The following is a 115343-nucleotide window of genomic DNA, read 5'->3' on the forward strand; positions in this document are numbered from 1 at the left end:
ATAATCCAGGGATAAGCCTTCAGATACACAACAACCTCCAACAAGGTGGCTGTTGCAATCACCCCCAGAAATCGCCCTGGGCTTTTGCGGACCTTAGCGTCTGCTCGCCGGGAAAAGTTAGTCGACGTCGTCCATGTTGCCCGGCGCGGTCTTGGAGACCTGGACCAGGAACTCGTAGTTGTTCTTGGTCTTGCGCAGCTGGCTCATCAGCAGGTCGATGGCCTGATGCGAGTCCAGCCCGGACAGCACGCGGCGCAGCTTGTGCACGACCGCGAACTCGTCCGGCGAGAGCAGCAGCTCGTCCTTGCGGGTGCCTGACGGGTTGACGTCGACGGCCGGGAACACGCGGCGCTCGGCGATCTTGCGGTCGAGCTTGAGCTCGGCGTTACCCGTGCCCTTGAACTCCTCGAAGATCACCGTGTCGCCGGTCGACCCGGTTTCGACCATGGCGGTGGCCACGATCGTCAGCGAGCCGCCCTCTTCGATGTTGCGGGCCGCGCCGAGGAACCGCTTCGGCGGGTACAGGGCGGTGGAGTCGACACCACCGGACAGGATCCGGCCGGAAGCCGGTGACGCGTTGTTGTACGCGCGGCCGAGCCGGGTGATCGAGTCGAGCAGCACGACGACGTCCTTGCCCTGCTCCACCAGCCGCTTGGCCCGCTCGATGGCCAGCTCGGCGGCCTGGGTGTGGTCGGACGGCGGCCGGTCGAAGGTGGACGAGATGACCTCGCCCTTCACCGAGCGCTGCATGTCGGTGACCTCTTCCGGGCGCTCGTCGACGAGGACCACCATCAGGTGGCATTCCGGATTGTTGGTCGTGATCGCGTTGGCGATGTCCTGAAGGATCGTGGTCTTACCGGCCTTGGGCGGTGACACGATCAGCGCGCGCTGACCCTTACCGATCGGCATGATCAGGTCGATCACGCGGGTGGTCAGCTTGTCCGGAGTGGTCTCCAACCGCAGCCGTTGATTCGGGTACAGCGGCGTCAGCTTGCCGAACTCCGGCCGCTTCTTGGCCTCTTCGACGGGCTTGCCGTTGACGGTGTCGATGCGCACCAGCGGGTTGAACTTCTGCCGCTGGTTGGGCTGTTCGCCGTCCTTGGGCAGCCGCACGGCGCCGGTGATGTGGTCGCCGCGGCGCAGGCCGTTCTTGCGGACCATGTTCATCGACACGTAGACGTCGTTGGGCCCGGCGAGGTAGCCGGAGGTGCGAACGAACGCATAGTTGTCGAGCACGTCGAGGATGCCCGCGACGGGCTGAACGACGTCGTCCTCGCGCAGTTCGGTCTCGCCGCTGCTGTCGCCGCCACCGCGCTCACCGCGGCGCCTGCGATCGCGGAACCGCCGGCCTCGGCGGCCCTGACGACCTTCGCCGTCGTCTTCGCCGCGCGGCTGGCCGCCCTGCTGGTCGCCCTGCTCACCGCCGTCCGGCTTGGTGTCCGGCTTGGTGTCGGGCTGATCCTTGGTCTTGGCAGCGGTCTTCTCGGCGCCATCGGTGTCGGCGCCGCTCTTGGTGTCCTGCTTGTCCTGACTGCCGGGCGTGCCGGCGTCGCGGGCGGCGCGACGCTCACGGCGCGGCGGGGCCTGCTGGTCGCCGGCCTCTGCGGGTGCGCTTGCCTCTGCGGGCACGCTGACCTGGGCCGAGGCGTCGGCGGGCGCACCGTTGCTCGCGGAGGCGTCGTCGGTCTTCTCGGCGGTCTTGGCGCGAGTCGTCTCGCCGCGGGTCTCTTTGATGGCGGCGATGAGCTCGCTCTTGCGCATCCCCGAGGCGCCCTTGACGCCCACGGAGTTTGCCAGGGCGCGCAGCTCCGGCAGCACCATCGCGGACAGGGAGACGTTCGTCTTCTGCTCCGCAGCCGGGGCCGACTTCGCGTTTGGTGCGTCAGTGCCCGCAGCAGATGGTTTTTCTGAGTTCACGGTATTCGGCAGCTCAGTCTGTTCGGGGCTGCCACCAGCCGTGACGAGGTCCGTATCAGTCACGGATTTCCTTTCTTTCCCCCGGTGATCACGTCACGAGGGTTCGTTGCGACCAGCCGAGTGACTGACCGCGAAGCTGCACCGTCACACTTGCAACGGCGATGGTCGGGATTCGCGGCGGTAAGGCGAACCGTCAATCCACGAGTGGAAGTCCAAAAGTGTGAGTGGTTGTCCTAGTGTCGGCGCAGGTGAACACCATGCGATTGCTGGACGACAGCGAGAATAGTCTGCTTCTGCCAGGGAAGCAAGAAACACGCTGATCCGTGTCTGGCATTTGTCAACTCCGGACGGGGTTGCCTTGTGACCATCGAACGCCGTGGCCGACGGTCATCTCGCCGATTGTGAATCCATTCGCGGCGCCGTATTCAAGGGCCTCTTCGGGCAGCTCTGGCGATGTGCTCAGGCCGATCACCGCTGGTCCGGCCCCTGATAGCACCGCTGCAATACCGTAACGCCGCAGCAGCTGCATATATTCCGCCGACGCCCGCATGGCGATGGCCCGGTGCGGCTGGTGCAGGACGTCTTCGGTGGCGTCCATCAGCAAATCGGGGCGCTCGGTGAGGGCCACGACCAGCAGGGCCGCGCGGCTGACGTTGAATCGGGCGTCGCCGTGGCTGACCGATCGCGGCAGCAGCACCCGGGTCTCGGCGGTCAGCGACCGCTGCTCGGGTATCGCGGGGAACAGATGGATGTCGGGGTGTATCCGCAACGGGGCGGCGGCATAACGCGGCCCGGTGGGACCGGTCGACGTCCACGAGACCACGCCTCCGCCGAGGACGGCGGCGGCGGCGTTGTCCGGATGTCCTTCGAACTCGGAGGCCCGCTGGATGAGCTCTACCTCGGTCATCGGCTTCAGACCGGCTTGGCTGGCAAGCCCGTTGACCGCCGCGAGTCCGCCGACGACTGCGGCCGCCGACGAGCCGAGGCCACGGGAGTGCGGAATCTTGTTGCGGCAGCAGACCTTCAGGCCGGCCACAGTGGATCCGACGGCGCGCAGCCCATGCTGGATGGCGCGCACAACGAGATGCGTCGAATCCAGCGGCACCTGGCCTGCGCCTTCGCCGTGGACCTCGACGGCCAGGCCGGATTCGGTTGTCTCGACCGCGATCTCGTCGTAGAGGCTCAGCGCCAGGCCCAGGCTGTCGAAGCCGGGGCCGAGGTTGGCGCTGGATGCCGCGACAACGCTGGTCGCCGTCAGCCCGGCCGGCAGGGTTGTGGTCACAGGCCCAACTCTGCGACGACGGCGCCCGCGTCGACCGGAACCGGGGTGACCGTCGGCATGTCCTTGAGCGCGGTGTCGGGGTCCTTGAGGCCGTTGCCGGTAACCGTACAGACGACCGTCGAGCCCTTTTTCACCCAGCCGTCCTCGATGGACTTCAGCAGCCCGGCGATGCTCGCCGCCGACGCGGGCTCGACGAACACGCCCTCGCTCGCGGCGACCAGGTGGTAGGCGGCCAGGATCTCCTCGTCGGTGGCGGCCAGGAAGCGGCCGCCGGACTGGTCCTTGGCCTCGACGGCCGACGTCCACGACGCGGGCGCGCCGATGCGGATCGCCGTGGCGATCGTCTCCGGCGACTTGACCGGCTTGCCCGACACCAGCGGCGCCGCGCCTGCGGCCTGGGTGCCCAGCATCCGGGGCAGCCGGTCGGACAGGCCGTCGCGGTGATACTCGGTGTAGCCCTTCCAGTAGGCGGTGATGTTGCCGGCGTTGCCGACGGGCAGTGCGTGCACGTCGGGCGCGGTCCCCAGCACATCGACGATCTCGAACGCGGCGGTCTTCTGGCCTTCGATGCGGTACGGGTTCACCGAGTTCACCAGCGCGATGGTCGGGTAGTCGGTGGTCAGCTTGCGGGCCAGCTCAAGGCAGTCGTCGAAGTTGCCGTCGATCTGCAGGATCTTGGCGCCGTGCATGACGGCCTGCGCGAGCTTGCCCATCGCGATCTTGCCCTGCGGGATCAACACCGCGCACGTGATGCCTGCCCGTGCGGCGTAAGCCGCCGCCGACGCCGAGGTGTTGCCGGTCGAGGCGCACAACACCGCCTGCTGGCCGCGCGCGACCGAATCGGTGACGGCCACGGTCATGCCGCGGTCCTTGAAGGAGCCGGTCGGGTTCAGGCCCTCAACCTTCAAATGCACTGTGCAGCCGGTCTGTTCGGACAGCCGCTTGGCGTGGATCAGCGGTGTGCCGCCCTCCAGCAGCGTGACCGGCTTCCAGCTGTCCTCGATCGGCAGCCGGTCACGGTAGGCGGCGATCAGGCCGGGCCACGGCTTGTGCACCGGTTCGGCGCGCGTCGCGCTCATTCGCTGGTTCCCTCGAGTCGCAGCACACTGGTCACTTCCTGAACGACGTCGAGGTCGGCGAGCGCGGCGACGGTCTCGGACAGCGCCGCGTCGGTGGCCTCGTGGGTGACGACGACGATGCGCGCACCGCAGCGCTGACCGCCCTGGTCGACGACGCCCTCCTGGCGGACCTCGGCGATGCTGACCTCGCGCTTGCCGAATTCGGCTGCGACGGAGGACAGTACGCCGGGACGGTCGGCGACGTTCATGCTGACGTAGTAACGGGTCGGGATGAAACCGATCGGCGAGATGGGCAGCTTGGCGTACTTGGACTCGCGCGGTCCGCGTCCGCCCTGCACGCGGTTGCGGGCGGCCATCACCAGATCGCCCATCACCGCCGACGCCGTAGGCGCTCCCCCGGCTCCCTGCCCGTAGAACATCAGCCGGCCGGCCGCCTCGGCCTCCACGACGACGGCGTTGAACGCGCCGTTGACCGCGGCCAGCGGATGCGACAGCGGCACCAGCGCCGGGTACACCCGGGCCGAGATACGTTGCCGCCCTTCGTCGTTGTTGAGCCGCTCGCAGGTGGCCAGCAGCTTGATGGTGCAGCCGAGTGCGCGCGCGGTCGCGAAGTCGGCGGGGGTGACCTTGGTGATGCCCTCGCGGTAGACGTCGTCGGCGGTCACCCGGGTGTGGAAGGCGATGGACGCGAGAATGGCGGCCTTGGCGGCGGCGTCGTATCCCTCGACGTCGGCGGTGGGGTCGGCCTCGGCGTAGCCCAGCGCGCTCGCGTCCGCCAGCGCCTGCGCGTAGTCGGCGCCGGTGCTGGCCATCTCGGAGAGGATGTAATTGGTTGTGCCGTTGACGATGCCGGCCACCCGCAGCACGGTGTCACCGGCGAGGGACTGCGTGAGCGGGCGGATGACCGGGATGGCGCCGGCCACCGCGGCCTCGAAGTACAGGTCGACGTGGGCGTGCTCGGCGGCCTGGGCCAACTCGCCGGTGGACTGCGCCATCAGCGCCTTGTTGGCGGTGACGACGGACTTGCCCTGCTCCAGCGCGGACAGGATGGCCTTACGGGCGGGTTCGACCGGGCCCATCACCTCGACCACGACGTCGACGTCGTCGCGGGAGACGAGTGCCTCGATGTCGTTGGTGAGCATGTCGACCGGCACGCCGCGATCGTCGGCGATCCGTCGCACCCCGACGCCACGCAGCTCCAGCGGTGCGCCGATGCGTGCCGCCAGGTCCTCGGCGCTCTCTTCGATGATGCGGACGACCTCGCTGCCGACCACGCCGAGACCCAATACCGCTACGCCGACCGGTTTTTCGCGTTTCACCATTACCTCACTTCCAAACTGAGCAGATCGTCGACCGTTTCCCGGCGCAGGATCAGGCGGGCCCGCCCGTCGCGCACGGCCACCACCGGGGGGCGGCCGATCAGGTTGTAGCGGCTCGACATGGAGTAGCAGTAGGCGCCGGTGGCCGCCACTCCTAACAAGTCACCGGGCGCGACGTCGTCGGGCAGCCAGGCGTCGCGGACGACGATATCGCCGCTTTCGCAGTGCTTTCCGACGACGCGGCTGATGGTCGGGCCCGCGTCGCTGGACCGCGAGAGCAGCCGCACGTCGTATTCGGCGGCGTAGAGCGACGTCCTGATGTTGTCGCTCATGCCGCCGTCCACGCTGACGTAGCGGCGGTGTGCGGTGGGGCTGACCGTCACGTCCTTGACGGTGCCAACCCGATACAGCGTGATAGTGCCCGGGCCCGCGATGGCGCGTCCGGGCTCGACGACGAGCCGGGGGGTCGGCAGCCCGACGGCCGCCGACTCGTTGTGGACGATGCTGCCGAGCTTGGCCGCCAAATCCTGCACCGGCGGCGGATCATCCTGCGGCAGATAGGAAATGCCCAGGCCCCCGCCGAGGTCGACGACCGAGATCTGTGCGGTCTTGTCCACACCGAATTCGCCGACGACGTCGCGCAGCAGGCCGATGACACGGTGCGCGGCAAGCTCGAAGCCGTCGACGTCGAAGATCTGCGAGCCGATGTGGCTGTGCAGGCCGACGAGCCGCAGGTGGTCGGTGGCGAACACGCGACGCACGGCTTCCATCGCCGCGCCGCTGGCCAGCGACAGCCCGAACTTCTGGTCCTCGTGCGCGGTGGAGATGAACTCGTGGGTGTGCGCCTCGACGCCGACGGTGACCCGCACCAGCACGTCCTGGACCACGCCCGCGGCGCCGGCGATCTCGTCGAGCCGCTCGATCTCGAGCATGGAGTCGACCACGATGTGGCCGATGCCGGCTTTCACCGCGGCGGTCAGCTCGTCGATGGATTTGTTGTTGCCGTGCAAGGCGATTCGCTCCGCTGGAAATCCCGCGTGCAGCGCCACGGCGAGTTCGCCGCCGCTGGCGACGTCCAGCGACAGGCCTTCCTCGTCCACCCAGCGGGCGATCTCGGTGCACAGGAACGCTTTTGCCGCGTAGCGGACGTTCTCACCGCCGCCGAACGCCTCGGCCATCTCGCGGCAGCGGGACCGGAAGTCGTCCTCGTCGACGATGAATACCGGCGTGCCGAACTCGTCGGCGATGTCGGTGACGCTGACACCGGCGATGGACACCACGCCGTCGGCGCCACGAACGATGTTGCGCGGCCACACGTTTGGCGCGAGGGCCAGCAGCTGCTCGGCCGACTCCGGGCGCGGCGGGGCGCCCGGGTGATGAATTTCCTCGGCGTGCCGAGGGCCGGCGGGATGGGCCATTACATGCGCTCCGGTGCGGTGACCCCGAGGATGCTCAGGCCGTTCTCGATGACCTGACGGGTGGCCTGGCACAGCGCGAGTCGCGCGGTGTGCAGTTCGTTGGGCTCTTCGTCGCCCTGCGGCAGCACCCGACACGAGTCGTAGAACCGGTGGTAGTCACCTGCGAGGTCTTCCAGATAGCGCGCGACCCGGTGCGGCTCGCGCAGCGCGGCGGCGGTTTTCAGCACACGCGGGAACTCGCCGATATTGCGGATCAGCGTGCCTTCCTTCTCGTGCGTGAGGAGCTCGAGGTGGGAGGTGTCCGGGATCAGGCCGAGCTCGGCGGCGTTGCGGGCCAGCGCGGAGAGCCGCGCGTGCGCGTATTGCACGTAGTAGACCGGGTTTTCGTTGGACGCCGACGACCACAGCTCCAGGTCGATGTCGATCGGGGTGTCGACCGACGAGCGGATCAACGAGTACCGGGCGGCGTCGACGCCGATGGCCTCGACGAGGTCGTCGAGCGTGATGACGGTGCCCGCTCGCTTGCTCATGCGGACCGGCTGGCCTTCTCGGACCAGGTTGACCATCTGGCCGATCAGCACCTCGACGGTGGCGGGGTCGTCGCCGAGCGCGGCGGCGATCGCCTTGAGCCGGGCGATGTAGCCGTGGTGGTCGGCGCCGAGCATGTAGATGCACAGGTCGAACCCGCGCTCGCGCTTGTCGAGGTAGTAGGCGATGTCGGCGGCGACGTAGGCGGGCGTGCCGTCGCTCTTGATGACGACGCGGTCCTTGTCGTCGCCAAAGTCGGTGGTGCGCAACCAGACTGCGCCATCCTTTTCGTAGATGGTGCCGGCTTCGCGCAGCTTGGCGATGGCTTGGTCGACGCGGCCGCTGGTGTGCATCGAGTCTTCGTGGGTGTAGACGTCGAAGTCGGTGCCGAAGTCGTGCAGCGACTGCTTGATGTGGGTGAACATCAGGTCGACACCGATCGCGCGGAAGGTCTCGCGCTGCTCGTCCTCGGGCAGGCTGAGCACGTCGGGTTCCTTGGCGAGAATCTGCTGGGCGATGTCGCCGATGTAGGCGCCTGCGTAGCCGTCCTCGGGGGTGGACTCGCCCTTGGCCGCGGCGATCAGCGAGTTGGTGAACCGGTCGATCTGGGCGCCGTGGTCGTTGAAGTAGTACTCCCGCACCACCCTGGCACCCTGCGTCGACAGCACCCGTCCCAGCGCGTCGCCGACGGCCGCCCAGCGGGTGCCGCCGATGTGGATGGGGCCGGTCGGGTTGGCCGAGACGAACTCGAGGTTGATGTTCATCCCGGCGAGCTCGTCGGAGTTGCCGTACTTGGAGCCGGCGTCGATGACCTTGTTGATGATGACGCCCTGGGCGCTGGCGTCCAGCCGCAGATTGACGAAGCCGGGCCCGGCCACCTCGGCCGACGCGATGCCGTCGGCGTCGGCCAGCGCGGTCGCCAGCCATCCGGCAAGTTCACGGGGGTTGGCGCCGACCTTCTTGCCCAGCTGAAGCGCCAGGTTGGTCGCATAATCGCCGTGCTCAGGATTGCGGGGACGCTCAACGGTGACGGAAGCCGGAAGGGCTGCGGTATCGAGGCCATGGTCGGCCAACACCGCGGCGGCGGTGGTCTTGAGCAGCTCGGCGAGGTCGGCGGGGGTCACGAGGCTCCATCCTATGGTCTCGGGTGGTGAGCCCCCGAATCGATAAACCTCGACGGTAATGCGCTACCCTTGGCACGCCCATGGCGCGAGGATTGTGAACGCGCCCCCGTAGCTCAGGGGATAGAGCGTCTGCCTCCGGAGCAGAAGGCCGCAGGTTCGAATCCTGCCGGGGGCACCCCATCTGACCTGCGCATTGACCGCCCATATCCGGGGCGGCCCGCTCCCCGAAAACAGGCTGGTGTCACGACGGTGTCACAACTGCGTCCAAACTCGGCCCGGCAGCGTGCGACCTGCGACCGCCCGAATGGCGGTTCTGACCGGCCCATGGGTGCATAGGCTTGACGATGGCGCGATAACCGTATGGATCGAGGCGAGCCATGTCGGAACCAACAACCGATCGGGCAGCAATCGCGGCCGACTTGGAGCGCGTCCGCGCCCACTTTCATCACCTCCTAGCCGCCGCAGCCGATGACGACTGGAACAAACTCACTTCAGACACACGCTGGACGAACGAACAGCTGTTATTTCACATGGTTTTCGCCTACATGCTCGTGCGACGACTGCTGTTTCTCGTGCGCATATTCGGGCGACTGCCTGACCGAGTCAGCCGTGCCTATGCGCGGATGCTCGAGGCCGCCACATCGCCGTTCCACGTCATCAACTACTACGGGTCCTGCGCGGCCAGTCTGTACTACAACCGCCGCCGGATGGGCAAGAAGATGGACCGCGAAATCAGCAAGCTACAGCGGTCGCTCGATAATGAGACTGAAACGTCTTTGCACCGGGGCATGCACTACCCGCCCGGCTGGGACCCCTATTTCCGCGACTACATGACGCTCGCAGACGTCTACCGCTATCCAGGCCAGCACTACGACCACCACCGCCAACAATTAACGCTGGCCAGCATGTGACCCGCGGAAAAAATCGAGGGCCTCTCACTCGGCTGCCGAGCGGTCGTCGAAAATTCTTCATGAGCGGCCAGACATCAGGCCGAGCCCTTGACAACAGCGGCTACATGCAGCATTTCGGGTCCAGCACGGTGCACAAGGCACTGAGCGCCTCTGGACGTGCGCGGTGGTAGACATTCATGCCTCGGCGTTCGGACTCGACAAGCCCGGCGCGGCGTAGCTGGCCAAGGTGATGGCTGACCGTCGACTCACTGAGTAATAGGACCGCGGCGAGCTGGCCGCTGATTTCCTCGCCTGCCGACGAGCTGAACAGGCACGACATGATCTTCACGCGGGTCGGGTCGGCGAGTGCCTTGAGGCGCAATGCAACCTCGAGTGCAGCCTCGTCGGTCATTGGTCCAGCCGCGACGGGGGCGCAGCACACGGGCGCAGAAATATCGACCATCGGCAACGTCTTGGGCATGAACCCATGATGGCATGGTTCTTGACATATATCAAAAAGGTGGGCATCCTAGGCGAGCGCGCTAGTTCGATATATGTCTCACAACTATGAAAGGATCACGCCATGTCCCGCGTTCAACTCGCTCTCAACGTCGACAACCTCGACGAGGCCGTGACGTTCTACTCGAAGCTGTTCAACACCGAGCCGGCCAAGCTCAAAGAGGGCTACGCCAACTTCGCCGTCGTGGACCCACCATTGAAGTTGGTCCTGCTTGAAAACCCCGGCAAAGGCGGCACCATCAACCACCTCGGGGTCGAGGTCGAATCCAGCGACCAGGTCCACTCCGAGATCGCCAGGCTCTCCGGCGAGGGCTTGTTCACCGACGAGGAAATCGGCACCACCTGTTGCTTTGCCACCCAGGACAAAGTGTGGGTAACCGGCCCTGCCGGAGAAAAGTGGGAGGTTTACACGGTGCTCGCCGACTCCGAGACGTTCGGCGCTAGCCCACAGCATCACGAGCCTGACCCCCAGGGCGATGTGTGCTGCGGTGCCTCCGTGCAAGAGGGCGAAAAGGCCAGCGCCTCGACGTCCTGCTGCTGACGCAGCGTGAACGGCAGGAGCAGCGCGAGTCGCGTGCTGGCGCGTCGGCTCCTCGCCGAATTCGTCGGCACCGCGTTGCTGGTGACGATGGTAGTTGGTTCCGGCATCGCCGCGGCCCAACTATCACCCGGCGATGTCGGTGTGCAGTTGTTGGAAAACTCCATCGCCACCGCGTTCGGGTTAGCCGTGCTGATCCTGCTGTTCGGCCCCGTGTCGGGTGCTCACTTCAACCCCGCAGTGTCGGCCGCCGACTGGTTATTAGGCCGGCGCGCCGGCACCGGCATCAGCGGCCAACACCTCGTGGCTTACACCATTGTCCAGGCAATCGGCGGCGTCGCCGGTGCGCTCCTGGCCAACATCATGTTCGACCGGCAAGTGTTCGAAATTGCCACCAAGGACCGTTTGACGACAGGTCATCTCATCGGTGAGGTCGTCGCCACCGCCGGGCTCATCGCACTGATCTTTACGCTCGCCCGCACCGGTCGGGCGGGGCTATCCGCCGCAGCCGTCGGCGCATACATCGGCGCGGCCTACTGGTTTACGAGCTCCACCTCGTTCGCCAACCCTGCCGTCACCATCGGGCGTGCATTTTCCGACTCTTTCGCGGGCATCGCTCCAAACTCTGTGCCCGCGTTCATCGCTGCCCAGCTCGTGGGTGCGCTAATCGGGCTCACACTCGTGGTCGCCTTGTATCCCGGCGTCGCGGCAGCAGCAGACGAAGTCGTTGTCCCACACGGGAATACCGACAACTGAGAGGGAATGTCCGAAGTGTCAAGACCAACCGTGCTGTTTCTCTGTACCCACAACGCCGGCCGCTCGCAAATGGCGCTCGGATTCTTCAACCGACTCGCAGGCGATCAGGCAGCGGCATACTCGGGCGGCTCCGAGCCCGCCGATCGCATCAACCCGGCCGCTGTCGAGGCAATGGCCGAGGTGGACATCGACATCACCGCGGAACAACCGAAACGCTGGACCGACGAAATGGTGCGGAGCGCCGACGTCGTCGTCACGATGGGATGCGGCGACGCGTGCCCTGTATTCCCCGGCCGTCGCTATGAGGAATGGATACTGCCGGACCCCGCCGGCAGAACCGTCGACGAAGTCCGGCCAATAAGAGACGAAATCGAAAAACGAGTGCGCCAACTGCTGGACGAGCTCAATGTCAAAGCGATGGACGCAACATGAGCGCCTGCCGGGTCGAGCCCCGCGCGTCGGTGTAGCAATTGCAGCTACCGGCACCCTCGGAGCTTGGTCATTTAAAGCCTGCACCGGGACGAAATTCGGCAAGAATAACTGAGTCATTTCATGACACCAGAGGGAGAACGGGACCTGAGTCGCAGTGGGCGGCTGACCGCTCCGATATTGGGGTAGTCGGCAGATTTTTTCGCGGTGACGCTGAGACACTTCGGCTGCTGATCTACACTTCGGGCTCCACGGGCACCCCCCAAGGGCGCGATGTACACCGACCGACTGATGGTCAACAACTTTCGCGGCTGGCATCGGATCGAGTTCAACCCCGACGGCAGAATGCCGTTCATCACGCTGGGTCTTCATGCCGATCAGCCACATCATGGGCAGGCAGATTCTGTACTCCACTCTGGGCTCGGGCGGAACCGCCTATTTCACCGCCCGCAGCGATCTGTCGACACTGCTCGACGATCTGGCGCTGGTCCGCCCGACGAAGCTCGATTTCGTACCGCGCATCTGGGAGATGCTGTTCCAGGAGGTGCAGAGCGCGGTCGATCACCGCTGGATCGAAGGAGACGACCGGGCCGCGGTCGAACGACAGGTAATGGCTGAGCAACGCGAGAGACTCATTGGGGGACGCCACTTCTCGGCGTTGACGGGTTCGGCGCCGATCTCGCCCGAATTGTTCACCTGGGTGGAGGAATTCCTCGACATCCCGCTGACGGAGGTGTACGGCTCGACCGAGGACGGCATCATCTTCGTCAACGGGCGGGTTCAGCGGCCGCCGGTGATCGACTACAAGCTCGTCGATGTGCCGAGCCTCGGCTACTTCGCCAGCGACCGGCCGTACCCGCGCGGCGAATTAGTGGTCAAGACACCGAATCTGATCCCCGGCTACTACAAGCGGCCCGACGTCACCGCCGAACTGTTCGACGCCGACGGGTGGTACTACACCGGTGACGTGATGGCCGAAACCGCGCCTGACCAATTGGTTTATGTGGACCGCCGCAACAACGTGCTCAAGCTCTCGCAGGGCGAGTTCGTCACCGTCTCCAAGTTGGAGGCCGTCTATGGCGGGCACCCCGACATCCGCCAGATCTTTGTCTACGGCAATTCCGCCCGCTCCTATCTTCTGGCCGTCATCGTGCCAACCGACGACGCGCTGGCCAGAGTCGGCGGCGATTCTGCTGCGGCCAAACCCCTTTTGAGTGAGGCGTTGCAGAGCATCGCTCGGGATGCGGGCCTGCAGTCCTACGAGATTCCCCGCGACTTCATCGTCGAGACGACGCCGTTCACGCTCGAGAACGGACTGCTGACCGGTATTCGGAAGCTGGCCCGTCCCAAGCTCAAGGAGCACTACGGCCCGGCGCTCGAGCAGCTTTACGCAGACCTCGCCGAAGGGCAGGCCGACGTTCTGCGTGCGTTGCGCAAAGACGGCGCGAACCGGCCCACGCTCGAGACGGTGAGCAGGGCCGCCGGTGCGCTTCTCGGCGCGGCGGCCGGCGACGTGGCTCCCGGCGTCGCATTCACCGATCTCGGCGGCGATTCGTTGTCGGCTCTCACGTTCGCCAATCTGCTATACGACATCTTCGGTCTCGATGTGCCTGTCGGCGTGATCGTCAGCCCCGCAAGCGATCTCGCTGCCATCGCGGCCTACGTCGACGCGCAGCGCGCCGGCGGATCGAAACGCCCCACCTTCGACGCCGTGCACGGCCGCGGTGCGACGGAGGTGCACGCCGGCGATCTGACGTTGGACAAGTTCCTCGACGAGGCGACACTGGCGGCCGCATCGACGCTGCCGGGACCGCGGCGGGAGGTTCGTACCGTCCTGCTGACCGGCGCCACCGGCTTCCTCGGCCGCTACCTCGCGCTGCAGTGGCTCGAGCGCATGCATCTGGTCGACGGCAAGGTGATCCTGCTGGTGCGCGCCAAGGACGACGAAGCCGCGCGGCAGCGCGTCGACGCGACGTTCGACAGCGGTGACCCCAATCTGCTCGAGCATTATCGGGCGCTGGCCGCCGACCATCTCGACGTCATCGCCGGCGACAAGGGCGAGGCGAACCTCGGACTCGACGACGCCACCTGGCGACGGCTGACCGAGACCGTCGACCTGATCGTTGACCCCGCCGCCCTCGTCAACCACGTGCTCCCCTACAGCGAGCTGTTCGGCCCGAACGTGGTCGGCACCGCGGAGTTGATCCGCGTCGCCCTGACGAACAGGATCAAGCCGTATATCTACGTGTCGACCATCGGTGTCGGTGACCAGATAGCGCCGGGAGAGTTTGTCGAGGACGCCGATATTCGGCAGATCAGCCCGACCCGGAAGATCAACGACGATTACGCCAACGGCTACGGCAACAGCAAGTGGGGCGGCGAGGTGCTGCTGCGCGAGGCACACGACCTGTGCGGCCTTCCCGCGGCGGTGTTCCGCTGCGACATGATCCTGGCCGACACCACCTACGCCGGACAGCTCAATGTGCCCGACATGTTCACCAGGATGATGCTGTCGCTGATGGCCACCGGGATCGCCCCGCACTCGTTCTACGAGTTGGACGCCGACGGGAATCGGCAACGGGCGCACTACGACGGGCTGCCGGTGGAGTTCATCGCCGAGGCGATATCCACGCTCGGCGTCAACACGGTCGTGGGCTACGAGACCTACCACGTGATGAACCCGTACGACGACGGCATCAGCATGGACACCTACGTCGACTGGCTCATCGAGGCCGGCCACCCGATCACCCGGGTGCCCGAGTACACCGATTGGCTGGCGCGCTTCGAAACCGCTCTGCGCGGCCTACCCGACAGGCAGCGTCAGGCATCACTTCTGCCGTTGTTGCACAACTACCGCAAGCCCCAACCGCCGATCAACGGGTCGATCGCACCCACGGATCACTTCCGGGCGGCGGTGCAGGACAACAAGATCGGCCCGGACAAGGACATCCCGCACGTCACCGCGGAGGTCATCGTCAAGTACGCGACGGACCTGAAGCTGCTCGGCCTGCTCTGATCCGCGCCCTGCGTCACGACTGTATGGCCTATGGATGCAAACGGCCGGTTCGACATCCATAGGCCATACACTTGCGGGTTGGCGGAACTCGGGCTGGCGGAATCAGCGGCCGGCAACCGGTTGCGGAAGTGGAAGTGACGCCGTCACCGTCGGGACGTAGCCCAGTTCCGCGCTGATGCGCGACGCGCAGCGCGACGCCTCCGGCAGCAGCTCCTTGATGCGGTCCCTGGTCAGCCGGATGCTCGGTGCCGTCACCGAAAGCACCGCCGCAAGTTCACCTTTCGGGCCGAAGACCGGAACCGACAGGGTGCTGACGCCCGGCAACGTCTCCTCGAAGGCGCACGCATAACCGACCCTGCGCGCCTTCTCGACATCCCGGATGAACTCCTCGGGCGTCGGAGGGTTCGCGGGGGTGAGATCGGTGCCGACGCGTTCGGACACGATGCGGCCGATCTCCTCGTCGCTGCGGACGGCCAGCAGCAGCCGGGCCGGGGCGCCGGTCCACAGCGGCAACGGCCTGCCGATGTCGAAATGCGCGCGCAGCTGGGAGTGGCTCTCCACCTGATCGACGTGCAGTAGTTGATTGGCCAGGCCGACGGAGATCCCGACGGTCTCGCCGGTGGCATCCCTCAGCTGCGCCATGTGCGGCAACGCCGCGCGACGCACGTCGACCCGACGTTGATACGCCATGCCGAGGGCCAGCGTCCTGGGCCCGAGGTGATACTGGCGGGTGACCGGATCCTGGGACGCCAGCTCCGTCGACACCAGGTCGGAAAGCAGGCGCTGCACGGCGCTCTTCGACAGCCCGCTCTCGGCGGCCAATGCCCGGATCGACAGCGGCTGCGGGGCGGCGGCCAGCGCGTCGAGGACGCGGACAGCGCGCTGGACGATGCCCTCGCTCACGGCAGCGACCTCCCTTGACATGTGCTGTCCGACATGGGCAGACTTCGTATGTCCCAATCAACGCATCAGTGACCCAGTATATGGGACACAGTCGGTGTCGGCAAGCATAAGGAGCACGCCGTGGCCATACCGGACACCACGGACACCCTGTCGATCCGCAAGATCGCGGCCGCGAGCCTTCTCGGTTCCGTCGTGGAGTGGTACGACTTCTTCCTCTACGGAACGATGGCCGCCCTGGTCTTCAACAAGCAGTTCTTCCCGGAATTCGACCCGCTGGTCGGGACGATGATCGCGTTCGCCACGTTTGCGGCCGGATTCATCACCCGTCCGCTGGGCGGCTTCATCTTCGGTCACTTCGGCGATCGCATCGGGCGCAAACGGATGCTCGTGATGACGATGCTCATCATGGGGCTGTCGACCTTCATCATGGGGTTGCTGCCCAACTACACCGCCGTCGGCATCGCCGCCCCTGTGCTGCTGCTGATATTGCGAATGCTGCAGGGAATCGGCCTCGGCGGGGAATGGGGAGGCGCTGTTCTGCTCTGCGTCGAGCACGCACCCGCGGGGCGACGCGGCTGGTACTCGAGCTGGCCGCAACTCGGTGTGCCGATCGGCCTGCTGACGTCGACGATCGCGGTGACAGCGGTGACCGCGCTGCCCGACGAGGACTTTCAGGGTTGGGGCTGGCGCATCCCGTTCCTCATCAGCATCGTGCTGGTGATCGTCGGGCTGATCATCCGCCTGAGGATCGACGAACCACCGCCCTTCAAGTCCCTTGAGGCCCTTGACAACAAGGCCAAGCTCCCCTTGCTCGAGGTGGTGACGCGTCATCCCAAGGTCACATTGTTGGCCATGGGCGCCCGCGTATCGGAGAGCGTCACCTTCAACGTCTACAACGCATTCCTGCTGACCTTCACCGTGACCGTGCTCAATCTCGACAAGTCGATTGTGTTGAATGCGTTGCTCGTTGCCGCCGTCGTCGGCTTCGGGGTGATCCTGGCCGCGGGCCGCATGTCCGACCGCGTCGGCCGGCGACCGGTGTTCGGCGCCGGTGCCGCGCTGGCCCTTGTCAGCGCGTTCCCCATCTTCTGGCTCGTCACGACCGGAAACCCGTATCTGATCACGCTGGCGGTCGTCATCGGCTGGGGCTTTGCGGCCTGCACGATGTTCGGCCCCGAAGGCGCGTTGTTCGCCGAGGTCTTCCCCACGCGCGTCAGGTATTCGGGCATGTCGCTCGTGTATCAGGTCGGCGTCATCCCCACCGGTGCCGTCGCGCCGTTGATCGCCACCTCGCTGGTGTCGGCCTTCACCGGATCGGCGTGGCCGGTCGCGGTGTATGTGATGGCGATGGCCGCGATAACGCTTGTGTCGCTGTACTTCCTGCCCGAAACCAACGAACGCGACATCAACGATGCCGATGCCGACGCCGATCTCCGTCGCGACAAGGCGGATTCGGCGACAGCCGCTCGCTGAGACGATAAGGACAACCTGTATGACTGCCCACAACCCGACCCACAACCCGCCGGATCGACGTCCCGACATTGTGTTGATCCTCGCCGATGACATGGGATTCTCCGACATCGCCGGTTACGGCGGCGAGATCGACACCCCGGCATTGGACCGCCTCGCCGAACGCGGGGTGAAACTCACACAGTTCTATAACACCGCGCGCTGCAGCCCATCTCGGGCATCGCTGCTCACCGGACTGCACCCGCACCAAGTCGGAATCGGGATCCTCAACTTCGACGACTCCCCCGACGGGTATCCGGGCAACCTGAGCGAAAACTGCGCGACCATCGCCGAGGTGCTCAAGAAATCCGGCTATGCCACGTATTTGTCAGGCAAGTGGCACCTCGCCGTGGATATGGAAAACCCGAACGACGCATGGCCGACGCGGCGCGGTTTCGATCGTTTCTTCGGCACCCTCGAGGGTGCAGGCAGTTACTACCAGCCACGCACGCTGGTGCGCGACGAGGAGAACATCGAGGACGAGGCCACCGCCGACGGCTGGTTCTACACCGACGTCATCACCGACAACGCGTTGCATTTCCTTCGAGACCACGAGGCGCAGCGGGCCGAGGACCCCTTTTTCATGTTCGTGTCCTACACCGCGCCGCATTGGCCGTTGCACGCACACGAGGAAGACATCGCCAAATACGCCAACCGATTCGACGAAGGCTGGGATGCGCTGCGCGAGCAGCGTCTCGAGCGGCTCATCAAGTTCGGCATCATCGACCCCGCGTGGCGGCTTTCCGATCGCGACGAGCGGGTGCCCGCATGGGAGGACGTGGTGGACAAGGCGTGGGAAGCCTCCCGCATGGAGGTCTACGCGGCGCAGGTCGACAGGATGGATCAGGGCATCGGGCGAATCCTGGATCAACTGGAAAGAACTGGGCGACTTGATAACACGCTCATCATTTTCCTCTCCGACAACGGTGGCTGCGCAGAGGAGATGCCACCGGAGTCCGTTAAGGAATTCGTCACCGCGTTCGTCCCGCTCAAGGAGACCTCCCGGTCGGGGCGGCCGGTGGTGCCGGGCAACGTGACCGGCCTCCGTCCAGGGCCGGAGGAGACGTATCAAAGCTACGGGCGGGCATGGGCGAACCTGTCCAACACACCCTTCCGCGAGTACAAGCACTGGGTGCATGAGGGCGGCATCGCGACCCCGTTCATCGTGCATTGGCCCGCAGGCCTTGGCGAGGCTGACGGCCGCCTTTCCACGCAACCCTGCCAGCTTGTCGACGTGTTGCCGACACTCGCCGAGATCGCCGGAGCGCAATATCCCAGTCACCGTAGAGGACAACCGATTCCGCCTGCGGAGGGCCGGAGTCTGATGCCGGTGCTACGCGGAGAGGCGAACCCCGAGCGCGACCTGTTCTGGGAACACGAGGGCAATTGCGCTGTGCGCCGGGGCAAGTGGAAGCTGGTCCGCAAGTACCGCCACCCGTGGGAGCTCTACGACATCGACGCCGACCGCACCGAGCTGAATGACGTCGCCGCGCAACACCCCGATCTGGTCAAAGAACTCGAAGCCGCATACGACGCGTGGGCGAAGCGGTGCGGTGTCATTCCGCGCGACCGCGTCTTGCAGATCTACGCAGAACGCGGTCACGGCCTGCCCGAGGAGTGACGGCCGCGTTCGCGTAGCGGCCGGTCAGATGTCGTGGCTCGAGCTCGGGCCGGTCCTGGGCCCGTAACGCTCGATGTAGGCCTTGTGGATGTGGGCCTTCTTCTGCCGGTCGGCCTCGTCGACCAGGCCGGCGTCCAAGCCGTGCACCCGCAGCATGTGCCGACGCCACACTTTGTTGAGCGCATGCGAGAAGTAGACGAACGGGATCAGGATCGGCAGCGTCATGCTCAGATGCACGTCCAGCGTCGTCGGGATGAACCAGAACGGCAGCATCACGATGAACGCGGGGATGAACATCCGGATCATCATGCGGCGCGTCGCCCCGGGGCCGGCCAGGTCGTTGCGCACCCAATCGTGCATCGACTCGGGTAACCGTCCGCCGTAGATGTAGCGGATGTATTGCCAAGGGTTGGGCTTGGTGCGCGCGTTGTTGCTCACGTGATCCTGCTGTTCGAAACGGTTGCGAATCGGGGCGTCGACTCGCCGATGATGACGAAAATATTAACAGTGACGCGCCCTCACGCCGGTCACACCCCGTCTACCAGGCCTTTTGCCGCCGCGTCTCGATTTTGCACGCCGACCGCACGATTTTCCGCTCATACATTGGCCGATGGCGACGACACAAGCGCGCCAAAGGATCACCACAGGAGGCTCGATGGCCATTACGACAATCACCAGACACGACAACGCGACCCGGCTCACAGGTACCGGGCAGATGATCTGTCGCTACGGCCTGGTGGTCGTGCTGGCATGGATCGGGGTCGGCAAGTACGTCAAGATGGAGAGCCGGGTCTTGATCGAACACAGCCCCCTGATGAGCTGGCTCTACGACTTCCTCAGCGTGACGGCGGTCGCCTACGCGTTGGGTACAGCCGAGATCGTGGCGGCCATCCTTATCGCGCTGCGGCCCTTGTCCTCTCGCGCGTCGGCGGTGGGCAGCGCAATGGCGATCGTCCTGTTTCTCGGCACGCTGAGCTTCCTGTTCACCACGCCCGGCGTCATTTCGGCCCACTTCGGCCCGATCCCGGTGCTGTCGGGCATGCCAGGTCAGTTCCTGCTCAAGGATCTGGTGCTGATCGGTGTCGCGGTGTGGAGCCTCGGGGAATCACTGTCCGCCACGCGCGGCTAGGGGTGTCGGGGAAACGCCTTGGGAAACAGCAGGATTGCGCCGAGGCCGCAGCCGATCAGCACGGCGCCCGGCCACGGCAGCGCCGAGAGCCCGACCGTTTGCAGTAGGCCAGCGCCGATCGCGGCGCCACCGGCGATTCCGATGTTGGCGGTCGAGTTGATCCACGCCCCGGCGAGTTCGGGCGGCATCGCGTGGGTGCGCACCGAACACGCTTGGTAGATCGACGGGACGCCGCCGAACGCCCCGCTCCAGACCGCGGTCGCGATCACGACGGCCACGAGATTCGGTCCCGTGACACCGAGCGCGATCACCGCGCAGCCGATCAGCCCGACCAGGATCACCGCGGTCCGCCTCGGGTTGCGGTCCAGGCCACGGCCCGCGTACCACAGGCCCAGCAGCCCGCACGCCCCGCACGCGAGCAGGATCGGGCCGAGCAGCGCCGGGCTGGCTCCGCTCGCCAGCAGCAGCACGCTCACATAGGTGTAGACGGTGAAATGGCCCAGGAACACCAGCGAATTCGATGTCGCCACGGCCGCCAACCGACGCCGCTGACCGGCGTGGTTCCGCGTCGACATGGGCTCGTGATCGACGCCGGGCAGCAGCGCGGCCACCAACGCGAATGTCGCGGCCGAGAGCACAGCCAGCGCCGTGAACGACGCCCGCCACCCGACCGAGGTGCCCAGCGATGTGAGCAGCGGCACACCAACGACGATGCCGACCGATGCGCCGCTGCCGGCCAGCGCGAGCGCCCGACCGACGTGCGCGCCGGAAACCAGCCGCGGCGAATAGCCGATGACCAGCGAGAAGAACAAGGCGTGCGTCACCCCGCCGAGCGTGCGCCCCGCCGCGACGACGCCGAACGTCGGCGCTGCGGCGACCAGTACGTTGCTCAGCGCGTAGCTGGCCAACGTCGCCAGCAGCAGCGGCTTGCGGGGGAACCGCGACGTGGCGATCGTCAGCGGCACCGCGAGCGCGGCGACCATGACGGCATACAGGCTGACAAGCAGGCCCGTAACGGAGTCCGGGACCGCGAATGTCGCGCCGATCTGCGGCAGCAACCCCACCGGCAGCATCTCGGTGGTGACCGCGACGCACGACGCCAGCGCCAGCGAGAGGAGTCCGGGCAGGCTGTCGCGAACGCCTGCAGTGGGTGTGCGCTCGGCTGTCAGGGTCACTGAGCCGAATATACTCGGCAGGCGAGCTTATTCAAGTGAGATACTGCCCACGATGGCACGACAAGCACCGCAGGCCGTACTGCGCTGGTCGGGCGCCGCGCAACTGCTCGAAGTGGTGCGTACCGAACCGGGCATCACCCGAGCGGCCGCCGCGCAGCGCCTGGGTATCCGCAGCGGTGGCGCCACCGAATTGGTGACGCGAATGCGTCAAGCGCGTCTGCTCGACGAGACACCCGCGCCTGCACAGGGCCGGGGCAGGCCAACCACGATGCTGGTTCCCCATGACGAGGGTCCGTTGGTGCTCGCCGCCGATCTCCGGGCCGCCGACTGGCGTCTGGCGCTCGCCGGGATCGACGGTGTGCCGCACGTTGTGACCCAGGCCAAATATGCGGGCAGGCGGCTAGCGCCCGTACTCGATCAGCTGGCGGATGCGATCGGCAAAATCTACCGGCGAAACACCAAGCGAATCAGGGCGGTTGCGGTCGCTGTGGCGGGCACCGTCAGCGACGCAAGGCTCGTGCAGTTCACCCCGCGCGGGTGGAACGACGTCGACCTGTCGGTGCTGACCGCCAGGATCCCCGAGCGCGCGGGTGTCGGTCTGCTGGTCGGCAACGACGCCACGCTCGCAGGCCTGGCCGAAGCCAGATCCGGCGCCGCCCGTTCCGCTTCGACAGCCTTGTATCTGATGGTGGCGCAAGGGATCGGCGGCGCGCTCGTGGTCAACGGTGAGCCGCTCACCGGTGCGCACGGGGCCGCCGGTGAATACGGTCACATGCCGCTCGGCGATCCGGCGCTGGTCTGTCCGTGCGGTGCGCGCGGGTGCTGGGACCTCAGCGTCGACGGGCGGGCGTTGGCGCGCCACCGCGGCGATACGGCCCCGAAAGATCCGGTGGCATACGTCCACACGTTGGTCGACCACCCGCGCCGTGACGCCGCGACCGTTCGCGCGTTCGAGGCCGTCGCCTCCACGTTGGGCCGCGGCATCGGAGGTCTGGTGAACCTGCATGACCCCGAAGTGGTGACGCTGGGTGGTGCCGCCGCGATGCTGAAGGCCGCGGCGCCAAGCGCATTCGACGATGCGTATCGCGAAGCTCTGATGGCCTTCCGCAAGGAAACGCCGCCGCCGGTGTGTGACGCCGAGTATGGCGAGGAAGGCCCGCTCCACGGCGCGGTCGCGCTGGCGTTGGACCACGTCACCGCGCCGGCCGCATTGGCCGATTGGGTGCAGCGTCACCACCTTTGACCGAATGGCTCAGTTCGGAACCGGGCCTGCGCCCGCGGCCGCTCTGGCCCGGATCAACGTCGGCTTGTCGAACCCCGCCGCCCGGGCTGCCGTGGGGATCGACGACATGATGGCGTCCAGCGAGTCCTCGGGGGCCAGCGCGATGACGCACCCCCCGAATCCCCCACCGGTCATCCGCGCGCCCAGAGCGCCTGCGGCGACGGCGCTCTCGGCGATCAAGTCGATCTGCTGTGTGGTGATCTCGAAGTCGTCGCGCATCGATGCGTGCGAGGCGTTGAACAGCGCACCCGCTTCGTGGTAGTCGTTCGCCTCCAACGCGGCCACGAAATTCAGCACGCGCCTGTTCTCAGTGAATATGTGCCGGGCGCGCTGTGCATCGACACGGTCGGCGACCTTGTCAAGCGCACCCAGTCCCCAGTCCTGCGCGTCGCGCAATGTGTCCACGCCCAGCGCCGCCGCGGCCTGCTCGCATGACCGCCTGCGCGCGGCGTACTCGCCGCCTGCGTGTCGATGTGGCGCGCGGGAATCGATCAGCAGCAGCGCGACACCGGAGGCGTCCGGATCGAACGGCACTTCCCGCACGTCGACGCTGCGGCAGTCCATCAACAGAGCATGCCGCTCGGCGCCATACAGCGACGCCAGTTGATCCATCAGTCCCGTTGGCGCGCCGACGTATTCGTTCTCTGCCCGTTGCGCGATCCGGGCCTGCTCGACTTTGTCCAGGGTCACCCCGGCAGCGGTGGTGAGCGCACCGAGGACCGCGCATTCCAGCGCCGCCGACGACGCCAGGCCGGACCCCATCGCGACATCGCTGGTGATCGACATCTGCCCGCCGCCCACCGGGTGCCCGGCCTCCCGCAACGCCCAGATGACGCCCGCGACATAGGCGCCCCACCCGGTGACCTCACCAGGCGCGGTGGTCAACGGGATGACGGCCTCGCCGGGTTCATCGGCGCTGTCGACCACGACGGTGTCGCTGCCGTCGGGCCGCAGTGTCACCACGACGCGTTCGGGCAGTGCAATGGGCAGTGCGAAGCCGAGGTTGTAGTCGGTGTGCTCGCCGATGAGATTGATGCGCCCCGGTGCTGCATAGGTCACGGTCATTGCGCCACCTCACGCAATCGCGCGGCGACACTCTCCGGTGTGACGTCGCTGATGAAGGCGTCCATGGCCGACTCCGATCCCGCGAGGAATTTCAGCTTGGTGGCGCTGCGGCGCACCGACATCAATTCGACGTGAAAGCAGCCCTCGCGCTGTTCGTCGTCGTCGCGGTACTGGTGGAGCGCCGAGATGTAGGGCAGTGGCGTTGGATACAACCGGTCGAAGCGGCCGAGCACGTCGAGGTACACCTCGACGAAGGCGTCGAGTTCGCCGTCGTCGAGGTCGACCAGGTTGTGCGCGAAGCGGTTCGGATAGATGTGCACTTCGACCGGCCATCTCGCGGCGAACGGGACGAATGCGGTGAACAACTCATTGCGGGCGATGATGCGGGCGCCGTCGGTGAGTTCGCGGTCGAGGATGGCGCGAAACAGATTGTCGCCGTGGCGGGCACGGTAGGCTTCGGCTTCGCGCAACATGATCGCCGATCGCGGTGTCACGTAGGGGTAGCCGTAGATCTGCCCGTGCGGATGCGTCAACGTCACCCCGATCTCCTCCCCCCGGTTCTCGAAGCAGAACACCTGCGCGATGCCGGGCCGGTTCATCATGTCGGCGGTGCGGTGCCGCCATGCGGTGACGACCAAGCGCGCCTGTGCGTGCGGTAGCTCCGCGAAGGACGCGGCATGGTCGCTGGAGAAGCAGATGACCTCGCATCGTCCGTGACCGGGCGCCGCGGTGAACCCGTCGGCATACGCGTCCGGCAGGGCGAACGATTCCTCTCCTGCTCCGGACAGGCTCGGGAACCGGTTCTCGAACACCACGACGTCGTAGTCGGCGGCGGGTATCTCGCTGGTCAGGCCGGACGGACCGGGACACAGCGGGCACTCGTCGGGAGGCGGCTTGTAGGTCCTGTCCTGGCGCAGCGCCGCGATGATGACCCACTGCCCGGTCTGGCTGTCAAACCGCAACTGGGAGCGCTGATTTGAGCGCGCAGGCAGCGGCCGACGATCCGGCACGGGCGCGGGATCGTGGCCCGGCAGCGTGAAGAACAGCTCGTCGCGACCGTCGGCCAGCGTCCTGCGCAAAGGTTCGGTCATCGGTGCTCCGAGGCCGTAGCGATCATCAACTCGCCTACTCGCGCCTCCAACGTCGACCGGTCGTCGGGCGCCAACCCGTCGTCGACGACCAAGGTGTGCACCTGGTCCAGCCGGGCGAACACATTCGTGCCGATTTCGCCGTACTTGGTGTGATCGGCCACCACAACGAGCCTGGGTCCGATCTCGATCATCGTGCGGTTCGTCTGTGCCTCAGCGATATTCGGCGATGTCAGCCCTGCGTGTTCGTCGAACCCGTGCACTCCGAGGAAGGTGGCATCCACCCGGAACGACGCGAGAGCCATGTCGGCGATGGGTCCTACCAGCGCATTCGACGGTGTCCGCTCGCCGCCCGACAGGTATGCCACCGGACCCGCCGCCGCATCGCCTCCCGTCAGCACCTCGAACACGGTGATCGAGTTGGTGATGACGGTGATCGAGGAGCGGCCACGCAGCACCCGCGCGAGCTCCGTGGTCGTCGTGCCCGCGCCGATGGCGATCGTCATCCCGTCCGCGACGAGCGTTGCGGCGGCGTTGGCGATTGCGATCTTCTCGCTGCGCCGGTGCCGGGCCTTCTCCGAGGACTTGGGTTCCTCGCCGCGGTGGTGGCGGGTCACCGCACCGCCGTGGACCTTGCGCAGGAGGTCCTGGGCATCGAGCACGTCGAGGTCGCGGCGGACGGTCATCTCCGACACCGACAACTGGGCGGCCAGGTCGGCCACGCGCACCGCCCCGCCGGCCTGAAGGCTGGCCAGGATCGCCCGACGGCGCTCGGCGGCGAGCATGCGTTCGGATCTCCTTCCCAGCCGAAACGAACAATAACAAACAAATTCTCACCATAACTATCGCAATTTGTATTGCTTTCTTGTTAGTTTCTGCTTGTTTGTGCGTCAGACTTCAATGAACGGAGGTGGTGACGACGACCACCACGCTGGCGGCCGAAAACGTGTTGCGTCTGCACGTCGGCTTCATGGACTACCTGCTGATCGCGATCTACTTCGCATTCGTGCTCGGCATCGGCTACCTGGCCCGCAGCCAGATCTCGACCAGCCTCGACTTCTTCCTGTCCGGCCGCCGGCTGCCCGCGTGGGTCACCGGTCTGGCGTTCGTGTCCGCCAACCTCGGCGCGGTCGAGATCATGGGGATGTCGGCCAACGGGGCGCAGATCGGGCTGTCGACGATGCACTACTACTGGATCGGCGCAGTGCCCGCGATGCTGTTCCTCGGCATCGTGATGATGCCGTTCTACTACGGCTCCAAAGTGCGAAGCGTCCCGGAGTTCATGCGTCGACGGTTCGGCCCCGGCGCCCACCTGGTCAACGCGATCAGTTTCGCGGTGGCGCAGGTGTTGATCGCAGGCGTGAACCTCTTCCTGCTCGCCACCGTGATCAATGTGCTGCTCGGCTGGAACCGGTGGGTGTCGCTGATCGTCGCAGCAGCCATCGTGTTGACCTATACCGCGCTGGGCGGTCTGTCGGCGGCGATCTACAACGAGGTCCTGCAGTTCTTCGTGATCGTGGCCGCACTGGTGCCCTTGACGATCTTCGGCCTGATCAAGGTCGGCGGCTATAGCGGCTTGCGGGAGAAGGTAATCGAGGCCGTCCGGGAGGACGGCACTGTGACGGCGACGGTGCACGAGCAGTTGACAAGCTGGCCGGGTCAGGCGCTGAGCGGTTTCGACAGCCCGGTCTGGTCGGTGATCGGCATCGTGTTCGGTCTCGGTTTCGTGCTGTCGTTCGGCTACTGGACGACGAACTTCGTCGAGGTGCAGCGCGCCATGGCATCGGACTCGATCTCCTCGGCACGACGCGCACCGATCATCGCCGCCCTGCCGAAAATGCTGATTCCGTTCGTGGTCGTCGTCCCCGGCATGATCGCCGCCGCCGCGATCGGCGACATGATCCACCTGAAATCGACTGGGACGGGCGACATCACGTACAACGACGCGATGCTGCTGATGATCTGCGACATTCTGCCCAACGGCTTGATCGGCGTCGCGGTCGCCGGCCTGATCGCGTCGTTCATGGCGGGCATGGCTGCCAACGTCTCGTCGTTCAACACCGTGTTCAGCTACGACATCTGGCAGCAGTATGTGGTGAAGGACCGCGCCGACAGCTACTACATTCAGGTCGGCCGGATCGCCACGTTGGGCGCCACGATATTGGCGGTGTTCACCGCGCTGATCGCCGCGGGTTACGCCAACCTGATGGATTACCTGCAGACGCTGTTCGGGTTCTTCAACGCCCCGTTGTTCGCGACGTTCATCCTCGGCATGTTCTGGAAACGCATGACCGCCACGGCGGGCTGGGCCGGGCTGGTCGCCGGAACGCTTTCGGCCGTCGGCGTTTTCCTGCTGTCGGAGGCGGGTGTCATCGATCTGCCCGGCCAGGGCATGCCGTTCCTGGCGGCCGCGGCCGCGTTCATCGTCGACATCATCGTCAGCGTCGTCGTCAGCTACGCCACCACGCCCAAGCCCGCCGCCGAGCTGGTGGGGTTCGTCTACTCCGAGACACCCGTGAACATCTTCTCCGACCCGGAATCCGAAGGGAAGGCGTGGTTCATGCGGCCGGTGCCGCTGGCCGCCGTGATGCTGGCCTTGACCATCATCCTCAACATTCTCTTCCGGTAGCTCAGACCGACTTTCGTCAGATGCCATAGGAGCAAACATGACCCCGCAAAAGGCGGTATCGCGAATCTTCGATATTCGCAACATCATCGGTGCCCTGCTCGCGATCTACGGTGTACTGCTCGTCATCGCCGGGTTGGCACCGGGCCTGGTGGCTGCCCATGACGAGTCGGCCGGCGATGGCAACACCGTGGAGCTGTATGTCGGCACCGACGCCAACTGGTGGGTGGGCCTGGCCCTGCTCGCGGTGGCGGCGGTATTCATAGCGTGGGCGGCACTGCGTCCGATCACCGTCGACGTCGACAGCGCGCCCGACACCGAGGGACCGACCGAGACCGGCTAGTCGGACGACTCCGCGGGGCAAGCGGCATCGTCACCGTCTGAAAGTCGTTGCGCGCCAGCATCGCTAGATGCGGTACCGTCTTCGTCGGAGGCGGTTAGGTGCTCGAAAGTTCCAGTTACCCGCAGCAACCGCTCGAGGGTGGCAGGCCGGTCGTCGAGGTGCAGCGAAACGTGAGCGGCCGAGGCCTTGCGATGGATCTGCAGCAGTCCCGACAGACCCGCCGAGTCGCAGAACGTCAGACCCGAGCAGACGATGTGGACGCGCTGCAGAGTGGGCTGTTCGGCGAGCAGCCGGGTGACGGTGTCGACCAGCTCCGCTGTGGTGACGTAGTCGAGATCGCCTGTGATGTGAACGGACGCCGAGGGACTCGTCGACTCCACAGTCAACGACAGGTTCATGCGTGCGCCTTCATGCGTGCGCTGCCGGGTCGGGGGCCGAGCGAATGTCGGCGGGCAGCACGCCGTGGGCGGCCTGCAGCATGCGCCTGCTGCGCGGGAAGTCCTTCAACTGGCTCGCCAGCAGATCCAGCGCGGGGTCGAGCGAGGACGCGGGCACGCCGCGCGCGGCAAGGACCTCGGCGGTCCAGGCGATGAAGCCGGTGAACAGTTCGTCGTCGTCGGTGTAGAGGGCGGCGCCGAGGAAGTCGACGATGTGGCCGATGTCCTCGGTGGTGTGTTGGCGCTGCTGCTCGGTGTAGCTGCGCATTGCGGGGAAACGGTTCTCCAATTCGGCGACCGTCGCCTTGATGAGTTGCGGCGCGGACCGGGTGACCATGGTGTACTCCTGGTCCGCCAGGTGCGGCAGGTCGTCGAGCGGTCGGTGGGCGTCGGCGGGGCGCGTCGGCGGAAATCCCTCGTCGAGCCGCTCGGCGGCGGCACGTGCGTCGGGCGCCCACGCATCGGCACCAAGCTGGAGGGCATAGCGGCCGTCGACGCCGAAAGCGGCGCCGCCGGCCAGCACCGGCACCCCCGCGGCCTGACACGCCGTGATCGCGGCATGAGCCGTGGGCAGCCGGGTCGGGATCATGCAGGACAGCGCGACCGCCTCGTGGCGCTGGAGGTGCAGGTGAGCGATCAGGTGCGGGGTCGGCACCTGCGCACCGAGGAAGTCGACCTGCCAACCGCGCAGGCGCAGGACCTCGGCCAGCAGCCGGGCCGGAAGCGCATGCCACTCGCCGTCCACGCAGGCGACGGTCACCCGGCCACGTGTCGCCTCCAGCGTGCTCCTCGGGTGGTAGGCCAGGGCGGCGATCACCCTGTCGTTGATGGCGGTGGCCGCATGCTCCTGCGCGACGGTGATCCGGTTGGCGGCCCACTCGCTGCCGATCTTCTGTTGGACGCGTCCGATGACGTCGAGCAGCACATCCTCTGGCGCCATGCCCGCGTCGAGCGCGGCCTTTACAAGCGACGCCGCGGCATACTCGTCACGATCGATCACGGCCTCCCACAGCCGATCGCGAAGAACCTGATGGTCGGCCCCAGTGTTGTCGGCGCTCAAGCGGTAAACCTTCCAGCGGTGCGACCGTCCACCGCACTCAGATATGTGCGGTGCGGCGCAGTGATGGCCACCACGGCGATGTCGTCATGCGTGCGCTGGTTGACCCACTCCGAGGTGAGCATGAGAATGCGTTCCACCACCGCCTCGGGCGGCATACCGGCGCACGTCTTCATCGCGTCCTTCAGCCGTTCCTCACCGAACATGTCGGTGCCGAGCGGCCCGCCGCGCGCCTCGGTGACGCCGTCGGTGTAGAGCAGGCACGTCTCGCCCGGCGCCAGCGACGTCTCAAACGATCGCGTCTTGAACCGCGGCAACGCGCCCACCAACGTTCCGCTGGTGTCGGCCTCCTCCACCCGGCCGTCGTTGCGAACGATCAGCGGAGGCGGATGGCCCGCGCACGTCAGCCGCAGCTTCAACTCCGTGTCGCGACGTGTGACCGAAGCCATCACCAGCGTCGCGAATCGGCTGTTCTCGGGCGACAGCAACGCGCTGTTGAGCAATTTGAGGACACCCTCGTGGTGCCGCGCGAGTGGCGCGAGGGCTTGCAGGGTGTTGCGGATCTTGCCGGTCAAAACCGCTGCGTCCAAACCCTTTCCGCAGACATCGCCCAGCACGACGAGCGTCTCGTCCTCGGGCGTCGCAGCGGGATGCACGTCGTAGAAGTCACCGCCGACGACCTCGTGGTCCTCCGATGCGCGGTATCCACCGGCCAGCTCGATTCCGTGGACACACTGCAACCGCGGCGGAAGCAGTTCGCGCATCAGCGTTCTGGTGATCTCCGCCTGTTCCGCGTAGAGCCGCGCGGCCGACAACGCGGCGCCTGCCCGAGCCGCGAACAGGTGTGCCAGCGTCTCCTCGCCGTCGTCGAACGCCGCCTGCGCGGTACGTCGCAACAGCACCAGCGCACCGGCAGGCACGCCGTGACCCGGCAACGGCGTGATCACCACCGACCCCACCGGCCCGGCGAAGCTGCGCGGGATGAGCCAGTCGGGCACGGTCGCGGCGTCGATCCAGCGCGACGGCACGGGCGGGAACCCGCGCAGCGCCTCGCTGAGACCCGCGACATCGGCGGGATTGGCGCTCACGGAGGAATGTTCGGCGGCACCGCCGGAGACGCTGCCGACGACGGGCAGCCGCCTGCCAGTCGGCGGCGCGACGAGCACTGCCGCGTCGGCGAGGTAGCGAGCGGCCATCTGCACGGTGGCCTCCATGCAGCGGTCGATGTTCAGCGAAGCGCCCAGCACACTGGAGGCCTCCGCCAGAAACGCGGTGCGTTCCCGTTCGCGGGCCAGCGACTGCTGTGCCGCCTGCAGTGAGCGCGCGCTGTCCTCGACCAGGCACCAGGCCACGCCGCCGGGTAACACTGACGGCTTGGCGTCGAATTCGCGGCCATCGACGGTGCCCGACACCGCGGGTGCTTCGCCTTCCACGACGCCTTCGGCGACGACGGCGTAGTGGGCGTCAGACAGCCAGGTCGGCGCGCCCTCTCGCATCCGGACGCCGGGCTGAGCGCCGGGGAGTATGGGGCGCGCCGAAGCGCTCACCGCCTGGATGACGCCCGACCGGTCGACGACTAGCACCGGCCACGGAAGCGATGCCCACGCGGCGTCGGGCGACGTATCGACGGCTGCGGGTGCCTTCTTATGCAACGGTGCCTCCCAGCGCGGGGCGAACAGGGCCCACACTTTCTGGAGGCCGGCGGCATCATCTACTCGCCACTAGTGGCGGAGACCTACTAGCCACTATTGCCTAGACCGGGCGTTGTCACAACCTCGCGTCCCTCCCCTGTCACCTGCAGGCGAGAGCGGCCGGTTGGCAGGCCGGGGCCGGGGCGACTCTCGGCATGTTCGCGCTGAAGCTTCGGGTATGTGGTCCTGATGGGCTCGACAACCCGAACCCTCGGTGCGGCTTTGCTTCGCAATGCGCCGAACCGTCTGCGAAAGCTCGACGCGGCAAGGCTTCCACGACCGCCTCACCGGTGGCACGTTCGTGGTGCGCCCGGAGTAGACGCGCGCGCTTCGTGGGTGTGCGCTAGTGCACGCCCTCCATTTCGCGGCTGATCCACGGCGCGAGGGCGAACACCGCAACACCGGCGACGATCGCCACCGCGCCGATGATGCCGAAGTAGGCGAATTCCTGTGCCGGGTCGTAGTACTTGGCGAGCACGCCGGACATCGATGTGCCGAGGCCGACGGAGAAGAAGTAGAGCGCCATCATCTGCGCCCTGAACGCCTCCGGCGCCAGCTTCGTCGTCACCGAGAGCCCGATCGGCGACAGCATCAGTTCCGACACCGCGAACACGCCCAACACGAAGGCGACATACAGCGCGGGCACCGCCCTGCCTTCGGTTCCCGCCATCGGCAGGAAGAGCAGGAACGCGACGCCCATACCGGCCACCCCGTAGGCGAACTTGCGCGGCGTCGTCGGCGCACGGGTGCCCAGCCGTGTCCACATCGCCGCGAACACCGGCGAGAGCAGGATGATCCACACCGGTTCGATCGAGCCGATCCAGTTCGACGGCGCGGTCCAGCCGAAGATCGACCAGTTCATCCGCTCGTCGGAGTACACCGCCAAGACGGTGAAGATCTGCTGAAACAGCGACCAGAACACCGCGTTGGCGATGAACAGCGGGATGAAGGCGCGCACCCGAACGCGCTCGACGGCCGCCACTTTCGGGCTGGTGAGCATCACCACGAAGTACGCCAGCGAAGCGACGATGATGACGCCGGTGGTGATCTGCGACAGGTTTGCCAGCTTGATCAGGCCGGTGGCAAACGCGGCGATCACCACGACCACGATCGCGACGCCGATCAGTGACCACCACTTGAAGGCGCTGCGCGGCAGCGGGTTTGGCACGTGGCGGCCGTGGTCGCCGAGATTCCGGCGAAAAGCGACATATTGCGCGAGGCCGAGCGCCATCCCGACTGCGGCGGCGCCGAAGCCCCAGTGAAAGCCGATCCGGGTCTGCAGCAGGCCGGTGATCAGCGGGCCGACGAACGCGCCGAGATTGATGCCGAGATAGAACAGCGTGAAGCCGCCGTCGCAGCGTGGATCGCCCTTCGCGTACAGGGTGCCCAGCAGCGAAGATGCGTTGGCCTTCAACGCCCCTGAGCCCAGCGCCACAAGTACCAGGCCGATCGCGACGCCGGCCAATCCCGGCACGATGGCCAGCGCGATGTGGCCGCACATGACCACCACGCCGCCGTAGAACACGGTGCGTTCCATGCCGAGCAGGCGGTCGGCGACCCAACCACCCAGCACGGTCGACAGGTAGACGAGTCCGCCGTAGGCGCCGACGATGCCGGTCGCCGTCGCCTGAGGCAGTCCGAGGCCCCCGTCGGTGACCGAGTAATAAAGGTAGTAGGCGAGGATGGTGAGCATCCCGTAGAACGAGAACCGCTCCCACAACTCGACGCCGAAAAGGTTTACCAAGCCAATCGGATGGCCGAAGATCGTGCGTTCGGCCGGCTTCTCGTCTGTCTGTCCCCCAGTTGTCATGTGGATCACAATTCCACGCGGGCCACCGCGCCGAAACCCCTGTCTTCACCGCATGAAAAACTGGCACTCATGGCGTTCAAGGTGCGTTTCAGCGGACAGGGCCAGTTTCAGGACTACGGCGACGACGACGGCTTCGAGTTCCTCGACGGCGGTGTGCTCGCCATCCACTTCGGCGACGAGGAGAAGTGGTCGGAGTACCATCCGCCCGCCATGTGGGAGCAGGTCACCGCGGATCCCGAGCATCTGCCCGGCCTCAACTCCCCGTACGTCGACGAAGACGACGAAGAAGACGATGAGGACGAGGATTACGACGACGAGTACGAGGACGACGTCTACGAGGCGGATTACGAGGACGAGGACGACGACGAGGACTGACCGGACTTACGCCTGCGCGTGGGGTGGTTGGCGACGAACTCGGCGTCGTAGAACGGCGAGGCCGTCGGCGCCGCCGGCTTTCTCCGCTTTGCCGCGCGGCGGTGCAGCAATTCGATCAACTCGACAGGCTTGACCCAGTCCGACGGCTTGACCGGGTCGACGGGGATCGCGTCGTCCGGGGTTGTTTCGGTCGATGACTCGGGATCATGGGGATTGGTCATCGTCAGCCGTTTCTGTGTGGGCTGATGCCTCCGTCGACTGCTGGTTCGGCGGAAGTTTCGACTTGTGCTTGACGCGCTTGTCAGTGAGGTGGCGGACGGCCGAGCGAATCTCGCCGACGCGGGCGCGGATATTCTTGGCTGCAGACTCACGCGCAGTGACTCGGGAGTTGTTGAGCTGCTGTGAGTTTGCGCTGTCAGCCGGTCGTGGCCCGTCGTAGGCGCGGTTGATGACCTTGCGCAGTGGCTTGTCGATCTTGTCGACGACCTCGTCGCGCACCCCGACAATACGCAGCGGATCGGTCAGTGGAAGATTGTCGGTCTTGACGAGAATGTGCGTGGTGTTGCCGTTCTGGGTGATCACGTTGTCGGGGTCGTCGAGGTCGAGACCGCCGTAGTTGGGGTGCACGAAGACGATTCCCGCGAGCGCGTTCAAGTTGGCCAGCGCGTTGAACGGCTTGTCCGGCCAGTCGGCGAACCCGTCGAATTCGCGCACGATTTCCGTTGTGGGATAGGGCGTATCGACGGGCGGCGGCGTGACCGTATCGAGAACGGGGATGCGTACCGGCGGCAGTTTCGCCAACAGACCGCCGTCGGCATTCGTGGGGTCACCGAGCGTGACGAACGCGATGTCGTCGCGCGGTGACGGCGCCGCCGCCATGCGCCGCTTCGCGTAGTTGATCACCACTGCGCCCTGACTGGCGCCCACCACCGTCACCGGCCCTTCGGCCGTCGCGATGGCGCCGTCGAGGGTCTCGGCGCCCGCGCGCACGGACCGGCCCAGGCTCATCGTGCCGACGAACGGCCACAGATCGGCGGGATAGTCGATGCCGACCAGATCGTCGGGCTGCAGGTCGGGCGGGACGAGACCGTCGTTGATCAGCCACGCCATCTGCGCCTGGGTCGGGGCGCCCCGCTGACCGGTGCCGCCGAGATAGAGGACGTCGGCCCAGGCGGCCGGCGCGCAAACCAATGCGGCACTGCCCGCGACGGCACACACCGCTTTGATCATTGAATATCTCCTGCTCAGCACACCTGCGCATCATCATCGGCAAACCGAGTGGCTAAGCATAATTGACACTAGCGGTGATTTCTAGCAATTGCTTGATCTTGAAAAGAACTTGTGCAAATCAGTAGGAGTCGTGCAGCCGCATCCACTCATAGGGTGGCTGCTGCGGCCAGCCCGGCGGCGAGTCCTCCCAGGTCTCCTGGCGACCGTACGGCGTGAGGTCGAGCAGGTCGAACACCAACATGAAGGGCTCCTCGCCGCGCGCACCGGTCGACCATGTGTGGAAGACCCGCGTCCCATCGCGCAGGAAAATGCTGATCGCTTGCCGCTCTTCGCTGTTGACCGTCGCGCTGAAATCCTCGTTGAACGTCGTCGACGCCGATGACACCCACGGCAGTCGCCACTCCATGCGAGCACGAAAGGCGAGCAACTTGTCGAGTGGAGCGCGCGAAATCAGAACGAACGAAGTGCCTTTCGCGTACAGGTGTGACAGCGGGCCGATGTGATCGGCCATCATCGAGCAGCCGTCGCAGCCCTCGTCCCAGTCGGGCCCGAACATGAAGTGCTGGACGATGAGTTGTCTGCGGCCGCCGAACAGATCGAGCAGTGTCACCGGCCCGCCCTCGGAACCGAACACGTACGGTTCGGTGATCTCCACCATGGGCATGCGCCGGCGCGCGGCGCTGACGGAATCCTTGAACCGCGTCAACTCCTTTTCCTTGACCAGCAGCTCCGCCCGCGCCTTCTCCCATTCAGCGCGCGAAACAATCGGCGGCAACGGCGTCGCGTCAGGCATGTCAAAAACTTGCCATCGGCCGCGGCTAGGCGAAATCCTCGACAACGTCGGCTACCCGGCGCACCTGCTCGACGTCCGCGCTCGTCGGTATGAGATGGACCTCGTCGGTGCCGATGTCCTCGAATCGTTTCAGCACTCCGACGAGTTCGTCCTCGGTGCCCGCCCAGCCCGTGGTGGGCGCCATGGCGTCGACGAACTCTGCCGGTATCCAGTTCATGTAGCGACGCAGGTGCCGGTGCACCTGCTCCCGCGCCGCATCGGCGTCACCGAGCGCGAACCAAAACGACGTCGCGAGAAACGGTTTCGGCTTACCGGCCTGCGCCCACGCCGCCCGCGCGACGTCGTAGACCTCGTTCTGCTTGTCGGTGTCGAGATCGAGCGTGGTGCCGGCCAGACCATCGGCCCACGCGGCGGCGCTTCGCAGCGTCTTCGGCCCGATGGTGCCGACCAGCAGCCGCGGGCCGCCCATCTGCAGCGGCGCGGGCCCGACGGGAACGACGGAGTCGGTCACCTTCTCGCCGGCCCACACCCGCTTCATCACCGCAACCCGTTCGGCCATGCCGCGCATGGTCTGCGTGGCGGGGTCGGCGCCGACGGCCTCATAGTCCTCGCGACGCCCGCCGATACCGACACCGACGGTGAGCCGCCCACCACTGAGCAGGTCGCCGGTCGCCAGCGATTTCGCCAGCAGTACGGGATCGTGCAACTGCGGCACCATGACCGTTGTCACCAACCGCACCCGTTCCGTCCACACCGCCAGTGCGCCGAGCAGCGCGACGGCCTCGGGGTTGTCGAAGGCGATGCGCTCACCCCAGCACAACGACGAGAAGGGTCCGTCGTCGATGGTTCTGGCCCACGTCTTCAGCGTCGAAGCGTCCAGGTCCGGCTCCATCACCGGCATCGTCATCCCTACCCGCACGACGGCGATTCTGGCACGGCGCGGACGGGGAATCCGACGCGCAGCGCCGACGCGGTCAAGCCCCGGGCCCCTCGATCAGCCCCGGAGGAGCAGGCCCGACCTCGTAGAGATGGTCGGGAGTCGCGATGGACGTCACGTCGTACGCGATCTGGCCTGCCGAATGCGGTTCGGGCACATCGGAGTTGGCCATCACCACCAAGGTCGCGTCACGCTGCGGCAGGTACACCACGACGGTCGCGTAGCCTGGGATGTCACCGTTGTGCCCGAGCCAGCCGTGCGTGTTGAAGATCGCGAAGTCGTAGTCGACGTCCGGTGCGGCCTCGGTGCCGCCGCTGACGCGTTGCACCTGCGTCTCCGGTCGCAACAGCGTCCCCTTGCCCAACGCGGCGGCCCATGTCTTCATATCCGCCGCGTTCGAGACGATCTTGCCCGCGGCGTCGGCCCACGACGGATTCCAGAAGGTGGTGTCGACGATCTGCCCGTCGGGTGCCTTGTTGTAGCCGTGCGCGAACGGAGCGGGCATGTTGCCGTTCGGCGGATAGCTGGTGGCGGACAACCCCAGCGGCCCGAAGATGTTCTGGGCGAAGTAATCTCCCAGCGCCAGGCCGCTCACCTTCTCCACCACCATGCCGAGCAGAACGGTGTTCGTGTTGCTGTACTTGTACTGCGTTCCCGGCGGGAACTCGATCGGCTGCTCGAACGCGGCGTCGATCAGCTCCCGCGGCGTGGTGCTGAATGCGTCGGGGCTGGTGGGCAGTTCGCCGTAGGCGCGCGCGAGAAACGCGTCGGTTTCGGTGTAGTCGGGTAGGCCGCTGCGCATCCGGCCGAGCAGATCGAGCGTGATGGTGTCGCCGTTCGGAACGCCGTCGACGTATTGCGAGATCGGATCGCTCAGCCGGATCTTGCCCGCATCGACGAGCTGGAGGATGGCGGTTCCGGTGAAGGTCTTGGTGACGCTGCCGATCCGGGTGAAGTCGTCGTAGGTCATCGGGGCGCCGGTTGCGGTGTCGGCGACGCCGAAGGCCTTGTCGTAGGTGATCTCGCCGGGGATCGACAGGCTCACGATGGCACCGGGAATGCCCATCTGGGCGATTCGTGCGGTGATCGCGGAGTCGAGCCGCGACGCGAGATCCGCGGCGGGCTCGGCCCGCGCGGGTGAGAGGCCGAAGGGGATGCTCATGGCGACGGCCGCGATGGCGGCAATCGCGATCCGGGCTGCTCGCATGCGTGGAAACCTAGCGGTTTCGGCGCGCTAACGGGCGCGTAGCGCCGTTGAGCGCGCCGAAATCGCGGATTGCGGGGGTTTTCCCCCGCCCAGGTCTCCGGAAAACGCCGTGTTGCCCCGGCATCGATCTCTCTAGGTTGAAGACATGGTCGCGATTGAGTCGAACCCTGCACCACCCACCGCCGTCGACAGGCCTCACTCCGTCGACGCGGCACCGGCGCCCGCCCGACGCATCGGCGTAGTCCCGACCGCGTCGCTGATCACCGGCGCGGTCGTTGCGCTGGTGTGGCTCTGGATTCCGGTGACCATCCTCGTCGTCGGCATCACGTCGATTCCGTCCGTCATCGGTTTCGCGGTGGCGGTCGTGGTGTTCGTCTACCTGATGCGCGGCGTCGAGTGGGTCGAGCGGATCCGCAGCGAGGCGGTGTTCGGCATGGGAATCCCTGTGCCGCTGCGCAACATCTCCCCCTACACGGGATTTCAGGGCTGGCTGCACCAGCTGTGGCTGGATATCAGCAGTGCGCGGTTCTGGAAGGGCGCGGCCCACCATCTGCTGCGCGGCGTTTACGACGCCGCGGTGATGGGCCTCGCGTTCGCGCTGATGGCGTTCGCGTTCATCGGCCCGGCTGCCGCCATCGCGATCCGTCAAAGCGACGACGACGCGGGCATATCATTCCTGCCCCCGCCGATCGCCTTCCTGCTCGCCGCGGTCGCGCTGCCTGCCGCCGCCGCGCTGCTGGTCTTCGGGCCCGTTCTCGACGCGGCGATCGACCGCTGGCTGCTGTCGCCGTCCCCGACAGCGGTGTTGAAATACCAGGTCAACGCGCTTTCCGACGCCCGCCGCGGGGCTGTCTCCTCGGCGCAGACCGAGCGGCACCGTATCGAGCGCGACCTGCACGACAGCGTGCAGCCGCGACTGGTGTCGCTGGCCATGACCATCGGGCTGGCGCAGACCAAGCTCGACAATGACCTGCCAGCGGCCAAGAAGCTGATCGCCGAGGCACACGAGGACGCCAAGAATGCACTCGTCGAACTGCGCAACGTGGTGCGCGGCATCGCGCCCACCATCCTCGTCGACCGCGGCCTCGATGCGGCGTTGTCGTCGGTGGTACAGCGGGCCGCAAACCTGGGCGTCCCCGCGACACTCGACATCCATCTGCCGCGGCGACTTCCGGAGGAAACGGAGTCGGTCGCCTACTTCGTCGTCGCCGAGGCGCTGACCAATGTCGCCAAACACGCGCAGGCCACGCAGGCCGTGGTGACCGTCCGGCTCGACGAGCAGGCCAACCAGCTGCACGTGTCGGTGTACGACAACGGCCGCGGCGGAGCGGTCATCACCAACAGCAACGAGGCCACCGGCCTGCGCGGGCTGGAGGAGCGGGTGCGCGCCGCTCGCGGCACGTTCACCCTCTCCAGCCCGCCCACCGGCCCCACCATCGTCACGGCGGTGTTGCCATGCGCATCGTGATCGCCGAGGACTCCGCGCTGCTGCGCGCGGGAATCGAGCGGATCCTCACCGATGCCGGCCATGAGGTGGTCGCCGGCGTGCCCGACGCCACCAACCTGCTGCGGCTGGTCAACGACACCAGGCCCGACCTGGCGATCGTCGACGTGCGGATGCCGCCGACGTTCACCGACGAGGGCATCCGCGCGGCGGCCCTGCTGCGCAAGCAGAATCCCGAATCACCGGTGCTGGTGTTGTCCCACTACGTCGAGGAGCGCTACGCAACCGATTTGATCTCCTCGGACACCAAGGGATTCGGCTATCTGCTCAAGGACCGGGTGGCCGATGTGCCCGCCTTCCTCGACGCGGTCGAGATGGTCGGCAGCGGGGGCACGGTGCTCGATCCCGAGGTGGTGTCACAGATCCTGGTGCGCTCGCATCGGCGGGCGGTGCTCGACCAGCTCACGCCCCGCGAACACGAGGTGCTGCAACTGATGGCGGAAGGCAAGACCAACTCCGCAATCGCTGCGACGCTGCACATCTCGACCGGATCGGCCGAGAAACACATCGCCTCGATCTTCACCAAATTCGACCTTGCCCCCGACGAAAGCGAGAACCGCCGCGTGCTGGCGGTCCTGCGTTACCTCGAATCCTGAACGATTGGAAGGCTTTTCACCGTGACGACCATCGCTCCTCCTCCCCCGCCGCCCGCGCCGCCCGTCACGCCGCCGACATCGCCGCCGCCGTTGAGTCCTGGTGGACGCAACGTGTTCCGCGTCCTGCTCGTGGTCGCGGCGGTCGCGGTCCTGCTCGGCGCCGTGGTCACGCTCGGCGCGGTGGCGTTCGGGCTGTCCACGTTCCGGGTCATCACCGACAGCAAGCCGCTGCCGGCCGAGTTGCGGTCCCTGGTGGTCGACACCGGCAAGCTGCCGATGGCGATCCGCGTCAGCACCGACCGCGCGGTCACGGAACCGCGCGCCGACATGCGCATGGTCAATTCGACCCGCGCCAGCGACCAGCCCCTGAACGTGTCTGAGGGCGCGGCAGGCACCCGCATCTCGATCAATGCCGAGCCGTCGTCGTTCCTGCAATGGGGTCGGGCCGGCGAGATCCACGTGGTGCTGCCGCCCGAGGTGGCGCGTCGGCTCACACTGACGACCCAGCAGGAGAACGGCGTGCTGATGGCCCAGGCCGACGTCGACGAACTGGTCGCGCGCATCACGAACGGCTCGATCCTGCTCAGCGGGTCGGCACGCCGCATGGAGTTGCACAGCGTCGACGGCGACATCGTCACCCGCAACCCCGCCACCATCGTCGAATCGTTCAGTGCGACGACGGCCAACGGCGACATCGAGGTCGACTTCAAGGGTGCCGCGCCCAAGACGGTGACCGCCTCGACCGACGACGGCGACATCCGTATCGGGCTGCCGCCGCGGGGGCCGTATCTCGTCAACGCCACCACCGGCGACAGGGACGGAACGTGGGTGCGTGTGCCGCGGACGAGCGACCCCGCCAGCGCCGCCGCCGAGATCACGGCGCGCTCGGCCAACGGCGATGTCCTCATCGACGAAATGCGTTAGCGGGCGCGGCAGCCGATATGGCACCGGCAGGCGCGTCGACCACGGAATATATGAGGCTTCTATGAGCCAGATGTGTATTCGGGATTTGCCGTGAACAATGTGAGAATGACGACATTGCAGGTCGGCAGAACCAGCCGACGCACGCCGGTGCTGGGCAAGTTGCCCCGGATGCAGCGCGCGGACGGCTCACCGATTCGCGTGCTGCTCGTCGACGACGAACGGGCCTTGACCAATCTGATCCGCATGGCCCTGCAGTACGAGGGCTGGGACATCGACGTCGCACACGACGCGGCCGAAGCGGTGCGGCTGTATCGGGAGAAGCTGCCCGATGTGGTCGTGCTCGACATCATGCTGCCCGACATGGACGGCCTCGGTGTGCTCGAGCAACTTCGCGACAACGACACCTATACGCCGATCCTGTTCTTGACCGCGCGTGATTCGGTGCACGACCGGGTGGTCGGCCTGACAGCGGGCGGCGACGACTACATGACCAAGCCGTTCAGCCTCGAGGAACTCGTCGCTCGGCTGCGCGGGCTGCTGCGCCGGTCGGCCTACCTCACGCCCGCCAACGACGAAACGCTGACCGTCGGCGACCTCGAACTCGTCAGCGCGAGTCGGTCCGTCAGCCGCGGCGGCGAGCCGATCTCGTTGACCTCCACCGAATTCGAACTGCTGCGCTACTTGATGCGGCACGCCAGGCGGGCCATCAGCAGACAGGAAATCCTCGAGCGGGTCTGGAACTACGACTTCGGCGGCAGGTCCAGCATCGTCGACCTCTATGTGTCGTATCTGCGTAAGAAGATCGACAACGGCCGCCCGCCGATGATCCACACCGTGCGCGGCGTCGGATACCTGTTGCGGCCCGCCGAATGAACATGCTCGCGGTGCGTCGCTGGCCGCTTCGCAAACAACTCGTCGTGGGCGTCTGCGCCGTGGTGATGGCGGTGCTGATCGTGGTGGGCACAATGTCGGTGCTGACCCTGCGGGCGTCGGTGACCAGCATCGTCGACACGCAATTGGCCGCAGCCGCCGACGGATACAGCCAAAGCGTCACCAAGTACCGGAGTACACCGCTTCCCTCCGGCGAAATGCCTGGACCGACGGCGATGAAACCGCTGAGTCACCTCGTCGGGCAGGCGCCAGGCAACGTCGTCGTGCTGATCCGCGACGGCAAGGTCGTCGACTCCGCCATCTTCGGCGACGGAGAGGCGGGGCCGCCCCCGCCGGATGTGGTCGATGAACTCGTCCACGAGACAAGCACCTTGGGCGAGACCGAGACGCTGTGGCTGGACGATCTGGGCAAGTACATGATGACCACCCGTCCCGGCGGGCCCGGTGAGGTATTGCTGACGGCGATGTCGTTGCGGCCGGCCAGCGAGGCGGCCACCCGCGAAACCATCGTCGTCACCGTGCTCACCGTCCTGGCACTCGTGGTCACCGCGGTGGGCACGCGCCTGATCGTGCGGGCGGCGCTGCGTCCCCTCGGCCGCGTCGCGGCGACCGCGGCCGAGGTGGCGACGCTGCCGCTGAACCGCGACCAGTACGCGATCACGCCGCGGGTGCCCGCCGGCGACACCGATCCGCGCACGGAGGTGGGCCTGGTCGGCGACACGCTCAACCGGCTGTTGGCTCACGTCGAACGGGCGCTGACCGAAGTCGCCGCGTCGGATCGCCGGATGCGCCAATTCATCACCGACGCCAGCCACGAACTTCGCACGCCCTTGGCGGCGATTCAGGGCTATGCCGAGTTGACCCGCCAGGACAGCGCCGTGCTGCCGGAGACCACCGAGTACTCCCTCGCGCGCATCGAAGCCGAAGCGGTACGGATGAACACGCTGGTTTCGGATCTGTTGTTTCTGGCGCGCCTCGACGAGCGGCACGACCTCGAAACCGTCGATGTCGACCTCGCGGAGTTGGTTGTCAACGCCATGAACGACGCCGCGGTGTCCGCGCCGACGCACCAATGGATCACCGAGGTTCCCAACGAGCCGGTCTGGGTTCGCGGTGACCGCGCCAAACTGCACCAGGCCGTCGTCAACCTGCTGGCCAATGCCGGCGCACACACGCCCGCCGAAACCGTGGTCACCACAACGGTTTCGGTGGACGAAGCCGCCTCGGTTGTCCGGCTGACGGTGGCCGACAACGGGCCCGGCATCGACAACCAGCTGCTGCCGCACCTTTTCGAACGCTTCGTGCGGGCCGACAAGGCGCGCTCCCGCGAAGCCGGCCACTCGGGGCTGGGACTGGCCATCGCCGCGTCGATCGTGGAGGCCCACAGCGGATCGATCGGTGTCGAATCATCCCCTGGTGCCACGACGTTCACCGTTTCGCTTCCGTTGGCAACCGCCGATGACACGACGGCCTGCAAGGCCGGCGCGCGCACCGAGTTCGCTACCAGCAAATAGGAGAATTGAACAGCAGCAAACGGGGGCGCGACACCGTGATCGGTGCGCGCCCCGGCCCGCGATTGCTGGGTCAGCACGCCAAGTCGACGTAAACCGTTTCGGCCACGATCGTTTCCGACGGCGTGCTGCTGCCACGCGAGTCGAACGTCTTATGTGTTTGCCCTGGGCGCACCGCCTGCACAGTGCATGATGACAACGGCGCCGCGCCGGTGCGGTTCACGACGACGTTATATCCGCTTGCCTGAAGGGTTCTCACGGTTTCCTCGACCTGGCTTGGCCCGGTCGGGGCCGCGCTGGCGGCACCCGCGACCAGCAGTGTGGCAGTTGTCATTCCCGTGCCGAGCAGACCGGCGATGAGGTAGTTTTTCATCGAGCACATCTCCTGATGGGTTGGAAGCCTGTGGCGTCCTCGGTGATCCGACACCATCAACGCTATTTCGATCCTGCGTGACTTCCCAACAACTCATAGGAAACGCAAAGAAGCCCATATTGGCAATACAGCAAATATCTAACGGGTGGGCTGCCCTTGGTTTAAACGAGGTTCGTCATGATGTCGGCCACCGATCCCGGCCTGATCGATTTGAAGCCCGTGCCCGCCCAGATGTTGGTGCCGTGCGGGTCGCCCGCGCGCACCGCCGCGGCCCGCAGCGGCCCGGTCAGGTAATGAACCTCGGGATATCCGAACGGCGCCTGCGCTTCGTGGTCGTCGACGAAGCGGTTGCGCAGCCCACGCGCATAGCGACCGGAAAAAGCCTTGGTGACAACGGTTTCGGTAAATTGCGGATCCTGCAGAGCCGTGCGGTGCACGGGGCTGCTGCCCGCCTCGTCGGCCAGCAGGAACGCCGTCCCGAGCTGGGCGGCAACGGCGCCATGGGCGAGCACGTGGCGCACGTCCTCGGCGCTGACCAGCCCACCCGCCGCGATGACGGGCACATCGACCCGCTCGACAGCGGCGGTGAGCAGTTCGGGCAGGGGCAGCGGGTTGGGGTCGGCCACCGGGTCGAAAGTGCCCCGGTGCCCGCCCGCCGACGGTCCCTGCACCGCGATGGCGTCGACGCCGCAGTCGACCGCGGCATCGGCCTCATATATCGACGTCACAGTGCCGACCGTGGTGATGCCCGATGCTTTCAGCCGCGTGCACTCCTCGGGGCTCGGCAGGCCGAACGTGAACGACGCCACCTCAGGTCGCAAATCGAGCAGGACGTCGAGCTTGGCCGCCCAATCGTCGTCGTTGTAGACGGGCTTGCCCGGTTCGGCGCCGTAGCGCTGCGCCTCGGAAGCCAGTGCGGCAGCGTACTTTTCGATGGCTTCGGGGGTGGCCGCACTCGGCTGTGGCGCGAACAGGTTGACGCCGAGCGGGCCGGTGGTCAGTTGGCGTGCGGCGGTGATCCGCTCGGCCAGAGCGTCGGCGCGCAGATAGCCGGCCGCGATGAAGCCAAGCCCGCCCGCATTGGTGCCTGCGGCGGCCAGTTCCGGTGTCGAGGGACCGCCCGCCATCGGCGCAACGATCACGGGTACGGAAAGCGCCGTCAAATCGAATCGGTCGGGCATCATCGCCTCCCATCGGTCGAATGCTCATTCGTACCACGCCAACCTGGATAGCCTGAGCTCGGCATGTTCTCCGAAAGCAATGGCTACGAACGGTTCATGGGGCGGTGGAGCCGTCTCCTGGCACCGCTGTTCGTGGATTTCGCCGGAGTCCGCGACGGTGAGCGTGTGCTGGATGTCGGATGTGGCACCGGGGCGGTGAGCTTCGCGGCGGCCGCGATACCCGGCGTAAACGCGGTGGGCATCGATCGGTCGCGCGCGTTTGTAGCCGCCGCGCGGCGTGCGGACGGCACGCGGGTGCGCTTCTGTGTCGGTGACGCCGCCGCGCTTCCGATGCCTGACGACGACTTCGACCGGGCGGTGTCGATGCTGGTGCTGAATTTCGTGCCGGACGCCGCTGCGGCTTCAGCGGAGATGATCCGCGTGACCCGCCCTAATGGTGTTGTAGCCGCGGCAGTTTGGGATTACCGCGAGGGCATGCAGATGCTGCGCGCCTTCTGGGATGCGGCCGTCGCACTCGATCCCGGCGCCGCTGCCCGCGACGAAGGGCAGATGCCGCTGTGTGCCCGCGGCGAGTTGCCTCAGCTGTGGCGCAGCCTTTCTCTGCACGACGTGCAGGCCGCGGGCCTGACGGTGACGTCGGCGTTTGCGTCGTTCGCCGACTACTGGCAGCCGTTCCTCGCCGGACAGGGACCGGCAGGCGCCTACGTGTGCGGCCTGTCCGAGGATGCCCGACGCCGGCTCGAGGCACGACTGCGGGAGCGACTGTCGGCAACCGGGTCGGGATTCACGTTGACCGCGCGGGCGTGGGCGGTGCGCGGCGTGGTCACTTGACCGCCTTCGCGAACAACAGAACGTCCTGCGGCTCGGGGCTGATGTTCGGAAGGACTGTGTGACGGACCAGCCTGCCCTCGAACGACAGCCCGGCCCGCTCCAGGACGCGCGCGGATCGGATGTTGTCGACGTGGCAGATCGCCGAGATCCGATACACGGCAGGGTCGCTCTGCATCTCGGCGAGGAGCAAGTCGACGGCCTCGGGCATAAGCCGCTTGCCCCACCACCGCCGGCCAAGGCAGTAGCCGAAGTCGCGGCTATGGGGCTGCTGCGGCCGAAAGCCGCACGTGCCGATGATCTCGCCGCTGTCGCGCAGCTGAATCAGCCACGTCCGCTCCTCGCCCACGTTGAAAATCTCGGTGATCACCCGGCGGGTCTCGTCGACGTCGGGATGTGGCGTCCACGACATGTAGCGCGTGACCTCGGGGTCCGACGCGACGGAGGCGAACAGTTCGTCGGCGTCGTCGAGCCGTGGTGCGCGCAGTATCACTCGGTCCCCGGTGAGCACCTTGACATCGCCCATGCACTCATAGTGCACCCCTGTCACCGGTGCGGCCAAAGTGGTTGACTGGCAATGTATGAGCATCAACTTCAACCACACGATCGTCGCCGCGAAGGACAAGAAGGCATCGGCGAACTTCCTCACCGAGTTGTTCGGTTTGCCTGATCCGGTGCCGTTCGGGCATTTCCTCACCGTGACCGTCGCCAACGGCGTCAGCCTGGACTATGCCGAAGTGCCGGGCAACGCGCAGATCCACCCACAGCACTACGCGTTTCTGGTCTCCGAAGAGGAGTTCGACGCGATCTACGGCAAGATCCGCGAACGGGGCATGCAGCACTGGGCCGACCCGCGCGGCAACCGGCCCGGCGAAATCAACCGCAACGACGGCGGACGCGGCGTGTACTTCCAGGACCCCGCGGGTCACTACCTGGAGATCATCACCCGCCCGTACGGGTCGGGCACCTGAGCCTGGCCTCGAGTACGGCGACGCCGTCGCCGCGTAGCCGTGGCAGTGCCTTCGGCCGGTTGCCGAGCACCGACACCAGATCGGCGGCGGGGCCTTCGACCACCGGGCCGCGCGCACCGTGGCGCCAGTCCGCGTCGGTGCTGCGCAGCCGCAGGCCGCGGGAGTTGGCGAACGCAGGCACGAACGGATTGGGCACATGCACCTGGGTATCGAGCACCGCCACCAACGCTTCCGGCTTGATCGTCGGCGCCCGGCCCAGCGCGAGAACCGATGTCCAGCTCGTGGGTGACGTGGTCGCCGAGCAACAGCCGCGGCGGAAAACAGCGGCCCAATCCCCGCGGTGAACGGCTCAATCGAGCGAAGTCGTCGAGCAGATCAGCCGGTGGTCGCTGCGCCGCCAGTCGCCGGGCCATCTCGGCGTTCGCCTCGTCGAAGCTTCCGCGGTGGCACACCATCGCGCCAAGCATGTCCCGCAGGGATGCGCTGAGTCCGACGACGAGGTGGGCGAGCACTTCGTGATTGCTCCAGCGATCGCACAGGCTGGGCCGCGACCAGTCGTCGGCGCTCAACGCGCTCACGACCGTCAACAACCTGGCGTCGTTCGCCCTTCGCAGTTCACGGACGGACATCGAGATGCTCCCGCAGGAAGGCGGTTTGGTCCGCGAGCACCCGCGCGACCAGCGGCGGATGGTAGATCTCGAAGTGGTCCGAGTCGTAGTGGCGGACCTCGCCTCGCGGCGCCAGCCTTGCCACTCGCGCGACGCATGCGGGGTCGATGAGGTTTTCGCGGTCGCACACGCACACCAGTAGCGGCGCAGTGATGTCTCGTGCGCGCCGCGAGGCCGACGTCCACACCAACCCGATCACGTCGCCTGCTGCCACCCGGTTGTCGAAACAGCCGTCCGCCGGGAGGGTGGAGCGCCAACCGGCTTCAGCCACGGCGGCTGTGCTGCCCGGCGGCCCGACGATCGGCACATACCGCCGCCCTCGGCGCAACGTCGCACGCACGAGATCCTCGGCGGCATAAGGCATGAGCCGCAGGGCCGCACGCACACCCAGACTGCGGGCTGCCGCAATGCCATCCACGATGGGGCATTGCACGACCGCGACGGCGACATCGTTTCGGGCCGCGGCCACCCGAAGCACATGCATGCCGCCGAGGCTCGTCCCCCACAACCCGATGCGCCGGGAATCGATTTCGGGTCTCGTTGAGAGAAAGTCCATCGCCGCCGCGACGTCGACACGTTGTCTACGCATCGAGATCCGTTGGCGCGGTTCGCCAGCCGACGCTCCGGTGCTGCGATAGTCGAAGGCCAGCGTCGCTACGCCTGCGGCGGCGAAGTGCTGCTCGTACTGCGGGAGCATCATGTCGCGCGTCGCACCGAAGCCGTGCACCAGCACGACGGCCGGATGCGGACCCGCCCCTGGGGGAAGCGTGAGCACGCGGCGCAGCGGACGCCGTCGGAAGCGAAGTCGACTCTTTGGGTCGGAGTTGTCGTCGTCATCGGGACCCTTCATAAGTACGGTGTACGTATGACTAGACTTCATTACGTACGTCGTACTTGTCAAGGGGGCGGAATGCGCGCACGGTTCAGCACCGACGAAATCGCCGCAGCGGCCTTGCGACTCGTCGACGAGTCAGGCGTCGCGGCGTTGAGCATGCGGTCGTTGGCCGCGGCGCTGGGCACCGGGCCGATGACGCTCTACAACTACGTCGACGGCAAGGAAGGTCTGGAGGAACTCGTCGTGTCCGCGGTCGTCGCGGGGATGCGCCTACCCGACCTCACCGACGACTGGCAGCACGACGCGCATGCCATCGCCACCGCGATGTGGCAGGCGATTCGCGCCCACCCGGCGGCGATTCCGCTGGTGTTGACCCGGCGGATGGTTTCCGCGACGGGTTTCGCCGCCGCCGACGCGCTGATCGCGGCGCTGGACCGGGCCGGCCTCGACGATGCGCACCGGCTGGCCGCATTTCATGCGCTGCTGGGTTTCGTGACCGGTGCCGCGCAGGCGGATCTGGCGGGCCCGCTCGTCGCTGCCCGCATCGGGTCGGTGGCCGACGGCCAGTACCCCAACGTGACAGCCCTTTCGAAAGTCGCGGCGAAAACATCGGTGGAAGTGGATTTCGACCGCGGCCTGCGGATGCTTCTCGACGGCATCGCCGCCCGCGCCCGACGGCCCCAACAGCACCGCCGTCGTCGCTAGTGACCGCGCTTCTGCTCCTGCGTGCGGTAGGCGCCTGCCATGTCGGCGACGTGCCGCGGTAGAGACCCGGACGCCACGTCGGCGAGGCTGGTTTCCTCGAGCACCGACCGCATGCTCGCGCGCAGCGCCCGCCAGACGTCGGTCAGCGCGGCGGTCGGGCCGGAATAGGGCAGGTCGCTGAGGGCGATATCGCGGACGCTCGCCAGCGGGCCGTCGATGCAGCGCAGCACGTCGGCGATGCTGATTTCGGCGGCCGGTCGGGCGAGTTCGTAGCCGCCCTCGCGGCCCCTTCGGCTGCGCACCAACCGGTCGGTGCGCAGGTCAGAGAGGATGTCGACGAGAAACTGCGGCGGAATGCCCTGCGCCTTGGCCAGGTCGTCGGTCTTGACGACCGCGCCCTCGTCGGCGGCCAGCTGGACCATGGCCCTGACGGCGTACTCCGCCTTGGCCGACATCCGCATGCTGCGAATTCTGCCATTGCCACGTGTGCAAACCAGGCAGGCGTGGTTCACCATCGACTGATGAGCATTCGCGTCGCTTGCGCCCAGATCCCGTTGTCGATCGGCGATACGGCCGGAAATCGCACCGCCGCCCGCATCGCCGTCGAGCAGGCCGCGCGCGACGGTGCGCAGCTCGTCGTGCTGCCCGAGCTGGCCTCGTCGGGGTACGTATTCGCCGACCGCGCGGAGTTGGCGACGCTGGCCGAGACCCGCGACGGACCCGCCATCGCCGAGTGGGCGAATCTCGCCGAGGCGTTCGGTCTGACGATCGTCGCCGGCTTTCCCGAGGCGGCCGGTGACGCGATCTACAACAGCGCGGCCGTCGTCGACCCGACGGGTCTGCGCGGCGTGTACCGAAAGGCGCACCTGTGGGACAGCGAGAACGCCGTCTTCGACCGCGGCGACGACCTGCCGCTGGTGCTCGACACCGCGCACGGCCGCATCGGCGTCATGATCTGTTATGACATCGAGTTCCCGGAATGGGTTCGCGCCGCGGCACTTTCGGGTGCCGACCTGTTGTGCGCCCCGGTGAACTGGCCGCTGCTGCCCCGGCCGGAAGGCGAGCGACCCGCAGAGATGGTGCGCGCGCTGGCCGGCGCCGGGATGAACCGCATGCCGATGGCCGTGTGCGACCGCGTCGGCGTCGAGCGTGATCAGGACTGGGTCGGCGGAAGCGTGATCATCGACGCCGACGGCTACCCGATGGCGATGGCCGAATTCGGCAAGGCGGATGTGATCGCCGCCGACGTCGACCTTGCCGAGTCGCGGGTCAAGCGCATCAACGCCCACAACGACGTGCACGCCGACCGCCGCGTCGACCTGTACCGGCGGACCGCGCTACTGGACTGATCTCCGACCGTCGGTCAACGCCCGCACCGATCCCGGCACCGGGATGCCAGGACGCAGGTCGGGGGCCGGCAGCGGGTCGCCGTATGCCACCGTCATCGGCACCACGCCGGCCCACGCGTCGCCCGCGATGTCCTCGTCAGGGTCGTCGGGCCAACCGTCGCTGATCTTCAACGACCAGTTGTCGGCCCCGATCGGCATGCGCAGCGGAAGCGTCGCGGCGAGTTCCTTGCGGGTGCTGGGGCGCAGTTCGGCGGTGCGGCCGGGGATGAACACGTCGGTCAACCGTTCCAGGTATGTCACCTTGTCGGCCTCCGGCACCCGTTCGAAGACGCCGAACACGACCGCGCTGTGGTAGTGGAACGACGACTCAAACCCGCTGCGCGCGACCACGATTCCGTCCAGCGTTGTGACTGCGACGGCGGCCTGCGCGCCGGTTTCGAGCGCACGCATCCACGGTGACCCCGTCGAGCCGTGGATGACGAGTTCGTCGCCGAGCCTGGCGAATCCGGTCGGAAAGATCACCGGATGCCCGTCGCGAATCAGCGCCACGGTGGCCAGCGGTGTGCTGTCCAGCAGTGCGTCGAGCGCCGCACGCGATGTGCTCTGTTTCTCGTTGAGCCGGCTGACCCGGGTCGATGGCGTCGTCATCTCGCCGCGAGCGTATCGCGGGTCAGGGGTCCTGATGGTCCGGAACACCGTGGCGGCTCCTGCGGGCGGTGCGTGCCAGCAGGGCCGCCGCCAACAGTGCGGTGCCGCCGGCGATGAGGAATCCGGCCCGCGCACCCCATATTTCGCAGAGCCAGCCGACCAACGGGCCACCAAGCGGTGTCGAGCCGAGGAAGACCTGCCCGTGTAGGGCCATCATGCGGCCGTGCATTTCGGGCTCGCTGTTGAGCAGCAACACCGACCGCGCCAGCGTGTTGAAGATGATGTTGGTGACGCCGACGCCGAACATCACGCCGAGCGCCATCGCCAGCGTCGGGCTGAACGCCGCGACGACGTTGACTCCGCCGAACGCCAACGTCGTCAACAGCACCGACCAGGCCGTCGGGATGTGCACGCTAGCGCTGACGAACGCTCCTACCAGCGCACCGAGCCCGATAGCGGAGGTCAGCCAGCCGTAGGTGGCCGCGTTGCCGTGGTAGAGCTCGGTGGCGGCCATCGGCAACACGACGCGGAAGTTCTGGCCGAATATCGCCACCACGGCGACGAGGAACATGGTCGCCCGCAGCTGCGGTGAGCGCCACAGATAGCGCGCGCCCTCCCACACCTGCCCCTTCTTGCGGGGCACCCGCGGCGACGGTCGGAGTTGCTCGGCGTTGAGCACCGCAAGGCTGATCAGGACGGCGACGAACGAGGCGGCGTTGATGAGGAACGCCACCCCGACACCCGCCGTGGCGATCAACACTCCTGCGACGGCGGGGCCGACCAGTCGGCCCGCGTTGTTGACGCTCGACGCCAGCGCTTGAGCGTTGGCGTAGTCGGCGGGTTCGACCATCGATGCGATGAATGCTTGCCGCGCAGGCACATCGAGCACGGTGACCAGACCCAGGCCGAGCGCCAACAGCAACACCGACCACAACGTCACGACATCGAGAAGGGTGATGATCGCCAGTACCACGGCCAGCACGCCGCTGACCGCCTGGGTGGCCATGATGGTGCGGCGCCGGTCGAGGCGGTCGACGAGCAGGCCGCCGTACGGGCCGAGCACGAGCATCGGCACGAACTGGGCCGCGACCGATATGCCCAACGCCGCGCCGTTGTGGGTGATCTGAAGGATCAACCAGTCCTGCGCGACCCGCTGGACCCAGGTCCCGATCACGCTGACGCAGTGGCCCGCAAGGAAGATCCGCAGGTTCGGTGAGTGGCGCAGCGACCGCAGAAGCCCGCCTCGGGGTTTGTCAGCCACGACTGTCAGTCACGAGGCGTCGCTCCTTCATTTTCGCGATTTCGGCGTGAAAAGTGTCGCTCAGCGATGCAGGTCGCGCCGAGTCGCCTCCTGCCGCGACCGGAACGGGGCCAATCCTGCAGAAACGCTTGACCGCCGCCGACGCCTAACTTACTGTTTGTATCCAATATCCAGAATATTGGTTCTGGGATTACACATCTACACCCTTGGCGGATCTCTCCTGGAGAACGGAGGACGACCATCAACACGCGGGTCTGGGATGCGTTTCTGACGGAGCAGGACAAGGCTCACCTTGCGGCCTCCGCGCCGACGCGGCGCCGGGGCTTCGGCAAGAAGCCAGCGGTGCTCAGCGTCGACAACTATCGAAAGGCCTTGGGCGACAAGCCCGAACCGCTTCTCGAGTCGATCCGCACCTGGCCCGCGAGTACGGGCTTGGCCGGCTGGGAGGCCGCCGACCGGATCGCCGAACTGCTCACCATCGCGCGTGCCGCGGCCATCCCGGTCATCCACCTGACGGGGTTGGCCGAAGAAGAGTCGGGCATCCCGGCGTGGGCGGCGAAACTCGGCGGACGGCACGGCCTGAACGGCCAGTCACCGGAGCAACTGGACCGGCACCGGCGCCGGTTCGACTTCATCGACCAGGCCGCGCCGCTGCCCGGCGAGGTGGTGTTGAAGAAGACGGCGCCGAGCGGCTTCTTCGGCACTCCCCTGCTTTCCCATCTCATCGCCGAAGGCATCGACACGCTGATCGTCTGCGGCGAAAGCGTCAGCGGCTGCATCCGGGCCACGGTCACCGACGGCTGCGCCTACCGACTGCACATGATTGTGGTCGAAGAGTGCGTCTACGACAGGCATGAGGCCTGCCGCGCGATCAACCTCTTCGACATCGACCAGAAATACGGCGACGTTTTGCCGCTGTCCGAGGTCATCGACTGGATCACCGGCTACTCGAACGACACGCTGCGATCGCAGGCCGACACGGCTCCGCAGCACGCTCAGTCGCCATCCTGACCCTCACCTTCTGACTCCGCCCAATCTTCCACTCGCACAACAGATCAGGAGTTACCGATGTCAGGTTTCCATCCTAAGCCGCAAGGCCTCATCGCTGGTCTGGCATCGGCGGCGATGCTGCTCGCGGCGTGCTCGGCGCCCGGCGGTGAGTCGGAGTCCAGTGGCGCCGCGGCCGACAAATGCACCGACAGCGCGGTGGTGCAACTACAGGACAAGCTCAAGGGTATGTCGGCCGCCGACCGCGAGAAGACACTCGTCGAGGAAGCCAAGAACACCAACGACGGCACCATCAACCTCTACACCGAGGTCAACGACCCCACCGTCATCACCGACCCCTTCGAAGAGAAGTACTCCGATCTACATGTCAGCGTGTACCGCGCAGGCAGCGAGCAGATCCGGGAGCGGGTCCTGCAGGAGTCGCAGGCCAACTTCGCCGGCGCCGACATCGTCGAGTTGGATTCACTCGAGATGGCGATCCTGGACCAGAATCACCTGCTGGCCCCCGCCGACTCGCCGTTCCTCGACGGTTTGACCGAGAGCGCGAAGTTCGAGAACTTCACCGGCGACCGGCTCAGCTACATCGTGCCGGTGTGGAACACCACCATCATCCCCAACGATGCCGCGCCGAAATCGTTTGAGGATCTGAAGGATCCGCGGTTCAAGGGCAAGCTCGCGCTGGAAGGCAGCGACGTGTTCTGGTTCGCGTCGATGGTCAACTACCTGCAGTCCCAGGGCATGACCAAGGACCAGGCCGTGCAGCTCTTCAAGGACATCGCCGCGAACTCCGCGATCACCGACGGCCACACCACCACCACTGACCTGGTGGTCGCAGGCCAGTACGGCATCGCGGCCAACAACTACATCCACCGGATCCGTGAACTGCAGGGCAAAGGTGCTCCGATTGAGTTCACCCCGGTGAAGGTGCCCGTCGTCGCCGAGGTGACCGGCATCTCGGTGCCGTGCGCGTCGGCCAACCCCGCGGGCGCACTCCTGTTGCAGGACTTCATCCTTGGCCCCGAGGGCCAGCAGGCGTTCATCGACGACGACCGCACGCCGAGCAACGAGCAGATGGCCGAGTCGAGCTTCGGCGGCGTGAAGATCGAGCCCATCAAGACCGACGTCGAGGAGATCTCCGAACAGTACTCCGAGTGGTCGGATCTATGGCAGAGCGTCGTGCACGCTAGCGGCAACCAGGGATGACCCAGCTCCTCGAGACGCCGCCCGAACCCCGGGAGCAGCGGCTTGCTCCCGGGAGCGCGGGGCGCAGGCCGTGGGCCACCTGGATCATGGGCGGCGCGGTCATCGTCGTACTCGGATACCTGGTCATCTCGCCGCTGGTGTATCTGGTGTGGCGGGGCCTGACGACCGGCCAAGGTTTCGGCCTCGCCAACATCGCCGCCGCCTACAGCGTGCCCGGGACGCCCGAGATGCTGCTCAACTCGGTGCTTTTCGCCTCGGGCTCGGCCTTCGTCAGTTGCGTCACCGGCACCGCGCTGGCCTTCTTCTGCGTACGGTCCAACGCCCCGCTCAAGCCGTTGCTCTATGCCGCTTCGATCGTTCCGCTGATCGTTCCGGGCATTCTCTACACGATCTCGTGGGTCTACCTGATCGGCGGCAACGTCGGCGTGTTCCAGAAGATGTTCGCCAGCGTCGGGCTCGGCTTCCTGATCCCCGACGCGTTCTCGCTGCCCGGCATGATCATCATCGACGGGCTGCACCTGTCGCCGTTGGTGTTTCTACTGATGTACGCCGCGTTCCGGTCCACCGATCCGTCGCTCGAGGAATCGGCGATGATGAGCGGCGCCACGGTGCCGCAGACGGTGCGCCGCGTCACGCTGCCGCTGGTCCGGCCCGCGCTGCTGGGCGCGGTGCTGATCATGGTGGTGCGCGGGCTGGAGTCATTCGAGACGCCTGCCGTGCTCGGAATGCCCTCGGGCACCTGGGTGTTCACGTCGCGGATCTATGACGCACTGCACACCTATCCGATCAAGTACGACGAGGCGTCGATCTACTCGTTGACCCTGCTGCTGATCACCGCGCTCGGCTTGCTTCTCGTGCAGTACATGAACCGCCGCGGCGAACGTTTTCAGACCGTGACCGGCAAGGGCTTTCGGCCGCGCACGTTGGACCTTGGCAAGTGGCGCTGGCCGGTGTCGATCGGGTTCATGTTCTACTTCCTGATCGCCGTCGTCGCACCGATGCTCATCCTGCTGTGGATGTCGCTGCTGCCCTTCTACCAGACGCCGGGCATCGAACCGCTGCGTTCACTGACGTTCAGCAACTACGCCGAACTCTTCGAAGCCCGCGGTGTGACCGATTCGATAAAGAACTCGGTGATCCTGGCGCTGACGAGTGCCACGGCGGTCATGCTCTTCACGGCGATCATCTCGTGGATGGTGCTCAAGTCGAAGTTCAAGGGACGCAAGCTGCTTGACCTGCTAGCGAGCTTTCCGCTGGCGATGCCCGGCCTGGTGCTCGGCGTGGCGCTGATCTTCATCTACCTGCGCTCACCACTGCCTATCTACGGCACGCTGGTGATCCTGTTCATCGCCTACGTGACCCGCTACCTGCCCTACGGCATGCGGTACTCGGCGTCCTCGTTGGCCCAGGTCGGCGCCGAACTCGAGGAGTCGGCGAAGATGAGCGGCGCCACATGGCGGGATACGTTCCGCCGCATCGTGTTACCGCTCATGGCGCCTGGCCTGGTCGCCGGCTGGATCTATGTCGTGGTGGTGTCGGTGCGGGAGCTGTCGAGCTCGATCCTGCTCTACTCGCAGAACACCCGCGTCATGTCGGTGACGATCTGGGAGTTCTGGCAGAACGGGCAGACCGGCGTGCTTGCCGCACTCGGGGTGTGCATGGTCGTCGTCCTGATGGCGCTGGTGGCGGTGGCCTACAAGCTCGGCGCCAAGATCGGCGTCCGGGAGGCGTAGCGCGCGATGCCAAAGACGACGTTGCCACCAGTTCAGAACCGACGACCGCAGGCGGGTGGATAGGGATGCTCGAAGTAACGGGTCTGTGCAAGGGATTTCGTGACGAGTCCCAGCAGGGCCGCGTCAACGCTGTCGATGAAGTGAGCTTCACCGTCAAGGAAGGCAGCTTTTTCACGATGCTCGGCCCGAGCGGCTGCGGCAAGACCACGACGCTGCGCTGCATCGCCGGCCTGGAGAAGCCTGACAAGGGCGACATCTCCGTCAACGGCAAGGTGTTGTTCTCGAGTTCCAAGGGCATCTCGGTGGCGGCGAACCTGCGCAACCTGGGCATGGTGTTCCAGAGTTACGCGATCTGGCCGCACATGAACGTCTACGACAACGTCGCCTTCCCGCTGTGTGTCGGGGCGCGCAGACGCACCTCCAAGAGCGAGGTCAAGCGCCGCGTCGAGCGCGCCCTCGACGTCGTCGGGCTCGGGCATCTGGCAGGGCGGTACGCCACCAAGTTGTCGGGCGGCCAGCAGCAACGGCTGGCGCTGGCGCGCGCCCTGGTGATCGAGCCGGCGGTGCTGTTGCTCGACGAACCGTTGTCGAACCTCGACGCGAAACTGCGCGAGTCGCTGCGGTTCGAACTCAAACGCCTTCAGCGCGAGCAAGGCATCACGACGGTTTATGTGACACACGATCAGTCCGAAGCGCTGTCGATGTCGAACGAGATCGCCGTGATGTGCGAGGGTCGGATCAGCCAGATCGGCAATCCGTTCTCGGTGTATCTGGAGCCCGAGAACGACTTCGTCGCCGACTTCGTCGGCCTGACCAACTTCCTCAAAGGGGTTGTCACACAACACTCGGGACGCGGCGGCACCGTCCGCACGGCCGACGCCACGCTCATCGTCGACAACATCGTCGATCTGACCGACGGCGACGAGTGTGTGGTATCGATCCGACCAGAGCAGATCCAGGTGATGGCCGACACCACCCCGAGCGGGCCCAACATGTTCACCGGGACGGTCGTCACACGGCTGTTCACCGGCGACTGCATGGACTACCAGATCCGCGTCGGAAACGACACGATCCGCTGCCGTACCCCGGCATCACAGCGGTACTCCACCGGCAAGCCGATCACCCTGGCGTTGCCAGCGGAATACTGCATTGCGTTACGCCGCAACACGATTGGAGAAAGCTCAGAACGCACCGCCATCTCGACATGACCGAAGACAGATCATCGAATACGACACCACGACAGAGGAACGGGATATGACCGAGCGACAGACCGAGGCTACCGAGGAAGTGGCCCACGACCACGGCCACCACAGTGATAACGGCCACCAGCACGACCACGGCGGTCACAGCCACAGTCACGGCCACGGCCACGACGCCGACGGCGGAGACCCGAATTCGCCGCGCAGGCGCGGGAAACTGCACTACCACGAGGACGAGGTCCGGCCCCTGGCGGCGGGCAAGCTTCTGCACAAGCAACCGCACCTTGACCTGTACGCCGACAGCGATCGACGCCACCCCGCGCGCGACGTCGACCTGCCGCTGCGCACGATTCAGCTGCACATCTCCGAGCTCAAACCGGGCCAGGCGACACGGCTGCACAAGCACCACAACGAGGCCGCGATCTACATCATGAAGGGTAAGGGCCACAGCGAGGTGCAGGGCGAGGTCGTCCCCTGGGAGCAGGGCGATTTCATGTACATCCCGTCGATGCAGTGGCACACCCACGTCAACTCCGGTGACGAGCCGGTGCTGTATCTGGGCATCACCAACAAGCGGATGCTGGACTGGCTCGGCCTGGACCGCAAGGTCGAGGCGGGCAAGCACGTGCCGATGGAAGAGGTGCAGAAGGAGATCGAGGCGAAGAGCTACTCGCCGTACTCCTACTACAGCATCAATCCCGAAGAGGGCGTCCGGTTCGGTCCGGAAGGTTTCATCACTCACAACGATTGACCGCCGGTCGACGCGGTCCTCGGGACTGCTGGCCCCCACCGTTTCCCCCGCCCCTCGGCGGTGGGGGTCAGCGACCACACGTGAATTGCTCTGCTACGGAAGGCGTGGCACCGATGGCTACTCGATCACAGCTGAAATCCAAGGGGCGTGAGCTCGCGCCCGTGCTGCGGCCACACGGCATCGGCCGCGAGGATCACGAACTGTTGACCTTCACCGTCAGCTGGCTGCCCTACGGCGGGCCGCCCAGCGACGAACTCCTGGTGAGGTTCGGTCTGACCAGAGAGCGCTACCTGAGCCGGTTGCGGCGCGCCGTCGCCGAATATCGCCGTCAGATCCACCCGACCACGGCGGCGCGTTTGCTCGAGGTGTGCGACACTCGGAAAGCTCAAGCGTCCCAGGCGGTTCCGCACTCAGCGCACTGATACAGATTGGCCTGCGACCGAAATTCGGGTGCGACGTGCTGGTCGGCAGGCCCGAGGAGCGTGGCGGTGCTCGACCCGCATTCCGGACACGATTGGTCGTAGACGCGCACCGAGTTCTGCCGGTCATAGGTCACCCCGACCACGATCACGCCGCCGTCTGTCGACTCAACCAGCCTGGTCAGCTCGTCGTCATCGTGACCGGCGAGGTCGTCCCTGCCGATCGAAATGACGAGCTGTTCGCCCTTCGGCAAGCGGTCGCGCACCTGTTGCTCGGTGAGCGCGACGACGTCGTCGGGTGAATTGCGCAGCGCGCGACCGGCAACCGGCATCCACAGAGCCGCAACGGGTCTCGCTCCCGACGGCAATGCGTCCGTGACGATTCGCGTCTCCCACGGCTGACGTGCCGGTTGTGTCATCTACAACTCCTGAGCAGCGGTTTGCCAGATATCTGGTGGACAGTGAAATTCAACGTCAGCTTATCGTCGCCAACCTGTTGACGTGAAGATTGTATCCATTATCATGTATCGAACCGGCGATGTGCCGGCCCGCCCCGCAGACGAGGAGAGACCGCGACGATGCCCGAAAAGAGGATCGAGTCGATCGAGGAGATCGAAATCCGCGACCAGGCTCTAAGCGAGACCGCGAACAGCGAGATGACCAATCGCGAGCAGTGGAACCGGAAGAATCCCCCGACCGAAGCGGTGATCGTCAAAGACCTCAGGACCACCGAGCTGACGCCACGCGAATACCGCAACACCAAGGCCCGTTTCTATCGGCTGGGCGGCGACATCCGTCTGCAGCCCCACGTCAGTGAACTTCCCCCCAAGGGCAAGTCCGTCAATCACCGGCACACGACCGAGGCCGTCATCTACATCGTCCGCGGTGTCGGCCACACCATCATCAGCTGGGATGGCGTGAACAAGCAACGAATCGATTGGGAGGAAGGCGACTTATTCAGTTTCCCGGTGTGGATGTGGCACCAGCACTTCAACGACAGCGAGACAGAGGTGGCCCGGTACCTGGCGGTCCAGGACACCTTCGCGGTGAAGGCGCTGGGCCTGCATCAGATTGAGAGATTCCCCGAGAACCAAGAGTAAGTCGCTGCAGCGCCCGATGGCCGTGTCCTGCCACCCCACCCTGGCAGTGGCACGGCCATCGCCATATCGGCCCCAACCAGGCCTTTGACCATGGCTCTTGAAGATCACGTTAACTCTGGCGGGAATGTGAAGAAATCTGACGACAACGACAAGTGGATTTATTATCTTGAATCCGCGATGTCTTCCATTTCCTCCCGCCGCTCACTCGATTCGGAAGCTGGGCGATGACCTACGCGATGACGAGGCAGGGGCCCGCCGTCATCTGTCCGCAGCCCGTCGTGGCCGACGCGGCCATGGAGGTCCTCGGCCTTGGCGGTAACGCGGTCGACGCCGTGGTCGCCGGCATGGCGGTGCAAGGCGTGGTCGACCCGCTCATGTGCGGTCTGGGCGGCTACGGCGTGATGACGGTGCACGAGGCATCGACCCGACGCAACACCGTCCTCGACTTCTTCGCCCGCGCCCCGCTCGCCGTCGAGGAAGGCAAGTCGGCCGACGTTCTGCAACGCGAATTCACCTACGACTACGGGTTTGTCGTCGAAGGCGGTCACAACGAGATCGGCCACCGCAGTGTCGCCACCCCCGGCACCGTCGCAGGCATGGCCAGGGCCCTCGAGATGTTCGGCACCATGCCGTGGAGTGCGGTACTCGAACCCGCCGCGGCGCTGGCAGAAGAGGGTTTCGCCCTCACCGAGGCGCAACGCGTCTCCTGGTATTCCGACGACGGCCCCGACAAGCCCGGCGGTTTGGCGCGCATGGCGTATTCCGAAACCGGCCGCGCGCTCTACACCGATGACGGCAAACCGCTGCCCCTCGGCCATCGGGTCAGCAATCGCGACCTCGCCAATACCCTGCGCCACCTGATGGGTAAGGGTGCCGCGGACTTCTACCGCGGCGAGCTGGCCGAGGCCATGGTCGGCGATCTTGCTGCGCACGAAAGTTTACTGCGGACAGAAGATTTCGAAGAGTATTCGGTGTCGGAGAATCCGCCGCTGACGACGACCTACCGGGACACCACACTGGCCTTCCCGGGGTTTCCGGCAGGCGGCGTGAGCATCCTGGCGGCGCTGAACCTGATCGCCGTGCTGCAGCCCGACGACGTGCCGGACTGGCCGACCACCGACGCCATCACCGCCGTCGCGCAGGCACTCCAGGGCGCCTTGGAAGACAAGTTCACATACCTGGCCGGAAGCCGCGACACCGAGATACCGGTGCAATACCTGGTGTCCCGTGACTACGCACGACAGCGCACACTTACCTCCGTCGGTGTGGCCGACGAAGGGTCGATGCGAGCGCTCGACGACGAACCCCCCTCGACCACCCACATCGCTGTGGTCGACCGCGACGGCAACGCCGCGTCGGCGACGCACACGCTCGCGTCGGGCAGCGGCGTCATCTCGCCCGGGCTGGGCTTCATGTTCAACAATTTCATGCACGGCTACGATCCCCGGCCCGGAAAGTGGAATTCCTTGCGGCCAGGGGCAACTCGTCCCGCGTCGATGTCACCTGGGCTTGCTTTCGACGGTGCAGGCGAACTGATCGGAGTTCTGGGCGCCTCCGGTTCCACCCGCATTGTCACCGCGTTGGTCCAGGTCATCTCCCATCTGGTGGACCGGCGGTGGGACCCCTGGCATGCGGTCGGCGCGCCGCGCATCAACGTCCAACTCGACGGCAAGGTGCAGTGCGAGGGCCGCATCCCCACGCCGGTGGTCCGCGCGATCGAGGCCTCCGGCAGACAGGTCTTGCGTCATCTCCGCAATTACGACCCGTACTTCGGCAAGGTCCACGTGCTGTGGCGTACCGATGGCGAGGCCCGGTGGGAAGGCGCCGCCGATCCCCGCGGCGACGGCGGCCTCGCACTCGTCGGCCAGGAGGTGGTCCGGTGATGAACCGCAACGCATTTGGCGCCGTGTGTGCCGTACTGCTCGTGGCGACCGCATGCGCCGATCCGGAAGCGTCGCGTACCTCCTCCCCCGACGCGAACGCCGAAGCGGTAGTGGCAGGCACGATGACGGAGGTCTGCGAGGCCGCCCGGCAGGAGGGCGAGCTCGTCTCGTGGAACAGCGAGAATCCCGAAGCGTTCCAGAAGATCTTCGACGAATTCTCGAAGACCTACCCCGGCATCAAACTCACCTCGGTCGAGGTCCGGCCCGACGACCTGGTGCAGAAGATGGTCACCGAGGCCGACGCCGGACACCGCAGCGAGGTCGACGCGATCTCGATCATGATGGACAAGTCCGGGCCGCTTTTCGACCATCACTTGATCAACACCGCCATCGATTTCACCAAGCTTGGTGTGCAACCGAAGTACATCTCCGACCAGAACGCGGTTCGCACAGAGCGAATCGCGATCGGACTGACCTACAACACCGACCAAGTGGCCGCATCGGAGTTGCCCAATACCTGGGACGAACTCGTCAACGCGAAGTGGCAGGGCAAGGTCGTCGTCGACCCGCGGGGCGATCAACTGCAATTGCTGGCCATCGTCTGGGGCAAGGACCCAACGGTCGACTATGTCAATCGGCTGCGCAGGACAGTGCAGCCGCAGATCGTGCAGGGTGCCACCGCGGGGATCCTGACGGTCGCCAGCGGCGAGAACAAGATCACGACCAACGGCCCGTCTGCCGAGACCGCCGAACAGCAGGCGAAGGGCGCACCCGTCGCAATCAAGTACCTCGATGTGGTTCCCGCCGTTGACTATTACACCGCCGTCCCCGTCGGCGCACGGCATCCCAATGCAGGTGCCTGCTTCACCGCGTGGCTGAACAGTGATCCAGGACGGCAGGCCAAAGAGCGATATGCCTTCAAAGCCAACGACGACCTTCCGCCCGCGGCGGGCAACGCCCAGCTCGCGGTGATCACCAACGCCGACGAAGCAGCCGAGGTCGCCGACACCGTCGCCCAAATCAGTGCCGTGTGGGCGGGCCGGAGTTGACAGATGTGTCCCCGAAGTAGCGATTACCCCCGGAGGTTGACATGACAATTGTGAAGGGCCGCAAGGCCTATGCCGCGCTGTTCTGCGCCGGCCTGGTGATCGCAACCGGGTGCAGCGATCCGGAAGAGCGGATGGACGATCCGTCCAAGGCCGCGAATTCGGCTGACGCTGTGGTGGCGGGGTCACTGGAGGAGGTGTGTGCGGCCGCCGAGAAGGAGGGCGAGCTCGTCTCGTGGAACAGCGAAGACCCCGAAGCGTACGAGAAGATCTTCGCCGAATTCGCAAAGACCTATCCCGGCATCAAACTCACCTCGGTCGAGGTCCGGCCCGATGACCTGGTGCAGAAGCTCGTCACCGAGGCGCAGGCCGGGCACGCAAGCGGCGTCGACGCCATCTCGGTCACCATGGACAAGGCAGGACCGCTGCTCGACGACAACCTGATCAACACCGATATCGACTACACGAAGATGGGTGTCGACCCCAACCACATCGGTGACGGCAACACGGTCCGCACTGAGCGCATTGCAATCGGCTTGACCTACAACACCGATCAGGTCTCCGATTCAGAGGTGCCCAGCACGTGGGAGCAACTGGTCGACCCGAAGTGGGAGGGCAAGGTCGTGGTCGATCCCCGTGGCGACCCACTGCAGTTGCTGGCCATCGTCTGGGGCGAGGACAAGACCGTCGACTATGTCACCAAGTTGAGCCAGACGGTCAAGCCGCAGATCGTGCAGGGCGCCACCGCCGGCCTGTTGACCGTCGCCAGCGGCGAGAACAAGATCACGACCAACGGTCGCTCCGCAGAAACCGCCGAACAGCAGGCCAAGGGCGCACCCGTGAAGATCAAGTACCTCGATGTCGTTCCGGCAGTTGACTACTACACCGCCGTGCCCGTCGGTGCACCGCACCCCAATGCCGGCGCCTGCTGGGCCGCCTGGCTGAACAGCGATGCCGGCCGTAAAGCCAAGCAGGAATACGCATTCAAGGGCAACGTGGATCTACCGGAGGAAGCGGCGGCGGGTCAGTTGGCGGCGATCGAGGAACCCGCGGAGTCGGTTCTGGTCGCCAACACCGCAGAGAAGATCAGCGCCGTGTGGGCCGGCAGGAACCAATGATCAAGATCGATGGGCTGCACAAGCGCTATCCGGACCAGGGCGCGACCGTCGCCGCTGTCGACGGCGTGTCCTTCGAGGTGGCGCAGGGCGAGCTCTACACGCTGCTCGGACCGAGCGGCTGCGGCAAGACCACCACCCTGCGCTGTGTGGCCGGCCTCGAGCGGCCCGACTCCGGGACCATCCGACTCGGCGACGCCGAGGTGTTCTCGGCGTCGCGTTTAGTGCCGACGCACAAGCGGGATCTCGGCATGGTCTTCCAGAGCTACGCCATCTGGCCGCACATGACGGTGTTCGAGAATGCGGCGTTTCCACTGCGGGTGGCGGGGCGCCGCAATCGGGCCAAGATCGACGAGGCGGTCGGCGAAGCGCTTTCGCTTGTCGGGCTCTCCGGTTACGAGAGCCGGATGGCGACACAGCTCTCCGGTGGCCAGCAGCAACGGCTTTCGCTGGCCCGCGCGCTCGTTCGCCGTCCTGCCGTGCTGCTTCTGGACGAGCCGCTGTCGAATCTGGACGCCAAGCTGCGCGAGCACATGCGTCAGGAGATCCGGCAACTCCAGCAGCGGCTGAAGATCACCACGCTGTTCGTCACCCACGACCAGATCGAGGCGCTTGCCATGTCCGATCGGGTGGCGGTGCTGCGCGACGGCAAGATCGAGCAGGAAGCCAGCCCGAAGGACATCTACAACGCGCCAACCTCGGAGTTCGTCGCCAACTTCGTCGGTGCGACCAACATCGTGAAGGGCACGGTGCTGAAGTGGTCAGCCGAGTTCACCACGCTGGAAACGAAATTCGGTGAGCTGTACGCCGTTTCGGGCCCCGATCCGCTACCCGAGGGCAGCGAGGTTTCGGTGGCCATTCGGCCGGAGGACCTGCGGCTGGCAGAGCAGCCTGCCTCGTCGATCTCCATCGACCAGCGCAACGTCTGGCCGGTCGAAGTGATGTTCGCCTCGTTCACCGGCGCGATCACCGAGTTCAAGGTGGTCACCGAAAGCGGCCAGGACATCATCGTCCGTGGACCTTCACGCACGGCGATAGGTCAACGCCATGTCGTGATGTGCGCGGACCCGGCGGTGTGCCGAATCCTCCCGGACTCGAGGATCGACGCAGCCGTATGAACATGCTTCGGGGCCAGATCGGCCAGGTCGCCACCCGGCTCATCGTGTTGGTCGTCATGCTGTACCTGGTCGTGGTGCCGCTGGTCATCTTGATCCTGGCCAGTCTGCGCGACCCGGGCCGCGGATTGCCGTTCGGCCGCACCAGCTTCTGGTCGGCGGTCAACTACAAAGAGGTGTTCGCCAACGCGCGAACCTGGGAACTGGTCGCCAACACGATCGTGTTGAGCCTGGGCTCGCTGATGTTGGCGTTCGTTATCAGCATAATCGCGGCCTGGCTGGTGGAACGCACCAACTTACCGGCCCAGGGGTTCGCGTTCGTGATGATCATCGCGGGCATCGGCACGCCCGGGTTCATCTCCGCGATCGCATGGACGTTGCTCCTGAACCCCAGCAACGGCGTGCTGAATGTGTGGATTCGCAACATCTTCGGCCTCAGCGGCGACGGCCCGTTCAACATCTCCACGCTGCCCGGCATGATCCTGGTCGAGGGGCTCGGGCTCGTTCCCGTGACGTTCCTACTGCTCACCGCCGCGTTCCGCGCCCTGGACGTCTCGCTCGAGGACGCCGCGGGCGCCAGCGGGGCGCCACCACGGGTCGTCGCGCGCAAGGTCACCCTGCCGCTACTCACCCCCGCCATACTCTCGGCGTTCGTCTACCAGCTCGCCACCACGATCGAATCCTTCGACGTGCCAGTCACAATCGGGCTTCGCAACAACATCGTGGTGTTGTCGACCGAGATCTATCTGCAGGTGCAGCCCTCGACGGGGCTGCCGCAATACGGCCTTGCCAGCACCTACGGCATCCTGCTCATTGTCATCGTCCTGCTTCCACTCATTTACTACCAGCGGATCATCGGCCGCTCCGAGCGGTACGCGACGGTGTCGGGCAACGCCTACCGCAGCCGCCGCATCGAACTGAGCCTGCGCGCGAAGATCGCCGGCCTGACGTTCCTCGGCCTGTATGTGCTGTTCGAGTTCATCCTGCCCACCCTGATCCTGCTGTACACGAGCCTGCACCCGTTCTATTCGGTGCCGTCGTGGTCGGGCATCGCCAACAGTGGCCTCGACGCCTACCGCACCGTGATGGGCAGCACGCTGTTCACCCAATCACTGACCAACACCATGGTGGTGGCGGTGGTGACCGGCCTGGCGACGATGACGCTGGCCGCGTTGGTGTCGTGGATCATCGTGCGCAGCAAGACAAGTCTGCGCTCGGTGCTCGACGTGCTGGCGTTCATCCCGCACGCCATTCCCGCACTGGTGATCGGCCTTGCCATCGCGATGATCTATCTGTACGTCTCGATTCCGGTCTACGGCACGATCTGGATCATCGTCATCGCGCTGCTCACCCGCTATCTTTCCCTCGCGACCCGGCAGATGAACACCGGCATCGGCGCGATCAAGCAGGAGCTGGAAGAAGCCGGAACAGCAAGTGGTGCCTCGGCTTTCCAGACGTTCTGGCGAATCCTGGTGCCGTTGGCTCTGCCCTCCTATGTGAACGGGTTCCTGTTGGTGGCGCTCTTGAGCGTGAAGAACCTGTCGATCCCGCTCATTCTGGGCGGTGCGAACAGCAGCATGCTGGCCACGCTGGTGTGGAACCGCTGGGACAACGGTGATACCGCAGAGACGGGCGCGTTGTCGATCATCATGATCGTGATCACCCTGGTGCTCGGTGCGCTGTCGTTCGCCGCGGGCCGGTGGACACCGGGGCAACGGAAGTCCAAGCGGCAGAGGCGCTCCGACGATGCACCGCCGCCACCCGCCGACGCCGCTGAAGAACCGCAGAAGGCGTTGGCGGCGGTCGCCTACCAGTGACCGAAACCGCTCACGGCGACGCTTCGGTGGAAGCCGCCGCAACCGACGCGCAGCCGCGCCATCCACTGCGCAACCGCCGGTTCGTCGCCTACTGGTTGGCGGGCATTGTCTCGAACATCGGGACGTGGCTGCAGAGCGTGACCGCCGGCGTGGTCATTTACGAGGTGACCGGGTCGGCGCTGATGGTCGGCGTGCTGGGTTTCGCCAACTTCGTGCCGGTGTTCCTGCTCGCCCTGCCTGGCGGCTACCTCGCCGACCGCTACGGGCCGCGCGCGGTGATCATCGTCGCGCACGCGGTGGCGTTCGTCATCGGTGTGGTGCTGACCGTGTTGGCCTGCCTCGGTCTGGCCAACGCCGCGGTGCTGATCGCCACCGCAGCGCTGTTCGGCATCAGTTATGCGATCGCCAAACCCGCGCTCAGCTCGATGGTTCCGGCGTTGGTGCCCAAGGACATCCTGCCGAAAGCCACCGCGGTGAACACCCTGCAGTTCACCGTCGGGCAGATCGGCGGATCGCTGCTGTCGTCGGCGATCCTGGTCACCGCGGGCGCACCCTGGGCATTCGGCGTCAACTGTGTGAGCTTCCTCGGCCCCATCGCGGCGATGATCGTCATCGGTCCGATCGGCCGCAGCGCCAAACAGCGCAGGCAAGATCTCGAGGACAGTGACGGCGGCGCGCTGCGACTGGCGCGACGCACCCCACCGATGATCACACTGCTGCTGACCGTCGCCCTGGCCAACGCGGCGGTGGAGGGCCTGCGCACCCTGTCGCCGGCGTTCGTGACGCTCGGGCTGCACATCGATGTGTCACACTCCGGGTTGTTGATCGCCTCTTACAGCGGTGGGAGCCTCGCCGGCTTGTTGATCTTCGGAGGCGTCTACGCGCGGATCGGCGGTTTCCGAATGTTGTTGTGCGCGTTCGGGCTGACGGCAGTAGGCGCGGTCGCGCTGGGCACGACAACCCTGGTAACCGTGGCGGCGCTGGGCGCCGGCGTGATCGGCATCGGGTTCTCGTTCACGATCCCGGTTCTCAATTCGACACTGTTGTTGCTGTCGCCCGACGAGTACCGCGGACGGGTGATGTCGTTGTTCGCGATGGCGCACCTCGGCGTTCGCCCGGTGTGGTCACTGGCGGCTGGCGCAGTGACCAGCGCGCTCGGACCTCGCTGGGCATTGGGGGTTCTCGCGATCGTATCGGCCGTCACCCTTGCCGGGGTGCTGCGGCTGCGTGATGTCACCGAGCATCCCCCGGTGGGTGACGCCGTCAGTTGATACGCAATGGCCCGGTGGCCTTGTGCAAATCGGTTTTAGAGCACGCCGGCGGTCTTGCCCAGATGGATGTAGTGCTCCCAGACCTTGGCGGGCCGATGGCCGCCACGTCCGTAGCTTTCACCGACGAGCCTGACCTCCTCGGCCGTCAGGGGCAACAGCTTTCCGCCCGCCTGGGTGGCCGCGAGCAGGGTCCTGGCGTTCTCCTCCAGATCGAGGCAGTCCATGAAGAGGACGTCGAAGCGGTTGGCCACCAACACGGTTCCGTGTGACCGCAGGAGGCAGGCGTCCGAGTCACCGAGGGTCCTGGCGACCGCGTCGCCCTGCTCGCGTGTGGTGATGTGCGTCGGATCGGGGTGAATGGGTAACCCGTTCGGGTGCTTGTAGGCGAAGTGGCGCATCGGCAGAAGCGGCGTGTTTACCATCGTGAAGGAGGTGGACAGCGTGGGGTGCCCGTGGCAGACCATGCCGACATCGGGACGCGCGCGATACACGCCGGTGTGGATGTCGGTCTCGGCGGGCGGCGGCACGTCGCCCTCGACAAGTTCGCCGTCGAGGTTCACCACGAGCAGGTCGCGCGGTGAGAGCGCGGCGCGGCTCATGTCGCGCGGTTGGATGAGCACGTGGTCGGTGCCGGGAATTCTGGCGCTGACGTGGCCGCTGTAGTCCAAAATCCCGCTGAACACGAGGAGACGGGTGCACGTGACAAGGTCCTCGCGCAACTGCATGGTGGTGTCGACAGAGGTCATGCGCTTCCTTCTATCTGAGCTGTTCGGGCTATTCGGATGCGGAGACGGCGGTAGGAGGCCGCTGCGGCTCGACAAAGGCCTCGGGCCGCAGGAGCTCGGTCACCTGGTTGGGCGACAACAACTTCTGCTCGACCACCAACTCGGGTACCGCTCGGCCGGTCGCGAGGGCCAGTTTGGCGATTCTGGCGCCCTCGGTGTAGCCGATGAACGGGTTCAGCGCGGTGATCACGCCGATCGAGTTGACGACGGACTCATATAGCCGGTCCCTGTTCGCCGTGATGCCGATGACGCATTTGTCGATCAACGCCCCAGCGGCGGCCTCGAGATGTGTCAGGGATTTGAACAGGCTGTGCGCGATGATGGGTTCGAAGGCGTTCAGCTGCAGTTGGCCTGCTTCTGCGGCCATGGAGATCGTGACGTCGTTGCCGACGACCTCGAACGCCACCTGATTGACGGCTTCGGGGATCACCGGGTTCACCTTGCCCGGCATGATGCTCGAACCGGCCTGCACCTCAGGCAGATTGATCTCGTTTAAGCCCGCTCGCGGGCCCGACGACAGCAGCCGCAAGTCGTTGCAGATCTTCGACAATTTGAGCGCGGTGCGCTTCAGCACCCCGGACACCTGGACGAAGGCGCCGACGTCCTGGGTTGCCTCGACGAGGTCGCTGGCGGTGGCGAGCGACAGCCCGGTAAGCGCGCACAGCTTCCTACAGGCCAGTTCCGGATACCGGGGGTCGGCGTTGAGGCCGGTGCCGATCGCGGTGCCGCCGAGGTTGATCTCGGAAACCAATTGGCCGGCCTCGAGAAGCCGTTCGGCGTCCTCGGTGACCATGACGGCGTAGGTGCCGAACTCCTGCCCCAGCGTCATCGGAACCGCGTCCTGTAGCTGCGTGCGGCCCATCTTGACCACGTCACCGAACTCGACCGCCTTGGCGCGGAACGCCTTCGCCAGATCCAGTAACGTGGCGTGCAGCTGGGCAATCTGCATGCGCAGTGCCACCTTGATCGCCGTCGGATAGGTGTCGTTGGTGCTCTGGCCGAGGTTGACGTGGTCGAGCGGATGCAGATGCTGGTACTCGCCGCGGCAGTGCCCCATCAGCTCCAGAGCCCGGTTGGCGATGACCTCGTTGGCGTTCATGTTCGTCGAGGTACCCGCGCCGCCCTGTATGACGTCGACGACGAAGCTGTCGTGGAAGCGCCCATCCTGGATTTCCTCGCAGGCGCGCACGATCGCGTCGGCTCGTCGCGCATCCAGCAGGCCGAGATCGCGGTTCGCAAGCGCGGCAGCCTGTTTCACGGTCGCCAACGCGGCGACGAACTCGGGGTAGTTCGACACCGCAACCCCGCTGATCGCGAAGTTCTGCAGCGCCCGTGCAGTGTGCACGCCGTAGTAGACGTCGTCCGGCAGGGTCATCGACCCCAAGGAGTCGGCCTCGACCCGCATGGGTTTCAGCCGCGCAATCGGGGCAGTACTTCCTGACCCAGGAGCTTGATCTGCTCGAAGAACCGCTCGAACTTGAAGCGGAAGTCGAACACCAGGTGCTGGGTGCCGAGGTCCTGGAACTTCTTCACCTCGCCGACAACCTCATCGGGTGAACCCACGATCAGCTGGCCTTCAAGGTCTTCCACGGTCTCGAACTTGCCCGACGGCGGACGCACCGCGAACTTGGACTTGTTGGCCCATGCCAGCAGGCCCGGGATGTTGACGTACTTCAGCGCCTCGTCGCGGGTCTCCTCGATGCTGGTCGGTGGGATCACCGCGATCGTCGGCAACTCCCGGCCCTTCTTCTCCGACAACTCGCGCATGGTGTCGATCCGCTTGGCCATGGTCTGCAGGGAGATTCGACCCGGCATCCAGCCGTCGCAGAACTCGACCGCCAACCGCGCCGAGCGTGGAGTGGCGCCGCAGTACCAGAACGGCACCCGTCCGCCGACCGGCTTCGGTTCGATGGTGATGTCGTTGAACTTGAAGTTGTCGTCGGCATAGTCGACGTTGTTCTCGGTGAAGACCCGGCGCAGGATCTCTGCGTTCGAGCGCACCAACTCCACCCGGTCGCGATCGCCCCATTCGATGGCCTCGAACTCGTGGTCGAAGGTGCCTGCACCGAAGCCGAGGATCAATCGCGGACCGACCAATTGGGTGATCGTCCCGGCCATCAGCGCGGTCACCAGCGGGTGCCGGAACGGGATCAGCGACCCGGTGCCCAGCTCGATGCGTTCGGTGACCGCACCGATCGCCGTCAACGTGGTCAACGCGTCGTAGAACGTCCGGTTCGGCTTCTCCATTTCGCCGTGCGGCTCGAACACCAGATGGTCGCGCACCCACACCGAGTCGAAGCCGACGTCCTCGGCCAGCTTCGACCCTTCGAGGAGCTTTTCCCTGCTTGCGTGCTCACCGAAATGGGGCAGCAACAATCCGAACTTCATATCAGTTGTTTCCTCCGGAGGCGTTGGCGGTCGCGAGCCGCTTCTCTGATTCGGCGCCCGCGGTCGCGAGTCGGCCGTGTCCTGGGTCGCCGACGACGGATCCGTCGGCGAATACTTCTGTGCCCCTGACGAATGTGCGCTCGATCGCGGCGGTGATCTCACGGCCGTCGTAAGGGGTCCAACCGCACCTCGAGAGCACGCCGTCGTTGGAGATGGTCCACGGTGCGGCCATGTCGGCGACGACGAGGTCTGCGTCGGCGCCCACCTCGATGGTGCCCTTGATGCCCCGCAGACCGAAAGCTTCGGCCGGGCGCGTGGCGACCAGCGACACCGCTCGCTCGAGTGTGAGCTTGCCCCGGTTCACCGCGTCCAACAGCAGGGGGTAGTAGTACTGGATGCCCGGAGTACCGGTGTGGCAACTCCACATCTGCGTCCAGCCGATCTCCTTCTCCTCGCGCGTATGCGGCGCGTGATCGGATGAGCAGATGTCGATCGTGCCGTCGGTCATGCCTTCCCAGATGGCATTCCGGCCTTCATCGGGCACCCAGTAAGACAGTGCGTACGGTCCGAGGCGTTCCACGTCGTCCCATGTGGACAGGAACGGCCCCCAGTGGTTGACCTCGCAGGTAACGTCGATACCGGCGGCTTTCGCGCGGCGCACCGCCTCGATCGAGCGCTTGGTCTGCATGTGTGCGATATGGATCGGACAGCCGGACGCTTCCGCCAACCGCAGGCACACGTCGATCGCGGTGTCCCAAATGACGCCTGAGCGTGCGGCATACGCCGATGCGTAACCCTGCGGGGTGTTTTCGCCGCGCGCCAGATACTCGCCCTCGATGTAATCCATCAGCGCCTGGTCGTGCGGGTGGATGATGAATCGCTTACCGGTCTTGGCGATCAGATCCATCATCTTCAACAGGTGCCCGTGGTCGTGCATGCCGGTGCCCGCGGGGTGCGGATAGGTACGTCCGGTGTCGACGACCATGTAGATCTTGAAGGCGCACACGCCCATTTCGGCCATGGGCTGGATCTGGTCGTAGTTGGTGGGGGCGGGGTTGTGGTTGTAGTCGACGATGGAAGTCCGGCCGTACCGGTCGAATACGTCGTTCAGCGTTTCGACGTCGTTGGTGGGCGGGTTCAGATTCGGCATCCCGAAGATCGTCGTCACTCCGCCGACGGCAGCCTGACGCGACGTGGTCTCGATGTCCTCCTTGTGCTCGAATCCCGGCTCGCGGGTGTGCACGTGCACGTCGACCATGCCGGGCAACACCAGCTTGCCGGTGACGTCGACGGTGCGGTCTGCCTCAGCGGGCACGCTGGGATGCACCAGGCCGACGATCTTCTCGTTGTCGACAAGCACGTCGGCCGTGACATTGCCCGCCGGCGTCGCCACCGTGCCGCCGCTCAACCTCAGATCGATGCTCATGCCCGTGCTCCTGTCGTTAGATTGGTCTGACCGTTGTGGCTTATTGTGCTGCGCACTACGAGATCGACTGGCTGCACGTGGATGTCGAACCATTCGACGATCCGCGGCGTGGTCTGCTCCCAGTACTGGTCGTAAGCGGCGTAGTGCGTGGTGTGGCGTTGGATGATGAGTTCCTTGGGGCCGGATGCGGCTGCGTACAGCGCTTCGGCGTGGTCGGTCGGCGTCGTCGCATCACCTTCGACACCGATCACCAGCAGCGGCGTCGTCAGGTTGGCGGCCGCGGCCAGCGGCTGGTAATTGAGGATCTCGTCGGCACATGCCAACGGCACATCGGTCGGAATGCGGCCGTCCACATCGGCTTTAACCTTGGTCGTCCGGCGCTCCGCCGACGGCACCATGATCTCCTCGCGGGGGTGCACCCGACGGCCTGCGCCCTCGATCACCCGCCGCTTGCGGTCGGCCTCCAATTCGGAGAGGAATGCCAACCATTCGGATTCCGAACGCATCCGGTGCAGCCAGTCCCTGCCATCCGCAACGGGAACCTGGCTGACCGCGGCCTTGATGCGCGGGTCGGCCGCCGCCAGTAGCACCGCGTTGCCGCCACCGGTGCCACCGCTGCCGAAGACGCCGATGGCGTCGGCGACCACGTCGTCGCGGGTGGTCAGGTACGTGACGGCGTTGATCAGATCCTGCAACTGCCAGGCCGGCGAGATCATCCCCCGGTCGCCTTCGGAGTCGCCGAATCCGCGGTAGTCGAAGATCAGCACGCCGAACCCGGCTTCGGTGAGGGCCTCGTGGTAGCGCACGTAGAGCTTGGAGTCCTTGAGCCCCAACCACCCTGGGCCCTGGACGATCGCCCGGAACGGCCCGCCCCCCTGGTCGGAGGTGCGCCACAGGGCGTCTATTCGTTGACCTTCGCTATAGAAGGTGACGGGGGTGGTGCGCATGCCGCGGCTTCTCCTCCTCTACCTGAGGACCAGGTGCGTCTTCCATCTTATATACAAAATCCAAAATTCAAAACGTGGGGTTACCGCTTCTCGTCCGTTCTCTCTGGTTCAGCGCTGTCCGTCGGCTGTTCTGCGCTGTCCGTCGAGGCCGTAATGGACTGCAAGTCACGCTGGACCCCCGCGACGCGGCGCGCGACGGCGGCGCCAACCACGCTCAATCCGGCGAAGGCGAAGAACGTCTGCGGGATCGACAACGCCAGCGTGACAGCGCCGAACAGCAAGGGCGAGGTGAATTTTCCGATGTTGCGAACGGTGCCGGTCAACCCGATATACGCCATCCGCGTACCGGTTGGCGCCATCTCGTTGGCCAAGACGTTGTGCGCCACCCCATAGATGCCGTCTTGAATTCCGTAGAGCAGCAAGCCGATCGCCACCACCGCTGCTGCGCCTGCCCATCCGATGAGGACGAGGCTGATCGCGATGAGCAGCATGCAGCCGAAGATCATTTCCGACGACCGCCAGCGAGAAGCCAACTTCTCCGACAACAGGGCCGTCACGGCCGACAACGCGCCGCACGCGCCGACCAGCCAACCGACCGTCGCCGCCGACATGCCGACCTGATCGACCGCGAGCACCGGCGTGTAGGTCAGCACCGCGAACTTGAAGATGAAGCGTGCCGCGGCCAGGATCTGCACACCGACGATCGCCGGCGCCTTCCACACCGACACCTTGGCGGCGTCGCCTGCCTTGCGCGGCTCGTCTTGGCGATCCTTGAGCACAAACCACGCGACGACGGCCAGCGGAAGAGTCAACAGCTGTGTGGCGAACGGCGCGAACCACGACACCGCCAACAACATGCCGCCGATCACCGGGAACACCGATTCCGATGCGGCCATCGCCACGATGCGCCGGCTCTGATCGCGATGGGCGGCCCGCCCCGACAGGGCGGCCGACCCGATGATGCCGACCGTGATGGACTGCAACGCCCCGAACACGATGCCTTGGACGAACCGCACGGCCAGCAGGGTGCCGAGATCGTGTGCGAACAACAGCAGCAGGCCGCCCAGACCGAAGACGGTGAGTCCACCGACCACTACCTTGCGCGGTCCGATCCGCTCGGTCAGCACGCCCGCGGCGAACGCCGAGAACACACCGGGCAACAGGTAAACGCTTGTGATGAGGCCGACTTGGAAGTTGTCGAGGCCGAAGTGGTCGCGGATGGCCGGGATCGCCGGAACGATGCCCTGCATGCCGGATGTGATGAAACCGGCGGTCAGCGCGGCCACCCAGACTGTCGCACCCACACCCGGCGGACGTTGCGCACGCGTGTCGGAGCGCACCATTTCTCCCCCTTACCTCCTTCGGCGATGTCCCGTGCGGCCTCTAGTAGGACAGCAACAGACCGCCCTCCAGCGGAACATCCAGTACTGTGTGAAAAACGAGATAGAGCGTCACGCACGAAATCACTGTCGTCGCAACGGTCGTCAGCCAACGTTCCTTCGTGACCAGGCGCAGGAACAACACGAAGATCACCGGCACGGCGACTTCCATCCCGAACAGGATGATCCCCGCCAGCAGGCCGACCACCAGCATCAGGCTGATCCGCAGACGACGTGCCATGTCGTGGGCCTGCACTTCGTCGGCAGACTCGATCGACGTGGCGACGGACGACGCCTCTTCTGCGGTGCTCACCTTCACGCCTTCGGCGACGACGGCGTCGTCGGCAGGCGGTCGCGGCCCAGACGCTTCCTGCATAGGTCGATGCTCCTGGGCCTCAATCTGTTCGACAGCTTCCTGCTTTAAGTGAGCGACAACCTCTTCCATGCCGCCGCCGTCGGCGATCACCCCGCCTGCCCGCTGCCGCAGTGATGGGACCAATGCGATCGCGAAGTACACAGCGACAAGCACAACGAGCGCACCCGCCGTGATCATGGGGAAGGTTCTGCCCTTGTCACTGAAGTCGACGGCCATCATCAGCGCAGCCAGCGCAACGACGCCGAACGCTCCCATCACTGCCAATGCCCAGGGCCGCGTTGCGGATTCGACGCCGCGGGCGACCTGCTCGGCATCGCGGGCACTGGCCCTGCGGGTCGAGATGACCTCGTAGACGAGCACCGCGACGGTCAGCACCATCAGCGCAACGGAGATCGGCCGGGTGAAGAAGCCGCTGATGCCGCCGTAGGACGACAGCGTCTGCAGATAGGACTTCTCGACCAGGGGCCCGAGGATGAAGCCGAGGATCACCGGGATCAACGGCATCCCGATCGTCCGCATGGCATACGCCGTGAGCCCGAAGGCGATCGACACGATGACATCCGTCGTGCTGAGGTTGAGGGCATACGCGCCGATCACGGCCAGCATCAACACGAACGGCGAGAGGATGCCGGGCTTGATCCGCGTGATCTGCAGTAGTTGCGGTCCGAACATCAGGCCGAGCGCGGAGGTGAAGAAACTGGCCGCACTCAACACGATGATCGCGATCCAGACGATGTCGGGGCTCTCCCTGATCAGGTTGGGTCCGGGCGTCAGTCCGTGAATCACCATGGCGCCCATCACGACCGCCCAGTCGGAGCTGCCGGGGATGCCGAACGCGAGGCTGGGCAGCGCCGCTCCTGAGTCCTTGGCGTCGTTGGACGCTTCGGGCGCCAGCACACCGCGCGGGTCTCCGTAGCCGAACCGCGGATTCTTGCACGTCCTGGCCGCCTGGAAGTAGGCCAGGAACGCGGCGACGGTGCCGCCGACGGCGGGCACCAACCCGATGCCGGTGCCGATAAGAGAGCTGCGAATCAGCAGGAACGGCTGTTTGATCGTGAACAGCACGCCCTCGAAGATCTGCTTGTGGCCGATCTTCATACCCGAAATGCCCTTGGCAACACTTTGGTTGGTCCGCAGCAGGTCGAGCGCCTCGGTGACCGCGAACATGCCGACCAAGACGATGACCACGTCGAAGCCGTTGTAGAGCGACGGCTGGTCGAAGGCGTACCTGACGTCTCCGCCGACGGGCGCGAACCCGACGAACGAGAACAGCACGCCCAGAAGGCCGGCGACGACTCCTTTGAACATCGACCCGCGGGATGCCATCGCGATCACGGTCAGCCCGAACACCGCCAGCATAGTGAATTCCGGGAACGAGAACGACAGCACCAACGGGCGCACCACCGGGATGAGCGCGATCAGCAGCACGGTGCCGATGAAAGAGCCGAGAAAAGAGGATGTCGCCGAGATGCCGATGGCGAATCCGCCGCGGCCCTGCCGCGCGAGCGGATAGCCGTCGAGCGTGGTCGCTGCGCTGGGTGATGACCCTGGCACGTTCAGCAGGATGGCCGTGACGGACCCGCAGAATGACTGGCCGGCCAGCGCCGCGATGAACAGGCCCATCGCGGTGTGCGTGTCCATGTTGTAGGTGAACGGGATCATCAACGCGATGCCCACCGAACCACCGAGTCCCGGCAGCAGTCCGGTGAGCATGCCGTTGGCGCAGCCGATCAGAAACGCGATCAGGAAGCCCCAATTGGCCATCGACGACACCGCGTCGGGCAGCCCACTGAGAAATGACATGACTTGGGGCTCAGTTCGACAACGTCGGGACGAGTTCCTTCATCTGCGCGACCTGTTTCTTCATCACCTCGGTGGCGGCCTTCCAGTCGCGCGGAATGATCGGGCGCTTGGCGGTTTTCGCCCACTCCGCGAACTCAGGGCTGGTCATCGCCTTGTAGGTGGCGTCCCGCAGATAGGTGGCCACGTTGTCGGGCAACTCCGGCGGGGCCACGATCAGCCGCAGCTCGGTCACCGCCCCGCTGAGGTCTTCGAAGCCCTTGGACTCCGCACTCGGGACGTCCTTGAGCCAGGGCAACGTCTGGGGGCGCTGGTCTTCGGTGCCGAGGAACAGCAGCGGCCTGATGTCGCCCGACTCGACGAAGCCGGTCAAGTCGGTGGATCCGTAGACGATGAAATCCGCGTCCCCGCGCAGCAATCCGGTCACCACGTCGGCGGAGCCTTCGGCCCCGTAGGTGACCGTCGCGTCCAGGCCGAGCGCCTTGATGGTGGCCAAGCCCGCAAGCGCCGAGGACGAACCCTCTTCGACGGTCAGGGAGCGCAGCCCCTTCTTGTTGATCAGGTCCTCGATCGAGTGATACGGCGAATCCGCCGCGACGTAGACCACATAGGCGTTTTCGTCGACGCTGCCCAGCACGGTGAACTTCTCGGTGTCCCACTTGGCCAGGTCGGGGTCCTGGATCTGCTGCGCTATCGCGGCGGGCATCGGCAGAATACCGATGGTCGTGCCGTCCGGCTTGGCGGTGTACTCCTGTGTAATGCCTTGCGGCAGCGGCGGCATGTTGCGGATCACCACACTGACCCCGTCGGGCAACTGCGTCTTCTGCATGGCTTCGGCGACGCCGCGCGAGTAGACGTCGAATCCTCCGCCGGGGCTGTACGGGACGATCCAGTCGATGTCCTTCTTGGGCGTCCAGTCCCCTTCGGAGTCGCCGGCCGATGAGGACTTCGATCCGCACCCGGCCACGGCGAGGCCCGCGACGAGTGCGACGGCGATGAGCCGGTGGAGCCGGTGCTTCATGATGTTGCGTCCCTTCGTGACAGATGCTCGGACGTATTTCTCTTCACCACAGCGTCTTTGGTGGACCGTGGTGATTGCATCGGGCGGCTCAGCGGTATTTCGGCAGAATCTCACTCGCCCACAGCTCCATCTGCCTGGTCAGCTCGTCCATCGTCGGGTAGATGAACTTCAACTCGAAGTGGGTCACGCCTGCCTCGACGAACTCCTCGACGCGCCGCTGGACGGCATCGACGGATCCGAAGATGTGCCGATCAAGGGCGAATTGGATTTGATCGACGTCGCGTTCGTAGGTCTTGGAACTGGTTGCGACGGTGGGCACGGCACGGGCCATGGCCGCGTCGTGGTCGGTGTCGATGACGGTGAGCTTTTCGACGGCGATGGTGATGTTGTCCGGATCGCGGTCGTACTCCTGCGCCGTCTCCCGCACAATGGCTGCGCCACGGCCCATTTCAGCCGGTGACAACCAACCCGGCACCCAGCCATCACCGAGGCGACCGGTGCGCCGCGCGGCCGCGTCGGTCCAACCGCCCACCCACACGTCGGGCCCCTTGTCCTGCAGAGGCTTCGGGAAGATCTCGGCGTCCTTGAACTCGATGTAGCGCCCCGAATAGGAGGCCAGCGGCTGGGTCCAGATGGCGCGCATCGCTTCGACGTATTCGTCGGTCATGCGAGCGCGTGCGGAGAACGGCACACCGAACACGTCGAACTCGCTGGATTCCTTGGACGCTTTGGAGCCCAGTCCGACACCTGCGATCAACCGGCCGCCGGTGAGGTGATCGAGCGTGGCCAATTGCTTGGCCGCATAGATGGGGTTGCGGGTCGGCATCACGAGGCAGGCGACGCCGATCCTCACCGACGATGTCTTGGCCGCCAGATAGCCGATCGTGGTGAGCGCTTCGTAAAAGTCGGCGGACTGGTCGTCGGCGAGAGCCTCGTGCGCGCCCGAGGAAATGTGGTGCCGGTGCATCGCGGTGCTCCACACCACGTGGTCGTGCAGGAAGATCGAATCGAACCCCATCTCTTCGGCTTCGGTCGCGGCACGGGTGATGTTCGCAACGGACGACAGTGGCCCGGAATTGGGCACCCGCACGCCGAATGAAACCTCCGCCACTGAGACTCCCTTCAGGGCTCGGAATGGGTGGTGTCGAATAGATTATCTTGGATACAGAATCTTGCAAATCATATCCACCAGCCGATGCGATTTCGGCGCGGAAAGGTGCGCTGAGCGCCGGTAAGCGCGCCGAAATCGCGCAGCAGTACGCCCGGGCCTGTCCGGTCCCGGGCGTATCAGCTATTAGGAGTGGCTGCGGCTAGGCCGTCGACTTCTCGTCATTGGCCACGATGGCCTGCAGCCGGTTGGATACCTTGTGCAGGTGCTTGGTCAACCATGCGGTCGCGGCCTTGGTGTCGCGGGCCCGCAGGTGATTGATGAGCTCCTCGTGGCTGTGCTGTTCGTCCACGCGCTGCAGCAGCAGATACCTGCCGACAGCGCCGCGCAGGTTGTTCACCTGCGCCAATGCCCGCGGCCGGTTGGCGCGCTGGTAGAGCACCTCGTACAGCTGATAGCGCCGTTCCAGTCGCTCGCTGAGTTCTTCCGCGTTCTCCAGGTCCTCGACGATCTCCTCGAGCCGACCGACGAGCTCGTCGTCGATGTTCTCGATTGCCAGTTTCAGCAGGTACGACTCGAGCAGGATGCGCAGCTCGTAGATTTCGGAGATCTCCTCGGGCCGCAGCACCGACACGGTGGCACCACGGTACGGGTGAATCCGGACCAGGCCCTCGTTCTCCAACTGCCGCAGGCTCGCCCGCACCGGCATCCGGCTGACACCGAGCGAACTGGCGATGGTGTCCAGGTTCAACCGCTGGCCCGGACGGAACACCCCCTGCACGATCGCTTCACGGATGAAGGACTGCGTCATGTCCTCGACGGTCTGGAACGTGCCACGCACGGACTCCGCGATGTTGCTCAGGACCTTGGCGTCCTTGTCGGACACCTCGCTCTCTATCGTGCGTGCCATGCTCTCCATGCCTTATCTCGGGCGTTGGCCGCCCATTTGCTGAGTGACTTTATCGGTTCAAGTGACGGTTGCATATTAAATGAGGAATACATAATTCCCGGGTAGCGGCTGTTCAATCCGCCTCCGGAAGATTGTTCAGCAGCCGCCACACCCGTTCGGGGGTCAGCGGCAACCGCGTCGGCCAGCGGCCGACGGCCTGGGCGATAGCGGAGGCTACCGCACCGCCGACGGGATTGAGCTGACCTTCGCCCGCGCCCTTGGCGCCGTACGGCCCCACGCCGTCGCGACGTTCGGCGAGCATCAGGTCGATCCGGCGGGCCAGATCTCCGGCGCGAGGCACTCGGTAGTCGACGACGTTGGCGTTGGCCAGCTGAGGCCCGTCGTAGACCAACTCCTCGAACAGCGCGGCGCCCAGCCCCTGGGTCGCGGCGCCGAGGTCTTGCGCCTCGACCGCCTGCGGATTGATTGCGAAGCCGACGTCGGCGCAGGTGACGAGTTGGTCAAGGGTGACATATCCGGTGTCGGGGTCGACCTCGACGGCCACGCCCACCAATCCGGTCTCCCAGAACGGCGGCATCTCCTTCGTCGCGCCTTCGCGCCGGACCAGCCCGATGCCGGTGACCTCGCCGGCCGACCCGCCGAACCATTTGCGCACGATGGTGCCGAAATCGAGTTGTTGATCTTGCGGACCACGGACCCCGCCGGGAACATCGCTGACCTCGTCCTGCGGGCAATTCCAGAGTTCGGCCGCCATGGCGCGCAGCTTCTGCCTGGCGTCGGCACATGCACGCTGCACCGAGAGGCCCGCCAGTGTCGTCGTCCTGCTCGCGCCGGTCGTGCGCTCGTAGGCCGATCCCGCGGTGTCGGACTGCACCACCGAGACACGATCCATGCCGATCCCGAATTCCTCGGCGGCGATCTGGGCGAGCAGCGAACGGCTCCCCTGGCCCATTTCGGTGCTGCCCGACAAGACGATGACCGACCCGTCGGTCTCGACACGCACCTGCGCGGTGGAGATAGGGTATGCGCCTGCGTCGGATGCCGTTACGCCGAAACCGATTCCGTAGTGGGCGGCGTCGCGCCGTCCGCGTTCCAGCGATTCCACCACCATGTCGAGGTCGGCGATCAGGTCGGCGTCGATGCCGCGATTGCCCGGCAGGATCTCCTCGCCGAACCGCACCAGGTTCTTGCGGCGAATGTCGGCGCGGCTGATGCCGAGTTTGTCGGCGGCCTGGTCGAGATTCGTCTCACCGGCCAGGTTCCCTTGCGGCGCACCGAATCCGCGGTACGACGACGCCGGCGAGGTGTTGGTGTAGACAGACCTGCCGCGCACCCGCAGGTTCGACACCCGGTACGGGCCGAAACACCGGTTGACGGACTTGGCCAAGACCAACGGGCTGTTGTCGGCGTAGGCGCCGGAGTTCATCGTGATATCGAAGTCGCGGGCCAGGATTCGGCCGTCGGCGTCGAATGCGCTGCGCACGTTGATCACCGCGTCGTCGACGCGGGTGGTGTAGATCGCCTCTTCGACGCTGAGCGTGAGTTTGACCGGCCTGCCGACGGCCCAGGACGCCACCGACGCCAGCGGCTCGACCTTGGTGTAGGACTTCGACCCGTATCCGCCGCCCAGGTAGGGCACGGTCACACGGACCCGCGCCAGCGGCAGGTTGAAGATGCGGGCCAGGTCGTCGCGGACCATGAACGGGTGCTGGGCCGTGGTGATGACGGTCAGGCCGTCGTCCCCGTAGGACGCCACCGCGTTGTAGGGCTCCATCGCGTAGGCGTAGAGCATCGGATAACGAGTGGCGCTTTCGACGACCAGATGCGCGTCGGCGAAGGCGGCGTCGACGTCGCCCCAGCCGATGTTGACCTCGTGGGCGATGTTCGTGAGGTCGGGCTGCTCATCGTCGTCGGCGTCGGTCAGCTCCTTGAACGTGGCGTCAGCCGTTGGCGCGTAGGTGGTTTCGTGGACCAGCGGTGCGCCGGGTGCCAGCGCTTCGGCAGTCGAGATCACTTCCGGCAGGTCCTCGTAGCTGACCTCGACGAGGTCGGCGGCATCCGTCGCGGCGGCGCGTGTTTCGGCGACGACGATCGCGACCGGCTCCCCGAAGTAGCGCACCTTGCCGGTGGCCAGGATGAAGTGGTCGGAGATGATGTGCCCGAATCGCGGGAACAGCGTTTTCAGATCCGCCGCGGTCACCACGGCGACGACTCCTGGCACGGCCATGGCGTTGTCGGCGGCGATGTCAAGGATGCGCGCGTGGGCCCGTTGGGCGCGCACGACCTTGGCGTGCAGCATGCCGGGCATGGTCATGTCGACCGCGTATTGCGCGGTGCCGAGCACCTTCTCCACCAGATCGCGGCGGCGCACCGAGCGCCCGACCGTCTGATGTTCGTCGGCGTGGCGGGAGGTGGCCTGATGCGGGGCGGCCGGAAGATCGATACTCATGGGCGGTCTCCGTTGCCTTCGGTGTTGGGATGACCGTTGGTGGCGACGTTACCGTTTCGGCGGGCAAGGCATGGCGGCCGTGCGGCGGCGACCTCTGCAACGGCGTCGACGATCGGTTGATATCCCGTGCAGCGGCAGATGTTTCCGTCCAGATGCTCGACGATGTCGTCGCGGTCGATGTCGTCGCGTGATTCCAGCAGCGCGGTGGACATCATCAAGAATCCGGGGGTGCAGAAGCCACATTGCAACGCGTGGTGGGTGATGAAGGCTTCCTGCAACGGGTTTGGCGCGCCGTCTTCGGCGAGACCCTCCACGGTGCGCACCGCCGATCCGTCGGCGTCGACGGCGAGAAAGGTGCAGGCGCTGACGGGCCGGTCGTCCACGAGCACCGTGCACACGCCGCACACCTGCAGTTCGCAACTGACCTTGGTGCCGGTCAGGTTGAGGTCCTCCCGCAGGAAGTCCACCAGGAGCGTGCGCGGTTCGACGGCCCGCGCAACCGGAATTCCGTTGACTGTCAGGCTGATTTCGACGATGCCCAGTTCTGTTGCGCTCATGCGGCCTCCGCCATGGCATGCACGGCGCGGCGAATGTAAGTCGCGGCGACGTGACGCTTGTACCGGTCGGAACCGGTGAGATCGGGTGTGGGGTCGAGTTCTTCGGCGACGGCTTCCGGGTCGATCTCGGCTGGGTCGCCGAACGTCCACAGCGTCTGCACCTCGCCGACGGCGCCCACGACGAGGCGACATTCGCCCTGCGGGTCGTAGGACAGTGCGACACCGACCGTCGGCCGCTCGCTGATCTGGTACTTCAGATAGACCGCTCTGGTGCCCGGGGCCGGGACGGGAACCCTGATGTCTACCAGGATTTCGTCGGGTTCCTTGTCGGCCCAATACGGCCCGGCCACAAAGTCCTCGACCGCGACCGTCCGGGTGCGGTCGCCGGGCCGTGCGAGCGTGACCTCGGCGCGATACGCGACCAATGCCGTTGCAACGTCGGACTTGGGTTCGGCGAAGCACAGGTTGCCGCCGATCGACCCCTGCGCCCGCACACGCGCGTTGCCGACCGCGCCTTCGACCTTCGCCAACATCGGGAGATGTTGGGCAAGCAGCGGATCCGCTGCGAGGTCCATGTGCCGCTCGACCGCGCCGATGACGATGCTGTCGCCGTCGCGTCTGACCCCCGACAGCTCGGACACCTTCTTCAGGTCGACGAGTGTCTCCGGTCGATGCAGCCCTGCCCGCATGGCCAGCAGCAGTTCGGTGCCGCCGCAGTAGGGCACCTTGTCATCACCGATGGCATCGAGGGCCTCGGCGAGAGTCCGGGGCCTGGCGAGACGGAACGGCGGCAGCATCAGAGCTCACCGAGTGCGTCACTGGCCGCGCCGAAGAACTCGTCGAGGATCTTTTGCGCCTTCTTGTTGATGGTGCCCGAGCCCATGCTGGCGACCTTGCCGGTCACCTCGTACACACCGTCGACGACGATCGTGGAACCCTGCTCACGCGGGCTCACCACCAAGTCCGCCAGCACCAGCAGCCGCGAGCCGACCTGCCGGTCCTCACCGGCCGCACGTACCTTCAGCGAAGACCCCTCGTTGACGTCGCTGACCGTCACGTCCAGGTCGGCGCGCAACTTGAACGGGCCTAGGCGATCCATCAGGACCGCCGTATATTTGCTCAGCGGTTCGATCTCGACCGCGTCCTCGACGATGGACACCCAGCTCACCAGTCGCGGCACGTCGATCATGGCGGCCCAGGAGTCCTCCGCGCTGGCTTTGACGGTCAAGTCACGGTGAAACTCGGTACGCGGCATCGGTGTCCTTTTCACGGGGCCGGAACAATGTGAATATAAAATCCAATCTACGGTTGGACGCCGATGCGCGCAAGACGCCGCGCTCGGAGGGCGGGCGTGGCCTCGGCGGGCGGCGGATCGGGATGGCAGAGCCGCTGGCGTCGACCACGGCGCGGTGGAGCCGCTGCGACGACCGTCGGTGGGTTGATCCCTCCGCGATCCTCGACGCGCCTCATGCGGAGGCGCAGCATGCCGCGAGGACGTAGTGCTGCACGGGATTCCGATCAAAATGCAGTGGTCCCCTACTGCGCTCTTTCGGGCCCATGCGACAGAATCCTTCCCAGCGGAACTCGACACCGCACGCTGTAGCGATGGTCCGAGGCGGCGACTTCCCGTTGCATCCGCTCAACATGATCTCTTTGCTGAACGCAGGGCGGGGCTTCGTTTACCTTCACTCGAACGCCCTCGACGTCAGCCTGCCCGACAATCCGAAGGAGTCGCAGTTCTATCAGGGCGCCTACGGTGACACCGACTAGTACTTGTTCGAGACGCAGGACCTGCCGCTATTCGCGCCGCTGCGCCAAGCGGGGATACCTGAACCGGTGATCGACGTGTTCGAGCCGTTCTTCCGCGTTGTCGTCGAGCTGGGCTACGACCGCAACATCAAGCCGTGGGAGCCAACCCCGGCGCGGCTGATCCCGAGGCTCGACCCGGCGAAGGTGGTCACTGATCTCGTTGACGCCATCGGTGAGGGTGCCGCCAACGCAACGTCCCTTATTGGTGCGCCCGCTCGATCGAACAGTTCCACGCCAGCGCCGGACCCTGCCGACATCGGCATCTCCGAGAAGGTTGGCGCGCGAGAGCAGCAACAGAACTCAACCGTGTCGACCGAGGTGGCAACCGCAGCAAAGGTAACGAATCAGGTTGTGCAGCAGAAGAATACGGTCGAACCGAAAACAATCAAGCAATTTGTGAAGTCCCGGCTGAAGTTTTCGGCTGAAAGCCGGACACTCGGCCAGCCACAGCCCCTAAGCCGGCTGGGCCAAAGGTTGGTGGATCGACTGCAGGGGTCCTGGCGAACGGACAATGTGGCCGAGCGTCTCCGGGCAATTACTCGAGGCCCCGTAAAGTCAACGGCCGGAACCAGATCGAGCCTGAATTCGGGCGATACGTCGGCGACAGCCAGTTCTAGGCGAAAGCACCTCGCCCGGCGACACCGATTCCTGACGGTGCTCCGATCAGTCCGGGATGGCGGTCGAGTCAGGTACGACGACGGCGAACAGATCGGCCATCGCGGCGAGGCTGGCCGACTGCATCGCCGTGGCGGGGACCGATTCGTCGCCGACGCCGGGCAGGGCGCGGGTTGCGGTGGCCGCTGCGACCACCGTCGGCGCATAGCCGAGGTTGAAGGCTCCGCGCGCGGTCGAGTTCACGCACATGTGCGTCATGAAGCCTGCGAGCACAAGGTTCGAAGCGCCTGCGGCCTTCAGTCGCTCGTCGAGATCGGTCTGCACGAACGAGTTCGGATAGCTCTTCACCACCACGGGTTCACCTTCACGCGGGGCAACGCGGTCGACGATCGCGCCACTCTCCCCCTCGACGTCGTAGAGCGATCCCGGCCCGTCGTCATGTTGAATGTGAATGATCGGAATTCCCGCCGACCGGGCGCGGTCGAGCAGAGCCGCCGCCTCGTCGAGTGCGGTTTGCACACCTTCCAGCTCCATCACGCCGCGGGTGTAGGTGTTCTGGCAGTCGATCATGATCAGCGTCGACTCGGCGAGCCCGGCCGGGCTTTGAGGCAGTTGCGCGAGAGCGCGCAGCGTATGCAGTTCGGACACATCGCAGAGCGTATGCCGTCACCCACGGGTTGCGGTGGCGATCAATGCGGGTGCCGGGAACCTCACCGTCCCGTCGGCGCAGGCGAACGCCGCCAGCCGTCGCGCCGCGCTGGTTCTCAGCCGGGCGTACTGCGCCTCGTCGACGTGGTCGGACAGCGTCCATCCCCGGATCTCGCTGTACAGCCAGTCGTCGATTGAACCGAACCGGGCAACGCCTTCGCGCCGGACGACCACCACGTCCGGAAACGCCGGGCGTAAGACGTCGGCGAGGGCTTCGGGAGTGCCGACCGCGAACGGCGCGCGCATGGCGTCGGCGGCCCAGTCGCCGAGTTCGTCGCCGAACAAGTCGGCCATCGCGGCAAAGCCTGGAAGCTGGTCGATCGAGGCCCATGTCGCGACCGCGATCCGGCCGCCTGGGCGCAGGACGCGCTTGACCTCGCTGACCGCGGCGGCCCGATCGGTGAAGAACATCAACGCGAATTGACATACGACACAGTCAATCTCGCCGTCGCCGATGGGCATCTCCTCGGCGTAGCCACAGCGGAGATCCAGCCCTTGTGTGAGCCGTTCCGCCACCGCGAGCATGCCTTCGTTGGGGTCGAGGCCGATGACCGATCCCGACGTGCCGACCCTGATGCTCGCCGCGCGGGCGAGCACACCCGTCCCAGTGCCGACATCGAGGAGCCGCTCCCCCACCCCGGGAGCAACGGCGTCGAGCATGGGCTGCACCCATTGCGCGAAGAGCGCGGGCACGAGCAGTTCGTGGTAATTCTCGGCGGCAGCGGTGCAGACCTGCCCGCCGGCGAATCGTGATCTCATGCTGCGATCGTCGGCGCCGAAATCAATGGTGGGAAGTTCGATTTTGGAACTTCCGACAGGGCCCGACAGTGGGACGATCGATGCATGGGCACATACCGCCAGTACTGCCCTGTGGCCCGCGCTTCGGAGGTTCTCGCCGAACGGTGGAACCCACTGATCGTGCGCAATCTGATGTTCGGCGCCGAGACGTTTTCGGCCATCGCGCGAGGTGTGCCGACGATGTCTCGCTCGATGCTGCTCAAGCGGCTCGAGGAACTGCAGCATGCCGGCGTCATCGAGACAAAGCCGAAACCGGACGGCCGCGGCCACCTGTACGCGCTGACGCAAGCCGGCGCCGACCTGATCGGTGTGATCGACCGGCTCGCGGCGTGGGGCGAGCGGTGGATCGATGTGACCAGCGAACACTCGGATCCCGCGTTCGCGCTATGGGCGTGGTGCCAAGTGCAATTGGACCGCGCCGCGCTGCCGCCGGGCCGCGTGGTGGTGGCGCTGATCTTCCCGGACGAGGCTCCGACCAACCGCCGGTACTGGCTGTTGATCGAGCACGGCGATGCCGAGACGTGCTACTCGGATCCTGGCGGTGAGCCCGATCTGACGGTCACAGCGCGGTCGCTGGCCTTCGTCGATTGGCATCGCGGCAAGAGGTCGTGGCGCGACGTGCTGCGCACCGGAGACGTGACGCTGACCGGCCCGACGTGGCTGCGGCGCTCGTTTCCGACATGGAATCTGCACCATCCGGTTCTCGCGGGGGTCAGCCCGTGACCGAAAGCACCACCTCGGCGAGTTCGGGGCGGCACACCAGCAGGTCGGGCAGCAGCGGATCGGGTCGGTTGTAGCGGAGCGGTGAGCCGTCGATGCGGGATGTGTGCAGTCCGGCTGCACGAGCGACGGCGACGGGCGCGGCCGAATCCCATTCGTATTGGCCGCCGGCGTGCACGTAGACGTCGGCGCGGCCCTGTACCACGGCGGCTACTTTTGCTCCCGCCGAACCCATTTCGACCAGCGTGCCGTTCAACGCGTCGCGGACTTGCAGCGCGATGGCGGGCGGCCTGGTCCGTGAGATGACGATGCGGGGCGCGGCAGGTGGGTGCGGCGGCTTCGCGACGTCGGGTGTGGCCAATGTGACCCCTTGTGCCGGTAGCGCAACCGCCCCAGCCACCAGTTCTCCGTCTTCCCACAGCGCGACGTGCACGGCCCAGTCGTCGCGGTCGAGTTCGGAGAACTCCCTGGTGCCGTCGAGCGGATCGACGATCCAGACCCGCTGCGCAGTTAATCGAACGGGGTCGTCGGCTCCCTCCTCGGACAGGACGGCGTCAGCGGGCCGCTCCGTCGCCAACGCCTCCATCAGGAAGTCATGAGACCGCTTGTCCCCTGCGGCTTTTCGGTCGGCCGAGCTGGCGTCAGCGAATTCGTCGCGCACACCGAGCAGCAGCTTGCCCGCTTCGGTGGCCAACCGTTCGGCGACCTCGTCGTCGCTATGGTCGATCACGAACGCCTTTCGAGCATCTCGATCACCATGTCGGCCAGCTCTTCGGGCGAATGGTCGGGCGTCAGACGCAAGTCGGGGTTCTTCGGCCGCTGAAACGGGCTGTCGATTCCGGTGAAGTGCGTGATTTCACCGGAACGCGCCTTGGCGTACAGGCCCTTCGGGTCGCGGCGTTCGCAGTCTTCGAGCGGGGTGTCGCAGAACACCTCGAAGAACTCCACCCCGGCCTCGGTGGTCACCTTCCGCGCCAGCTCGCGATGCTCCTCCAGCGGGCTGATCGCGGGCACCAACACGATCTGCCCCGAATCGGCGAGGATCGCGGCGACATGGGCCAGCCTGCGCTGGTTCTCCGCTCGGTCGGCCATCGAGAAACCAAGGTCGGCGTTGAGGCCGTGGCGCAGATTGTCGCCGTCCAAAACGTATGCGGGCAGGCCCTTTTCGAGCAACTTCTGCTCGACGAGCATCGCCACCGACGACTTGCCGGAACCCGACAGCCCGGTGAACCACACGGTGCGGCCCTTCGACAGCCGGTCCTCGGAGCTGCACAGATTCTGGTGACGCACGGTGTTGGGGCTTGACGTGCGCGCGGTGACCTGCGGCAGCACCATGCCCGCGGCGACTGTGCCGTTGGTGTGCGGATCGATCAGGATGAATGATCCGGTGGTCGCGTTGCGGCTGTATTCGTCCAGCAGCAGCGGAGTCTGCGCGCGCAACGCAATCCGGCCCAGCTCATTGAGTTTCAGCGCGGTGGCCGACTTGTCGCGATGCAGCGTGTTGACGTCGAGGCGGTAGTCCAGCGCGGTCACCCGCACCCTCGTCGTGCGCGTGGTGTGCTTGATGATGTAGTCGCGGCCCGGCTCCAGCGAGGAGTCGTCGGCCATCCAGCACACCGTGGCGTCGAACTCTCGCGTGACCCGAGGTTGGTTGTTCGGCCGCGCGATCATGTCACCGCGCGAGATGTCGATGTCGTCGGCGAGGCTGATCGACACCGCCATCGGCGGGAAAGCCTCTTCGACTGGCCCAGTGGGGCTTTCGATAGCCGTGATGCGGCTGGTCAGCCCCGCAGGCAGCACGACGACCTCGTCGCCGGGACGCATCACGCCGCTGGCCACGGTGCCTGCGTAGCTGCGGTGATCGGCGTGTTCGTGGGTCTGCGGCCGGATCACGTACTGCACGGGGAACCGCACGTCGACCAGGTTGCGGTCGCCGGCGATGTAGACCTCTTCGAGGTGCGACAGCAGCGCGGGCCCGTCGTACCACGGGGTGTTGTCCGACCTCGTCACCACGTTGTCGCCGTGCAGAGCCGATAGCGGAATGGTGGTCACATCGTGGATGTCCAGCCGGGCGGCAAACTCATGGAAGTCGTCGCGGATCTTCTCGAATTGCTCGCGGTCCCAACCGATCAGATCCATCTTGTTGACGGCCAGCACGATGTGGCGGATGCCGAGCAGCGAGGCGAGGAACGCGTGCCTGCGCGACTGCTCGAGCAGGCCGTGGCGGGCGTCGACGAGGACGATCGCCAGTTGCGCGGTCGACGTGCCGGTCACCATGTTGCGGGTGTACTGGATGTGGCCCGGCGTGTCGGCGATGATGAATTTCCGCTTGGGCGTGGCGAAATAGCGATACGCGACGTCGATGGTGATGCCCTGCTCGCGCTCGGCGCGCAGGCCGTCGGTCACCAACGCCAGGTCGGTGTAATCGTGCCCGCGCTCTTTGGACGTGCGCTCGACCGAGGCCAGTTGATCCTCCATGACGGCCTTCGAGTCGTAGAGCAGACGGCCGATGAGCGTCGACTTGCCGTCGTCGACCGATCCTGCGGTCGCCAGGCGTAGCAGCGTCGTCATCCGTGCTCCCCGTTCTTCGCGCAAGCGCTCATCCGTGCTCCCCCTTCTTCGCGCAAGCGCTCATCAGAAGTATCCCTCGCGCTTCCGATCCTCCATCCCCGCCTCGGAGATTCGGTCGTCGGCCCGGGTGGCGCCGCGTTCGGTGAGCCGCGACACCGCGGTCTCGGCGATGACCTCCGAAACCGTGGCCGCGATGGACTCGACGCAGCCGGTGCAGGTCACGTCGCCTACGGTGCGGAAGCGAACGGTCTTCTCGATGACCTGTTCGTCCTTGCGCGGCTGCATGTACTTGTGCACGGCCAGCAGCATGCCGTCGCGCTCGAAAACCTTGCGCCGATGGGCGTAATAGATCGACGGCAGCTTGATCTTCTCGGCGCCGATGTAGGACCAGATGTCGAATTCGGTCCAGTTCGACAGCGGGAAAACGCGGATGTGCTCGCCCTTGTGATGGCGGCCGTTGTACAGGTTCCACAACTCGGGGCGCTGGGCCTTGGGATCCCACTGGCCGAACTCGTCGCGGAAGCTGAACACGCGCTCCTTGGCGCGGGCCTTTTCCTCGTCGCGGCGGGCGCCGCCGAATGCCGCGTCGAACTTGTTCTCGCGGATCGCGCGCAGCAGCGTCACCGTCTGCAGCGGGTTGCGCGACGGGATGGTCTCAACCACGCGGCCCGCATCGATGTCGTCTTGCACCTTGGCGACAATCAACCGCACGCCCGACTCCGCGACCAGTTCGTCACGGGTGGCGAGGACCTCTTCGAAATTGTGTCCGGTGTCGACGTGCATGACGGGAAACGGCAGCCGCCCCGGCTGAAACGCCTTGAGCGCCAGGTGCAGCATGACGATCGAGTCCTTGCCGCCGGAGAACAGCAGCACCGGACGCTCGAACTCAGCGGCGACCTCGCGAATGATGTGGATCGCTTCGGCCTCGAGCGCCCGTAAATGGCTCAGCTCGTATCGGCCGGAAGCCTGCGCAGGCTCCTGCAAGATCGTCATTTATTCCTCGTAAAGTTGGTAGATCTAACCAGAATAATAGGCTTAACTCGTCATGGAACCAGCGCTGGCCTGCGATGTCAATAATTTCGCTCGCCGAGCGTGCGAGAACTCACCGATTTTGCCGGCGTGTCGGCCGCAAACACGCCCGGTCGCGGATACGGGGGGTGTCGCTGGTCGTTACCTCTGAGGTAATTGATCTGCCTGCGGTGGCCCCAATACTGGGAGGTATGTCCCTTCCCGCAGCAGCTCAGACCGGCGCCGAGGTCATGGCGCAATTCATCCCCGCTTCGCCGTTCGCCGCCAAACTGGGCGTCGTCGCCGAGGTGCTCGAAGGCGACGAGGTGCGGTTGCGGATGCCGTTCGACCCGACGAACGTGACGGTCGGCGACATGGTGCACGGCGGCGCGATCGCCACGCTGGCCGACATCACGGTGATGGCCGCCGCCTGCCGGCGCCGAGGTACCCGCCTCGCTGCGCGGTGTCACCACGTCGATGGCGATGCAGTTCCTGGCGCCGGCGCGGTCGACCGATCTCATCGGCGTGGGCCGTGTGCTGCGGCGCGGCAAGACGCTGGTCAACGTCGACGTCGACGTCGTGACGCCCGACGGTGAACCGGTGGCGAAGGCTATCGCCACCTACAAGATCGGCTGAGCGGGCTGACGCGCGCTCGCCAGGCCCGCGAGCGTGCGCAAACTCCCGAATTTTGTCGGCGTGTCGGCCGCAGACACGCACGGTCGCCGCTACGGGGAAGGGCCGCCGCTACGGGGAAGGACCGCCGCTACGGGGAAGGACCGCCGCTACGGGGAAGGACCGCCGCTACGGGGAAGGGCCGCCGCTACGGGGAGAGGTTTCCCGCTGCGCGGGTCAGGCCGTCACTTCCTTCAGCTTTCCGGTCGCCACATCGAAGACGAACCCGCGCAGGGACTCATGCTTGGTGACGAACGGGCTGGCCTTGATCCGCCGGATCGACTGACGCACATCCTCCTCAGGATCGGCGAACGACTCCGCCGCCCACTCCGGCTTGATGCCGGTCTCCTCCTGGATCTGCCGCTTGAACTCGTCGTCGGTGAACGTCAGCATGCCGCAGTCGGTGTGATGGATGAGGATGATCTCCCTGGTGCCCAGCAGCCGCTGACTGATCGCCAGCGAACGGATCTCGTCGTCGGTGATGACACCGCCGGCGTTGCGAATGACATGGGCCTCGCCGTCCTTCAGACCGAGGATCCGGTACACGTCGAGACGGGCGTCCATGCACGCCACCACCGCGACATGCTTGCTCGGCGGCATGGGCAGCGGGCCGGAGAAACTCTTCGCGTACTCCTCGTTGTTCTTCAGGTACTCGTCGGTCACCGTCATTGGAGACTCCTGTTCGTCCGCACAGTGCACTCGCAAACAACCCGACGATAACAACACGGGCAAGCCGCGCCACGGGTCAGAATCACGCCGATTGTTGGAGATCGTAGACGGTGGCACCGCCGACCTCCACCGGTGTGAAGTGCGCTTTCACCCACGCGGTGATCTCGCCGGCCGCGCCGTGGTTGCGGTGCCCCGGCGGGCCGAAATGTCCACCGTCGATGAAATACCGCACTTCGTGGTTGGCGACGTAGTCCTGGAACTGCGCCAGCGTCGGCGAATTGTCACCGCCGGTGAACCCGCCGATCGCCATGATCGACGCGCCGGTGTTGAGTTCGAGGTCGCTGGCCAGAAACGAGCCGATTGTCGCTGCGGCCCAACGGTTGGCGCGTCCCTGCACCAACTCCGCCAGCGCGGCGTTGTCGACCATGTGGCCGCCCGGCCCGCCCGGTCCTGGCCCGAACGCGTGTCCCTTACTCGGCCCGGACATCGAGATCGGCCCGTTGTGCGGGGTCGCGACGGTTTCGACGGCATAGGCGGCCGGCGCTGCCGAAGCGAAAACGATTGCGCCCGCGGCCATGACGGCCACCGTGCGCCCGCGCCGCTGCGCGCCGACGACGAGCATCACCGCCGCGACCAGCGACCCGACGAGCACGATCCAGCGCAGCGCCGGCAGCCATTCGGGGGTTCTGCCCAACAGCACCCAGGCCCACACACCCGTCGCCGCCGACATCGTCGCCAGCACCAGCCGCGCCCACAGCCGCTCCCTCACCCGCCACAGCTCACACACCGAGATGCCCAGCACCGCAGCGATTCCCGGGGCCAGCGCGACCGTGTAATACGGGTGGATGGTGCCGTCCATGAAGCTGAAGACCGCTGCGGTCACGAGCAGCCAACCGCCCCAAAGCAGCAGGCTGGCGCGAACCGCGTCCGTGCGCGCGGCCTTCCGGGTCAACCACAGCGTCGCGGCCAGACCGATCAGCGCGGCGGGCAGCAGCCACGACGCCTCGGTGCCCATCGACATGCCGAACATCCGACCGATACCCGGCTCGCCGCCGAAGAACAGATTCCCCATCGCCCCGGGACCACCGTGCCCGCCGGGCGGTGGGCCAGGAGGACCGCCACCGGCTGGCCCACCATGGCCGATCATGCGTTGAAGCCCGTTGTAGCCCAGCGCCAATTGCAGCAGGCTGTTGTCGGTCGATCCGCCGATGTACGGCCGCGACTGGGCAGGCCACAGGCTCACCAGCGCCACATACCAGCCCGCCGATACGACCAGCGCGGCCGTGCCGACCAGAAGTCTCCCGGCGCGCTGCCACAGCCCGACCGGTGCGGCGACCAGAAACGCCAACGCCAGGCCGGGCGCCACCAGGAACGCCTGCAACATCTTCGTCAGGAACGCAAAACCGAGCGCGCATCCGGCCAACGCCAACCACTTCGTGCCCGCCGTCTCGATCGCTCGCACGGTGAAGTACGCGGCGGCCACGAGCAGCAGCACGAGCAGCGCGTCGGGGTTGTTGTAGCGGAACATCAGCGCCGCAACGGGTGTCAGCGCCAGCACCCCGCCCGCGATCAGACCCGCCGCGGGACCGCTGCACCGTCGCACGGCCCCGAACAGCAAGGCAACGGCTCCGACACCCATCAGCGCCTGGGGCAACAGCATCGTGAACGGCGTGAAGCCGAAAAGCCTGCCGGACAACGCCATCACCCATAGCGCCGCAGGCGGCTTGTCGACGGTGATCGCATTGCCCGGGTCGTGCGAGCCGAACAGCCACGCGGTCAGGTTCTGCGTGCCCGCCTGTGCCGCCGCCGCGTAGTAGCTGTTGGTCCAGCCTGCCGAGCCCAGCCCCCACAGATACAGCACCGCGGTGGCCGTCAACAGCGCCAGCAGCGCGGGCCTGACCCAGCGAGGCTGGCGCTCCCGCACGTCATCTGACGCCGCGGGCGTCGGCGCGTAGGGGTCTGCGGTGATCGTCATCGTTTGGATTCCCTCATGTTTGGCATGTCAGCGGTTTCGTCGCGGGTGGAACACCCAGCCGCGCAGCAGCAGGAACCGCACGACGGTGGCGATCAGGTTGGCCGCGACCACCACGACGGCGTCGACGTAACGGCCGGAAGCGGGTATGAGCGCGTGCACGGCGGCCAGCGACCCGCTGGTGATGGCGAGCGCGATGCCGAACACGATGAGCCCCTCGACATGGTGCCGCCCGACCCTGCGACGACCGACCACGCCGAAGGTGAAGTGACGGTTGGCTGCGGTGTTGGCGATCGCGGTGACGAGCAGCGCGATCAGGTTCGCTGCCTGCGCGCCGAGCGGACCGTGCAGGATCATGAACAGCAGCAGATACGCAGCGGTCGAGGCGATCCCGACGGCGGCGAACCGCACCGAGTGCCGCAACAGTGACCCGGGTACAGCGTCGCGTGTCGAGCCGAGTTGCGCCGCAAGGGTGTGCACCGGGATGGTGCCTCTGGTGAAGCCGTGCAACAACCGGGCGATGCCCTTCAGATCCGCCTTCGCGGTGGCCACGATGTCGACCCTGCTGTCGGCGTCATCGACCCAGTCCACCGGCACCTCATGAATACGCAGACCGGCGCGTTCGGCGAGCACGAGCAGTTCGGTGTCGAAAAACCAGCCGGTGTCACTGATGTGCGGCAGCAGCCGATATGCCACGTCGGCGCGGACCGCCTTGAATCCGCATTGCGCGTCGGAAAAACCGGCAGCCAGAGTCGATTTCAGAATCAGGTTGTAGCAGCGCGAGATGATCTCCCGCTTCGGCCCGCGCACCACGCGTGCGCCGCGCCCGAGCCGGGTGCCGATCGCGAGGTCCGAGTGGCCCGAGATCAACGGGGCGACCAGCGGGGCGAGCGCGGCAAGTTCGGTCGACAGGTCGACGTCCATATAGGCCAGGACGGCCGCGTCGGATTTCGACCACACGGCCTGCAGCGCGCGACCGCGGCCCTTCTCCTCCAGTCGGACGAAGCGGACGTCGGGCAGCTCGGCGGCCAGCGCCCGGCCGATGCGCGGCGTGTCGTCGACGCTGGCATTGTCGGCGATCGTGATGCGGGCCGGAAACGGGAACTCTTCGCGCAGGTGGCGGTGCAGGCGATACACCGAGTCGGCCAGCGCGGCTTCCTCGTTGTAGACCGGGATCACCACATCGAGCACGGGCACGCCCGCGGCGCGCGCCACGATCGCCGCATTCGGCCGTGGCTCGAAGCGGGCCCGTGGGCCTGCGCTGGCGTCGGGTTGTACGGCGATGTCGGTCATGAGTCCAATCGTCGGGGTGCAGTCTGTTGAGGCTATTGGTCGAAGCTATGTGTCAGCTATGAGTTCTTCGGGCCCCGCGTCAGGTCGTAGATGATCGCGCGGTCGATCGTCATCGGTGTGAAGTGTGTCTCGACCCAGTCGGCGATCGCGGTCGCTTCGCGACTGCCCGACGACGCCGCACCCCAGCGCCCGAACGTCAGACGGCCGCGGATGAAGTAGTGGATGTCGTTGTCGGCGACATACCGCTGGAACTCTGCCAGTGTCGGCGAGGGATCCGTTCCGTTGAAGCCGCCGACCGCCATGACGGGCGCGCCGGTGGCCAACTGGTAGCCGGCCGCGTTGTTGGAGCCGAGCGCGGCGGCGACCCACGTGTAGTCGTCCGCGTCGGCGGCGAGCGTCGCGGTCAAGCCGGGTCCGGGAGTCGACGCGTTCAACAGGCCGCCGGGCCCCATCGGTGAAAAGCGATGCCGGGCAGGCCCGACCGACGGTATCGCGCCGGTGTGCGGAGTCGCGGCGGTCGCGACTGCGTACGCCGCTGGCGCCGCCAGGGAGACCACAACAGCAAGAGCGGCCACCGCCCGCGCGCTCGTCGCGCCGAGTTGTCCGGAAACGAGCAGCAGGGTCGCGGCGGCCACTCCCCCGACGGCGACGACGGCGCGCAGCCATGGCAGCCATCCGTCCGCGCGGGACAGCAGCACGCACGCCAGCACCGCCGTGACCAACACGATGCCAGCGAGGGCGGTCGCCGCGGGCGGGCAAAACCGGTGGCGCCACAACAAGGTTGAACCGATACCGACGACGGCTCCGATCGCCGGTGCGAGCGCCACCGTGTAGTACGGGTGCACGATGCCGTTCATGAGACTGAACACCACCGCGGTGACCAGCAGCCAGCCACCCCAGATGATCGACGCGGCGCGGGTCGTATCGGTTCTCGGTGCGCGCCGGGTGGACACCGCGATGGCCGCCAGGCAGATCACCGCCGCGGGCAGCAGCCACGCGATGTCCGCGCCCATCGCATGCCCGAACAGACGTGCCCAGCCGACGTCGAAGTTCATGTTGCCGAGTCCGCCGGGCTCGTCGCCGGTCAATCGCCCGATTCCGTTGTAGCCCAACGTCAGTTCCAGGATGCTGTTGTGCTGCGATCCGCCGATGTAGGGTCGCGAGTCCGACGGCCACACCTCCACCAGCAGCAGGTACCACCCGGCGGAGACCACCATCGCCACGGCGAAGACGGCGATGTCGAGCAGCCGACGACGCAGGGGTCGGTGGCCCGCCACCGCATACGCCGCGACGAATCCCGGCAGGACCAGAAACGCCTGCATCATCTTCGCCAGGAATCCGAACCCGACCGCAACACCAGCGCCGACCAACCACCAACGGCTGCTGTCTTTTTCGCATGCTCGCTGGGTGCAGTACGCAGCGATCACGAGCAGGAGGACCAGCAGCGCGTCCGGGTTGTTGAACCGGAACATCAGGGCCGCGACCGGTGTCAACGCCATCACAGCGCCCGCCAGCAGCGCGGCGGCCGGTCCGCTGACGCGTCGGACGGCGGCGTACAGTACGGCGACCGCCGCCACACCCTCGAGGGCCTGCGGCACCAGGATGCTCCACGGGTTCAGCCCGAAGATGCGCACCGAGACGTCCATGATCCACAGCGCGGCCGGAGTCTTGTCGACGGTGATCGCGTTGGCGGCGTCACTGGATCCGAACAGCATGGCCGTCCAGTTGCTCGCCCCGGCCTGCGCTGCGGCCGAGTAGAAGCCGTTGGCCCACCCGCTGGCCGACAGGTCCCACAGGTACAGCACGGCGGTCGACACCAGCAACGCACCCAGCGCAGCCCTGTGCGGCCACCCGTCAAATCGCATGCCTGAGGCCGATTTTTGTTCGATCGAAGCGTCCCGGCCTTCGCGTGGGCTCAGTTCGGCCTCGAGAAGCGGGGTCACCGGTCAAGCATCGTCGGCGCGGCTAGGCGCCCGATTTGGCCTCGCTGTGGCTTGGCTGTGAATTGACGGGTAGCCGCACCACGAATTCGGTTTTGCCGGGACCGCTGTGCAGGTCGATGGTGCCGCCGTGGGCCCGCACCACCGCCGCGACGATCGCCAGGCCGAGTCCAGTGCTGCCGCCGCGGCGCGAGCGCGACGAATCGCCGCGCGCGAACCGCTGAAACACCTCGGGCTGCAGCCATCTCGGAATGCCGGGACCGTCGTCGGTCACGGTCAGCACCGCGGTTCCGTCTTCGACCGTCAGCGCGGTGGTGACGGATGTGCCCGGCGGGGTGTGAGTGCGCGCATTGGCGAGCAGGTTGGCCAACACCTGATGCAGCCGAGCTTCGTCGCCCCTGATGACGACGGGCTCCTCGGGCAGGTCGAGTGACCACTTGTGCTCCGGCGCGGCGATGTGGGCGTCGCTGGCGGCGTCGACGACGAGCCGGGTCAGGTCGACCCGCTCGTGCTCAAGTGGTCGGCCGGTGTCGAGCCGGGCCAGCAGGAGCATGTCCTCGACCAGTTGGGTCATCCGCTCGGTTTCGGACTGCACGCGGCTCATCGCGTGCGCGACGTCGTCGGGCAACGCTTCTTGTTTGCGTTGCGCGAGTTCGGTGTAGCCGCGGATGGCCGCCAACGGTGTGCGCAGCTCATGGCTGGCGTCGGCGACGAACTGCCGGATCCGAGTCTCGCTCGCATGTCGTGCAGCCAGTGCGCCCGCGATCCGATCCAGCATGCGGTTCAGCGACGACCCGAGTTGACCGATTTCGGTGTGCGCGCTCGCCGGATCCACCTTGACGATCGGGGTGGGCAGGCGAACCTCGCCGCGGTCCAGTTCGAGATCGGCGACTTGCCGCGCGGCCGCCGAGACGCGTGACAGCGGTTGGAGTTGGCGCCGAATGATCAGGATGCCCGCCGTTGCCGCGGCGCCGAGCACGACCACACCGACCACGCAGAACATCACCAGCACGGACAGCAGGGTGTCGTCGACGTCGGAGGTCGGCAGCCCGGTGACGATGGCCTCCTGCGGTCCTCGCGAGTGGTTGGCGATGACCCGGTACCGGCCGAGGCCGTCGAGTTCGACGGTCACCGGGTGGCGGTTCGGCGCCAGCTCGGCAAGCTGCTGCGCGGCTTTCGCGCTGATTTCGGCCCGAGCGCCGTCGGCGGTGATGACGCCGGCGTCGACGGGTCGGCCCTGATCGATGACAGCGCCGACGGTGCGGGTGGCTTGTCCGGGCGCGTTGAGGAATGCGGGGCCGGGGCCGTCGTCTTCGCGAATGATGATGCGGCGCGGGAAGTCCGGCCGTCCGATGCCCGTCCCCGGCGGTGGCCGATGTGGCCCGAAGCCCGGCGGGGGCGGCGGGCCCAGCTCGTAGATGATGGCCGAGCGACGCCCCGCCTCGATCACCTGCTGGTCTAGCTGATGCATCAAAAAGCGTTGCAGCGCAAACTCTGTCGCGACACCGATGCCCGCGCACACCACCGCCAGCAGAACTATCTGGGTGACCAGCAGGCGGGCCCGCAGCGACCAGGTCCGCGGTGATCGGAGCCGAGTCAACAGGCCTGGACGCTCAGCTGGCGGGTTTGAGGACATACCCGGCCCCGCGCAATGTGTGGATCATCGGCGCCCGGCCGCTATCAATCTTCTTGCGGAGATAGGACACATACAGCTCGACGATATTGGACCGGCCGCCGAAGTCGTAGCTCCACACCCGGTCCAGGATCTGCGCCTTGGACAGCACCCGCTTGGAGTTGCGCATCATGAACCGCAGCAGCTCGAATTCGGTGGCGGTCAACGAGATCGGATCTCCGCCACGGGTGACCTCGTGGCTGTCCTCGTCGAGTACGAGGTCGCCGACGACGAGTTTGGCGCCGCCTGCCTCACTGGCAACTCCGGTGCGACGGAGCAGCGCGCGCAGCCGCAGCACGACCTCTTCGAGGCTGAACGGCTTGGTGACGTAGTCGTCGCCGCCGGCGGTGAGTCCGGCGATGCGATCCTCGACCGAATCCTTGGCCGTCAGCAGCAGCAGGGGCAGGCGCGGAATCCGCTCGCGCAGCTTGCGCAGCACCTCGAGGCCGCTCATGTCGGGGAGCATGACGTCGAGCACGACCACATCGGGCGGGTTGTCCTTGGCGAGCGCGATCGCGGTGGCCCCGTCGCCCGCGGTCGCGATCTCCCAGCCTTCGTAGCGAAGCGCCATCGACACCAGCTCGGCGAGCACCGGTTCGTCGTCGACGACGAGCACATGGATCGGTTTGCCGTCGGTGCGGCGCATCACCGTGCGTTCGGGTTCGTTGCCGTTCCCGCTCACACGCCTCCGTTCGTCATGCCCACGGACACATTATTCGCCTACGCCGTTAGCGCCGGCTGTGCCATTTCTGTGTGCCAGCTGTGAGGCATGCGCCGCTGAGCCGACATCCAGCTCATTCACAGCCCGCACACATGTCTTGCCTGCACATTGGACCGGTGAGCGAGCCGCAGGACCGGAGTTGGAACCGACGACAGACGCTGGCGGCCGTCGGAGTCGCCCTGGTGATCGGAGGTGTGGGCGGTGCGGCCGTCTACTCCGCCACCGAGGGGCAGCCGCGCGGCATGGGCGGACCGCCGCATATCGCGAACGCTCCGTCGCACGCCGCGCCGTTTCGCGACGTCAACGCGCCGCCGGTGCCGGCGGCCGCGCCCGCGCCGCAGGCACCGCCTGAGCCGGGCGTCGTCGGGGCGCTGCACGGTGAGTACGTCGTGCCCGACGGGCACGGCGGCTTCATCACCAAGCTGACACAAACGGGGATCGTCGACGAGGTGACCCCGAAGGAGGTCGTCATCCGCAGCGACGACGGATTCACCCAGATCTACCAGTTTCCGTCCACCGCGGCGGCCTCCACGCGACAACTCGACCCCGAGAGCACCGTCACCGTGGAGGCGACACGCACCGGCTCGACGGTGACGCTCAACCGCATCGGCAGCGCGCCACCGCCGGGCAACTGATCAGGTGCGATCAGCCGGTTACGGGCCGAAGCCGTCCGGCGGCTCGGCCGTGTGTTCGGGTACCGCGACCGACGTCTCCACCTCGGTCCCCGCCTTCTCGACGGTGCTGGTCTCGCCCATCGTCATGTGCGGGTCGGACACGAAGGTGGTCGAACCGCTGTCGCCGCTACTCAGGGCCACCGTCAGCGCACCCATCGCGACCACCGCGCTGGCGCCGACAGCGGCGGACACCACTTTCAATTTCTGCGAAATCATGTGACAACTCCCCTTTTCTCTTGCGCCCTTTTCTCTTCGGCCCTTTACGCGCAGGCGTGCAGAGTTAGTGCTGCTCCGCAGTCGGCGGGAAAGTCGACGGAGTCGTAGTGATCGGTGGCACTACGACGGAGGTCTGCGGACCCTCCATCTCCGTCGTGTCGGTGACCGTCTCGCCGGTTGTGATCTCCGACGTTGTCACCGGGCCGGGTGGCACGGGCGTCGGCTCTTCAGCGGCGCTCACGTCGCTGAATGCCACACCCAGGGCCCCCATGGCCACTACGGCACCGGCACCGACCCCCGCCGACGCCAACTTTAACTGTTTCGAGTTCACCTGTGACCACCCCCACACGGTCTTCGGTCATCCGTCCCGTCGATCGGGACGGCGGGTCGAACAGTGTGTAAAAAGGGGCCGCCGACGACCCCTCCGGGAGGGGTAGCCGGAGGGGTCTGCGCTAAAACGTCGTCGGGCGGGCTGACGGCCGCTACTCGGCGGCCGCTTCCTCCTTGGGCAGCGGCGCGGGCCCCTTGATGGACGGCACCGCGAACGATGTCGCTACGACCGTGTCGGCTTTGCCCGAAGCGGTGGTCGTGGCGGGAATTGTCATCTTGCCCACCGATGCGACGTCGGTTTGGCCGGTATGGACCGCTTGCTGGTCGATCGTCATCGCGACGGCGCCCATAATCACCATGGCGCTGCCGCCGATCACTGCGGCGGCCAACTTGGCGGTATTTCGATTTTGTGAATTCATTTCGTACCTCGATTCGGGGTGGCTGACTCGCCCCGCCTGCGTGGCGAACCGTGAACATGCAGGTAGGACCAGTGAAGCGGGCTTTTCTGGAGCAGCGCTTAAGACCGGGTAGGAATTAGCTAGCCGCGCCGCGTCGCGGGCTGAAGCGCCGTCGGCGCAGCCATCTCTTACCCTGTGCGCATGCCTGTAGTGGGACCTCGCCGATGACGCGGTTCCTGGCGCGCCGGCTGCTCAACTACCTCCTGCTGCTGATCCTGGCCTCGTTCCTGACCTTCACGTTGACGTCGCTGTCCTTCAAGCCGCTCGACAGCCTGTTGTCACGCAACCCGCGGCCGCCCGAGACGGTGATCCAGGCCAAGGCGGCCGAGCTCAACCTGGACAAGCCGATCCCGGTGCGATACGTGCAGTGGGCCTCCGGTGCGGTGCGCGGCGACTTCGGCACGACGGTCACAGGTCAACCGATCGCCGATGAACTCGGCAGGCGCGTCGGCGTCAGCCTGCGGTTGCTGGTCATCGGCGCGGTGCTCGGCACGCTCATCGGTGTGGTCGTCGGAGCGTGGGGAGCCATCCGCCAGTATCACCTCAGCGACCGGGTGATCACCGTGCTGTCGTTGTTGTTGCTGAGCACGCCGGTGTTCGTCATCGCCAACCTGTTGATCCTCGGGGCCAACCGGGTGAATTCGCTTCTCGGCGTGCAATTGTTCGAATACATCGGGGAGACCTCCCCCGATGCGGTCGGCGGGGCGTGGAACCAGTTCGTCGACCGGCTGCAACATCTGGTGCTGCCCACGTTCACGCTGGCGTTGATGGGCACCGCGGGATACAGCCGCTACCAACGCAACGCGATGCTCGACGTACTGGGACAGGACTTCATCCGCACCGCCCGCGCCAAGGGCCTCACCCGGCGACAGGCCTTGTTCAGGCACGGTATACGCACCGCGCTGATCCCGATGGCGACGCTTTTCGCCTACGGGGTAAGCGGTTTGGTGACCGGAGCGGTATTCACCGAGAAGATCTTCGGCTGGCACGGCATGGGTGAATGGGTGGTGCAGGGCATCGCCACGCAGGACACCAACATCATCGCCGCCGTGACGGTGTTCACCGGCGCCGCGGTGTTGTTGGCGGGGCTGCTCTCCGATGTCATCTACGCCGCGCTCGACCCGAGGGTGCGGGTGTCATGACCGAGCCGATCACGACCGAGGACGCCACAACTGCGCAGTCCGGGCTGGACGCCGCCAAGTTCGCGTCACGGCGAACGCTGGTGTGGCGCCGCTTCTTACGCAACAAGCCCGGGGTGGTGGCGTTGGCCATCCTGGTGTTGTTCTTCGTCGGCTGCTACGCCCTGCCGCCGCTGCTGCCCTACAGCTACACCGATCTGGACTACTACGCGCTGCAGCAGCCACCGAGCACGACACACTGGTTCGGCACCAACGCGTTGGGCCAGGATCTGCTGGCGCTGACGCTGCGGGGCACGCAGAAGTCGATGCTGATCGGCGTGTGCGTGGCGGTCATCTCGACGGTCATCGCCGCGACGGTCGGCGCGATCGCGGGCTATTTCGGCCGCTGGCGCGATCGCGCGTTGATGTGGATCGTCGATCTGCTGCTGGTGGTGCCCAGCTTCATCGTGGTCGCGATCGTCACACCGCGCCTCGGCGCCGCCGACCGCGTGTTCTGGCTGATCATCTTGTTCTCGGTGTTCGGCTGGATGATCAGTTCCCGCATTGTGCGGGGTATGACGCTGAGCCTGCGGGAACGCGAATTCGTGGTGGCAGCAAGGTATATGGGCGTGGGCGGCTCGCGGATCATCATCCGGCACATCCTGCCCAACGTCGCGTCGCTACTGATCATCGACACCACGCTCAACGTCGGCACCGCCATCCTCGCCGAGACAGGGTTGAGCTTCCTGGGCTTCGGCATCCAGCCGCCGGACGTGTCGCTGGGCACTCTGATTGCCGACGGCACCAACTCGGCGACGACGTTCCCGTGGGTGTTCCTGTTCCCCGCCGGGGTGCTGGTGTTGATCATCTTGTGCGCCAACCTCGTTGGCGACGGGTTGCGGGACGCACTGGATCCGAGCGCGCGTCCGCTGCGGAGGAGTCGCGGGTGAGCCTGCTGGAAGTGCGTGACCTGACGGTGGCCTTCCCGACCGAGACCGAGCGGGTGACGGCCGTGCGCGGCATGAACTATCACGTCGACAAGGGTGAAGTGGTCGCGCTGGTCGGCGAGTCGGGTGCAGGTAAGTCGGCGAGCGCGATGGCGGTGGTGGGACTGCTGCCCGCGTACGCCGAGGTGTCGGGATCGGTGCGGTTGCACGGCGATGAACTGCTCGGCCTTTCCGACGAGCGGATGTCGCGCATCCGCGGCAAGACGATCGGCACCGTGTTTCAGGACCCGATGTCGGCGCTCACCCCGGTCTACACCGTCGGCGACCAGATCGCCGAGGCGATCCGCGTACACAACCCCGACACCAGCCGCGCGGCCGCGCGGACCCGCGCCGTCGAACTTCTGGACCTCGTCGGCATCGCCCAGCCGGAACGGCGGGCACGCGCCTTTCCGCACGAGCTGTCCGGCGGCGAACGCCAGCGCGTGGTCATCGCGATCGCCATCGCCAACGACCCCGACCTGTTGATCTGCGACGAGCCGACCACCGCGCTGGATGTCACCGTGCAAGCGCAGATCCTCGAGGTGCTCAAGACCGCCCGCGACGTCACCGGCGCGGGCGTGCTGATCATCACCCACGACCTCGGCGTGGTCGCCGAGTTCGCCGACCGCGCGCTGGTGATGTACGCGGGCAGGCCGGTGGAGACGGCATCCGTGCGTGACCTCTACCGTGACCGCCGGATGCCCTACACGGTGGGGCTGCTGGGATCGGTGCCCCGACTCGACGCCGCCCAGGGTGCGCGGCTGGTGCCGATTCCGGGAGCGCCGCCGTCGCTGGCCGCGTTGCCGCCCGGCTGCCCGTTCACGCCGCGCTGCCCGCTGGCCATCGACGAGTGCCGCGCCGCCGAGCCGGAGTTGATCGAGGTCGGCCCCGACCATCGCGCCGCCTGCATCCGGACCGAACACGTCGCCGGGCGCAGCGCCGCCGAGATCTACGGGGTGTCGACGACCCCTGCCGCCGCGGATCAGGTCGGCACCGACGCGCCCGTGGTGTTGCGGGTGCGGGATCTGGTGAAGACCTACAAGCTGACCAAGGGCGTGGTGCTGCGCCGCACGATCGGCGAGGTGCGCGCCGTCGACGGCATCAGCTTCGAGCTTCAACAGGGCCGGACCCTGGGCATCGTCGGCGAATCCGGGTCGGGCAAGTCGACGACGCTGCACCAGATCCTGGATTTGTCGAAGCCGCAGGCGGGCTCCATCGAGGTGCTCGGCCACGACGTGGCGACACTTTCCGCCTCGGCGCGGCGGGCCCTGCGCGGCGATCTGCAGGTGGTGTTCCAGGACCCCGTCGCGTCGCTGGACCCGCGGCTGCCGGTCTTCGAGGTGCTTGCGGAACCGTTGGCGGCCAACGGGATCGACAAGAAGCGCATCGACGACCGGGTCGCCGAGCTGCTGGAGATCGTCGGCATGCGGCGCGCCGACGCCAGCCGCTACCCCGCCGAGTTCTCCGGCGGCCAGAAGCAGCGCATCGGCATCGCCCGCGCGTTGGCGCTGCAGCCCAAGATCCTGGCGCTCGACGAGCCGGTCTCGGCGCTCGATGTGTCGATCCAGGCGGGCATCATCAACCTGCTTCTGGATCTGCAGGACCGGTTCGGGCTGTCGTATCTGTTCGTCTCGCATGACCTGTCGGTGGTCAAGCACCTCGCGCATCGGGTGGCGGTGATGTACAAGGGCACGATCGTCGAGCAGGGCGACGGCGATCAAGTGTTCACGCGGCCGCAGCACGAATACACTCGCAAGTTGCTGGCCGCGGTGCCGCAACCCGAACCCGACCGCCGCTAAAGTCGATGCCCATGGATCTTAAACGGGCGCGAGCAGACACAGAATCGCATTCAGGCCGCGGCATCGGTGCGATTGTGCGTGTGCTCGCGATGGGACTGGCAGCGATGCTCGTGGTTGCCGGCTGCTCGAGCGGCGAGCAGGAGGCGCCACCGGCCGAGGGCAACGCCGAGCTCGGCAAGGCCAGCGACATCAACCCGCAGGACCCCGCGAACCTCCGCCAAGGCGGAAACCTGCGGCTGGCGACGGCCGGCTACCCGTCGAACTTCAACCCGCTGCACATCGACGGCAACGAAGCCGACACGGGGGCCATGCTGCGCGCCACGCTGCCGCGCGCGTTCCGCGTCGCCTCCGACGGGTCGACGACGGTCAACACCGACTACTTCACCAACGTCGAGCTGACCAGCGAGAACCCACAGGTCGTCACCTACACCATCAATCCGAAGGCGGTCTGGAGCGACGGCGCGCCGATCACGTGGGAAGACATCGCGTCCCAGATCAATGCCACCAGCGGCAAGAACCCCGAATTCCGCATCGCCGCCACCAACGGGGCCGACCGCGTCGAGAAGGTCACCCGTGGCGTCGACGACCGCCAGGCCGTGGTGACGTTCGCTCAGCCTTTCTCGGAATGGCGAGGCATGTTCGCAGGCAACACCATGCTGCTGCCCAAGAGCATGACCGCCAACCCGGAGGTGTTCAACACCGGCCAACTCGACCGGCCTGGACCGTCCGCGGGCCCCTTCATGATCTCCGGACTCGACCGCACCGCGCAACGAATCACGTTGACGCGCAACCCGAACTGGTGGGGCGATCCGCCCCTGCTGGACAGCATCACCTACCTGGTGCTCGACGACAAGGCGCGCATCCCTGCGCTGCAAAACAACACCATCGACGCCACGGGCGTCACCTCGCTGCCCGAACTCACCACCGCGCGCAACACACCGGGCATCTCCATTCGACGCGCGCCAGGCGCGAGCTGGTATCACCTCACATTCAACGGGGCGCCGGGAGCCATCCTGTCGGACAAGGCGTTACGGCTTGCGGTTGCCAAAGGCATTGACCGCCAAGCGATCGTCAACGTCGTCCAGCGCGGCCTCGTGGAGACACCGACCGTGCTGAACAACCACATCTTCGTCGCCGGGCAGGAGGGCTACCAAGACAACAGTGCACCGGTGGCCTACGACCCGGAGAAGGCCAAACAGGAACTCGACGGGCTCGGATGGCGGATGAACGGGCAGTTCCGTGAAAAGGACGGCCGCCAGTTGGTGATTCGCGACGTGTTCTACGACGCCGACACCACCAAGCAGGTCGCCCAGGTTGCACAGAACAGCCTCGCGCAGATCGGGGTGAAGCTCGAGCTCGACGCCAAGGGCGGCACTGGCTTCTTCACCAACTACATCATCCCTGGCGACTTCGACATCGCCCAGTTCACCTGGGTCGGCGACGCGTTCTCGCTGTGCTGCCTGAACCAGATCTACACGACCAACGCCGAAAGCAACTTCGGCAAGATCAGCAGCCCTGAGATCGACGCGAAGGCCGAGGAGACGTTCGACGAACTCGATCCCGTCAAGGCCCGCGCCTTGGCCAACGAGATGGACAAGCTGATCTTTGAGATCGCGTTCAGCCTCCCGTTGTTCCAGTCGGCAGGCAACGTCGCGGTGCGCAGTAACCTGGCCAACTTCGGGCCGGCCGGCATCGGCGATCTCGACTACACCAAGATCGGCTTCGTGAAGTAGCAGGCCGTGAGACTCACCGCGGCTCGGTGTCGGTGCGGCGGACCTGCTTGACCCACGGGTCGGCCAGCATCGCGTTGACTGCGTTGAGCAACTCGGCGTCGGGGCCGACGATGCGACCCGTAAGCTGGTGCGTCACGGTCTCGATGCGCTGCAGAAACCCGCGAAATGTGTCCCTGGCGGCGTGCTCATATGCCGCCGTAGACTCATGACGCCCCAAATCGCTAGTGGTGGTGTGTGTTTCGTCGCACAGATACATCGCGTGCTCTCGCACCACCCATACCAGGGTCTGCATCTGATCGAAGTCGAGCAAGATGTCGCCGTCGCCGTCTTCGGTCAGACCGACTTCGAGGATGTAGTCGATCTGCTGAAGCGCGTTGAGCGCGTTCTCGATGTGGGCGGTCTGCGCGCGGAACTCGAACGGCGGGACCGGGACCATCAGCGGCTGCATCGCGGCGGTGCGTGCCGCTTCGGCCTGCGCCTGCCGGATCGCGTCCTCGGCCGCGGCGTAGGCCCGCGCCACCTCCGCCTCGGCGGCCTCCTGTGCGGCGGCCGCTTCGCCTTTGGCCCAGCCACGCGCCGCGGCCACCTGCGATTCGGCGTCGGCCCGGACACGTTCGAGTTCGCGGCGTAGCTCCTGCATCGCCTTCTCGGCGGCCTCGCTGGCCTCGGTGCGTTCGGCCACCCGTTGCCTGGCCCGCGCCTCGGCGGCGGTCGCCCGCTCGCGCGCCGCCGCGATCTCGGCTTCCGTGTCGGCGCGGGTGCGGTCAAGCTCGGCTCGCAACTCCTGCAACGCCTTCTCGGCGGCCTCGCTGGCCGCCGTGCGTTCGGCGGTCCGCTGTTGGGCCCGCGCCTCGGCGGCGGCGGCCTGTTCGCGTGCGGCGGCGATTTCGGCTTCGGCGTCGGCGCGGACCTGTTCCAGCTCTGCGCGCAGCGCCTGCACCTCGCGTTGGTGCGCCTCGGCGACGGCCGTGCGCTCGGCGGCCCGTTCTGCGTCTTTCTGAGCGGCCTGCTGCTGCGCGGTGCGGGCCTGCGCCCGTGCCGCCTCGGCGGTGCGGGAGAACTGCTCGGCTTCGGCTCGGGCGGCCGCGGCTGCCGCCTCAGCGTCCAGCTTGTCCTGGTATGCGTCGCGGGCGTGGCCTTCGGCGATGCGCCGCTGGTGATCCGCGGCGACCAGTTGCATCAGCGGCGAAAGCCGCTGTCCGGCAGGGACATTGCGCGCGCGACGCTGAATCAGTTCACGCTCGGTCATCGCCGCCACCGCCACCAGTTCCGGCGGCGGCGTCTTGCCGCGGCGCTCGGCGGCCTGTACCGCGTCCACCGCTGCGCGACGGGTCAGCGCGGCCCACTCCTCGACGCTGAGGTCGCCGATGTGGCTCAGTGTCGCCGTCATCGCCTGCGCCGCCGTTCACCGGTCGCGACTTCTGTTGCCGTCGTTGGCGCTTCGTCGGGTGCGGGTTGCCTATCAGGCTGCTTGTCGGATTGTTTGGCAGGCTTGCCGTCCGACGGTGTGGTGGCTTCTTGCGCCGAAGTCAATTGCGGGGTCGGGCTTTTCGCGGTGGTCGGCTGGGTCTGCGGACCCGGCGCCTTTGCGGCGAGTTCGGCCAGCGGGCCGCCCTGCTGCGCCAGGATCAGCGCGAACTGATTCTGGTAGACGGTGACGGCGTCGGCGAGGGTTTCGTCGCCGAGGCGTTCGGCGTCGCGCAGCAGGCCCCGCAGGATCGCCATCGCGAGTTCCGGGCCGAGGCCAAGAGTGGCGCCCTCATGTGAGGCCGGTTCGATGCCTGCGGTCTTGACCAGCCACTTCAGCGTCTCCCAACACTGCGCGGTGGCGGCGGCATGCTGCTGGGCGTCGCGGACTTCTTCATGATGACGCTCGCGCTGCTCGAACTCGCGGTCGAACCTCTTGCCCGCCCGTCGACCTGCGTATAGCGCGGCGCACAACACAATCAACGCCGCGACCACAGCCGCAGTACCGGCGAAGCCCGGTGAGACGAGGAACTCGTCCAGCGGCGGCGCCTGAATCGCCTGGGAAATGGTGGTCATCCGCCTCATTTTGCCGTATCGGCGCTCTGCGCCATGACGCGATTCCTGTTTACGAGGTGACCCGCTGCAGCGCGCGGGGTATCGCTGCGGGTAACGCCGATTCGACGACGGCGGCGGCGCCGAGCGCCCCGACCAGCAGCCGAACGCCGAGGCCGGGTGGCTTCGCGTCCAGTTCCTTGGCCCGCGCGGGCAGCGAAGCGGTCGTGCCTGCGCACGTCGCTTCGAGGATGTCGAGAGCGGCCCGTTCGCGGGAATCGATGGCGCTGTGGCCCGCGGTCGCCAATTCGACGAGCACCGCGCCGGGGATCAGCGACACGATCTTTTCGGCGACCGAGCGCGGGGTGATGAGGTCGCGGCCACCGGAGATGACGACCGTCGGCCAGCTGAACTTCGGCATCTCTGCGGCCAGATCGTAGGGCTCGGCCTCGAATTCCACTGATTCGACAGCCATCTCGCGGAACGCCACCGCCGGGTCGAGCGGCTTGCCGTCGGGTGTCGCGCCATAATTCAGTTCCCGAAAACCGATGCGGCCGACCAGGTCCGGTTCGTTGCGGTAGGGCGTCTTGCGTTCGAACATCAGTTGCGACGCCCGATTGAGAAGCGTCCAGAGGACGTGGCGGCCCTGCAGCAGAAGGTCGAGTTGGCGAGTCAGCACCGTGGGCCCGGCGAGACCGTAGACGGCCGCGGTCAATTGCCCGGCGGCAGGGGTCAATACGCCGTCGCCGACCAGTTTGCGCACCTTCGGTGCCAGGTCGGCGGCCTCGGGCACCGCGCCGTCCCACAGCACGCGGCGCGTTTCGTCGCGCACAGCGTCGATGTCGCGCGCCGACAACACCGGGGAGTCGAGCACCATGGCCTGCACCCGATCCGGGTGACGCGCGCCGACTCCCGCGGCCAGGTAGGTGCCGTAGGACGTGCCGTAGATGACCGCCTTGTCGGCTCCGGCGTCGTCGAGAACGGCGGCGACGTCGTTGACGGCTTGGTCGATGGTGAGTGCTTCCGGCGGGAGGTCGGCGCCGTCGTCGTCGTGACGGGACATCCCCACCCCGCGGTGGTCGATCATGATGACGTCGAGTCCCCGGGCCGCCGCGTGCCTGCGCAGCCCCCGATACAGCCCGACCGAGGCCGCACCCGGGCCGCCGGGGATGATCACCACGGGCGTCGTCGACCTGGGCCCGCTGCGGGCGTAGAACAGGTCGAATTCGTCGTCCCTGCCGGGTGCCACCGGTCGCCGCACCGAGCCGACGCCCGGCAGCGCGGCCAGCTTGTCGTGCGCGCGGCGGCGCTTGGCGTTCATGGTCATTGCGACCATTCTCCCTGCGCGCGGGCGGTGACTGCGCGAACGCCGCCGCGAGTTCCTACGGCGAGAAGACGCTAAAGTTCCCCTTGACCTGGGCTTTTGCGGGCATTGCTGTCTGCTCGCGCTATGAGGTGAGCCCTCGCTTCGAGGTGAGTCCGCGCGGATTGGGCCGGATTAGGCACGGATGAGGTCGGCGGCCTTCTCACCGATGAGCACACTGGGCGCGTGGGTGTGGCCGCGAACGATCGCGGGCATCACCGACGCGTCGGCCACCCGCAGCCCGTCGACACCGCGGACCCGCAACTGCGGGTCCACCACGCTGGCCTCGTCCTTGCCCATCCGGCAGGTGGCGACGGGATGGTAGAGCGTGTGCGACTGCGCGGTCAGGGCCGTTTCCAGCGTTTCGTCGTCGAGGCTCGTCGCGCCGCGTGGCCGGGCGATGGCGCCGAGCACTGCGCACATAGAAGGCGACTGGGCGATGCGGGCCGTGATTCGCAGTCCCGCCATCAGCGCGGCCCGGTCGGCGCCGGCGTCGTCGCTGAGGTATTGCGGGTCGATGATCGGCTTGTCCATCGGGTCGGCCGACCGCAGCGTGATGCTGCCGCGGCTGCGGGGCTTGACCAGGATCGGCCCGATCACGACGGCGTGCCGGTCGTACGGGTCGCCGATGCCTTCGTCGAAGAACGGGGCGGGCGCGAAGATCAGCTCGAGGTCGGGCACGTCGAGATCGGGGCGGCTGCGGACGAAGCCGTACGCCTCGCCGACGTTGGAGGTGAGCATGCCGCGTCGCCGCAGCAGGAAGTTGGCCAGCTGCAGCGGCTTCTCGGCGGCGACCAGCGTGTCGGCCGTGGACACGTCGAACCCGACGGGCGCGACGAGATGGTCCATCAGGTTCTGGCCGACCTCGCCGACGTCCGCGACCACGTCGATGCCGTGCTTGGTCAGCTGCTCGCCGTCGCCGACGCCCGACAGCATCAACAACTGCGGGCTGTTGACTGCGCCGCAGGCCAACACGACCTCGCGGCGGGCCCGCACCACCCGCCGCTGGCCGAGCTGGATGAACTCGACTCCGACCGCGCGCCGCCCGTCGAACAGCACGCGGGTGACGGTCGCCTCGGTATGCAGCGTCAGATTCGGCCGCCGCAGCGCGGGTTTGAGGTAGGCGTCGGCGGCACTCCACCGGGCGCCTCTGCGCTGGGTGACGATCGTCTGGCAGAAGCCCTCCGGCGCATCGCAATTGGGGTTCTCGACCGAGAAGCCGCAGTCCTACACGGCGTTGAGGAACGCCGCGGTCGACGGGCACGGGCTGCGCAGCGGGGAGATGACGAGCGGGCCCGCCTCGATCCTGTCGAAATACTTCGACACATGCGCGAAGTCCCAATCGGGGCCGGCCAGTTCACCCCACTCGTCGTAGTCGGCGGCGAATCCGCGCACCCACATCATCGCGTTCATCGACGACGACCCGCCCAGCATCTTGCCGCGCGGCCAGTAGATCCGGCGACCGTCGAGTTGCTTCTGCGGTTCGGTCAGGTAGTCCCAGTCGACCTCGCTGCGGAACAGCTTCGAGAACGCCGCGGGGATCCGGATGAACCTGTTCTTGCCCCTGGGGCCGGCTTCGAGCACGACGACCGAGACGACGGGATCTTCGCTCAGCCGGCCGGCCAGCACCGACCCGGCAGAACCCGTTCCCACGACGACGTAGTCGGCCTCCATCCGCGGCAGTCTAGGAGGTGGCGCGCCGTTACGCGGACAGTTCGATGTGGTGTGCGGCCCCGACGCTCTCGTAGCGCTGCGGGCTGCACGTCAGCACGATGACTTGACCGTCGCCGCCGACGGCGTCGAACACCGCGCCCATCTTGACCAGCCGGTCGGGGTCGGTGAACCCCAACGCGTCGTCGATCACGACGGGAACGCTGTCCTCCTTGGCAACCAGCGCGGCGCCGGCGAGTCTCGCGACGATGCCGAGTTGTTCCTTCGCGCCGCCGGACAACGATTCGTACGGCACGGTGCGGCCCGACAGGGTGCGGCTGCAGATTCGCAGCTGCGGGTCGATCTCCACCTCGAACGTGTCACCGAACACGATGCGGCCCAGACGCTCCACCTGATCGCGGAACGGATCGACATAGCGCTGACGGGTGGCGTCGCGGTGGCGGTTCATCACCGAGCGCAACAGCTGCGCGGCGCGAGCGCGCCGGTGCACCCGCAGGTACTCGGCCTCGGCGTGTTCGCGTTCGGTTTCGGCGGCGTCCAGCTGGCATTTGCGGCCCTCGGTGCCGTACACCTTCAGCTGCGCGGCGACCACCCGCAGCTCGTCGGCGACCTCGTCGTGCCTGCGGGTCAGCGTGTCCACCCGCCGCTCGGCCTCGTCAAGTGCGGCGGCGACGTTATCCGGTGCGCAGCGGGCCAATTCACCGCCCAGGTCGGCGACGAGACCGGTGGCGCGGCGGGCCTTCTCCATGTCGGCTTCGGCCTTGACGAGCAGATCGTCGTCGCTCACCGTCGCGCGCTGCTGGTGCAGCCGGTCACGTCTGGCGACAAGCTCCGCATAGCTCGTCGTCACCTTCTCCCGCGCCGTCGCGGCCTCTGTCGACCTCTCCCCCAACCGTTTTGTCGCCGCCGCGGCTACCTTGCGGTGAGTTTCGCAGTCGGCGACCGCCTTTCGATGTGCGGCGGTGGCTTCGTCGAGCTCGGCGCGAGCGCGCCGCGGATCCGTCGCGGGCGGGTCTTCGGAGCCGTCATCGGAGGACAGTTCGGCGAGCCGGGCCCGCAGCGCCTCGACGTCGTCGTCGCCGATCAGGCCGTGCACGGTGGCGGTCAGCTTGTCTTTGGCGCTCACCAGTTCCCGCCTGCGGTGATCGAGCGTCCGCGCGCTTGCGACGTCGTCGACCTTGGCTGCGGCCAGCGCATCGGACAGCACCTGTTGCGCGGCATCGAGTTTGGCCTGCGTATCGGATGCAGGCGCGCCTGGCACCACCCGAGCGGTCAGCACTCCCGGCACCGCGAACTCGGTCGGTGTGGTGGCGTTGGCCGACCACGTGGCGCCCGCGGGCAGGGTGACAGTCTGGCCGCCGACCTGCAGCTCGACGTCGGCCGCGGCGACGACCTCGATGTGGGCCGACGCCAGCTCGGCCTGCGCGGCAGCGAGTTCGACGGCGGCGGCCGCTGTTTCGATGTCCCGCATCAGCGCGTCGGTCACCGCGATCGATGCCAACTCCCGCTCCAGGCGGCCGATCTCGGCGTTGGCGCTGTCGATCTTGGTCAGGCGCCGCGCCAGCCGGTCGGCCTCGTCGCGGTCGGACAGCTGCTCGACCGCTCGTCGGGCGGCGTCCACGCGGGCCTGGCTGGCCTCGACGGCGGCACGCGCCGCGTCGGCGGCGGCCTCGGCGGCCTCATGCACTTCCTTGGCGGTCAGTTCCTCTTCGTGCGCTTGGGCCGCGGCGGTTTCCAGTTCGGCGACCGCGGCGGCGCGCTCGTCCACCTCGGCGCGCAGCCTGCGCCGCTCCGTCAGCGCGGCGACGGACGCCTCGAGCGTGGCCTCGGCGGCCGCGGCGACCACTTCGGCCTGCTTGAGCTGTTGGGTCAGCGCGGCGACCTCGTCGGCGGCTTTCCTTGCGGCGGCGAGCTTCTCGACCGCCGCCGCCCTCTCCTCGGCGAGCCGCGCCAGATCGGCGGTCAGCGTGGCATGCGTACGGACCGCGTCGTCGACCTCGGCGACGGCGGCCGCGCAGCGGGCCACCTCGGCGTCGGCGTCGCGCAGCCGCTTGGTCGCGGCGGCCCATTCGCCGGTCGGTCGGCCGGTCGGCGTGAAGTAGCGCAGATACTCGGCGTTTATCCGGTCGATCAACAAGGGCTCGGCCCCGGACAGTTGCACGGCCTCGCCCGCCGCGACGTCGAGCGCGCGGGACAGCGCGTCGCAACCCGACAGATCAACCGGCGCCGTCGACGCCGCCTGCAGCACACGCTGCGCCTGCCACAGGTCCGTGTCGACCGTCTCGGCAAGGATCGCGCGGACTCGGTCGTGGGCCTCGTCCCCGGTGAGCTGCTCGCGACGGGGCTCCAGCACGGTCAGGTGCGTCTCGGCGCGCTTGTGGAACCGCTTGTGATAAACGAAACGGAAAGGGCCCGTGGTGATTTCGGCTGTGATCTCGGCGCCGACGTCGGCGTGCGTCGGTTTGACCTGTTTGACTTCCTTTTTTGTCGACCGGTCCTTGGCCTCGAGCAGCAGATCGAGCGCCTCGATCATCGAGGATTTCCCGATCTCGTTGGCGCCGCTGACCACCACCACCCCGCTGTCGGGGAATTGGATCTCGCGGTGTGTGATGCCGCGATAATTCGTCAGGACCAGTCGGTGCAGCCTCATGCGATCCCCCTATCGGCTCCCCGCTCGACCAGGCGCAGCAGTAGCGACAGCGCCGCCCTGGCGTCGTCGGCGTCCTCGCCGCCTGCGCGTGCGGTGGCCACCAGTTCGTCGACCGCGGCCGCCGCGAACCCGCCGATGCCGAGGTCGTCGAACTCGCCATCGGCCGGAATAACCGCGATCTCGGACTGCTTCTCCCACAGCCCGAACGCCGCGAACAGCCGGGTGTACTTGTCCAGGCACGCATCGAGCGCGGCCTTGTCGGTGACCGTCAGCGAGCCGGTCAGCGCCAGCCGCACGACGGTGCGTTCCTTGTCGGCCATCAGGTCGAGATTGATGTCGAGGTCGGCGATGTCGCGGCTGTCGTCGACCGAGTGATGCAGCGTCACGAAACGCCACCGGCCTACGCGTCGCGCGTCGACGCTGACCGGACGGCTGGGCTGGTCCTCATCGATGTCGACCACCAGCACATGGCCGGGATCGGGTTCGATGTCGTCATAGTTGGTGACCTCGGGTGAACCGGAGTACCAGATCCGGCCGGAGTTGCCGACCTGCATGCGGGAGTGCTTGTCGCCCAACGCGACATAGTGCACCGCGCCGCGCGAGATGGCGGCGTGCAGCGCCTCGAGAGCGATCAGCGACGGCCGGTCCTTGTCCGGCACCAGGATGTCGACCGCGCCGTGGCCGACGACGATGCGGGTGGTGCCGTCGGCGGGCAGGCCGTCGATCACCTCCGCGATGAGGTCGGTGGTGGGAGCTTTCGACGTCCACGGCGCCGCAAGGATTTCCAGGCCGTCGCGCACCCGATGAACACCCGGCCGGTCGAGAACCCTGACATTGTCGGGGCATTCGGCGGTGAACAGCGCGCTGGTGTACACCGACGCGGCGTCGAGCGGGTCGTGATTGCCGGGCAGCAGGTAGACCGGAACGCCGATGGCGCGCATGGCCTCCAGGGACTGGCTGACCACGCGCGGTGCCAACTGGTTGTGCTCGAACACGTCGCCGGCCACGACGACG

General features: G+C 66.4%; 104 protein-coding genes, 1 tRNA gene and 5 pseudogenes (1 of these 110 running past the window's edge). 44 read left to right on the plus strand and 66 right to left on the minus strand.

Features of this window, described 5'->3' with window-relative positions; genetic code table 11:
• Positions 1–117: 117 nt before the first annotated feature.
• The 6 genes from rho to argS all read right to left on the minus strand — a co-directional run bounded on the left by rho (position 118) and on the right by argS (position 8667).
• Positions 118–1980, minus strand: coding sequence for a transcription termination factor Rho (gene rho, locus CQY20_RS08520; protein ID WP_097939649.1), 1863 nt, complete (start codon positions 1978–1980; stop codon positions 118–120).
• 274 nt (positions 1981–2254) lie between these two features.
• Complete coding sequence (gene thrB / locus CQY20_RS08525) at positions 2255–3199, minus strand: homoserine kinase (protein WP_097939650.1); 945 nt, start codon at positions 3197–3199, stop codon at positions 2255–2257.
• Positions 3196–4278: a threonine synthase gene (gene thrC / locus CQY20_RS08530; RefSeq protein ID WP_097939651.1), complete on the minus strand. Its 1083-nt coding sequence runs from the start codon at positions 4276–4278 to the stop codon at positions 3196–3198. The genes thrB and thrC overlap by 4 nt, the downstream gene beginning before the upstream one ends.
• Positions 4275–5600 carry a homoserine dehydrogenase gene (locus CQY20_RS08535; protein WP_097939652.1) on the minus strand — a complete coding sequence of 442 codons (1326 nt, stop codon included), beginning with the start codon at positions 5598–5600 and terminating at the stop codon, positions 4275–4277. The genes thrC and CQY20_RS08535 overlap by 4 nt, the downstream gene beginning before the upstream one ends.
• Positions 5600–7015: a diaminopimelate decarboxylase gene (gene lysA, locus CQY20_RS08540; protein ID WP_097939653.1), complete on the minus strand. Its 1416-nt coding sequence runs from the start codon at positions 7013–7015 to the stop codon at positions 5600–5602. Before lysA ends, CQY20_RS08535 begins: the two co-directional genes overlap by 1 nt.
• Complete coding sequence (gene argS / locus CQY20_RS08545) at positions 7015–8667, minus strand: arginine--tRNA ligase (RefSeq protein ID WP_097939654.1); 1653 nt, start codon at positions 8665–8667, stop codon at positions 7015–7017. Before argS ends, lysA begins: the two co-directional genes overlap by 1 nt.
• A 102-nt stretch (positions 8668–8769) precedes the next feature.
• Here argS and CQY20_RS08550 point away from each other — a divergent pair.
• Positions 8770–8842 (plus strand) — tRNA-Arg (locus CQY20_RS08550).
• A 202-nt stretch (positions 8843–9044) separates the two neighbouring features.
• Positions 9045–9578 carry a DinB family protein gene (locus CQY20_RS08555; RefSeq protein ID WP_097939655.1) on the plus strand — a complete coding sequence of 178 codons (534 nt, stop codon included), beginning with the start codon at positions 9045–9047 and terminating at the stop codon, positions 9576–9578.
• Between the two features lie 100 nt (positions 9579–9678).
• On the opposite strand, the gene CQY20_RS08560 is transcribed toward CQY20_RS08555, so the two are convergent.
• The gene (locus CQY20_RS08560; protein ID WP_097939656.1) at positions 9679–10038 is read right to left on the minus strand and encodes an Rv2640c family ArsR-like transcriptional regulator; all 360 of its coding nucleotides are present in this window, start codon (positions 10036–10038) and stop codon (positions 9679–9681) included.
• A 102-nt stretch (positions 10039–10140) separates the two neighbouring features.
• On the opposite strand from CQY20_RS08560, the gene CQY20_RS08565 reads away from it, so the two are divergent.
• The 4 genes and pseudogenes from CQY20_RS08565 to car form a co-directional block, all read left to right on the plus strand.
• Complete coding sequence (locus tag CQY20_RS08565) at positions 10141–10617, plus strand: ArsI/CadI family heavy metal resistance metalloenzyme (protein WP_097939657.1); 477 nt, start codon at positions 10141–10143, stop codon at positions 10615–10617.
• 33 nt (positions 10618–10650) lie between these two features.
• Positions 10651–11370 (plus strand): aquaporin, encoded by a 720-nt coding sequence (locus tag CQY20_RS08570; protein ID WP_272938802.1) that lies wholly within the window; start codon positions 10651–10653, stop codon positions 11368–11370.
• A gap of 15 nt (positions 11371–11385) precedes the next feature.
• Positions 11386–11802 carry an arsenate reductase ArsC gene (locus tag CQY20_RS08575; protein ID WP_234816158.1) on the plus strand — a complete coding sequence of 139 codons (417 nt, stop codon included), beginning with the start codon at positions 11386–11388 and terminating at the stop codon, positions 11800–11802.
• A gap of 348 nt (positions 11803–12150) precedes the next feature.
• A pseudogene (gene car, locus CQY20_RS08580) lies at positions 12151–14815 on the plus strand (carboxylic acid reductase); the annotation flags it as partial.
• A 102-nt stretch (positions 14816–14917) separates the two neighbouring features.
• On the opposite strand, the gene CQY20_RS08585 reads toward car, so the two are convergent.
• Entirely contained in the window at positions 14918–15718 is an 801-nt protein-coding gene (locus CQY20_RS08585; protein WP_163700705.1) for an IclR family transcriptional regulator, read from the minus strand.
• A 120-nt stretch (positions 15719–15838) separates the two neighbouring features.
• Between CQY20_RS08585 and CQY20_RS08590 the strand changes: the two genes are divergently transcribed.
• Together CQY20_RS08590 and CQY20_RS08595 are read left to right on the plus strand one after the other, a co-directional pair.
• The gene (locus tag CQY20_RS08590; RefSeq protein ID WP_097939661.1) at positions 15839–17191 is read left to right on the plus strand and encodes an MFS transporter; all 1353 of its coding nucleotides are present in this window, start codon (positions 15839–15841) and stop codon (positions 17189–17191) included.
• A gap of 19 nt (positions 17192–17210) precedes the next feature.
• Positions 17211–18848: an arylsulfatase gene (locus CQY20_RS08595; RefSeq protein WP_097939662.1), complete on the plus strand. Its 1638-nt coding sequence runs from the start codon at positions 17211–17213 to the stop codon at positions 18846–18848.
• Between the two features lie 24 nt (positions 18849–18872).
• Here the strand turns inward: CQY20_RS08595 and CQY20_RS08600 are convergent, their stop codons facing one another.
• Positions 18873–19286 (minus strand): DUF5313 domain-containing protein, encoded by a 414-nt coding sequence (locus tag CQY20_RS08600; protein ID WP_097939663.1) that lies wholly within the window; start codon positions 19284–19286, stop codon positions 18873–18875.
• 217 nt (positions 19287–19503) lie between these two features.
• On the opposite strand from CQY20_RS08600, the gene CQY20_RS08605 reads away from it, so the two are divergent.
• Positions 19504–19977 carry a DUF417 family protein gene (locus CQY20_RS08605; protein ID WP_097939664.1) on the plus strand — a complete coding sequence of 158 codons (474 nt, stop codon included), beginning with the start codon at positions 19504–19506 and terminating at the stop codon, positions 19975–19977.
• Here the strand turns inward: CQY20_RS08605 and CQY20_RS08610 are convergent.
• Positions 19974–21152 (minus strand): MFS transporter, encoded by a 1179-nt coding sequence (locus CQY20_RS08610; RefSeq protein ID WP_097939665.1) that lies wholly within the window; start codon positions 21150–21152, stop codon positions 19974–19976. The genes CQY20_RS08605 and CQY20_RS08610 overlap by 4 nt on opposite strands.
• Before the next feature lie 52 nt (positions 21153–21204).
• Between CQY20_RS08610 and CQY20_RS08615 the strand changes: the two genes are divergently transcribed.
• Positions 21205–22395, plus strand: coding sequence for an ROK family transcriptional regulator (locus CQY20_RS08615; protein WP_097939666.1), 1191 nt, complete (start codon positions 21205–21207; stop codon positions 22393–22395).
• A 9-nt stretch (positions 22396–22404) separates the two neighbouring features.
• On the opposite strand, the gene CQY20_RS08620 is transcribed toward CQY20_RS08615, so the two are convergent.
• The 3 genes from CQY20_RS08620 to CQY20_RS08630 are packed head-to-tail and all read right to left on the minus strand — an operon-like array spanning position 22405 to position 25372.
• A complete protein-coding gene (locus CQY20_RS08620) occupies positions 22405–23499 on the minus strand; it encodes a galactokinase (protein WP_097939667.1) in 1095 nt (364 codons plus the stop codon).
• Positions 23496–24590 carry a galactose-1-phosphate uridylyltransferase gene (galT, locus tag CQY20_RS08625; protein WP_097939668.1) on the minus strand — a complete coding sequence of 365 codons (1095 nt, stop codon included), beginning with the start codon at positions 24588–24590 and terminating at the stop codon, positions 23496–23498. The genes CQY20_RS08620 and galT overlap by 4 nt, the downstream gene beginning before the upstream one ends.
• Positions 24587–25372 (minus strand): DeoR/GlpR family DNA-binding transcription regulator, encoded by a 786-nt coding sequence (locus CQY20_RS08630; protein ID WP_097939669.1) that lies wholly within the window; start codon positions 25370–25372, stop codon positions 24587–24589. Before CQY20_RS08630 ends, galT begins: the two co-directional genes overlap by 4 nt.
• A 185-nt stretch (positions 25373–25557) precedes the next feature.
• On the opposite strand from CQY20_RS08630, the gene CQY20_RS08635 reads away from it, so the two are divergent.
• On the plus strand, positions 25558–27216 hold the full coding sequence (locus tag CQY20_RS08635; RefSeq protein WP_097939740.1) for a sodium:solute symporter family protein: 1659 nt from the start codon (positions 25558–25560) through the stop codon (positions 27214–27216).
• Positions 27217–27253: 37 nt separating this feature from the next.
• Positions 27254–27556 (plus strand): hypothetical protein, encoded by a 303-nt coding sequence (locus CQY20_RS08640; RefSeq protein WP_097939670.1) that lies wholly within the window; start codon positions 27254–27256, stop codon positions 27554–27556.
• Here the strand turns inward: CQY20_RS08640 and CQY20_RS08645 are convergent.
• From CQY20_RS08645 to CQY20_RS08660, 4 genes are all read right to left on the minus strand, one after another.
• Complete coding sequence (locus CQY20_RS08645) at positions 27553–27954, minus strand: STAS domain-containing protein (RefSeq protein WP_097939671.1); 402 nt, start codon at positions 27952–27954, stop codon at positions 27553–27555. The two genes, CQY20_RS08640 and CQY20_RS08645, sit on opposite strands and share 4 nt — an antisense overlap.
• Before the next feature lie 10 nt (positions 27955–27964).
• Entirely contained in the window at positions 27965–29053 is a 1089-nt protein-coding gene (locus CQY20_RS08650) for a cobalamin B12-binding domain-containing protein (protein ID WP_097939672.1), read from the minus strand.
• The gene (locus CQY20_RS08655; RefSeq protein WP_097939741.1) at positions 29050–30702 is read right to left on the minus strand and encodes a PP2C family protein-serine/threonine phosphatase; all 1653 of its coding nucleotides are present in this window, start codon (positions 30700–30702) and stop codon (positions 29050–29052) included. The genes CQY20_RS08650 and CQY20_RS08655 overlap by 4 nt, the downstream gene beginning before the upstream one ends.
• 382 nt (positions 30703–31084) lie before the next feature.
• On the minus strand, positions 31085–32551 hold the full coding sequence (locus tag CQY20_RS08660; protein WP_097939673.1) for a peptide MFS transporter: 1467 nt from the start codon (positions 32549–32551) through the stop codon (positions 31085–31087).
• A gap of 69 nt (positions 32552–32620) precedes the next feature.
• Here CQY20_RS08660 and CQY20_RS34770 point away from each other — a divergent pair, with 69 nt between their 5' ends.
• Positions 32621–32926, plus strand: coding sequence for a hypothetical protein (locus tag CQY20_RS34770; RefSeq protein ID WP_163700178.1), 306 nt, complete (start codon positions 32621–32623; stop codon positions 32924–32926).
• Here CQY20_RS34770 and CQY20_RS34775 read toward each other — a convergent pair.
• From CQY20_RS34775 to CQY20_RS08690, 5 genes are all read right to left on the minus strand, one after another.
• The gene (locus CQY20_RS34775) at positions 32896–33147 is read right to left on the minus strand and encodes a hypothetical protein (RefSeq protein WP_097939675.1); all 252 of its coding nucleotides are present in this window, start codon (positions 33145–33147) and stop codon (positions 32896–32898) included. The two genes, CQY20_RS34770 and CQY20_RS34775, sit on opposite strands and share 31 nt — an antisense overlap.
• Positions 33131–34156 (minus strand): PE-PPE domain-containing protein, encoded by a 1026-nt coding sequence (locus tag CQY20_RS08675; RefSeq protein ID WP_097939676.1) that lies wholly within the window; start codon positions 34154–34156, stop codon positions 33131–33133. Before CQY20_RS08675 ends, CQY20_RS34775 begins: the two co-directional genes overlap by 17 nt.
• Positions 34157–34274: 118 nt before the next feature.
• Complete coding sequence (locus CQY20_RS08680; RefSeq protein ID WP_097939677.1) at positions 34275–34949, minus strand: DUF899 domain-containing protein; 675 nt, start codon at positions 34947–34949, stop codon at positions 34275–34277.
• 25 nt (positions 34950–34974) lie between these two features.
• The gene (locus CQY20_RS08685) at positions 34975–35856 is read right to left on the minus strand and encodes an LLM class flavin-dependent oxidoreductase (protein ID WP_097939678.1); all 882 of its coding nucleotides are present in this window, start codon (positions 35854–35856) and stop codon (positions 34975–34977) included.
• A 67-nt stretch (positions 35857–35923) separates the two neighbouring features.
• Complete coding sequence (locus CQY20_RS08690; RefSeq protein ID WP_097939679.1) at positions 35924–37093, minus strand: serine hydrolase domain-containing protein; 1170 nt, start codon at positions 37091–37093, stop codon at positions 35924–35926.
• A gap of 145 nt (positions 37094–37238) precedes the next feature.
• Between CQY20_RS08690 and CQY20_RS08695 the strand changes: the two genes are divergently transcribed.
• The 5 genes from CQY20_RS08695 (at position 37239) to CQY20_RS08715 (ending at position 42522) form a co-directional block, all read left to right on the plus strand.
• Entirely contained in the window at positions 37239–38561 is a 1323-nt protein-coding gene (locus CQY20_RS08695; RefSeq protein ID WP_163700708.1) for a sensor histidine kinase, read from the plus strand.
• Positions 38549–39193, plus strand: coding sequence for a response regulator transcription factor (locus tag CQY20_RS08700; protein ID WP_097939680.1), 645 nt, complete (start codon positions 38549–38551; stop codon positions 39191–39193). Before CQY20_RS08695 ends, CQY20_RS08700 begins: the two co-directional genes overlap by 13 nt.
• A 21-nt stretch (positions 39194–39214) precedes the next feature.
• Positions 39215–40117: a DUF4097 family beta strand repeat-containing protein gene (locus CQY20_RS08705; RefSeq protein WP_097939681.1), complete on the plus strand. Its 903-nt coding sequence runs from the start codon at positions 39215–39217 to the stop codon at positions 40115–40117.
• Between the two features lie 105 nt (positions 40118–40222).
• Positions 40223–40990 (plus strand): response regulator transcription factor, encoded by a 768-nt coding sequence (locus tag CQY20_RS08710; protein WP_097939743.1) that lies wholly within the window; start codon positions 40223–40225, stop codon positions 40988–40990.
• Positions 40991–40992: 2 nt separating this feature from the next.
• Positions 40993–42522 carry a sensor histidine kinase gene (locus CQY20_RS08715; RefSeq protein ID WP_097939744.1) on the plus strand — a complete coding sequence of 510 codons (1530 nt, stop codon included), beginning with the start codon at positions 40993–40995 and terminating at the stop codon, positions 42520–42522.
• Positions 42523–42592: 70 nt separating this feature from the next.
• Here CQY20_RS08715 and CQY20_RS08720 read toward each other — a convergent pair whose 3' ends face one another.
• Both CQY20_RS08720 and CQY20_RS08725 read right to left on the minus strand, forming a co-directional pair.
• Entirely contained in the window at positions 42593–42892 is a 300-nt protein-coding gene (locus CQY20_RS08720; RefSeq protein WP_097939745.1) for a hypothetical protein, read from the minus strand.
• Positions 42893–43053: 161 nt separating this feature from the next.
• Complete coding sequence (locus CQY20_RS08725) at positions 43054–44076, minus strand: nitronate monooxygenase (RefSeq protein ID WP_097939682.1); 1023 nt, start codon at positions 44074–44076, stop codon at positions 43054–43056.
• A 60-nt stretch (positions 44077–44136) separates the two neighbouring features.
• On the opposite strand from CQY20_RS08725, the gene CQY20_RS08730 reads away from it, so the two are divergent.
• On the plus strand, positions 44137–44904 hold the full coding sequence (locus tag CQY20_RS08730; RefSeq protein WP_207767255.1) for a class I SAM-dependent methyltransferase: 768 nt from the start codon (positions 44137–44139) through the stop codon (positions 44902–44904).
• Here the strand turns inward: CQY20_RS08730 and CQY20_RS08735 are convergent.
• Entirely contained in the window at positions 44897–45427 is a 531-nt protein-coding gene (locus CQY20_RS08735) for a GNAT family N-acetyltransferase (protein ID WP_097939683.1), read from the minus strand. The genes CQY20_RS08730 and CQY20_RS08735 overlap by 8 nt on opposite strands.
• A gap of 55 nt (positions 45428–45482) precedes the next feature.
• On the opposite strand from CQY20_RS08735, the gene CQY20_RS08740 reads away from it, so the two are divergent.
• Positions 45483–45872 (plus strand): VOC family protein, encoded by a 390-nt coding sequence (locus CQY20_RS08740; protein ID WP_097939684.1) that lies wholly within the window; start codon positions 45483–45485, stop codon positions 45870–45872.
• On the opposite strand, the gene CQY20_RS35410 is transcribed toward CQY20_RS08740, so the two are convergent.
• The 3 genes and pseudogenes from CQY20_RS35410 to CQY20_RS08750 all read right to left on the minus strand — a co-directional run bounded on the left by CQY20_RS35410 (position 45844) and on the right by CQY20_RS08750 (position 47390).
• Positions 45844–46095, minus strand: a complete 252-nt coding sequence (locus CQY20_RS35410; protein WP_234816165.1) for a hypothetical protein — start codon at positions 46093–46095, stop codon at positions 45844–45846. The two genes, CQY20_RS08740 and CQY20_RS35410, sit on opposite strands and share 29 nt — an antisense overlap.
• Positions 46096–46282: 187 nt before the next feature.
• Positions 46283–46501 (minus strand): annotated as a pseudogene (locus tag CQY20_RS35415) (maleylpyruvate isomerase N-terminal domain-containing protein); the annotation flags it as partial.
• Entirely contained in the window at positions 46488–47390 is a 903-nt protein-coding gene (locus tag CQY20_RS08750) for an alpha/beta hydrolase (protein WP_234816159.1), read from the minus strand. The pseudogene CQY20_RS35415 and the gene CQY20_RS08750, both read right to left, overlap by 14 nt.
• A gap of 60 nt (positions 47391–47450) precedes the next feature.
• On the opposite strand from CQY20_RS08750, the gene CQY20_RS08755 reads away from it, so the two are divergent.
• Positions 47451–48080, plus strand: coding sequence for a TetR/AcrR family transcriptional regulator (locus tag CQY20_RS08755; RefSeq protein WP_097939685.1), 630 nt, complete (start codon positions 47451–47453; stop codon positions 48078–48080).
• On the opposite strand, the gene CQY20_RS08760 is transcribed toward CQY20_RS08755, so the two are convergent.
• A complete protein-coding gene (locus CQY20_RS08760; RefSeq protein ID WP_097939686.1) occupies positions 48077–48541 on the minus strand; it encodes an Rrf2 family transcriptional regulator in 465 nt (154 codons plus the stop codon). The two genes, CQY20_RS08755 and CQY20_RS08760, sit on opposite strands and share 4 nt — an antisense overlap.
• Positions 48542–48601: 60 nt before the next feature.
• Between CQY20_RS08760 and CQY20_RS08765 the strand changes: the two genes are divergently transcribed.
• Positions 48602–49429 carry a nitrilase-related carbon-nitrogen hydrolase gene (locus tag CQY20_RS08765; protein ID WP_097939687.1) on the plus strand — a complete coding sequence of 276 codons (828 nt, stop codon included), beginning with the start codon at positions 48602–48604 and terminating at the stop codon, positions 49427–49429.
• Here CQY20_RS08765 and CQY20_RS08770 read toward each other — a convergent pair.
• Both CQY20_RS08770 and CQY20_RS08775 read right to left on the minus strand, forming a co-directional pair.
• Positions 49418–50077, minus strand: coding sequence for a pyridoxamine 5'-phosphate oxidase family protein (locus CQY20_RS08770; protein WP_097939688.1), 660 nt, complete (start codon positions 50075–50077; stop codon positions 49418–49420). The two genes, CQY20_RS08765 and CQY20_RS08770, sit on opposite strands and share 12 nt — an antisense overlap.
• A gap of 22 nt (positions 50078–50099) precedes the next feature.
• The gene (locus tag CQY20_RS08775; RefSeq protein WP_163700715.1) at positions 50100–51338 is read right to left on the minus strand and encodes an MFS transporter; all 1239 of its coding nucleotides are present in this window, start codon (positions 51336–51338) and stop codon (positions 50100–50102) included.
• 342 nt (positions 51339–51680) lie between these two features.
• Between CQY20_RS08775 and CQY20_RS08780 the strand changes: the two genes are divergently transcribed.
• The 6 genes from CQY20_RS08780 (at position 51681) to CQY20_RS08805 (ending at position 57654) form a co-directional block, all read left to right on the plus strand.
• Positions 51681–52349 (plus strand): isochorismatase family protein, encoded by a 669-nt coding sequence (locus tag CQY20_RS08780; protein WP_163700717.1) that lies wholly within the window; start codon positions 51681–51683, stop codon positions 52347–52349.
• Between the two features lie 57 nt (positions 52350–52406).
• Positions 52407–53549: an ABC transporter substrate-binding protein gene (locus CQY20_RS08785; protein ID WP_097939691.1), complete on the plus strand. Its 1143-nt coding sequence runs from the start codon at positions 52407–52409 to the stop codon at positions 53547–53549.
• Positions 53546–55282 carry an ABC transporter permease gene (locus CQY20_RS08790; RefSeq protein ID WP_097939692.1) on the plus strand — a complete coding sequence of 579 codons (1737 nt, stop codon included), beginning with the start codon at positions 53546–53548 and terminating at the stop codon, positions 55280–55282. The genes CQY20_RS08785 and CQY20_RS08790 overlap by 4 nt, the downstream gene beginning before the upstream one ends.
• 65 nt (positions 55283–55347) lie before the next feature.
• Positions 55348–56490, plus strand: a complete 1143-nt coding sequence (locus CQY20_RS08795) for an ABC transporter ATP-binding protein (RefSeq protein ID WP_097939693.1) — start codon at positions 55348–55350, stop codon at positions 56488–56490.
• A gap of 46 nt (positions 56491–56536) precedes the next feature.
• Positions 56537–57232: a cupin domain-containing protein gene (locus CQY20_RS08800; protein ID WP_097939694.1), complete on the plus strand. Its 696-nt coding sequence runs from the start codon at positions 56537–56539 to the stop codon at positions 57230–57232.
• 113 nt (positions 57233–57345) lie between these two features.
• Positions 57346–57654 (plus strand): hypothetical protein, encoded by a 309-nt coding sequence (locus tag CQY20_RS08805; protein ID WP_133119047.1) that lies wholly within the window; start codon positions 57346–57348, stop codon positions 57652–57654.
• Here CQY20_RS08805 and CQY20_RS08810 read toward each other — a convergent pair.
• Positions 57618–58070 carry a hypothetical protein gene (locus CQY20_RS08810; RefSeq protein WP_133119048.1) on the minus strand — a complete coding sequence of 151 codons (453 nt, stop codon included), beginning with the start codon at positions 58068–58070 and terminating at the stop codon, positions 57618–57620. The genes CQY20_RS08805 and CQY20_RS08810 overlap by 37 nt on opposite strands.
• A gap of 159 nt (positions 58071–58229) precedes the next feature.
• Between CQY20_RS08810 and CQY20_RS08815 the strand changes: the two genes are divergently transcribed.
• The 7 genes from CQY20_RS08815 to CQY20_RS08845 all read left to right on the plus strand — a co-directional run bounded on the left by CQY20_RS08815 (position 58230) and on the right by CQY20_RS08845 (position 66998).
• Complete coding sequence (locus CQY20_RS08815; RefSeq protein WP_097939697.1) at positions 58230–58751, plus strand: cupin domain-containing protein; 522 nt, start codon at positions 58230–58232, stop codon at positions 58749–58751.
• 236 nt (positions 58752–58987) lie between these two features.
• On the plus strand, positions 58988–60634 hold the full coding sequence (locus CQY20_RS08820) for a gamma-glutamyltransferase family protein (protein WP_163700719.1): 1647 nt from the start codon (positions 58988–58990) through the stop codon (positions 60632–60634).
• Positions 60634–61683, plus strand: a complete 1050-nt coding sequence (locus CQY20_RS08825) for an ABC transporter substrate-binding protein (RefSeq protein ID WP_097939699.1) — start codon at positions 60634–60636, stop codon at positions 61681–61683. The genes CQY20_RS08820 and CQY20_RS08825 overlap by 1 nt, the downstream gene beginning before the upstream one ends.
• A gap of 41 nt (positions 61684–61724) precedes the next feature.
• Positions 61725–62798: an ABC transporter substrate-binding protein gene (locus CQY20_RS08830; protein WP_097939700.1), complete on the plus strand. Its 1074-nt coding sequence runs from the start codon at positions 61725–61727 to the stop codon at positions 62796–62798.
• Positions 62795–63913, plus strand: a complete 1119-nt coding sequence (locus CQY20_RS08835; protein WP_097939701.1) for an ABC transporter ATP-binding protein — start codon at positions 62795–62797, stop codon at positions 63911–63913. Before CQY20_RS08830 ends, CQY20_RS08835 begins: the two co-directional genes overlap by 4 nt.
• Positions 63910–65727, plus strand: coding sequence for an ABC transporter permease (locus tag CQY20_RS08840; RefSeq protein WP_097939702.1), 1818 nt, complete (start codon positions 63910–63912; stop codon positions 65725–65727). The genes CQY20_RS08835 and CQY20_RS08840 overlap by 4 nt, the downstream gene beginning before the upstream one ends.
• Positions 65724–66998 (plus strand): MFS transporter, encoded by a 1275-nt coding sequence (locus CQY20_RS08845; protein WP_097939703.1) that lies wholly within the window; start codon positions 65724–65726, stop codon positions 66996–66998. Before CQY20_RS08840 ends, CQY20_RS08845 begins: the two co-directional genes overlap by 4 nt.
• Positions 66999–67033: 35 nt before the next feature.
• On the opposite strand, the gene CQY20_RS08850 is transcribed toward CQY20_RS08845, so the two are convergent.
• The 14 genes from CQY20_RS08850 to CQY20_RS08915 all read right to left on the minus strand — a co-directional run bounded on the left by CQY20_RS08850 (position 67034) and on the right by CQY20_RS08915 (position 83399).
• Positions 67034–67744, minus strand: coding sequence for a class II aldolase/adducin family protein (locus tag CQY20_RS08850; RefSeq protein WP_097939704.1), 711 nt, complete (start codon positions 67742–67744; stop codon positions 67034–67036).
• 28 nt (positions 67745–67772) lie between these two features.
• Entirely contained in the window at positions 67773–69188 is a 1416-nt protein-coding gene (locus CQY20_RS08855; protein ID WP_097939705.1) for an aspartate ammonia-lyase, read from the minus strand.
• 5 nt (positions 69189–69193) lie between these two features.
• Complete coding sequence (locus CQY20_RS08860) at positions 69194–70171, minus strand: LLM class flavin-dependent oxidoreductase (protein ID WP_097939706.1); 978 nt, start codon at positions 70169–70171, stop codon at positions 69194–69196.
• A gap of 1 nt (position 70172) precedes the next feature.
• Positions 70173–71597, minus strand: a complete 1425-nt coding sequence (locus tag CQY20_RS08865; RefSeq protein ID WP_097939707.1) for a dihydroorotase — start codon at positions 71595–71597, stop codon at positions 70173–70175.
• A complete protein-coding gene (locus tag CQY20_RS08870) occupies positions 71594–72544 on the minus strand; it encodes an alpha/beta hydrolase (RefSeq protein ID WP_097939708.1) in 951 nt (316 codons plus the stop codon). Before CQY20_RS08870 ends, CQY20_RS08865 begins: the two co-directional genes overlap by 4 nt.
• 80 nt (positions 72545–72624) lie before the next feature.
• The gene (locus tag CQY20_RS08875) at positions 72625–73887 is read right to left on the minus strand and encodes an MFS transporter (protein ID WP_097939709.1); all 1263 of its coding nucleotides are present in this window, start codon (positions 73885–73887) and stop codon (positions 72625–72627) included.
• Between the two features lie 40 nt (positions 73888–73927).
• A complete protein-coding gene (locus CQY20_RS08880) occupies positions 73928–76102 on the minus strand; it encodes a tripartite tricarboxylate transporter permease (protein ID WP_097939710.1) in 2175 nt (724 codons plus the stop codon).
• Positions 76103–76112: 10 nt separating this feature from the next.
• The gene (locus CQY20_RS08885; protein WP_097939711.1) at positions 76113–77120 is read right to left on the minus strand and encodes a Bug family tripartite tricarboxylate transporter substrate binding protein; all 1008 of its coding nucleotides are present in this window, start codon (positions 77118–77120) and stop codon (positions 76113–76115) included.
• An 88-nt stretch (positions 77121–77208) separates the two neighbouring features.
• On the minus strand, positions 77209–78231 hold the full coding sequence (locus CQY20_RS08890; RefSeq protein ID WP_097939712.1) for an LLM class flavin-dependent oxidoreductase: 1023 nt from the start codon (positions 78229–78231) through the stop codon (positions 77209–77211).
• 199 nt (positions 78232–78430) lie between these two features.
• Positions 78431–79138 (minus strand): GntR family transcriptional regulator, encoded by a 708-nt coding sequence (locus tag CQY20_RS08895; RefSeq protein ID WP_163700732.1) that lies wholly within the window; start codon positions 79136–79138, stop codon positions 78431–78433.
• 112 nt (positions 79139–79250) lie between these two features.
• Positions 79251–81587: a xanthine dehydrogenase family protein molybdopterin-binding subunit gene (locus CQY20_RS08900; RefSeq protein WP_097939714.1), complete on the minus strand. Its 2337-nt coding sequence runs from the start codon at positions 81585–81587 to the stop codon at positions 79251–79253.
• On the minus strand, positions 81584–82144 hold the full coding sequence (locus CQY20_RS08905) for a (2Fe-2S)-binding protein (protein ID WP_097939715.1): 561 nt from the start codon (positions 82142–82144) through the stop codon (positions 81584–81586). The genes CQY20_RS08900 and CQY20_RS08905 overlap by 4 nt, the downstream gene beginning before the upstream one ends.
• Complete coding sequence (locus CQY20_RS08910) at positions 82141–82941, minus strand: FAD binding domain-containing protein (protein ID WP_097939716.1); 801 nt, start codon at positions 82939–82941, stop codon at positions 82141–82143. Before CQY20_RS08910 ends, CQY20_RS08905 begins: the two co-directional genes overlap by 4 nt.
• Complete coding sequence (locus CQY20_RS08915; RefSeq protein WP_097939717.1) at positions 82941–83399, minus strand: SRPBCC family protein; 459 nt, start codon at positions 83397–83399, stop codon at positions 82941–82943. Before CQY20_RS08915 ends, CQY20_RS08910 begins: the two co-directional genes overlap by 1 nt.
• Positions 83400–83749: 350 nt before the next feature.
• On the opposite strand from CQY20_RS08915, the gene CQY20_RS36185 reads away from it, so the two are divergent.
• Together CQY20_RS36185 and CQY20_RS36190 are read left to right on the plus strand one after the other, a co-directional pair.
• Positions 83750–83914, plus strand: coding sequence for a PE-PPE domain-containing protein (locus CQY20_RS36185; RefSeq protein ID WP_163700735.1), 165 nt, complete (start codon positions 83750–83752; stop codon positions 83912–83914).
• Positions 83915–83917: 3 nt separating this feature from the next.
• Positions 83918–84022, plus strand: a pseudogene (locus CQY20_RS36190) (PE-PPE domain-containing protein); the annotation flags it as partial.
• Between the two features lie 594 nt (positions 84023–84616).
• Here CQY20_RS36190 and CQY20_RS08925 read toward each other — a convergent pair.
• Positions 84617–85216 carry a cysteine hydrolase family protein gene (locus CQY20_RS08925; RefSeq protein ID WP_097939718.1) on the minus strand — a complete coding sequence of 200 codons (600 nt, stop codon included), beginning with the start codon at positions 85214–85216 and terminating at the stop codon, positions 84617–84619.
• An 18-nt stretch (positions 85217–85234) separates the two neighbouring features.
• Entirely contained in the window at positions 85235–86035 is an 801-nt protein-coding gene (locus CQY20_RS08930; protein WP_097939719.1) for a class I SAM-dependent methyltransferase, read from the minus strand.
• 84 nt (positions 86036–86119) lie between these two features.
• On the opposite strand from CQY20_RS08930, the gene CQY20_RS08935 reads away from it, so the two are divergent.
• Positions 86120–86797 (plus strand): winged helix-turn-helix transcriptional regulator, encoded by a 678-nt coding sequence (locus CQY20_RS08935; protein WP_097939720.1) that lies wholly within the window; start codon positions 86120–86122, stop codon positions 86795–86797.
• On the opposite strand, the gene CQY20_RS08940 is transcribed toward CQY20_RS08935, so the two are convergent.
• From CQY20_RS08940 to cysD, 3 genes are all read right to left on the minus strand, one after another.
• Entirely contained in the window at positions 86787–87524 is a 738-nt protein-coding gene (locus tag CQY20_RS08940; RefSeq protein WP_097939721.1) for a 3'(2'),5'-bisphosphate nucleotidase CysQ, read from the minus strand. The genes CQY20_RS08935 and CQY20_RS08940 overlap by 11 nt on opposite strands.
• Positions 87521–89365, minus strand: coding sequence for a sulfate adenylyltransferase subunit CysN (cysN, locus tag CQY20_RS08945; protein WP_097939722.1), 1845 nt, complete (start codon positions 89363–89365; stop codon positions 87521–87523). The genes CQY20_RS08940 and cysN overlap by 4 nt, the downstream gene beginning before the upstream one ends.
• Positions 89366–89428: 63 nt before the next feature.
• On the minus strand, positions 89429–90358 hold the full coding sequence (cysD, locus tag CQY20_RS08950) for a sulfate adenylyltransferase subunit CysD (protein ID WP_097939723.1): 930 nt from the start codon (positions 90356–90358) through the stop codon (positions 89429–89431).
• Between the two features lie 227 nt (positions 90359–90585).
• Between cysD and CQY20_RS08955 the strand changes: the two are divergent.
• Positions 90586–91009 (plus strand): annotated as a pseudogene (locus CQY20_RS08955) (PaaI family thioesterase).
• Between the two features lie 213 nt (positions 91010–91222).
• Here CQY20_RS08955 and CQY20_RS08960 read toward each other — a convergent pair.
• From CQY20_RS08960 to CQY20_RS08985, 6 genes are all read right to left on the minus strand, one after another.
• Positions 91223–91714, minus strand: a complete 492-nt coding sequence (locus CQY20_RS08960; protein WP_097939724.1) for a beta-class carbonic anhydrase — start codon at positions 91712–91714, stop codon at positions 91223–91225.
• Between the two features lie 82 nt (positions 91715–91796).
• Positions 91797–93689, minus strand: a complete 1893-nt coding sequence (locus CQY20_RS08965) for an ArnT family glycosyltransferase (protein ID WP_097939725.1) — start codon at positions 93687–93689, stop codon at positions 91797–91799.
• A 27-nt stretch (positions 93690–93716) separates the two neighbouring features.
• Complete coding sequence (locus CQY20_RS08970) at positions 93717–94979, minus strand: bifunctional glycosyltransferase family 2/GtrA family protein (RefSeq protein ID WP_097939726.1); 1263 nt, start codon at positions 94977–94979, stop codon at positions 93717–93719.
• Positions 94980–95035: 56 nt separating this feature from the next.
• Complete coding sequence (locus CQY20_RS08975) at positions 95036–96844, minus strand: glycosyltransferase family 39 protein (protein ID WP_097939747.1); 1809 nt, start codon at positions 96842–96844, stop codon at positions 95036–95038.
• 100 nt (positions 96845–96944) lie between these two features.
• On the minus strand, positions 96945–98555 hold the full coding sequence (locus CQY20_RS08980; RefSeq protein ID WP_097939727.1) for a sensor histidine kinase: 1611 nt from the start codon (positions 98553–98555) through the stop codon (positions 96945–96947).
• Positions 98533–99237, minus strand: coding sequence for a response regulator transcription factor (locus CQY20_RS08985; RefSeq protein WP_097939748.1), 705 nt, complete (start codon positions 99235–99237; stop codon positions 98533–98535). Before CQY20_RS08985 ends, CQY20_RS08980 begins: the two co-directional genes overlap by 23 nt.
• A gap of 191 nt (positions 99238–99428) precedes the next feature.
• Here CQY20_RS08985 and CQY20_RS08990 point away from each other — a divergent pair, with 191 nt between their 5' ends.
• On the plus strand, positions 99429–99947 hold the full coding sequence (locus tag CQY20_RS08990; RefSeq protein ID WP_097939728.1) for a hypothetical protein: 519 nt from the start codon (positions 99429–99431) through the stop codon (positions 99945–99947).
• An 18-nt stretch (positions 99948–99965) separates the two neighbouring features.
• Here CQY20_RS08990 and CQY20_RS08995 read toward each other — a convergent pair whose 3' ends face one another.
• From CQY20_RS08995 to CQY20_RS09005, 3 genes are all read right to left on the minus strand, one after another.
• The gene (locus CQY20_RS08995; RefSeq protein WP_097939729.1) at positions 99966–100202 is read right to left on the minus strand and encodes a hypothetical protein; all 237 of its coding nucleotides are present in this window, start codon (positions 100200–100202) and stop codon (positions 99966–99968) included.
• Positions 100203–100266: 64 nt separating this feature from the next.
• Complete coding sequence (locus CQY20_RS09000; protein ID WP_234816161.1) at positions 100267–100473, minus strand: hypothetical protein; 207 nt, start codon at positions 100471–100473, stop codon at positions 100267–100269.
• Between the two features lie 211 nt (positions 100474–100684).
• Positions 100685–100951, minus strand: coding sequence for a hypothetical protein (locus CQY20_RS09005; RefSeq protein ID WP_133119050.1), 267 nt, complete (start codon positions 100949–100951; stop codon positions 100685–100687).
• A 203-nt stretch (positions 100952–101154) separates the two neighbouring features.
• On the opposite strand from CQY20_RS09005, the gene CQY20_RS09010 reads away from it, so the two are divergent.
• From CQY20_RS09010 to CQY20_RS09025, 4 genes are all read left to right on the plus strand, one after another.
• On the plus strand, positions 101155–102132 hold the full coding sequence (locus CQY20_RS09010; RefSeq protein ID WP_097939731.1) for an oligopeptide ABC transporter permease OppB: 978 nt from the start codon (positions 101155–101157) through the stop codon (positions 102130–102132).
• Complete coding sequence (locus CQY20_RS09015) at positions 102129–103058, plus strand: oligopeptide ABC transporter permease OppC (protein ID WP_097939732.1); 930 nt, start codon at positions 102129–102131, stop codon at positions 103056–103058. Before CQY20_RS09010 ends, CQY20_RS09015 begins: the two co-directional genes overlap by 4 nt.
• Positions 103055–104893 (plus strand): oligopeptide ABC transporter ATP-binding protein OppD, encoded by a 1839-nt coding sequence (locus CQY20_RS09020; protein ID WP_097939733.1) that lies wholly within the window; start codon positions 103055–103057, stop codon positions 104891–104893. Before CQY20_RS09015 ends, CQY20_RS09020 begins: the two co-directional genes overlap by 4 nt.
• An 89-nt stretch (positions 104894–104982) precedes the next feature.
• Complete coding sequence (locus tag CQY20_RS09025) at positions 104983–106626, plus strand: oligopeptide ABC transporter substrate-binding protein OppA (protein WP_234816164.1); 1644 nt, start codon at positions 104983–104985, stop codon at positions 106624–106626.
• A gap of 13 nt (positions 106627–106639) precedes the next feature.
• Here CQY20_RS09025 and CQY20_RS09030 read toward each other — a convergent pair whose 3' ends face one another.
• From CQY20_RS09030 to CQY20_RS09055, 6 genes and pseudogenes are all read right to left on the minus strand, one after another.
• Positions 106640–108016, minus strand: a complete 1377-nt coding sequence (locus tag CQY20_RS09030) for a hypothetical protein (protein ID WP_097939734.1) — start codon at positions 108014–108016, stop codon at positions 106640–106642.
• On the minus strand, positions 108013–108669 hold the full coding sequence (locus tag CQY20_RS09035; protein WP_097939735.1) for a hypothetical protein: 657 nt from the start codon (positions 108667–108669) through the stop codon (positions 108013–108015). The genes CQY20_RS09030 and CQY20_RS09035 overlap by 4 nt, the downstream gene beginning before the upstream one ends.
• Positions 108670–108718: 49 nt before the next feature.
• On the minus strand, positions 108719–109972 hold the full coding sequence (locus CQY20_RS09040) for an alpha/beta hydrolase (RefSeq protein WP_097939751.1): 1254 nt from the start codon (positions 109970–109972) through the stop codon (positions 108719–108721).
• 171 nt (positions 109973–110143) lie between these two features.
• Positions 110144–111682: pseudogene (locus CQY20_RS09045) on the minus strand (GMC family oxidoreductase).
• Between the two features lie 28 nt (positions 111683–111710).
• Entirely contained in the window at positions 111711–114329 is a 2619-nt protein-coding gene (locus CQY20_RS09050) for an AAA family ATPase (RefSeq protein ID WP_097939736.1), read from the minus strand.
• A protein-coding gene (locus CQY20_RS09055) for a metallophosphoesterase family protein (protein ID WP_097939737.1) crosses the window boundary here: on the minus strand, positions 114326–115343 show its 3' portion. It continues 143 nt past the right edge of the window; the window shows 1018 of its 1161 coding nt (coding positions 144–1161); the start codon falls outside the window, past its right edge; the stop codon is at positions 114326–114328. The genes CQY20_RS09050 and CQY20_RS09055 overlap by 4 nt, the downstream gene beginning before the upstream one ends.

Origin of the sequence: Mycolicibacterium agri (assembly GCF_002553505.1) — a bacterium.
GTDB classification, from domain to species: Bacteria; Actinomycetota; Actinomycetes; order Mycobacteriales; family Mycobacteriaceae; genus Mycobacterium; species Mycobacterium agri.

Excerpts from the sequence above, each read along its gene's own strand:
- thrC (WP_097939651.1), bottom strand. The coding sequence starts at position 4,278 with ATGAGCGCGACGCGCGCCGAACCGGTGCACAAGCCGTGGCCCGGCCTG.
- CQY20_RS08535 (WP_097939652.1), bottom strand. The coding sequence starts at position 5,600 with ATGGTGAAACGCGAAAAACCGGTCGGCGTAGCGGTATTGGGTCTCGGC.
- lysA (WP_097939653.1), bottom strand. The coding sequence starts at position 7,015 with ATGGCCCATCCCGCCGGCCCTCGGCACGCCGAGGAAATTCATCACCCG.
- CQY20_RS08555 (WP_097939655.1), top strand. The coding sequence starts at position 9,045 with ATGTCGGAACCAACAACCGATCGGGCAGCAATCGCGGCCGACTTGGAG.
- CQY20_RS08560 (WP_097939656.1), bottom strand. The coding sequence starts at position 10,038 with ATGCCCAAGACGTTGCCGATGGTCGATATTTCTGCGCCCGTGTGCTGC.
- CQY20_RS08565 (WP_097939657.1), top strand. The coding sequence starts at position 10,141 with ATGTCCCGCGTTCAACTCGCTCTCAACGTCGACAACCTCGACGAGGCC.
- CQY20_RS08595 (WP_097939662.1), top strand. The coding sequence starts at position 17,211 with ATGACTGCCCACAACCCGACCCACAACCCGCCGGATCGACGTCCCGAC.
- CQY20_RS08605 (WP_097939664.1), top strand. The coding sequence starts at position 19,504 with ATGGCCATTACGACAATCACCAGACACGACAACGCGACCCGGCTCACA.
- CQY20_RS08615 (WP_097939666.1), top strand. The coding sequence starts at position 21,205 with ATGGCACGACAAGCACCGCAGGCCGTACTGCGCTGGTCGGGCGCCGCG.
- CQY20_RS08620 (WP_097939667.1), bottom strand. The coding sequence starts at position 23,499 with ATGACCGTGACCTATGCAGCACCGGGGCGCATCAATCTCATCGGCGAG.
- galT (WP_097939668.1), bottom strand. The coding sequence starts at position 24,590 with ATGACCGAACCTTTGCGCAGGACGCTGGCCGACGGTCGCGACGAGCTG.
- CQY20_RS08630 (WP_097939669.1), bottom strand. The coding sequence starts at position 25,372 with ATGCTCGCCGCCGAGCGCCGTCGGGCGATCCTGGCCAGCCTTCAGGCC.
- CQY20_RS08635 (WP_097939740.1), top strand. The coding sequence starts at position 25,558 with ATGGACTACCTGCTGATCGCGATCTACTTCGCATTCGTGCTCGGCATC.
- CQY20_RS08640 (WP_097939670.1), top strand. The coding sequence starts at position 27,254 with ATGACCCCGCAAAAGGCGGTATCGCGAATCTTCGATATTCGCAACATC.
- CQY20_RS08645 (WP_097939671.1), bottom strand. The coding sequence starts at position 27,954 with ATGAACCTGTCGTTGACTGTGGAGTCGACGAGTCCCTCGGCGTCCGTT.
- CQY20_RS08660 (WP_097939673.1), bottom strand. The coding sequence starts at position 32,551 with ATGACAACTGGGGGACAGACAGACGAGAAGCCGGCCGAACGCACGATC.
- CQY20_RS34770 (WP_163700178.1), top strand. The coding sequence starts at position 32,621 with ATGGCGTTCAAGGTGCGTTTCAGCGGACAGGGCCAGTTTCAGGACTAC.
- CQY20_RS34775 (WP_097939675.1), bottom strand. The coding sequence starts at position 33,147 with ATGACCAATCCCCATGATCCCGAGTCATCGACCGAAACAACCCCGGAC.
- CQY20_RS08675 (WP_097939676.1), bottom strand. The coding sequence starts at position 34,156 with ATGATCAAAGCGGTGTGTGCCGTCGCGGGCAGTGCCGCATTGGTTTGC.
- CQY20_RS08680 (WP_097939677.1), bottom strand. The coding sequence starts at position 34,949 with ATGCCTGACGCGACGCCGTTGCCGCCGATTGTTTCGCGCGCTGAATGG.
- CQY20_RS08685 (WP_097939678.1), bottom strand. The coding sequence starts at position 35,856 with ATGACGATGCCGGTGATGGAGCCGGACCTGGACGCTTCGACGCTGAAG.
- CQY20_RS08690 (WP_097939679.1), bottom strand. The coding sequence starts at position 37,093 with ATGCGAGCAGCCCGGATCGCGATTGCCGCCATCGCGGCCGTCGCCATG.
- CQY20_RS08695 (WP_163700708.1), top strand. The coding sequence starts at position 37,239 with ATGGTCGCGATTGAGTCGAACCCTGCACCACCCACCGCCGTCGACAGG.
- CQY20_RS08700 (WP_097939680.1), top strand. The coding sequence starts at position 38,549 with ATGCGCATCGTGATCGCCGAGGACTCCGCGCTGCTGCGCGCGGGAATC.
- CQY20_RS08710 (WP_097939743.1), top strand. The coding sequence starts at position 40,223 with ATGACGACATTGCAGGTCGGCAGAACCAGCCGACGCACGCCGGTGCTG.
- CQY20_RS08715 (WP_097939744.1), top strand. The coding sequence starts at position 40,993 with ATGCTCGCGGTGCGTCGCTGGCCGCTTCGCAAACAACTCGTCGTGGGC.
- CQY20_RS08720 (WP_097939745.1), bottom strand. The coding sequence starts at position 42,892 with ATGAAAAACTACCTCATCGCCGGTCTGCTCGGCACGGGAATGACAACT.
- CQY20_RS08725 (WP_097939682.1), bottom strand. The coding sequence starts at position 44,076 with ATGATGCCCGACCGATTCGATTTGACGGCGCTTTCCGTACCCGTGATC.
- CQY20_RS08730 (WP_207767255.1), top strand. The coding sequence starts at position 44,137 with ATGTTCTCCGAAAGCAATGGCTACGAACGGTTCATGGGGCGGTGGAGC.
- CQY20_RS08735 (WP_097939683.1), bottom strand. The coding sequence starts at position 45,427 with ATGGGCGATGTCAAGGTGCTCACCGGGGACCGAGTGATACTGCGCGCA.
- CQY20_RS08740 (WP_097939684.1), top strand. The coding sequence starts at position 45,483 with ATGAGCATCAACTTCAACCACACGATCGTCGCCGCGAAGGACAAGAAG.
- CQY20_RS08750 (WP_234816159.1), bottom strand. The coding sequence starts at position 47,390 with ATGAAGGGTCCCGATGACGACGACAACTCCGACCCAAAGAGTCGACTT.
- CQY20_RS08755 (WP_097939685.1), top strand. The coding sequence starts at position 47,451 with ATGCGCGCACGGTTCAGCACCGACGAAATCGCCGCAGCGGCCTTGCGA.
- CQY20_RS08760 (WP_097939686.1), bottom strand. The coding sequence starts at position 48,541 with ATGCGGATGTCGGCCAAGGCGGAGTACGCCGTCAGGGCCATGGTCCAG.
- CQY20_RS08765 (WP_097939687.1), top strand. The coding sequence starts at position 48,602 with ATGAGCATTCGCGTCGCTTGCGCCCAGATCCCGTTGTCGATCGGCGAT.
- CQY20_RS08770 (WP_097939688.1), bottom strand. The coding sequence starts at position 50,077 with ATGACGACGCCATCGACCCGGGTCAGCCGGCTCAACGAGAAACAGAGC.
- CQY20_RS08785 (WP_097939691.1), top strand. The coding sequence starts at position 52,407 with ATGTCAGGTTTCCATCCTAAGCCGCAAGGCCTCATCGCTGGTCTGGCA.
- CQY20_RS08790 (WP_097939692.1), top strand. The coding sequence starts at position 53,546 with ATGACCCAGCTCCTCGAGACGCCGCCCGAACCCCGGGAGCAGCGGCTT.
- CQY20_RS08795 (WP_097939693.1), top strand. The coding sequence starts at position 55,348 with ATGCTCGAAGTAACGGGTCTGTGCAAGGGATTTCGTGACGAGTCCCAG.
- CQY20_RS08800 (WP_097939694.1), top strand. The coding sequence starts at position 56,537 with ATGACCGAGCGACAGACCGAGGCTACCGAGGAAGTGGCCCACGACCAC.
- CQY20_RS08805 (WP_133119047.1), top strand. The coding sequence starts at position 57,346 with ATGGCTACTCGATCACAGCTGAAATCCAAGGGGCGTGAGCTCGCGCCC.
- CQY20_RS08810 (WP_133119048.1), bottom strand. The coding sequence starts at position 58,070 with ATGACACAACCGGCACGTCAGCCGTGGGAGACGCGAATCGTCACGGAC.
- CQY20_RS08815 (WP_097939697.1), top strand. The coding sequence starts at position 58,230 with ATGCCCGAAAAGAGGATCGAGTCGATCGAGGAGATCGAAATCCGCGAC.
- CQY20_RS08820 (WP_163700719.1), top strand. The coding sequence starts at position 58,988 with ATGACGAGGCAGGGGCCCGCCGTCATCTGTCCGCAGCCCGTCGTGGCC.
- CQY20_RS08825 (WP_097939699.1), top strand. The coding sequence starts at position 60,634 with ATGAACCGCAACGCATTTGGCGCCGTGTGTGCCGTACTGCTCGTGGCG.
- CQY20_RS08830 (WP_097939700.1), top strand. The coding sequence starts at position 61,725 with ATGACAATTGTGAAGGGCCGCAAGGCCTATGCCGCGCTGTTCTGCGCC.
- CQY20_RS08835 (WP_097939701.1), top strand. The coding sequence starts at position 62,795 with ATGATCAAGATCGATGGGCTGCACAAGCGCTATCCGGACCAGGGCGCG.
- CQY20_RS08840 (WP_097939702.1), top strand. The coding sequence starts at position 63,910 with ATGAACATGCTTCGGGGCCAGATCGGCCAGGTCGCCACCCGGCTCATC.
- CQY20_RS08850 (WP_097939704.1), bottom strand. The coding sequence starts at position 67,744 with ATGACCTCTGTCGACACCACCATGCAGTTGCGCGAGGACCTTGTCACG.
- CQY20_RS08855 (WP_097939705.1), bottom strand. The coding sequence starts at position 69,188 with ATGCGGGTCGAGGCCGACTCCTTGGGGTCGATGACCCTGCCGGACGAC.
- CQY20_RS08860 (WP_097939706.1), bottom strand. The coding sequence starts at position 70,171 with ATGAAGTTCGGATTGTTGCTGCCCCATTTCGGTGAGCACGCAAGCAGG.
- CQY20_RS08865 (WP_097939707.1), bottom strand. The coding sequence starts at position 71,597 with ATGAGCATCGATCTGAGGTTGAGCGGCGGCACGGTGGCGACGCCGGCG.
- CQY20_RS08870 (WP_097939708.1), bottom strand. The coding sequence starts at position 72,544 with ATGCGCACCACCCCCGTCACCTTCTATAGCGAAGGTCAACGAATAGAC.
- CQY20_RS08875 (WP_097939709.1), bottom strand. The coding sequence starts at position 73,887 with ATGGTGCGCTCCGACACGCGTGCGCAACGTCCGCCGGGTGTGGGTGCG.
- CQY20_RS08880 (WP_097939710.1), bottom strand. The coding sequence starts at position 76,102 with ATGTCATTTCTCAGTGGGCTGCCCGACGCGGTGTCGTCGATGGCCAAT.
- CQY20_RS08885 (WP_097939711.1), bottom strand. The coding sequence starts at position 77,120 with ATGAAGCACCGGCTCCACCGGCTCATCGCCGTCGCACTCGTCGCGGGC.
- CQY20_RS08895 (WP_163700732.1), bottom strand. The coding sequence starts at position 79,138 with ATGGCACGCACGATAGAGAGCGAGGTGTCCGACAAGGACGCCAAGGTC.
- CQY20_RS08900 (WP_097939714.1), bottom strand. The coding sequence starts at position 81,587 with ATGAGTATCGATCTTCCGGCCGCCCCGCATCAGGCCACCTCCCGCCAC.
- CQY20_RS08905 (WP_097939715.1), bottom strand. The coding sequence starts at position 82,144 with ATGAGCGCAACAGAACTGGGCATCGTCGAAATCAGCCTGACAGTCAAC.
- CQY20_RS08910 (WP_097939716.1), bottom strand. The coding sequence starts at position 82,941 with ATGCTGCCGCCGTTCCGTCTCGCCAGGCCCCGGACTCTCGCCGAGGCC.
- CQY20_RS08915 (WP_097939717.1), bottom strand. The coding sequence starts at position 83,399 with ATGCCGCGTACCGAGTTTCACCGTGACTTGACCGTCAAAGCCAGCGCG.
- CQY20_RS36185 (WP_163700735.1), top strand. The coding sequence starts at position 83,750 with ATGGTCCGAGGCGGCGACTTCCCGTTGCATCCGCTCAACATGATCTCT.
- CQY20_RS08930 (WP_097939719.1), bottom strand. The coding sequence starts at position 86,035 with ATGAGATCACGATTCGCCGGCGGGCAGGTCTGCACCGCTGCCGCCGAG.
- CQY20_RS08935 (WP_097939720.1), top strand. The coding sequence starts at position 86,120 with ATGGGCACATACCGCCAGTACTGCCCTGTGGCCCGCGCTTCGGAGGTT.
- cysN (WP_097939722.1), bottom strand. The coding sequence starts at position 89,365 with ATGACGACGCTGCTACGCCTGGCGACCGCAGGATCGGTCGACGACGGC.
- cysD (WP_097939723.1), bottom strand. The coding sequence starts at position 90,358 with ATGACGATCTTGCAGGAGCCTGCGCAGGCTTCCGGCCGATACGAGCTG.
- CQY20_RS08960 (WP_097939724.1), bottom strand. The coding sequence starts at position 91,714 with ATGACGGTGACCGACGAGTACCTGAAGAACAACGAGGAGTACGCGAAG.
- CQY20_RS08965 (WP_097939725.1), bottom strand. The coding sequence starts at position 93,689 with ATGACGATCACCGCAGACCCCTACGCGCCGACGCCCGCGGCGTCAGAT.
- CQY20_RS08970 (WP_097939726.1), bottom strand. The coding sequence starts at position 94,979 with ATGACCGACATCGCCGTACAACCCGACGCCAGCGCAGGCCCACGGGCC.
- CQY20_RS08975 (WP_097939747.1), bottom strand. The coding sequence starts at position 96,844 with ATGCGATTTGACGGGTGGCCGCACAGGGCTGCGCTGGGTGCGTTGCTG.
- CQY20_RS08980 (WP_097939727.1), bottom strand. The coding sequence starts at position 98,555 with ATGTCCTCAAACCCGCCAGCTGAGCGTCCAGGCCTGTTGACTCGGCTC.
- CQY20_RS08985 (WP_097939748.1), bottom strand. The coding sequence starts at position 99,237 with ATGCGCCGCACCGACGGCAAACCGATCCATGTGCTCGTCGTCGACGAC.
- CQY20_RS08995 (WP_097939729.1), bottom strand. The coding sequence starts at position 100,202 with ATGATTTCGCAGAAATTGAAAGTGGTGTCCGCCGCTGTCGGCGCCAGC.
- CQY20_RS09000 (WP_234816161.1), bottom strand. The coding sequence starts at position 100,473 with ATGGGGGCCCTGGGTGTGGCATTCAGCGACGTGAGCGCCGCTGAAGAG.
- CQY20_RS09005 (WP_133119050.1), bottom strand. The coding sequence starts at position 100,951 with ATGAATTCACAAAATCGAAATACCGCCAAGTTGGCCGCCGCAGTGATC.
- CQY20_RS09010 (WP_097939731.1), top strand. The coding sequence starts at position 101,155 with ATGACGCGGTTCCTGGCGCGCCGGCTGCTCAACTACCTCCTGCTGCTG.
- CQY20_RS09015 (WP_097939732.1), top strand. The coding sequence starts at position 102,129 with ATGACCGAGCCGATCACGACCGAGGACGCCACAACTGCGCAGTCCGGG.
- CQY20_RS09025 (WP_234816164.1), top strand. The coding sequence starts at position 104,983 with ATGGGACTGGCAGCGATGCTCGTGGTTGCCGGCTGCTCGAGCGGCGAG.
- CQY20_RS09030 (WP_097939734.1), bottom strand. The coding sequence starts at position 108,016 with ATGACGGCGACACTGAGCCACATCGGCGACCTCAGCGTCGAGGAGTGG.
- CQY20_RS09035 (WP_097939735.1), bottom strand. The coding sequence starts at position 108,669 with ATGACCACCATTTCCCAGGCGATTCAGGCGCCGCCGCTGGACGAGTTC.
- CQY20_RS09040 (WP_097939751.1), bottom strand. The coding sequence starts at position 109,972 with ATGACCATGAACGCCAAGCGCCGCCGCGCGCACGACAAGCTGGCCGCG.
- CQY20_RS09050 (WP_097939736.1), bottom strand. The coding sequence starts at position 114,329 with ATGAGGCTGCACCGACTGGTCCTGACGAATTATCGCGGCATCACACAC.